The organism is Robertmurraya sp. GLU-23 (genome assembly GCF_052983275.1).
Window position 1 is genome coordinate 576,716 of sequence record NZ_JBRKCV010000001.1, and the last position, 115,343, is coordinate 692,058.

Below are 115,343 nucleotides of genomic sequence, written 5' to 3' on the forward strand. Positions count from 1 at the left end.
GCTATTCTTTTTGTGACCTATTATAATCATGCCTTTTCAAAAGCTGATCGCGAGTTCTTAATACAGCTTGGTCGAGTTAAGGACACCTTTTCAATGGATAAGATGTTCTTTCTTGTAAATGCAATTGACTTGGCGCGTGATGAAGAAGAGGTCCAAGAAGTACTTGGTTACGTAACGGAGCAATTGATTCAATATGGAATTCGTATGCCTCATGTGTATCCAGTTTCAAGCATGTTAGGTTTAAAAGAAAAATTAGAAGCAGCACAAGAAGGCTCTCGTTTGGCGCAATTCGAAGAGAGATTCTATTCGTTTATTAAACACGACTTAAACGAGATTGCCCTAAACTCTGCTCTGTCAGATCTAAATCGAGTGAATACTGTACTTAAAGCTTTTATTCAAAATGCGAAGTTGAACCTAGAAGAAAAGGACACGTACTTGTTAACTCTTCAGGATCAAGAGGTAGCTATTGGAAAGCTGCTTCGTAGAGATGATCAAGAAAAAAATCTTCAAAAAAGATTACATTTAGAAACGGATGAGTTAGCCTTTTATATTAAGCAAAGAGTATTTTATCGATTTAATGATTTCTTTAAGGAGGCGTTTAATCCGTCTCTATTAAAGGATGATGGAAGAAGTATGAAACAGGCGTTACAAAGAGGACTTGAAGAATTCTTAACAAGTATTGGATATGATTTTGCTCAAGAATTACGAGCGACTTCACTTAGAATTGAGTCATTCATCGGAAAGCTAGTGGTAGAAGTTGAACAGCTTCTAGAGGGCTCGATTGTAGATATCAATAAAGATATATCCTTTCATTCGTATGAGAAAGGTGTCTGGAAGAGTATTGAGTTTAATAATGCTTTCGAGAATTTAGAGGCTCCCTTGTTTAAAAAGGCATTGAGCTATTTTAAAAATCCAAAATCGTTTTTTGAGCGTAATGATAAACGACTTATGATGGAGGAACTAGAAGCCATTTTATCTCCGATAGCCAACAGCTATGTGGAGGAAGGGAGTCTACGATTAAAGGAGCATTATCAAGAAATAATGAATTCTGAGATCCGTCAACTAAAAGAACAAATTAGTAGAGAGTGCCATGACTATTATGAAGGGTTACGGGCTGCACTTAGCGATGAAACCTCTATTAGTATGCTCGAGGAAACAGAAATTAAGTTAGAGGAACTATTAAGTAAATAACTACTGTCATAAATCCCTTTGAAAAGGGATTTATTTTTTATTTTCTTATCGTTATAATTAGAAATGTAAAAAAATTCAAATTACTCGGGGGTACATATGATTTCTAGTGGATATACTGTTACAAAAAAGAAAAAGACAGACTATACTCAAATGTTAGTTCCGATAGCCATTATTTTAATTCTTGGATCTATCTTTATTGCCTTGTTTTTTCTTGCTCCGATTCAATTTTTACTTTATAAGCCAAGTGGGGAGTGGTTTTTTGAACCTCCTAAAAGTGCTTATTATGCCTTTATTGGTGGAATCCTTCTTGTAGCTGCGATGTTAATAGGAACAGCTATTGCTATCTATAAAGATAAGATGACCAAGGGAATAAAGGTTTTAATAATTCTAGGGTATATACTGAGTGTGCTGGTTTTTGTACTGAGTATCAATCAATATCATTATGCAAATCAAACAGGCATTGTCCTAAATCGCTTTTTGAGTTTTGAAGATGAGAAATATACATGGGAGGATATTACTTCCGCAGAAGAACAAGCAATCGTTAAAAATGGAATGATGAGTAGCGGGAAACTTACACTTACTTTTATTAACGATAAAAGTTATACTTTTTTATTAAATGAAAATGTAAGAAAAGCAAAAATTGCTATGTACTACGAGTTAGAGAAACAAGGAATTGAAATTAAGAGAACACAATAAAGAAAACAATACCATCTTTGATAATTAATTTTCATGATATAATGGGGATTATGCTCTTAGAGGAGGACTATGAATGACGAACCAATCTACAGATCGTTCCCTTTTACTTGTTGATGGAATGGCACTATTATTCCGTGCTTTTTTTGCAACAAGTGTATCGGGTCAATTTATGATAAATTCTAAAGGAATACCAACAAATGGTGTTCATGGTTTTGTGAAACATTTTTTAACAGCGATATCAACGTTTAAGCCAAGCCACGTAGTCGTCTGTTGGGATATGGGAAGCAAAACATTCCGAAATGAAATGTTCACAGATTATAAAGCAAATCGCTCAGATGCACCGGTTGAATTGATCCCGCAGTTTGATTTAGTCAAGGAAGTAGTTAGTGCATTTGACATTCCTAATATCGGGTTAGAAGGGTATGAGGCAGACGATTGTATCGGAACAATTGCCAAGTCTTCGATGAACGACTTTGAGGTTAGCATATTAACAGGAGATCGTGATATTCTTCAGTTGTTAGATGAGCGAATTAATGTCATATTGCTGCAAAAAGGCTTTGGGAATTATGCTGTTCATACCCCTGACTCCTTCTATACAGAAAAGGGAATTCTCCCGAAGCAAATGATTGATGTAAAAGCGTTGATGGGAGATCCTAGTGATAATTATCCAGGTGTAAAAGGAATTGGTGAAAAAACAGCCCTTAAGTTAGTTCAACAATTTGAGCATGTTGAAGGGATTGTTTCGAATTTACAATTGCTTACTAAAGCGCAAAAAACGAAAATAGAGCAGGATTTGGACATGCTTTATTTAAGCAGAAAGCTTGCTGAAATCAAATGTGATGTTCCGATTTCCTTCTCACACGAGGAATCAGTATTCCAATTCAACCAGGAGAAGGTTCTAACAAAGTTTAAAGAGGTTGAGTTTAGAGGGCTCGATCGTTTATTACCAGACCAGCAAATATTAGCGTAATTGAAAGCTGCCCATGTTAATAGGGCAGCTTTTTTCTAATTAAATCTTAGTATTGCTTTTCTTAGCTCTATTTTCTAATTTACTTTTCGGATTCGGTGTAAATTCAGCATCCTGTCCATATCCTTGAGGATTCACACCAGGAGCTTTGGTACCACGGTTTGTATGTGAGTTTTTTCCTCCCATTTTCATTCCTCCTATTATAGGGTTGTTACTGTCTTAACGATAATATTATTACCTAATTGCATAATCTCACTCTCCTTTCTTCACAATAAAAAGGAGGTGAGAGAATGTGAATAAAGGTGTCTATATCGCGATTTCAAGCATAGCTTTAGCACAGGGATTGAAAATTCCTATTCATTATTGGAAGAAGAAGGAGTTCAGACCGGATTTGTTTTTTCAAACGGGTGGGATGCCTAGCTCCCATTCCGCTGGTGTCGCTTCCTTAACAACATATATTGCCTTAAAGCGTGGTTTACCAACCATTGATTTTGCTCTGTCTCTTGTTTATGGATTAATTGTTATGTATGATGCGCAGGGAATAAGAAGACAAACAGGTGAGCTTACTTTAAAAGTAAATGACTTGGATGATTTACTTGATAAAGTAAATCATGAAAAGCCCGTACATTTTGAAGAAAAGGCCCCAGATAAATTGAAGGAAATGCTTGGTCATAAGCCAGAAGAAGTAGTTGGTGGAGCGCTTCTTGGGGTGCTAACTGGGACTTTAGGCTATTTAATGGATAGAAAAAGATAGAAAAATGTCGGTTGATGAGATAAAATCAAGAAGATGTGAAGCGATCATAGGGAGTGTAGAGAACCTTGAGTACGGAAGAGTACGTAAGTCATTTATTAGACAAAGGATTCCTTCTAAAGGATGATGCGATTGGCTTTATTTATTTTGGAAAAAATTATACCGGTGCTTCAGATGAACTAGCAAATGTGGCGATTGAAGTCACACTAAAGGCTCAAAAAAGCTTTGATGGAAGTTTTTATGTGTCTTTACTTGAATGGCTTATATCAAATCAAATTAAAACGAAAAAAGAGGCTTATCAATTTATAAAAGAAGCCGAGTTGCTGACAATATAAAAAAAGCGTGTGAAGTTCACACGCTTTTTTTATATTGCTTGCTTATTTTCGGTATATACCGAATGCTTTTTTTTCGCTGGCAGTTCCGCAAAGATCATACCTGCAAAGATACATATACAGCCGAGTAGCGCATTGGATGTTAGTCTTTCATCGGCCCAAACATAAGCAGTAATGGCAGCGAACACTGGCTCCATGGCAAAAATTAAGGCAACTCTTGTTGGAGTCGTATATTTTTGAAAGCTTGTTTGAGCAAAAAAGGCTATCGCTGTTGCGAATACAGAAGTAATAAGTAAAGCGATTAGTACATTTTGTTGTCCTAGAATATCTAGACGAAAGGCTAAAGAATAATCTTCAGTAAATAAAGCTAACAAACCTGACAAAACAGACACTGTGAATATTTGAATAACAGTCAGCAACAAGGTGGGGAATTTTTCACTGTACCTACCCGTGAAGATGATATGCATGGCAAAACCAATGGCACATGCGAGAACAAATGCATCACCTCGATTTAATGATGTAATATCTGTTAATGTTAGAAGATATAATCCAATCGTTGCAATTCCCACTCCGATTAACGCATTTCTTGTTGGCTTTTGTTTCAGTAAAAATAGAGAAAAGAGAGGAACAAGTACAACACTTAGTCCGGTGATGAAACCAGCTTTAGAGGATGACGTATATAGTAATCCGATAGTTTGAAAAGCATATCCCGCAAATAGCCATCCTCCGAGTAAAATGCCAGACGTAAGAATGTATCGATTGAGTAGTAGTAGTTGTTTCCGTTCAAATATCATTAGCCATCCGCCAAGAATTAGTGCAGCGATAAAGAAACGAATGGCATTAAACACGTTTGGTGGTAAGGATGCAATTGCATTTTGAACGAGCACAAAAGTTGAACCCCACACAAGGGCAACCATAAGTAAACTAATGTCTGCAAATAATGACTTTTTCATATGTCCTCGTTCTCCTTGATGGTTTCATTTTTTCGGATTGCTGCTCGGGCGAGTTCATCTGCTGATTTATTTTCTGAGCTGGGAATCCATTTCATAAAAAATAAATCAAAATTTTTAGAAAGAGTTAATGCTTCTTCAAGTAAAGGAGCAAATTGCTTGTTTTTTACAAATTCCTTTTCAACTGCTCGATTTACTAGTTCTGAGTCCGTTCGAAAGGATACTACTTGATATCCATTCTTTTTACATATTTTTAATGCTTCAATAAAAGCATAATATTCAGCTTCGTGGTTGCTCATTACACCTAATGGGATAGAATAGCGTTCAACTTTGCCATTCGCTTTAATAAAAATACCAGCTCCACTAGGCCCTGGATTGCCAGCACTAGCGCCATCAATGTATACTTCAATCATTGATTTCCTCCAATAAACGTGATTTTTACATAGTATAAGCTAGTTTAACATATTTTTTGATTAAGCGAATGAATTGTCAGAAAAAAGCTCTAAAACCAAAATCCCAATCTTTTGTAACTTTTTCTTTAAAAAGGAAAAGATAAAAACATCGAAAAAAGCAGCTATACATGAAGAGAGGATGAAAAGAATGAGATATAAATTAGAGTATAAATATAGGATAAAAAATATTGCCCCAGTAGCTTTAACTTCTAATGATTTTTTGTCAGCTGAGGATGCGATAACCGCTGGTGAAGAGCTTGAGAAAACTGGAAAAGTACTTGATTTAGAATTTCATGATGAGATGGGCTCAACGTGGACCCTTAAGGAAATGAAAAAGTTATCGGAAGAAATTGAGGAGGAACCGCATGATGTAATTGTCTACTTTGACGGTGGACATGACATAAACAGCAATCGGGCAGGTATTGGTGCGGTTATTTATTATAAGCAAGGAAAAAAGAAATTCCGTCTTCGTGCAAATGAAGTAATTGATGAGATGGAGACAAATAATGAAGCGGAATATGCAGCTTTGTACTTTGCTCTTGATCTGTTAGAAGAGCTTGGGGTAACTAAACTTCCTTGTGACATTAAAGGCGATTCACAGGTGGTTCTGAAACAACTAGAGGGAGAATGGCCATGTTACGAGGAAAATTTAAATCGATGGCTTGATCGGATAGAGGCAAAAATAAAAAAACTCGGCTTACTTCCTCGATATGAAGCGATCTCTAGAAAAGATAATAAAGAAAGTGATAAGTTGGCGACTCAAGCTCTAGAAGGTAAGTCTATTCATAGTAAAATGCAGGTTATTTAATAAAAGGTGGGGATTGTGCTGAGTAGGCAACAAATTTTACGAGAAGTAGAGGAATTAATGGGACGATATTGTAAGGAATGTTTCCTACATAAGTATCACAAAGATGAAAAGGGGAGAAGATACGCCCATCGATTTTGTATTACTAGTTGTACGGTTGGGGAGAAAATAAAAGAGGTGGGAAAAAGACTGACCTGAATAAATAAAGGCTGGCAAAAAGCCAGCCTACAAGTAGTATATTGGATTATAGCTTAACTACGTTAGAAGCTTGTGGTCCGCGGTTTCCTTCAACGATTTCAAAAGAAACTTCTTGACCTTCTTCTAATGACTTAAAGCCATCACCTTGGATTGCTGAGAAGTGTACGAATACGTCGTCTCCACCTTCAACTTCGATGAATCCAAAGCCTTTTTCATTGTTAAACCATTTTACTTTACCATTTTGCATATAAACTTTTCCTCCTAAGCCTTTCAAGACACATAAGGTCCCCAAGTATATATTACCATCAAGCCGAACATATTTAACTAAATGTAACAAGTAAGGAAATATATTCTGATTAATGATGCTTCTAATATACACGAAATATATGTGAATAGTCAATAAATTATCGCTAGAATTTCACTCATTTTGAAAGACTTTCCACCTATGAAAATCACCTTTGAAATGGAAAAAATACCTATTCTACTAAAAAGGAATTTGATATGATTTAAGTAGAATCATATCCTTAATAGAAGAAGAGGGATACCAATGGAGAAAGAGCATTTTACGGTGCAAGAGATTGATGATATTCTTGAAAAATTAAAAAATGAGACCAAGGGCCAAATACGATATGGCTACTCAAACAAAGAGGCGATCGAAAATATTACAGAAAAAATCAATCAAGCATCAAAGCAAGTGGAGTTGATTTTTTCCGATATAATGCTAGGTGAAGAATTAAATATAAATACGTTAGAGAAAGAAATCCTTCCTGTCATATCTCAAGCTTCAGAAATCCCTCATATATATTACCTATTTTATGAATTAAACAAAACTGAAGAATATACATTCAAGCATACAATTGGTGTAGGAATTATCTCCTTGATGATTGGTAAATGGTTAAAGCTCTCTGATGATGAACTGAGAGAATTAGCAATCGGAGCGACATTGCATGATATAGGGAAGACAAGGATTGATCCTTATATTTTAAATAAAAAGGGAAAGCTTACAAAGGAAGAATACGAGGAAGTGCAGCTTCATACTAGTTATGGATATGAAATCCTTCGTAAGATTGATCAGTTAAGCGATCGTGTGGCTCTTATTGCGCTTCATCACCATGAACGGGAGGATGGAAGAGGATATCCTAAGGGGCTTGTTGGTAATCAAATTGATTTGTTTTCCAAAATAGTCGCGATAGCTGATATGTTTCACGCGATGCTATCTAGACGTGCTTATCAAGAGCCGTTGCCTTATTATACGGCGCTAAGACAGCTTCAAGATCATGCATTCGGAAAATTAGATGCTAATATTACGCTGTTATTTCTATATAAATTAATGGACAGTATGATCGGTCGAACGGTTATGCTAAGTGACGAAAGTATTGGGAGAATCATAATGGTTGATCGGTATGACCCTCTCCGGACTCTCGTGCAAGTCAATGATCAAATCATTGACCTTAAAATGAATCGTGAGTTAAATATTGAGAAAGTCGTAAACGATGAATAAGGTGTAAGCTCTAGCATATATTTTTATAAGGAAAATTTGAAAAGGGTGAGGACATGTACCGATTTTCCATTGATAAAGAGGATTGGATTTTACGATTCTCTCCCAATATCCAAGTTCCGAAAGACGTTCAGTTAACAATAGTGAATTGGATTATTCAGCTAGGAAATCTTCTCCCATCTTATGCGCATGGCCAGTCCTTTCTTATTAAAAGTGAAGAAGAAGGAATCATTGTTTTTAATGTTGAGAAAGTACCATCACTTATCCTAACCGTATCTAATATAATCCCTAATGAAAAATGTTTTCATCAAAAAGGAAAACTTATTAATCACTGGAAATGGTAAACGGCCACATATGGCCGTTTTTTTCATTTAAGTAGATTACTCTATTTTATTGGTTATTTTGACCAATATTGAATTAATTTTTAGTTAAAATGCCAATGACTTGTAAAATTAATCAAACTATAATAAAAAGAAATGTGATGAAAGCTGACATGGAAAGATACATTTTGAAGGAGGAAAGAGAAATGGATGACAAATGGAATGCGTTTATGAACGACCACCTAAATATTCAACAAACGGAGTCGGGAGCATTAAAAGGGCTTTCCTTCGGTGTAAAGGATGTGTTTGAGATAAAGGATTATCGAAGCAGTGCGGGAAATCCCGATTGGTTTCAGTCTCATCAAGCTTCTAAGCGACATGCACCTGTTATTAATCAACTATTAGAGCAAGGTGCTTGTCTTAAAGGTACGACCCATACGGATGAATTAATGTACAGTTTGAACGGCGAAAACTTTCATTATGGGACACCGATAAATCCAAGATCATCTGATCGTATACCTGGTGGATCTTCAAGTGGGTCAGCTGTCGCGGTTTCTGCTGGGGTAGTGGATTTTGCACTCGGGACTGATACAGGAGGTTCCATTCGTGTGCCTTCATCCTATTGTGGGGTATTTGGGTTCAGACCTACGCATGGATTAGTTGATAGTAAGGGGGTAATCCCGCTTGCTAAAAGCTTTGATACGGTTGGCTGGATGACAAGAGATCCAAATTTATTGCTTACAGTAGGCGAGCTTCTTATAGATAATGGATCGAATGAAAGGGAGGAATTTTCCTCTTTGTTTTTTGAAAATGAAGCATGGTCATATGTTGATAACCAAACTAAAGATAGTTATTTGCAAAATATTGAGGTGTTAAAAGAAAACTATATGACTCAAAATGTGAACATCGCAAAGGACGGACTTTCAAAGTGGGCAGAATTATTTAGGAATATCCAAGGCATTGAGGTTTGGAATGAACATGGGGATTGGATAAACCGCGTGAAGCCTGCATTTGGTCCAGGGATTGCTGAACGCTTCCAATGGGCAAGTACGCTTGATAATGAGTGCTTAAATGAATATGAAGAGGAAAGGGAGCTACTAAAGGATCAACTGTCTGCCTTGTTAAATAGTAATGGTCTTTTAGTAATACCTACTACCCCAGGGGAAGCGCCCATGCGAAATTTAACGGTTAAAGAAATGGAACAATATCGTTCGAAAACAATGCAGCTAACATGTATAGCGGGACTATCGGGGTTTCCTCAAGTGACGATTCCTTTAATAAAAGAGAATGGAATTCCGGTTGGATTATCTTTCATCGCCAATCATCATTCAGATTTGAAATTATTGCGTTGGGTACAACAACTAACAAATAAATTAGCGGTAATAGGTGATACTCCATGAAATTAGCAACTATTAAATATATGAATCAGGAAGAAGCCGCCATTATACATGGTGGAGACGCGATATTGATAACGGAATTGAATAAAATTGAAGGTGCAAATTGGGAAACTTCTATAGTGGATTTGTTACAAGCGAATCAGCTAGAAGAGCTGAAAACTTGGTATCAAAATATAGGTGCCGAGAGGCTGAATATTTTTCCGAAAATTAAAACACAAGACTTTACATATACGGCACTATATAGAAAACCGAAGAAAATACTTGGAGTAGGATTGAACTACATTGAAAAGGCAAGAGAATTGTCTTATACACCAACTGAAACAGAACCAGTAAGTTTTATGAAACCAGATTCCTGTCTTGTTGGGCCAATGGAAACGATACGATTACCTGCTTATTCTCATACTGTGACGGCGGAAGGGGAGCTGGGGATTATTATTGGTAAAGTGTGTCGGAATATAGAGGAAGACGAGGTGCCGGGTGTAGTCGCAGGATTCACGGCAACTTTAGATATGACCGCCAAAGATCTTCATGCACGCAATCCTCGCTTTTTACAAATCTCAAAAATATTTGATACCTTTTTTAGCTTCGGTCCACAACTCATCACTATAGATGAAGCTACTAATTTAGATGATATAGCCGTTCAAACAGTTTTAAATGGAGAGATAATTCACTCGAATGAGGTCACAAATATGCTGTTTAGTCCTTGGTCTATCGTCTCGTTTTTTTCGAAAATAGTCACTTTAACTCCAGGGGATATTATCATGACGGGGACTCCGGGATCTGTTGTTTTGAATGAAAATGATATTGTAGAATGCCGGATAAATGGGTTTGTGCCTTTACAAAATCCCGTTAAAGCGGAAGAGACAACAAAAATTTATTAGTATTCTAGCAATTAAATGAATTTGTTTGGAGGGGTTTTCTGATGTATCGATCTTTACATTCTTCCTATCGACCGACCACTATGGCACCGAATGGTATGATTACCACTCCTCACTATTTAGCCTCACAAGCAGGTATGAAAGTGCTGCAGGAGGGAGGAAACGCTATAGAAGCCGCCATTGCAGCTGCGTCCACCATTGGAGTTGTATATCCGCATATGAATGGTATAGGTGGTGATAATTTTTGGTTAATATACAATTCCCACAACAAGGAACTGAAAGCGTTAAATAGCAGTGGTCGTTCTGGTGAACTTGCTACGATTGATTTTTACAAGAAGCAAGGAGTAGAAAGAATTCCACCCAGGGGTGCTCTAGCTGCCAATACAATTCCGGGTGCTGTTGCAGGCTGGGAAAAGGCTTTTCAGTATTCCGTCGAAAATATGAGGGGAAGTTTTCACTGGAAAGAGTTGCTTCATTCTGCTATTGGCTATGCTAAAGACGGGTATCCAGTAACCCCTAGTCAGGAATATTGGACCCGTGTAAATCTTGATGAAACCGACAATCAGTTAAGACATTTACAGAAGTACTCTGAATTTAAAAAGATATTTACAAAGTCAAGTGGTCTTTCCTATTGCGCAGGAGATGTAATGAAGCAATCAGATTTAGCAACCACATTAGAGGGGATAGCTGAAGAAGGGAGCGAATTGTTTTATAAGGGGGTGTTGGCCAAGAATATCGCGAGAGACCTTAACGCTAATGGGGGAATATTAACTGCGGACGATTTTGCTTCTCATCATTCTGATTGGGTTGATCCTATTTCGGTAGATTATCGAGGACACACTGTTTATAATCTACCACCTAATACACAAGGTTTTGCTTCGTTGTCCATATTGAATATACTAAACCAATTTGACGTACCATCTTTGACAGAGGGGTCATCCGATTATTACCACTTGCTAATTGAAGCTACTAAACTAGCTTTTGAGGATCGCGATCGTTATCTAACAGATCCTGACTTCTCCTATATCCCTCTAGAGGAGATACTTTCCTCAAAACGAGGAGAAGAACTAGCTCGTAAGATTTCATTTAATAAATGTAATCAATTAGAGAAGAAGTTGGATCCAAAGGGAGATACAGTTTGGCTTGGTGTAGTTGACTGCTACGGAAATTCTGTTTCGCTTATACAAAGCATTTATCATGAGTACGGTTCAGGTTTTATCCCTAAGAATACTGGTATTGTCCTACAAAATCGAGGAAGCTTCTTTTCTCTATATGAGAATGATGTCAATTGCCTTCAACCAAAAAAGAGAACCTACCATACTCTCAATCCTGCGATGCTGTTTAAAGGAGGGGCACCATACTTGGTGTACGGGACGATGGGAGGAGAAGGACAACCACAAACGCAGGCTGCATTAGTCACAAGGATAATAGATTATCACTATCCCGTCCAAGCTGCCATTGAAGCCCCAAGATGGTTATACGGTCGTACGTGGGGAGCTGAATCCAACAGTGTAAAAGTAGAAGGAAGAATTTCTAGTGTTATCAGTAGTGAGCTAAAAGAAAAAGGGCATGAGATTGAGAGTGTATCAGAATTTAGTGATATTATGGGTCATGCAGGTGCGATATTAATCAATCCGGATAGCAAGATCATGTATGGTGGTGCAGATCCGCGTGGTGATGGTGCGGCACTTGGTTACTAGCGGACGGATGTACGCACCGACAATAGAAAGTAGGTGTTCTTTTAGATGAGACTGCAATGGGAAATTTTTGTCGCGTTTTTTAGGTCCGGAATGTTAGGGTTTGGTGGTGGTCCCTCTACGATCCCGCTTGTACATAAAGAGGTAGTAGGGACCTTTAAATGGATGGATGATCAGGAGTTTAGTGATATATTGGCGTTAGGAAATACTTTACCTGGACCGATAGCAACAAAGATGGCTGGGTATATTGGATACCGAGTAGGTGGAATCAGGGGTATGCTAAATGCTGTAATTGCTACTGTCCTACCAACCATTCTTTTAATGTTACTTATATTAACTTCGTTTAATAAAGTTAAGGATCATCCTAGGGTTGAAGGGATGACTAATGGAGTCGTCCCAATTGTTGGAGTCATGATGGCTACGCTAACTTGGGATTTTATCAAAAAAACAAAACAAGGCTTTGGTTGGAAGAGGGGAGTCTTTCTATTATTAGGTAGCTTTATCGTGATGGAAATAATAAATGTGCATCCAGGAATTGTTATTGGAGGGTTATTAGTAATAGCAGTTACCATGTCTGATAAGAAAGAAAAAATAGAAATACAAGTAAAAGGAAATAGTGAGAGCCTATGATCTATATACAGATTTTTATTGCATTTTTCATTCCTGGTATTATCGGATATGGAGGTGGACCAGCATCCATTCCCTTAATTGAACATGAAGTGGTTAGTCGTTATGGTTGGATGACGACAAGTGAATTTAGTGAAGTATTAGCGCTTGGGAATGCGTTACCTGGACCGATAGCTACCAAAATGGCAGGTTATATTGGCTATGAGGTAGGGGGAGTGCTTGGTGCGGTCACTGGTGTGCTCGCTACGATTACCCCTTCGTTATTTATTATGATTGTCTTACTAAGGTTACTATTCAAGTACAAAGATTCGCCGAAAGTGAAAAGATTATCAAAGATTGTCCTGCCAGCAGTAGCTGTTTTGATGGCAAGTCTTACTTTTGATTTTTTCCAAACCTCCTACTTTTCAAATGGTTTATGGTCAACTTTTATAATCGCTATTGTGAGTTTTTTGCTCATCGAAAAGTGGAAGCTGCACCCTGCATTTGTAATAGTCGGAGGTTTAGTGGTCGGCGCGATTTTCTTAAGTTAATAGATAGAAACAAGTATCTAGGCCCAGTGAGTATTCACTGGGCTTTACTATTGTCATTTAATCTCCCTTCGCTTTTAACTATGATTTGAAGCTTTGGTTAAAGTGACTAAAAAGAAATGATAAGTTTGTAAGTGTTAACTAATGTCAAATTAGTCTGAAAATTATATAATGGGTTTATGTTACATTACATGTTATGTTTTGTTACATATTGAGTTTTGTAAGAAATGTAAATGTTAAATAGTGTTACATATTCAAATAAGTTGAGTTTTAGTAAGTAAAAGGAGGAGTTGTAATGGGGGCCATACAAAAAGAGGTAGTATCTTTTAAAGGTGTGGATAAAATCTACAACACGGGTACGGTTGCGTTAAGTCAATTGGACTTGTCTATTCAAGAGGGAGAATTTATTAGTTTCCTAGGCCCTTCAGGCTGCGGGAAGTCAACAGCTTTGAGAATGGTTGCAGGTTTAGGTGAAGCGACTAAAGGTAAGGTAGAGGTGTTCGGACAAAACCCGAAGGATTTGATTCGCGATTCAAATGATATTGCTTACGTATTCCAGGATTCGAATTTATTACCGTGGAGAACAGTCCTTGATAATGTGGTGCTCCCTCTAGAATTAAGAGGATCGAATAAAAATACAAGAAAAGAAATAGCTTTGAGAGTTCTAGAGATGGTTGGATTGAAAGACTATTTAAAGTCCTATCCAAGACAGCTTTCGGGTGGGATGAAAATGAGGGTCTCAATCGCGCGTGCTCTAGCTGCAAAACCGAAGTTGCTTTTAATGGATGAACCGTTTGCAGCATTGGACGAAATGACAAGGCAATCCCTGCAAATGGATTTATTAAATATATGGCAAAAAGAACATACGACTATTTTATTTGTTACTCATAATGTATACGAAGCGGTATATCTATCTTCAAAAATTGCAGTTATGTCAGCGCGTCCTGGAAGATTGGCTTCCCTAATAGATGTGAATCTCCCTTATCCAAGAGACAGGGTAAATAGGGCATTTACGGAGTATGTGGATTTAGCTTCTCAAAGCCTTGAGTATAGCTTGAATCGAAAGGAGTTGGTGTAAGAATGACCAGTCAAACAGCAACGACGAATCGTAGTAAATTGGTAGTTGATTCGAGCATAACGGATAAAAAGAAGGCACGGCGAAAGGTGAAGGGAACGATCATTGGGCCAATCATTGCTTTGGTAATCTTCCTGTCTTTATGGCAGTCAATTCCAATCGTCTTTGAAATCAAACCATTTATTCTCCCGAAACCGACAGATGTTTTACAAGCGGCAATTGATGACTGGCACCTTCTGTGGCCGGCTATTCAGATAACAGTTACAGAATCGATCATTGGGTTCGTCTTTAGTGCGATTGTAGGAATCGGAATCTCGATTTTGTTAGCGAGTTCTAGAATATTAGAGGTAAGTCTTTATCCATATGCGGTTATATTACAGACAATCCCGGTTGTGGCGATTGCTCCGATTATTGTTATTTGGTTTGGATCTGGATTTAATTCGATCGTGATTATTTCATTTTTAATTGGATTTTTTCCAGTTGTATCCAACACATTGATGGGTTTGAATTCAGTTGATAAAAATATGGGTGATTTATTTACACTATATAATGCTTCGAAATGGCAAACAATGTGGAAACTTCGGATTCCAGCGGCTATGCCATATATGATGTCTGGATTGAAAATTTCGTGTACGTTGGCGATAGTTGGTGCGATAACAGGGGAGTTTATTGCTGGAATTGGTGGAGGTAGAGGGGGCTTAGGTTATGCCATCACTGTAGCTGCTGTTCAATTAAAAACACCTTATTTATTTGCATGTGCCATTGCTGGTGCGATATTTGGAATTGGTTTTTACCTTCTAGTAAGCTTGGTTTCGAAGTTCATGCTTAAATCATGGCACGAGTCTGCAATGAAGGTTGAAAAATAAAGAAAAAGAGATAAGGGGAGAAGTCAAATGGAAGTGTTAATGAGAGTGAAGTATCTTTTAGTGGGAATGGTCTTAGTTTTAGTATTAGCTGCTTGTGGTAACGCAGAGTCAAGTAGCTCTACAACTGAGGGGAGTGAGTCTACTGAAGAGAAAGTAAAAGATGTTAAGGTGGTACTAAACTGGTTTGCGAAAGCTCAACACGGAGGAGTGTACGCCGCTCGAGAGAATGGCTTGTTTGAAGAAAGTGGATTAAATGTGACGATTGAGCCTGGTGGACCTCAGGTTTCTTCTATTAATATGGTCGCTTCAGGAAAAGCTGAATTTGGTTTAGCTCATGCAGATCAAATAGTGAATGCAAGAAATGAAGGTATTGAACTGGTTGCTGTAGCATCTGCTATGCAAGGGAGTCCGCAAGCGTTTATGTTTCACAAAGGAAAGGGGATTGAAGATTTTGATGAATTAAATGGAAGAAAGGTATTTGTTCAGCCTGGGATTGTTTATTGGGAGTATTTAAAGACGCAATACGACTTGAGTCAAGTGGAGGAATTAGCGCATACAGGTCAACATGGAAATTTTATATCTGATGAAAATTCTGTGACCCAATCATATGTAACTTCTGAACCATATTTTATGAAATTAGATGGTATAGAAGTAGAAACGAAGTTAATTTCCGATGCAGGTTATGACCCTTACAATATTGTGTTATATGTAACAAAGGAATATTTAGAGGAAAATAAAGAAACGGTTAAAGCATTTACGACTGCGTTTGTTGAGGGGTGGAATCTTTACAAAGATTCTTACGAGGATATTAACAAAGTCATTCAAGAAGATAACCCAGATATTGAGTTGGAATCATTGAAGTTTGAAGCAGAGGCTCAAAGCGAATTTGTTTATGGCGGGGATGCGGCAGAACATGGAGTAGGTTATATGACAGAAGAGCGTTGGGCGACTTTGATTAATCAGTTGAACGAATTGAAAATTTTAGAAGAGACGTTTGATGCGAAGGAAATTTTTACAACTGAGTTTTTATCTGAGTAAAAATATAAAGGAGGGGGTTTATGTGACACTTGTTGTAGAAGGTAGATTACAAGATGCGGTGTTAGAAAATGAATGGCACCCTGTCTATGTTTCTAGCGATTTAGCTGATAAGCCGGTTGGAGTTATTGTCATGGGAGAAAGAGTGTCGATCTACCGGTCAAAAAAAGGTGTACACGCCTTTAGGGATCTGTGTATTCATAGAGGAGCGATGCTTTCTGAGGGATATGTTGTAGATGATTGTATTGTTTGTCCCTATCATGGTTGGAAATATGATGACGCAGGTAAATGTGTAAGTATTCCTGCACAAAGTAAGGAAATGAAGATACCGGAAAGAGCTAAAGCGGAAGTGTATCATTGTCAAGAAAAGTATGGAATTATCTGGGTTTGTTTAGGCGAACCTACAATGGAACTACCTTACTTAGAAGAGTTTGAAGACCCTGCGCGTAAGCCGTTAGTGTGTGGTCCTTATGATGTTAAAGCAGCTGGGACGAGGGTGGTTGAAAACTTTACGGATTTTGCTCATTTGATGTATGTTCATGGCGGATTATTGGGACATCCTGATTATGCGGAGCTTCCTGATTTTTCGATTACAAAAGAAAAAGATCGGATTTTCACCTCTGAAGTACCTATATTTCAGCCGGTAGCGCACTCTGGATCAGAGGCTCGCGAGGGAACAACTTACGTGTATGTAAAAGAAGTATTTCGACCAATGTCTGCTCGGTTATCTAAACGAGATGCTGACACGGGACAAACTCTTTGGATTTTGCTTACGGTACTACCGTTAAGTGAAAAGGAATGTAAGGTATATATGGTAGTATCCAGAAACTACGGCTTTGAAGTATCGGATGAAGACTTTATTAAATTCCAGGACACTGTATTTCAACAGGATGCTTGGATCATCGAAACCCAAAAACCAGAATTACTACCATTAGATTTACAAGCAGAACTGAACCACAAAGTTGACGTCCTATCTGTAGCCTACCGGAGATGGCTAAAGGAACTGGGAGTTACAATAGGTACAGTATAATAGAAATAAAGTCCCTGAGTAGTAAAACTACTCGGGGATATTTATTTGAGTGGAAATCTATCTTTTTTAGTAAAAGAAATCACCTGCTATTTTAGTAGGTGATTAGTGGTATTTAACTTCCTCTATAAACTTGGTAACCCCAGGGAGAAACGAGTAGTGGAACATGATAATGTGTTGTTGTGTCAACGATGTTGAAGCGAACAGGTATTTTATCTAAAAATGGCGGGTTGGGTAAATCAAGGTTCATGTTGTGAAAATAACTCCCGATGTGAAAAACTAACTCATAACAACCGGTTTTTAATTCTTTCTTAGATACGAAGGGAGAATCAAGTCTCCCATCATCATTTGTTACAGCGGTTTTTAGAAGGGTCCATTCTGTAGAACTTTCTTTTTGAAAATACAGTTCAATGGTTACGTTGTTGGCTGGTTGGCCGTGAGATAAATCTAAAATATGTGTAGTTAGACCTGTCATTGTTTCTCCTTTTCTGTTTCTGTGTGTTTTGTGGATACAACTAATTCTTTTTCTTTGTCCCATTCTCCTGTAAATTCTACTTCTTTATAGCTAAAGAAATTTGTAAGTATTTCTTCTTGATCGTCTAAAAAAAGTTGGTCGGCTACACCCGAAACGAGCTTGGGGATCCCGATTTTCATTCCGGAAAGTGCAGAGGCGGAAATTCCGCAACTAATTAATGCGGAATAATTAAAAGCGAATATTCCGTGTAATAATTTTTTTCCCTTTTCATCACGGCTTAAGAATGCGAAACCAGGACTTAAATAAGGGTGTGCGTCGAGGATTGGGTTCGCTTCCGCCTCTGTAGGTTGGTAGCGATCTTCCCATCTGGCAATATGCTTTTCAACCAGTTTTAATTCTGGACGAAAAGCTGGGTCGGTTAGTAGACCGGTGCTAATAATTAAAAAATCAAAATGGAAAATCCCGTTGGGAGTTGTGATTTTTGCTCCGTCGTTACTTGGCTCGACATGAATCCATGGAGAGCCAAGATGGAGATTAAAGCCAGGCCAGGATGATGCGCGAGCAAATGTATCGTTCGTTGGTGGTTGGTTATGTTTAAAAAAGTGAGAAATGATTTTATATTTATTTGAATCTGTTAAAGAGTGGAAGCGTTCAATCATGCCTGATGTTTCCATTTGGCGAATCGGGTTAATTCTTGGAAGTTCCTTTCTCCGAACGAATACATGTGCTTCGGCTACGCCTTCTGTAAGAGCGAAGTTAGCATTATCAAAGGCTGAGGCACCGCCACCTAAAATGGCAACTTTCTTCCCTTTTAAACTTTCAAAATCGATAGGCTCTGATGTATGCGCGTAAAGATGCTTAGGTAGATTATCAGAAATCATTGATGGAACATGCCATTCTCCGCCGCCTTGTATGCCTGTGGCGAGGATCACTTTTCGAGTTAATATTTTGTTCGTAGACGCCCCTTTTCCTTCGATATGAAGCTGATGTATTCCTTCTTGGGAAGGTTCGATTAATGTAAGTTTAACTTCGTTGATGACAGGCAGTTGTAGTACTTGACGGTACCATCGTAAATAATTCATCCAATCTCCTCTAGGGATTTTGTCGATATTGTCCCAGCTTTTTGGTCCGAATTGTGCTTCCCACCAAGAGCGGAACGTGAGGGAGGGAATGCCTAGGTCAACAGAGGTTAATTGCTTAGGTGTTCTCAATGTTACCATGCGAGCATATGTTTCCCATGGACCTTCGAAGCCTTCGGGATTTTCGTCTAAAACAAGAATGTTAGCTACCCGCTCTTTTAATAATGCAAAGGCGGAGCCTAAACCGCTTTGGCCGCCGCCCACAATGACGACATCGTAAACATGTCCATCGGGATGACTATGGGGGTGGACCCAATTAGTGCCACCGAAATTGAGATAAGAGAGATCTCTTTTTACTTGAAGATTTAAAGTTTCTAAACTCATAATATATCATCCTTTCCTTTAATGATCTCTTCTAAGCGAAGAAGGGCGATTTTGTATATTTCAGTCAAAGCTGTTTCAAACTCAGTCTCTTTGCCAGAAGAAATTCGTGTTTTCATCGATTCGTATATTTCATGTTTGTTCTTTCCGCGAACGGCTAAAATGAATGGAAAACCAAACTTCTCCATGTACTCTTGATTGGTTTGGAGGAATTGCTCGTACTCATCGTTGGTAAGATTCTGTAATCCAGCACCTTTTTGTTCTTCGGTGGAATGATTTGTCATTGCGATTCGTTCACCTAAATTAGGGTGGGCTTTGATTAGCGTTAATTGCTGCTCAGGGGAAGCGCGTTTGACTACATCTACCATACATCGGTGTAAATGATGTAAAGAAGGAAATGGTTTTTCGCTGAAAGCTTTATGGGCAATCCAGGGAGAGTGTTCGAAAATTCCATTCATTATGTTCATAAATTCATCTAGATTTGTATCGTTTATTTGGCTAATTGTGTACATTAGGTTCTCTTCCTTTCTTTATATGCTTTTTATTTTTGGAGTTACTGTTGCTTTTGTTGTGGTCTTAATAGAGCTTAATGGGCGTGTGGTAAAGATAATATTTAATAGAATGGCGGAGAGGCTTCCTGCAATAATTCCATCGCCGACTACTATTCGGAGTGCTTCTGGTAAAACGGCGAATAGTTCAGGTACAACAGTAGCCCCTAGTCCTAAGGAAATAGAACAGGCTACTATTAACTGATTGCTATGATCGGAAAAGTTTACGTTTGTTAATATCTTTATGCCAGATGATACGACCATTCCGAACATGATAACCGTTGCTCCTCCTAGAACTGAGGTAGGGATAATCGTGGCTAATGCTGCTATTTTAGGAATCAGCCCTAATGCCACTAAAATAAATCCTGCTGCAATTGTAATGGTGTTTTTCTTTATGCCAGATAATTGAACCAATCCTACATTTTGTGCGAATGTGCTATATGGGAAAGCGTTAAAAAGCCCTCCTAAAGTAAAAGCGATACCTTCTGTACGGTATCCGCGAATCAAATCGTTTTCAGATAATTCTTTATTAGTGATTTTACCTAAAGCGAGAAATGCTCCAGTTGATTCAACGAGAATAACAGTACCTACTAAGATCATCGTTAAGATGGGGAGGACTTCGAAGGTTGGAACACCAAAGTACATAGGTGTTGGGATATGAAACCAGGAAGCTTCTTTTAGGGCGCCTATGTTCACCATTCCTAAAAATGCTGCCACAATGGTTCCGGTTATTATGCCTATTAAAACTGAGATAGCTCGTAAAAATCCGGTGAAGAAGCGATTCATTACTAAGATGATGGTTAGTACTAAGAATGAAAGAAGTAGATTTTCTGTAGAACCAAATTCAGGATTGGCAGCTCCTCCTCCCATGTTTTTTATTCCAGTGGGAATTAGAGATAATCCGATTATGATAACAACCGTTCCTGTGACAACAGGAGGGAAAAGTTTGATTAGTTTTCCATATAAAGAAGCAAAAACTAAGATGAATAAACCAGCAGCTATAATTGAACCGTAGATAGCTGAAATACCATAATTCGTACCGATAGTAATCATAGGAGAAACAGCTACAAATGATGTTCCTAAAACAACTGGTAGACCGATTCCGATGTATTTATTGTTCATGGATTGCAATACAGTTGCGATTCCGCAGGTGAGTAGGTCAATCGCGATTAGGAAGGAGAGTTGCTGTTGGGTAAATCCTAAAGCGCCTCCTACGATTAAGGGAACGAGTATAGCTCCAGCGTACATAGCAAGCACGTGCTGTAACCCTAAAGAAAACACTTTTGATAGTCCGGTCATGGTTAATTCTTCCTTTCTGTTATGTATGTAATATAATATAACATGATTTGTTACGAATAGTTACATCATAATCAATATTTCGTTAACTGTCATTGTTTAAAATGACTAAAAATTCAGTTAAACTCTATTCAACTTATATAAAAGATAAAAACTCAAGCTTTTGCTTGAGTTTTGTTATGTAGGAACTTTAATTTTGTAACAAGGCCCTAATCCGTAAAGCTAGCCTTATTTGTAGGGTTGTTTCTGAATCCTTTAGGCTTTTTCCTAAAATTTCTTCGCATTTTTCAATACGGTAAACCACCGTATTTCTATGGATAAATAATCTTTTCGCCGTTTCAGAAATTTGGCAGTGTGTCTCTAAGTAAACAGACAATGTATCTAGTAAAGTTTGTTCTTCTTCTATTTTAATATCTGTAAATTTACTTAAAGCGAAAGAATAAAAGTTTCTTAAATCTTCTTGAGGTACCATGCGTAACAATTCAGAGATATCTTTTGCTTGAAATGTTTGGATATATCCAATCTGCTTTGAAAATTTTCCTTGTGATAGTGCGTCTAGGGCATCTTTGTAGGCGTTCTTAACATCCATAAATGTGTGGCATAAATTGCTGATTCCGAATGAAATGGTATTTTCATAGTATTTAAATATTCTTTCCTGAAGTTGAACCAAAATAGACTCGCAGTACATACTAGGGTGCAACACATTTTCATCTGATTCAAATAGGAGAATACAAGATTCACCCTTTGTGAAAAAATGAATTTTAGGGGTCGTTGCAGACACTTCGCCTTCAATAAAATCATAAATTACATCTGCTTTTTCATGACGCTCGGCATAGGAAGGTTGGAATTTATCACCATCGATTTTACCTATTACACAGATATACTTTTGATCATTTTTTAATGAGAATTCAGATGCTCTGCCAATAATTTCTTCCTGTGATGAAAAAGTTCCGTCAATAAAGTGAATGAAAAAATCGTTACGAATGCTCCGATCTTGTTGTCTAAGGGCGCTTTCTTTCATAAGAGAAAATGAAATCACATTTGTTGCTTGTTCAATTGTTAATGAAGTTAACTGATCTGTTTTTTTTACCTCCCCGTTAATCATCAGGTACCCTTTTTTTCTTTCACTAATATGGATGGGAAATAAAGTATATGTCTCTCTTGTGTCAGAAATAGAAAAAGAAATCGGTGAGATTGGAGACTTAGGAAGTGTAATCTCATCTGGAAATATAGGGAATGTGCTTTCTGGTGTTTGTTGGAAAATGGGCTTAAAATACTGATCAATCAATCGGACCGGTCGTTGGATCATCTGTGATAAATCTTGAAGTAACAGTCCTATTCCTTTGCCTTCCATAATGATTTTTGTGAACTGCTTATGTGTTTCGAGTGCAAATGTTAATTCGGATGCACGTTGATCAAGAATGGCGCGTAATGAATGGTTCACGATTTCACCTAATGATAAATGTAACGGAAGTTCAATAACAGGTAATGAAAGTTCGTTTGCTAGTTCAATTACTTCATCTGGAATTTTATTTAAAAATCGTTTTGTTTTAATTCCTAATCCGGCACAGCCTTGTGTAGCCATGGCTTCAACTAAATTGGTTAGAGTTTGAGGGTGATCTTTAAAATGGTAGGCGGTTGTGACAAGGAATTCATTTTTATTTAAGTAATGAATGATATCAGGAGCATCCATCATGTTAACAGACTTTACTTCACGTTCCATTCCTGATTGTCCGGCAATCATATTCATTCCTTCTAAATCCGGCACAGTTAAGAGTTGGTTTACTTTCAATAGGAACATTCCTTTCGTTTATTATGCAGAAAATTTAGTATTTTTTGTTTAATATTATCATGATTTAGTCAAATTGCATAAAAAACTATCGAATATTTTACAAAAACGCTAATGAAGTTCACTGGGAAAATAGGTAAACTAATAATATAACGTGACGATGTTAAGAAAAATAACATGTATTTATTTATAGGGAGTGAAGGGGATGGCCATTCAGGTTAATAAACAATTAATCGAAGAAGGACAAGTGGGAGCAGTCATTGAATGGCTTGCTTCAATAGGAGAAACAGAAAGTGGGGGTGTAACAAGACTTCTGTATTCACCAGCTTGGCTAGAGGCACAGGTAGCATTAAAAAATATGATGGATCAAACGAAGTTATATACGTATTTTGATAGCGTGGGAAATTTATTTGGTAGATTACCAGGTACAGATGGAAATGAAAAGACGATTCTGACAGGCTCTCATATTGATACGGTAGTAGACGGTGGAAAGTACGATGGTTCATACGGTATTATTGCAAGCTTATTAGCTACGGTAAGGCTGTTTCATAGATATGGATACCCGAAAAAAACGATAGAAGTGGTTTCTTTATGTGAGGAAGAGGGAAGTCGTTTTCCATTAACTTTTTGGGGGTCAAGGAATATTAGTGGTGCTTACAACCTTTCTCGAGTGGAGAATGTTAGGGATGGAGAGGGTATTTTGTTTTTCGAAGCAATGAAGCAAGCAGGCTTTGATCCAACGTCATACGTTTCACCGGTTCGTACAGATATAGATAGATTTGTAGAAATCCATATAGAGCAAGGAATGACTCTTGAACGAAATAAAAACCAAATCGGTATTGTTACTCATATCGTAGGTCAGCGCCGTTATACCATTCGAATTAAGGGTGAAAGTAATCATGCCGGAACAACCCCTATGCAGTTTCGAAAAGATGCCGTAAGCACTGCTTCACATCTAATCTCTTTCTTAACTGAGAAAGCAAAGAATACAGATGCTATGTTAGTTGCTACAGTTGGAAGATTAAACGTAAAGCCGAATGTACCCAATGTAGTAGCTGGTGAGGTAGAATTTAGTTTAGATATTCGGCATCATCAGGAAGAAATTATTGAGCAATATTGTCAAAAAATTTTTACAGAGTTTAAGCGTTTCTCTGGTGTATCAAATATAGAAGTGGACATTGTGCAATGGATGGACGTGAAGCCTGTAAAGATGGATGAAGAAATGTGTGAGTGGGCAAGTGAGATTGCAGATAGAAAACGATACCGCTATCAAAAAATGATAAGCGGGGCTGGGCATGACGCTCAAGTTTTTGGTGGAACTTGCCCGACTACCTTATTGTTTGTACCTAGCCGTGCTGGAATTAGTCATTCACCAAAGGAATTTACGGATTTGGAAGATTTGGAGACAGGAATTGAGTTATTAACAGAAGTTTTATATAAATTAGCTTATTAAAGGAGTGAAACATGGTGGTTTTTTCGGAATTGCATACACCATTGCGTACAATTATGACCCCAGGACCGGTTGAAGTTGATCCTCGTGTGTTACGTGCGATGAGCACACCTATTTTAGGGCAGTTTGATCCTGCTTTTACAGCTATTATGAATGAAGTCATGACAATGCTTCGTCAAGTTTTTCAAACAAAGAACACTTGGGCTTTTCCCATTGATGGTACCTCAAGATCGGGAAATGAGGCGATTCTTTGTAGCATCATCGAACCTGGAGATCGGGTCTTAGTTCCGATATATGGGAGGTTTGGACATTTGTTAGTAGAAATTTGTGAACGGTACGGAGCAGATGTGTACTCTATAGAGTGTCCATGGGGTGAAGTGTTTGATCCTAAAGTGGTCATTGAAGAGATTGAAAAGGTGTCGCCTAAAATTGTAGCTATTGTTCATGGGGAGACATCAACCGGTAGATTACAACCGCTTGAAGAGATTGGAAGGGCATGTCGAGAAAGAGATGTGTTGCTTGTGGTGGATGCTGTTGCATCTATCGGAGGAGTTGAGGTAAAAACCGATGAATGGTTTATTGATGGAATGATTGGTGGCACTCAAAAATGCTTATCTGTTCCATCTGGGATGGCTCCTATTACGTATAACGAACGGATTGAAAGCATATTATACACTCGGAAAAAGGTGGAGCGAGGGATTGCTACAGAGCAGGATTTGAATTTTAAGAGAAGTAATCATTTCATTGCCAGTAATTATTTTGATTTAAGTATGCTACAGGATTATTGGGGTCCTCGAAGACTCAATCATCATACAGAGGCAACCTCAATGATCTACGCTTTGCATGAAGGTTTAAGGCTTGTTTTATTAGAAGGTTTAGAGGAGCGCTTTACTCGGCATCAGTTCCATGAAAGGGCATTAATAGCGGGGATAGAAGCGATGGGATTGAAGCTTTTCGGTGATTCAGAAAATAAGCTGCCTTGTGTTACTTGTGTAGAGATTCCAAAGGGGATAGACGGCGAATCAGTTAGGACCATGTTACTAGAAGCATTTAGTATTGAAATTGCTTCCTCTTTTGGCCCTTTGCATGGGAAGATTTGGAGAATTGGTACGATGGGATACAGCTGTCGAAGAGAAAATGTTCTAGCTGTACTTGGCGCATTAGAAGCCGTTTTAATTCGACATGGAGTGAATGTTCATCGGGGAAATGCGGTTCAGGCGAGCCTAGATGTTTATCTGAATGAGAATCAAAGTTTGCTAAAGTTATAGTAGAGGTGAGGCTGGTATGGCTAAATATGATCTTTTAATACGTAATGGCTTGGTTGTATTTTCAGATGAAGTGACTCAAGTAGATATAGCAGTAAAAGATGGGGTCATTGTAAAACTGGAGGCGGGAATGGACGGAACTGCACTAGAGGAGCGAGATGCAACCGGATTGTATATTTTTCCTGGTGTGATTGATGTACATGTTCATTTTAGTGAACCTGGACGAGAACATTGGGAAGGGTTTGAGACAGGCTCTAAAATGATGGCTGCAGGAGGATGTACCACCTTTTTTGACATGCCTTTAAATGGAATCCCGTCAACTATTAATGAAAGTGCGTTACTTGAAAAGGGGGAAATTGGACAAAAGAAATCCGTTGTTGACTTTGCTTTATGGGGTGGGCTAGTCCCTAATCATGAAAAAGATATAAAAGGACTAGCAGAAAATGGAGCTATAGGATTTAAAGCTTTTCTATCAGAAACGGGAAATGATGAATTTGAACGGGCGGATGATTATACATTATTAAATGGGATGAAGGAAATTTCTTCACTAGGTAAGATTTTAGCGTTACATGCTGAAAGTGCTCCGATTACTAACTGGTTGCAAAAGGAAAAACTGCAAAAAGGTTTAGTAAGCCCTGATGACTATTTGGAATCCCGTCCAACCATCGCAGAAGCAGAGGCAGTTGATAGGGCCTTAGCCTATGCAAAGTTAACTGGATGCGCCTTGCATTTTGTTCATATTAGTAGTGAAGCTGCGATCGTTAAAATTGAAGCGGCTAAACTAGAGGGGATGGATGTAACTGTAGAGACTTGTCCGCATTATTTATTATTTTCTCACCAGGATCTTGTGGAGAAGGGACCTATTGCTAAATGTGCTCCACCTCTAAGGGAGAAAAAAGAACAAGAAAGACTTCTACAATTATTAATAGATGGAAAGTTTGATATGATTTCCTCTGACCATTCTCCTTGTCCTTTTTCAATGAAAGACCCCTCTGTTTACAATCTGTTTCAAGCATGGGGAGGTATAAGCGGTGGACAATTTACGTTATTATCGATGATTGAGTTAGCAATTAACCATAATATTTCTTTAACAAGGGTGGCCGAGTGGACATCAGAAGCACCTGCTAAACGATTTCACCTTCATTCAAAAGGAAGAATCCTAGTAGGAATGGATGCGGACTTTGCGGTGGTAGCAATGAAGAATTATAAAGTAACAGAAAATAATTTTTTCGCCAAGCATAAACAAAGTATATACTTAGATCACACTTTTCCGTGTCAAGTAACAGCAACCTACAATAGAGGAAGGTTGGTCTTTAATAATGGAGAGATTATTGAGTCTGGTAGCTATGGACAATGGCTATTTGAAAGTAACATAAGTTAGTAATATATTTTACAAAAAAGCAAAGGAGAAAATCCTTTGCTTTTTTTGTTCAACAAATCTTAAACCTTACAAATAAATATTGTGGTAAAATAGAATACTGTTCTAGTTCTAGAAAAGTGAAATCGCATAAGTATTAGGGTGATTTCTTCTTAATAAAGTAGGTGAAATAGTGAGTAGAGTGATTATCGCTGAAAAGCCATCTGTTGCAAAAAATATTGCAGATGCATTAAAAATTAAAGGCAGACAAGATGGATATTATGAAGGTAATGGATATATTATTACATGGGCATTTGGACACCTTATGCAACTTTATGATGCAAAAGATTACGATGAGAAAATGGCTAGATGGAATATGGAAAACTTCCCTTTTATTCCTCCAAACTTTCGGTACAAAGTAAAAAGTGACCCAAGAAACAAAGAAAAAGAAGATTTAGGTGCAAGAAAGCAACTAAAGATTATCTACAATTTAATCAAACGAAATGATGTGGAAATGGTCATATCTGCTTGTGACTATGACCGAGAAGGTCAAATTATTGGCGATACGATTATTTATAATCTAAAAACACAAAAGCAAGTGTACAGATTGTTACTAAATGAATGGACACCAGATGAGGTGTTAAAAGGGCTCCAACAAATAAAGCCTAATGTAGAGATGAGGCCTCTTCAAGATGCTGGAATCGGTCGTCAATGGGCTGATTGGGTGATCGGAATTAATTTGACTTCCGTTGCGACATTAAAGTACCAAAAAGGGAAGGGAAAGGCACTTAATATAGGTAGAGTTCTTTTGCCAACCTTAAAAATTATTTATGATCGTGATCGAGCAATAGAAAATTTTAAACCGGAAGAATACTTCAAATTGGCTGCTACTTTCAAAACAAAAGATGGTGAAGCGTATGAAGGTACTTATGTTGAAAACGAGGAAGACAAGTTTTCTAATAAAGAGCACTTAGAAAAAATTCAGCAAGCTTTGAAGGATCAGTCAGCAACAATTGCAGATAAACAAGTGGAACGGAAGAGAGAGTATCCTCCCTATTTATTCAATCTGTCTAATTTACAAGGGTTTATTACTAGTAAATTTAAAGGCTGGACATCAGATAAAGTCTTAAAAGTAGCCCAATCACTGTATGAGAAGAAGTATATTACGTACCCTAGAACCGCTAGTGTCGTATTAGAGGAAAGTCTTGTTGGAAAAACAGCAAAGGTTTTAGAAAATATAACTAAAGGGCTCCCCTTTGAGAATGAAGTTAAGTTTTCGAAGCTAAAGAGAGTGTTCGATAATTCAAAGGTTGAAAGCCATAGTGCGATTATTCCAACCTATTTACTACCTAAATCGCTAACAAAAGATGAAGAAATTGTGTACCATGCTATAAAAAACCGTCTAATTATGCAATTTATGCCGGTTGCTGAACATGAAGAAACCAAGATCATGACAAAAATGAATACCCCTGACATCAATGGTGTATTTGTATCAAAAGGACGTGTACAGCTTGTTGAAGGGTGGAGAAGGGTGGAAAAAATTGAATCGAAAGATAATATTTTACCACTTGTAAAAGTTAATGATCTGGTTGAGATGGTTGATCACAAGCTTACTTCACATGCTACGAAACCACCAAAGCACCATACCGAAAAGACGTTGCTTAAAGTAATGGAGACTTGTGGAAAAGGACAAGGCGATGAAGAAAGTGAAGAAATGATGGCTGCTATCTTAAGTGGTTATAGCATTGGTACTCCAGCTACAAGGGCAGAAACGATAAAGAAATTAAAGGATATCGGATACATTGAGACCCAAAATAAGAGCTTGATTTGTTCTGAACTTGGTAAAAATTTGGTTGAGACTTTTCCTGTGAAAGAATTATTTGACTTAGAATTTACCGGCCGTCTAGAAAAAACATTATCAGATATAGAAAAACAAAAGTTTACGAAAGAAAGCTTCTTGAATTTAATATTTGAGTTCACAACAAATGCTGTAAACACTATTAAAAATGAAAAAGCTATTATTATTAATGAAGTGTCTTATGAAAAGAAATCAATTGACGCATTAGGAAAATGCCCCGCCTGTAATCAAGGAAGTATTATAGAGGGGCAAAAAGGTTTTGGCTGTAACAACTGGAAAAATGGCTGTAAATTTGTTATTTGGAAAAATGATAAATTTTTGGCTGCCTTAAAGAAAAAACCATCAAAAACTATGGTGAAAATGCTCTTGAAGAATGGGGTAGCCACCGTAAAAGGTTTAACGAGTAAAAAAGGAAATAAATTTGATGCAAATATGCGCTATGAGAAAAATCCTGACAATGAGTACTATAGCTGGAAGATGGAATTTTTGAAGTGAGAGTGGTTGTTTGGAGGGGAATTCCCTTGTCTCCATTTTTTAACTATAGTAAACTTTTAATATTGATGATGCACGCGGGAGGGTCAACGGATGCCAACACCGAGTATGGAAGATTATATTGAACAGATATACAATTTAATTGAAGAAAAAGGTTATGCACGAGTTTCGGACATTGCGGAAGGTTTATCTGTTCATCCCTCTTCGGTTACGAAAATGGTTCAAAAGCTAGATCGAGATGAGTACTTAGTGTACGAAAAATATAGAGGGCTTGTACTTACTCCAAAAGGTAAAAAAATTGGTAAAAGGCTCGTTTATCGGCATGAGTTACTGGAGCAGCTTCTTCGAACAATTGGTGTAAAAGAAGAAAATATTTATGATGACGTGGAAGGAATTGAGCATCACTTAAGCTGGGATGCGATAGATCGGATAGGTGACCTCGTCCAATTTTTTGAAGAGGACGAAAGGCGAATAGAAGCGTTAAGAGAAATTCAAAAGAAAAATGAAGAGAACTAAAAAGAGAGCGATACCGCTCTCTTTTTTTATTCCCATACATACGGAGTTTGTTGATACACAAAGTAGTTAAGCCAGTTTGAAAATAATAAATGTGCGTGGGATCGCCAACGATTTGCTGGAATTTGATTTGGGTCATTGTTAGGAAAATAATTTTCCGGAACATGGATATCCAATCCCTTTATTTGATCTCTTGAGTACTCTTCAGATAGGGTTGTCGATTCATATTCTAAATGTCCCGTAATCATTATTTGTTTGCCCTCATCAGCACTAATGATAAATGGACCTGCTTCCTCTGAACTCGATAATAATCTGAGTGAAGGATGGTTCAAAATTTCCTCGATTGCCACATCTGTGTACCTGGAGTGAGGTGCGAGATACTCATCATCAAATCCCCTTAATAATAGATCGACAGGATCATGCACGCGGTGAGTAAATATGCCGGAACATTTTCTTGATAGTTCATACTTTCCAATACCGAAATGGTGATACAATGCCGCTTGTGCCCCCCAACAAATATGTAAGGTTGAAGTGACATTCGTTTTTGACCAGTCCATGATCATTTTTAACTCTTCCCAATAATCAACTTCTTCAAAGGATAATAGTTCTACTGGTGCTCCTGTGATAATAAGTCCATCATACTTGCGGTGCTTAATTTCAGAGAATGACGTGTAAAATTGATCGAGATGCAATTGGCTTGTATTTTTTGCTTGATGAGTAACAGTTTGTAAAAATGAAATATTAACTTGTAGAGGGGTATTCCCTAAAAGTCTAAGTAACTGAGCCTCTGTTTTTTGCTTTTCTGGCATCAAGTTTAGGATGAGAATATTTAAAGGACGAATGTCCTGGTGGTTCGCTCTCTCGTCGTCCATAATAAAGATATTTTCAGATTCCAGTATTTCTCGAGCTGGTAAAAGCTTCGGAATTTTGATAGGCAATGAATTTCAACTCCTTTATTCAATATTCAGGCTATTTATATTATATACTGGATTTTTTTAGTATCAAGAATAATGATCAAAGAACTTAAAAAAAGAGTGGATACAGGAACATTCTCAAATGGTACAATATACATTGAAAAAATACGGGCATGGAGGTAACTTCATTGAACATCAAGGTTAGCGTAAAAAGTGATATTGAAATTGCACAATCTGCAGAAATGAAACCGATCATTCAAATTGCTGAAAAAATTGGATTAACAGCTGATGACCTGGAGGTTTATGGAAAGTATAAAGCAAAACTTTCGTCTGACACATTAAGTAAAATCCAAGGAAATCCAAAAGGTAAAATCATTCTTGTAACAGCAATTAATCCGACTCCCGCAGGAGAAGGAAAGTCTACTGTAACAGTTGGATTGGGAGATGCTTTTTCTCAACTTGGAAAGAAGGTAATGATTGCTATGAGAGAACCATCCTTAGGGCCAACGATGGGAGTTAAGGGTGGGGCCGCTGGTGGTGGATATTCTCAAGTGCTGCCGATGGACGAAATAAATTTACATTTTACAGGCGACCTACACGCCATTACGACAGCAAATAATGCATTAGCTGCATTAATTGACAATCATATCCAACAAGGAAACGAACTACAAATCGATCAACGTAGAATTGTTTGGAAGAGAGCACTCGATTTAAATGACCGTGCTTTAAGAAATGTGATTATTGGTTTAGGCGGACCGATGCAGGGTGTACCTCGTGAGGATGGATTTGATATTACAGTCGCATCAGAAATTATGGCTGTACTATGCTTAGCGAAAGATTTAAAGGATTTAAAACGAAGATTGTCTGAGATGGTAGTAGCATACAATATAGAGAAACAGCCGGTCACTGTCTCGCATCTTGGTGTGGAGGGTGCTCTAGCACTAATATTAAAAGATGCGGTCAAACCAAATCTTGTACAAACGATTGAGCATACTCCAGCGCTCGTTCATGGTGGACCGTTCGCTAACATTGCCCATGGTTGTAACTCTGTCATTGCTACTACAGCCGCATCTAAGCTTGCTGATTTCGTTATTACAGAAGCAGGATTTGGTGCTGACTTGGGAGCGGAAAAGTTTTTACATATAAAAGCAAGAAACGGAGATGTATTACCGGAGGCGGTTGTTGTCGTAGCAACGATTAGAGCTCTGAAGATGCATGGCGGTGTTGGAAAGCAGGATCTTAATAATGAAAATATTGAAGCACTAATTGCCGGCTTTGATAACTTGAAAAAACATGTACAAACGATAAGAAGCTTCGGATTACCTGTCGTTGTAGCCATAAATAAGTTTATATCAGACACCAATCTTGAAGTGGACACCTTATTGGAATTGTGTAAAAAGGAAGGTGTCCAAGTTGCCTTAACTGAAGTATGGGAAAAGGGTGGAAAAGGTGGTATTGCCCTTGCAGAAAAACTGTTAAAAGCGATTGAAAATCATAATGAAGAATATACTCCATTATATAAGGTAAGTGACTCGATTGAAGAGAAAATCCGTTCAATTGTTCAAAAGGTGTATGGAGGGAAGGATGTCGAGTTCTCATCAAAGGCGAAAAAGCAAATGAAGGACTTTGAGCAATATGGATGGGACGGCCTTCCGATTTGTATGGCCAAAACACAATATTCCCTTTCAGATGACCCAAGTAAACTTGGTCGACCAACCGATTTTACCGTTTCGGTAAGAGAATTAAAACCTTCGATCGGTGCTGGTTTCCTTGTTGCTTTAACAGGGGACGTAATGACGATGCCAGGTTTACCGAAGCAACCTGCCGCGCTAAAAATGGATGTTGATGATAAAGGGAATGCAATAGGATTATTTTAATCAAATGATGATGGATAAGGTATTTTTATATGTTTGATCCAACGGCTTTTGATAATATAAAGGTAGTTTTAGAAGGTGCCCTATATGACCTAGATTTAGCGGGGCAAATATGCGTCATTGATAGGAACGATATTGTAAATGTAGCAAAGCTTTCGCGACAGTCAGAGATGACCCTGAAGAAGAATAGTGATAGTAAGAAAAGCTGTACAGTCGTTTTACGTGCAGATATTTCTAATTTAGCTGCAGAGTTACACCCAAAGTTGCAATCAGAAAGGGATGCGGGCTGCCATTTTAAAATGATTTTCTCTATCAAAGACCAACTTTCTTTTGATATAAGAATTTTAGAGGTTCTCCAATCCATTTGGGGGAAGGATAGAGAGTATCATTGTAAAATCATCTCTGATCCACTCCAAGAACAGTCTGGCTATAAAGTAGAGATAGAAGTGAATTTTAAAAGACTCATTTATGAGGAGCAAATGGAAGACCTAACGGTGCTCGCAGATGTTATATTACAATCCTTAGATAAACTTGAACTAGATGTTGAACATTGGAGGAGTTAAGGGATGACGGTGTATCAGTTTGAAGCGAAGAAAATTAATGGTCAAACGATTTCTCTTTCAGAATATAAGGGCGACGTTCTATTAATTGTAAATACAGCTAGTAATTGTGGGTTTACCCCCCAATATAAAGACCTTCAAGAGCTTTATGTACAATATAAAGAAAAAGGATTCACTGTGTTAGGCTTTCCGTGTAATCAATTTATGAGTCAAGAACCCGGTACCGAGTCTGATATCCTGTCATTTTGTGAAATGAATTTCGGAGTAACGTTTCCATTGTTTTCGAAGGTGGATGTAAATGGAAAGAATGCTCACCTGCTTTTTCAATATTTAACGGAAGAGGCACCAGGAGTACTAGGAATGAAAGCTGTTAAATGGAATTTCACTAAGTTTTTAGTAAACCGGTCTGGTGAGGTAGTAGAAAGATATGCACCTAATACGAACCCAATAGAAATATCAAAAGATATTGAAAAGCTGATTTAATATAAAACCCTTGCATATAGCAAGGGTTCTTAATTAGATGTAATTTTCTGAATTATCTTTACATAATTAATAATTATTAATACTATAAAATAATAGGGGGGACTTAAAATGAAGAAAATTGCCTGGGTTACGGACAGTACTGCTTACTTAGATGAAGAACTAACCAATCATCCTGACGTTTTTACGGTACCAATGACGATTGTTTTAGACGAAAGGGAATACAAAGATGGCATAGATTTAACAGCAGAAGAACTCTATTTGAAATTAAAGCATCTTCAAGTTCCGCCAAAAACGTCTCAACCATCTGTAGGTGAGTTTGTATCATTGTTTGAGAAGCTAGAAGAACAGTATGATCACGTGTTCTCTGTCCTTGTATCAGCTAAGTTAAGCGGTACGGTTTCTTCAAGTGTTCAGGCGGCCAACATGGTGAATACACCGGTTACTACAATCGATTCAAAGATACTCTCTTATCCTCTTTCACGAATGATAAAGAAAGGGATGGAATGGATTGAGGCTGGTAATTCCGTTGAGGAGGTTGAGCAAAAGTTAAATGGTCTTGCCAATACAAACGAAACATTTGTTTTAATTGGGAGTTTGGAACAATTACACAGAAGTGGACGGATGAACGGATTATCCTTTTTCCTTGGCAGCATGCTAAATATTAAACCGATCATTTCCATTGAGGATGGCGTATTACAGGCTAAGGAGAAAATTAGAAGTGAAAACAAAGGATTGGAGAAAATCATCTCTTATTTTCAAGCTTCCATTGATGCTTTTGCTATAAAAGAAGCCTATATTTTATACGGACTTCATGATAAGGAAGCGAGAAAATGGCATGATGAATTGTGTAAACGGTTCCCTGATATTGCCTTTGGTATTTATCCTTTAGGTGCAACGATCGGTGTCCATGCAGGAGAAAATACAATCGGAATTAGCTGGTTTAATAGACTGTAAAGGAAGTGCGTTGATTGTGCACTTCCTTTTCTTTTTCGAAAAAAAGAAGTTCATGGTAGAATATGAGTGGAAAGAACGAGGTGGTATAATGAAGCAAGTTATTGCCAAGGCAGAAGAGTTTGTTAAACGAGAAATGTACGCAGATTCAACTGGTCATGATTGGTTTCATATTGATAGAGTACGGAATATTGCTTTGCAAATTCATGAAAAGGAAAAGATGGGAGATCCTTTCATTATTGAGTTAGCGGCTCTACTTCATGATATTTCTGACGAAAAATTACATAGCTCGAAGGAAGTGGGAGAAAAGAAGCTTACTTCTTTTTTGAATAAGATACCATTAGATGACTCGAAGAAAAACCAAATTAAAGAAATCATTGAAACCATCTCATTTAAAGGTGGAAATAATCGAAACATCTCAACCATTGAAGCAGCTATCGTCCAAGATGCTGATCGCTTAGATGCTATAGGTGCGATAGGGATAGCAAGGGCATTTGCATATGGAGGAAAAAAGGGTCAACCTATTTATGATCCGACCATTATTGTCCGATCAAGCATGACAAATGAAGAGTACCGCAAAGGCCATTCTTCCTCTATTAATCATTTTTATGAAAAGTTATTAAAGCTAAAAGAAAATATGAATACAAAATCAGGAAGAGAAATAGCTGAAAGACGGCATGCATATATGGAAGATTTCTTACATGAATTTTACAATGATTGGAATGGAAAACGTCAATGATTAGTATCGATAGCGTGACAAAAACATATGGAGAAAAGGAATTATTCAATGAAATTTCTTTTACAATAAGTGCGAAAGAAAGAGTTGGACTTATTGGGGTTAATGGGACAGGAAAGTCCTCATTATTAAAAATAGTAGCAGGCGTTGATTTTCCAGATTCAGGAGAGGTAACTGCTCCGAAAGATTACCGAATTGCTTATTCTGAGCAAAATCCGGATCTCAATCCAGAATTAACGGTCCTTGATCAGGTTTTTGCTGGTGAAGCACCTGTTTTAAAGCTTCTAAAAGAGTACGAAGAAACTCTTCTTGAGCTTCATAAAGTCCCGGATGATAGTGAAATTCAGGAAAAACTTTTTGACTTACAAAAGAAAATGGATGCTTTAGATGGTTGGGATGCAAGTACGAACGCAAAAACGATTTTAAATAAGCTTGGAATTGAAGAATATGAAAAAAAGATTGGAGAATTATCTGGTGGCCAGAAAAAGCGAGTAGCTCTTGCTCAAGTGTTAATTCAATCTCCAGATTTACTGATTCTAGATGAGCCTACCAATCACTTAGATTTCGAATCGGTGAAATGGCTTGAAGATTATTTAAGCCGTTTTACAGGTGCCTTATTGCTTGTTACACATGATCGATATTTCTTAGACCGTGTAACGAACCGTGTGTTTGAACTAGAAGGTGGCAAACTATACAGCTACAAAGGAAATTATGCGGACTTTCTAGAAGCTAAGGCCATTCGTGAAGAAAATGAAGCAGCCACTCTTGAAAAACAAAAAAATCTATTCAGACGAGAGCTTGAGTGGATTAGACGAGGGGCAAAGGCACGAACAACAAAGCAGAAGGCAAGAATTCAACGTTTTGAAAAGCTGGATGAGAATTTAAGCTCCGTAAAAACTTCGGAAAAGCTAGATTTATCTTTATCAGGCAGCCGATTGGGTAAGCAAGTATTCGAATTAAAAGATGCAACAAAAACGTATGAATCGAAAGTGATCCTTAAGTCTTACGATTTACTAGTGAAACCTCATGACAGAATCGGAATTATTGGAAAAAATGGTACAGGTAAATCAACCTTATTAAATATTCTAGCTGGTAAAATCCCTCTAGATTCAGGTGAACGAATCATCGGCCAAACTGTGAAGGTGGCATTTTATACTCAGGAAAATGAAGACATGGACGTTTCAAAACGGATGATTGAATACATCAAAGAAACGGCACAGGTGATTCATACGTCAGATGGAAAAACCATTTCCGCGACTCAAATGCTAGAAAGATTTCTTTTTCCTTCATACACACACGGTACACAGATCAGAAAGTTATCAGGGGGAGAACGTCGACGCTTGTATTTGTTAAAACTGTTAATGACTGAACCAAATGTTTTGTTATTAGACGAACCAACGAATGATCTAGATACTCAAACACTGACTGTCCTAGAGGACTATTTAGAAGATTTTCCCGGGGTAGTGATTACCGTATCACACGATCGCTATTTCTTAGACAAAGTGGTAGAACAATTGCTAGTGCTTGAAGGTAATGGAATAATTGATTCTTATTATGGAAACTACAGTGAATTCCTTGAAAAGCAAGTAGAAAAGCCAGTCGTTCGTGCAATTGCCGCAGAGAAACCTGTGGAAGAAGAAAAAGCAAAGAAAAAACGAATGAGCTATAAGGAAAAGCTTGAATGGGAATCCATTGATTCTGATATTGAAAATGCGGAAAAAAGAATTGAAGAAATTGCTGTAGAGATGGGAAAAACAGGCAGTGATTTTGAAAAGGCTCAAGCTTTAATGGAAGAGGAAAATGCTCTAAACGAAAAGCTTGAATATTTGATTGAGCGTTGGAGCTATTTATCTGAAATTGCAGAGAATAGTTAAATATAAGAATAAGGGAAGGATGAAGAGGTTTGAAAATACGATCCATTGAACCAACTCCTAGTCCGAATACGATGAAGGTTATTTTAAATGAAGAGCTCCCAATGGGAAAAAGTAATAACTATAAGAAAGAGACAAGTACCGGTGCTCCAAAGGTCATTCAGGATATTTTAACCATTGAAGGTGTAAAAGGTGTGTACCATGTAGCTGATTTTCTAGCGGTGGAACGGAATGCAAAATATGATTGGAAAGAAATTCTACCGAAAGTAAGGCTTGCATTTGGCGAAGAAACGGAAATATTGGAGCAAGAAGAAACAATTAATGAGCACTACGGAGAAATCCAGGTGCTTGTTCAGATGTATAAAGGAATTCCGATGCAAATTAAGCTAACGGATGGAACAGAAGAAAGACGATATGGATTACCAGAACAGTATAAAGAAGCGGTTTCAAAGGCTCAGGATCCAGAGGATAACGTTGTAATGGTTCGACGGTGGAAAGAGTTAGGTGTTCGATACGGAGATTTCGATCAAATCGGCCAGGAAGTTTTAGAAGAGCTAATGGCGGCTTATACAACAGACCGACTAGACGAACTTATTCAAGATGCAACAAGTAAGGGATCCGCTAAGATTGTAAAGCGACAAAAACAAAAGCTTGATGTTCATTCATTAAATGATCCGGATTGGAGAAAAAGATATGAGCTTCTTGAACAAATGGATGATCCGGAAGTTGAAGATCTGCCTGTGTTAGAAAAAGCATTAAACGACGAAAAGGCATCAATTAGGAGATTAGCAACTGTCTATTTAGGCATGATCGAAGATAAAAAAGTATTACCGCTCCTCTATAAAGCGTTAAAGGATAAAACAGTGACTGTTAGGCGTACGGCTGGAGACTGCTTATCAGACATAGGGTTTGAAGAGGCGATGGAAGAAATGATGATGGCATTAAGTGATGAGAGTAAATTAGTGCGCTGGAGAGCGGCAATGTTTTTATATGAATTGGGAGATGACCGTGCGCTTCCTGCGCTTAAGGCAGCTGAAGAAGATCCGGAATTTGAAGTGAGCTTACAAATTAAACTTGCTATCGAAAGAATTGAATTGGGTGAGGATGCAAAAGGATCTGTTTGGAAACAAATGACGGAAGCAAGAAAACAAAACTAAGAAAATTGCATCATTTGAAATAAATATAGTATGCTAACAATGGAAATAGTTAATAGGAGGGATTTTTTTATGTCAATGGCATATGAGGAATATATGAAACAAATGGTAAAGCCAATGCGTGAAGAACTAGTACATGCGGGCTTTGAAGAGTTACAAACAGAAGAAGATGTTGAAAATTTTATGGATCAAAATGAAGATACTGCGTTAATCTTTGTTAACTCTGTATGTGGTTGTGCGGCAGGTTTAGCACGTCCAGCGGCAACTCAAGCAGTGGTTAGAACTGAGAAAAAACCTGCCAAACTTGTTACTGTATTTGCTGGACAAGACAAAGAAGCAACGGCTAAAATGCGTGAGTATTTCGAAGGGTTCCCACCGTCATCTCCTTCAATGGTACTTGTAAAAGGGAAGCAAGTGGTTCACTTTATCCATCGCCATAATATCGAAGACCACACGATGGATGAAATCATGGAGAATCTCCAATCAGCATTTGAACAAAATTGTTAAAGAAAAAGGAATGTCAGCTGACATTCCTTTTTTTTGAAAGGAAAGAAGCTATATGTTTGTCACAACAGCAGGACGAACCAATCCTGATATGATTGAAGAAGCAAAGAAGATAGCGTTGGACCTTGGATGTCCCTATCAGGAAAGAAGGAAAAAATCGGTTCAGACTCTTCATTCCTTGTATAAGGATGACTGTATTGTTTTTGGAAAGGAGAGACTTGAGTTATTTTTATTAAACGGAGAAGAGCCGTTCTTCTTCCATCCAAATTCCTCTATGTTCAGAATTAAAAGACTGCTAAATAACGAACACGATCCTTTTATTGATGCAACCGGTCTGGAGAAAGGAATGAGTCTTCTTGATTGTACATTAGGACTTGCATCCGATAGTATTGTTGCAAGCTTTGTTGTTGGAGCATCAGGAAAAGTGGTAGGGACAGAAGAAAATAAATACCTCGCTTATCTTGTCGGTCGAGGATTAAACAGCTGGCAGTCCGGTTTAGCAGCAATGGATGAGGCTATGCGTGCAATTTCCGTGCACCATTTAAGTGCACTAACATATTTAAAGAAAATTCCTAGCAATGAGTTTGATTGCGTGTATATTGACCCAATGTTTGAAGAAACAATTTTAGAATCGGACGGAATTCGTGCGTTAGCTGAGTTAGCGGCGTATACATCCGTAACGGAAGAATTCATTTCGGAGGCAAAAAGAGTAGCGAGGAGACGACTCGTGCTAAAGGATCATTTTCGTAGCAAGCGCTTCGAGCATTTTGGATTCTCAGTTATAAAAAGACCGTCTGCTAAATTTCATTTCGGGATTATTACAAAATGATGATATTTGTGATTTAATCTCCCACTTCCTACTGTAAAAAGAGTATAATATGAGAAAAGAGTCAATATTTTCTAAATACTCTTAAAGGCTAGTAGAAAGGATTGGAGATCATGCCAAAATGGTTGCAAAAATCCTTCGTCGTGTTGGTAACAATTTTAACATTTGGTTTGGTAACACCATCCCAAACCTTTCTATATAATCAAGCATCAGCGGATAAACCAACACGTGAAGATTCAGTTAAAACGGAAACTACATACACTCAAATTGATGAGATTACCGAAGAAGAATCAGACAGTAGCGACCAGATTATACAAAGCTGGTTATATGAGGCAGAAGAGTTATCGTACCTAAAATTTGGTAGTAGAATCAAACCTGTGATAGAAGATGAATTCAAACAGGTCATCCTACCGAATATTCATAAAGCAATTGAAGAAGTAGCCATACAGTACCCGGAAGAAAAACTAGCATACCTAGAATTAAGCGAAGTCCCAACTGGAGGCAACACTGAAAAAATATTTCACCTCTATAGCAAAGAAAACAACAAAGACATCATCCGCTTCCATGTAAGAAAGGACCATCCACCCCATAGTGGCTATTGGTTTAACTTTCATTACCACACAAGCGATGACAACTTCGAGGCCCATCACGAACTAGGATCAATCTATTGGGACACAAACACACCACCTAAATGGATGAGCTAACTCGAACCCCTTCTGACTATGTCAGAGGGGTTTTGTTTTGAAAAAGCGCCTAAATTTGCACCAACAATCACTTGGAACCAAAACTTAACAACACAAAAATTTTCGTCTTCGTGCATTGACCTAACATCAAAATAATTATACCCTTGTAAAAGACTAGTATTTCGTAAAATTTGTGACAGTAGGTGGAAGAATGAAACAATATTTAGAGCTATGTAAGCATGTGTTGGATAATGGCGTAAAAAAACAGGATCGTACAGGAACGGGTACTATTAGTACATTTGGTTATCAGATGCGTTTTGATTTACAAGAAGGTTTTCCTCTTGTGACAACAAAGAAATTACATTTGAAATCAATCATTCATGAATTACTTTGGTTCCTTCAAGGTGACACGAATATAAAGTATCTACAAGAAAATGGCGTTCGTATTTGGAATGAATGGGCAGATGAAGAAGGGAATTTAGGTCCTGTGTACGGACACCAGTGGAGATCATGGACGACTTCTACAGGCGAAACAGTGGATCAAATTTCTGACTTAATAAATCAAATTAAAACAAACCCTGATTCAAGGCGTTTAATTGTAAATGCATGGAATGTGGGTGATATTAATAATATGGCACTTCCTCCTTGTCACTGTCTATTTCAATTTCATGTGTCAGATGGAAAGCTAAGCTGTCAGTTATACCAACGTTCGGCTGATGTGTTTTTAGGTGTTCCATTTAATATAGCGTCCTATGCGCTTTTAACTTTGATGGTGGCGCAGGTATGTGATCTTGAACCTGGTGAATTTATTCATACGTTTGGAGATGCGCATATTTACTTAAATCATGTAGAACAAGTGGAATTACAGCTTACCAGACAGCCACATCCATTACCTACTTTAAAGATTAATCCAGAGAAAAAAGACTTGTTTGGTTTTACGTATGACGATTTTGAGTTGGTTAACTACGAAGCCCATCCTCATATAAAAGGGGTTGTAAGTGTATGATTTCCCTTCTTTGGGCAATGGACGAAAACCGGGCAATAGGTCGTAACAATCAGCTTCCTTGGCATCTTCCTGAGGATTTAAAGTATTTTAAAAGAGTTACAATGGGAAAGCCAATTGCGATGGGCCGAAAAACCTATGATTCCATTGGAAGGCCACTACCTGGTCGAGAAAATATTGTTATTACACGTAGTAAAGGAATAACTATTGAAGGTTGTACAGTTATTCATGATGTAAAAGATTTATTAAAGCGTGACGATGAGGAGCTTTTTGTAATTGGTGGCGCTGAAATTTTTAAAGAAATTCTTCCTTTCGCAGATCGCCTTTATGTTACGGAAATTCGTGAAGTGTTCGAGGCAGATACGTTTTTCCCGGAATACAATTTATTCGAATGGGAGCTTATTGAATCCACTCCAGGTATGAAAGACGAAAAAAATCCATACAACTATGAATTTCTTGTGTACCAACGTAAGCAGTGAGTCATCACTGCTTATTTTTTATACTTAAAACCTATAAAATCAAGTATAATTAGTATGGTTACAAATGGAGGGATATCAGGATGATCAGACTAATGGCTGTTTTTTGTCCTTCTTCGATATTTGATCAAAAGGATATGAAAGAAGTTTCAGATTATGTCCGAGAGGTAATTATTCATTCTCTAAAGGATGAAAAAATCGCATCATAAGTTGCTAGGCTAAATGAGTCTAGCTTTTTTCCATTTTCTGAGGTTATTCTGACCCAAGAGTAACTAGGTGATTGAAAAATACAAATTTTTTGATAATAAGCTTGAAATGATGGGTGAGAGTGGTATAATGTACTGATTATAACGGGAAAATGGAGGATGGTTATGGAACAGAAAGTGCTGAAAAAAAGATGGGTGCAGGTTGAAGATATTTTAATAGCGCACCACCAACTAAAAGACATCGTTGCCCATACACCGTTACAAAAAAACGAGCGTTTATCAGAAAAATATGATTGTAATGTGTATTTAAAAAGGGAAGATTTGCAGCACGTTCGCTCTTTTAAGTTAAGAGGTGCTTTTTATAAGATGAAAGCGCTTGGTAAGGACAATCTTTCTAGTGGGGTTGTTTGTGCAAGTGCGGGGAATCATGCTCAAGGTGTAGCATATGCTTGTCGTCATCTTGGTGTACAAGGGAAAATTTATATGCCAACGACAACACCGAAGCAAAAAGTTGGGCAAGTAGAGTTATTTGGTAGAGGTTTTATCGAAATTATTCTTGTTGGGGATACGTTCGATGATTCTTATGCTAAAGCGGTTGAGTGTGCGGAAAAAGAAGGAAGGACCTTCATTCATCCTTTTGATGATGAGCTTGTAATCGCAGGGCAAGGAACGGTCGCTGTAGAAATATTGCAGGATTGTGAAGAAACTGTAGATTATGTGTTTGCCAGTATTGGTGGTGGAGGGCTTATGGCGGGTGTGAGCACCTATGTAAAAAGCGTCTCTCCCCAAACAAAGCTAATTGGTGTAGAACCTTATGGTGCTCCGGCAATGAAGACCTCTTTCCACAACGAAGTCGTGACTCCTCTTGATGACATTGATAAGTTCGTGGACGGAGCAGCTGTAAAAAGTGTGGGTAGTAAAACCTTTGACACTTGTTATGAGTTGTTGGATGATATCCTACTGGTTCCAGAAGGAAAGGTTTGTACAAGTATTTTAGAATTATATAATGAGCATGCGATTGTTGCTGAGCCAGCCGGTGCTTTACCAATTGCAGCTCTTGATCTTTATAAGGATGAAATCAAAGGGAAAAATATTGTCGTTATTATAAGTGGTGGAAATAACGATATCGGTCGTATGCAGGAAATTAAAGAGCGTTCATTGTTGTATGAGGGTCTACTGTATTATTTCATCGTTAACTTCCCACAACGTGCGGGTGCACTTCGTGAGTTTTTAGATGAAGTATTATCACCAACGGATGATATTACACAATTCGAATATACTAAGAAAAATAATAAAGAAAATGGCCCAGCACTAGTAGGGATTGAAATACAAAAGAAGGAAGACTATAAAGGTTTAATTGAAAGATTAAACAAAAAAGGTTTTGCTTTTACAGAAGTAAATAAAGATAGTTACTTATTTAATTTACTCATTTAAGGTATAATGATAAGTGAAAAATCACTACTGAATTTGTGAACTTCTTATGACAATGTGGTTAATAATGACCCATCCGTTGTTAAAAGTACTATAATCGTAGTAGAATTAGTTATTCTAATTTTCCAAAGGGGATGTTCTACAGTGTTTTCAAACATCGGAGTTCCTGGATTGATCCTTATCCTTGTACTTGCTTTAATTATTTTCGGACCTAAAAAGCTCCCTGAGATTGGTCGTGCATTTGGTCAAACTCTTCGTGAATTTAAAAAATCTACTCGTGAGCTAACAAGTGATGTAATGGAAGAGCTCGATGAAGATAAAAAGAAGAATGCTACGAAATAAGGTGTAAGAAATTTTTCTTACACTTTTTTTCTCGATTACATTTTGTTTATGGTAGGGGACTTACATGGAGGATAAAGAATTACAGCTTGTTGATCATCTTGACGAATTAAGAAAAAGACTTATTATCTCTATTGTAGCTTTTTTTGGCTTCTTTGTGGTTGGTTTTATTTATGTTGAAGAAATCTATCAATGGTTTGTACGGGACTTAGACGTTAAGTTGATTGCGTTAGGACCGAGCGATATCGTGTGGGTTTATTTTATGTTAGCAGGTTTAATAGCGATTGCAGGAACCATTCCTGTACTTGCGTTGCAGATATGGTTGTTTGTGAGACCAGCATTAAAGCCTATAGAAAGAAAAATTACTTTGAGTTATATCCCAGCTTTGTTCATTTTATTTATTGTCGGCTTGTGCTTTGGATATTTTGTTATTTTTCCGACTGTAATGGGATTTTTGATCGATTTAAGTGGCGATATGCTTGTTGCTAATTTTACTGCGGACAAGTACTTCCGCTTTATTATGAATATGTCGCTTCCATTTGGCTTTTTGTTTGAACTACCTGTTGTCGTTATGTTTTTAACATCTTTAGGAATTGTAAATCCGTATGTACTTCAAAAAATACGGAAATATGCATATTTTGTCCTGGTTGTAATTTCAGTAGTCATCTCGCCTCCGGATTTTATGAGTGATATTTTAGTAACCATTCCACTTCTATTTTTATACGAAATTAGTATCAATCTTTCGAAAATTGTTTATAAAAGAAAGTTGAAAAAAGAGAAAGAGTGGGGCTTGGATGAGGATGAGAGAGTAGATTTAGGATAAAAGTTCAAACTCACTTTTTTATAAAAGTGGGTTTTTTGTTTTCATAATGTCCTCTTTTACATTAGAATGAGGGTTCTTATAGATCGGAAATAGTACTACTTTTCATAATGAAAAAAATTTAAATTTTTTCACAACTTGTGTATATTCAGACACACTTCGACAAATAAATATTGTATAATATATGCAAACGGGTGAAAAAGAGGATTGATATTTTGCTATTCAAAAGCCTAGAGTTCAAAAATGTTGTTGGACAGAAGGTAAAAGTCATGGAAATTCCAGTATTGGAGGAAGATAGCCCTTATTATTTTTTAATCCAAGTCCGTTTGCAATCATTTATTACGTCTCTATACCGGGACAAACAGCCGAAGAAATGCTATTCTTTTAGAGACTATTTGAAAAAAGCGTTGAAGTGGCCAGTGTACCAGGATGTATTCCAAGTGCCAGAGCTAAAGAATAACGCGTAATTGATGTGTTTGTTTTACTTTGACATGATTGTCTTTACATGAAGAGTATCGGTACATGCCGATACTCTTTCTTTTTTCGACATTAACCTAGAATTCTGTATAATAGGTAGTGAGATTTTAGCATTAGGATGTGAAGGATTTGAGTAAAATTAAAATAGTGACTGATTCAACGGTGGACATGTCCGATGAATTAATTAGGAAGTATGATATTGAGGTTGTTCCATTATCTATTCAAATTGAAGGAGAGACGTACCTCGATCGGGTTGATTTAACCCCAAAGGATTTTTTGAATAAGATGAAGGCAGCAGAAGAGTTACCTAAAAGTTCGCAACCACCTGTTGGCGTTTTTGCTGAGCTGTACGATCGATTAGGTTCGGAAGGGTATGATGTTCTTTCTATACATATGACTGGAGGAATGAGTGGTACCGTTCAGTCAGCCGAGACGGCAGCATCCATGTCAAAGGCAAATGTAAAGGTTGTTGACTCTCGTTTTATATCGAAAGCCCTTTCATTCCAAGTCATAGAAGCTTCCCAAATGGCCAAAGAAGGAAGAAGTATGGATGAGATATTAACTAGACTTGATCAAGTTCGATCCAATACAAGATTGTTTGTTGTTGTAGACACTCTTGAAAATCTCGTGAAGGGTGGCAGAATTGGCAAGGGAAAGGCAATGATTGGTTCCCTTCTTAATATCAAACCAATTGCCTCTCTAGAAGGTGGAGTTTATACACCTGTATCGAAAGCTAGAAGCTATAGTCAAGTAGCTAACTACCTTGCAAAGCAATTCGCTGAAGACACAGCTGGTCATCATATCAAAGGTGTTGGACTCGTTCATGCAGAGGCTCCAGAGTTAAATCAAAAGTTGATTTCCGCCTTAAAAACAATAGCTGGTTTTGATTTATTAGATATTGAATATACCACTCCAATCGTTAGTACTCATACTGGACCAGGTGCCATTGGTTTTATGTACTATTTTGAGTAAATTGCCTGAACAACACCTGTTCAGGTTTTTTGCTCGACAAACTTTATACACTGTGTAAAGAAATTATAAAAATATGGAGGAAAGACAAGGATTTTGGGTAGTGATGTCGAATAAAAAGGGAGTGAGACCCATTAAAAAGGGAACGGTGTATGCATGAAAAAATGGATCAGACAACTTTCTTTATATAGGCAAGTTTTATTTTTTTCCTTTTTTATTACGTTTGTTGTGATTTTCATGATTTCGAGTTTCAGTTATGCTCTACAAACAAAAAAGGAAATAGAGCAATTGACAGATCGTGTTGAGGGACTATCAACATTGTGGACAGCCGTTGTGTCTCCTGAGGATGTAGAGGAGACAATCATGTCAAAGGACCCAAATGATCCCGCGGCAAAGAGACTACAACAACAGGTGAATTTAATAAACGAAAGAGGTTCTTCATATTTTCATAGTGGAATTGTAGCTACTTCTATAAATAAAGATAAAGAAATATATGCCACGGTTGTATCGAATAGTTATGAGGGACTGAAGCCTTTTTCTTTTTATAAGTCGGTTGATATTCATAGCAACGCTCTTTTAGAAGCTATTGAAGAAAAGAAAGTAGTAAGTACAAAGGTGTATACAGATAATTTTGGTACTTGGTTATCTGCGTTTGCTCCGATACAGAATGAAGAAGGAGAAGTAGTCGGGGTATTAGTCGTTGATGCAGAGGCATCTTTTATCAAGAATTCGCAGTTAGAAACGATGTTATATTTATTGGTTGTCTTTGTTATAACGATAGTCATCGTTTTCTTTGCCATGAAGTATGTGTTAAATTATGTGATGGAACCGGTTGAAGAGATCTTATATGGTTTACACGAGGTAAGTGTCGGAAACTTCAATATACAATTAAATGGTACTAAAAATCCATATCTTGACCCGTTATATGAACGGTTCTACTTTATGACCCAGCAGTTAGCTAAATTGTTTGATAGATTATCCATTTCAAGTCCATTAAATGGCAAGCAAGACGTGTCAGAAGAACAATTACATACCTTTGAAGTGGCAATTGGGAAAATGGATACAATCATTAAAGAAACAAAATTACTTAAGGAGCTTCAGCGAGCCGAGAAAATGAATGCCATTGGTCAATTAGCTGCTTCCGTAGCTCACGAAATTCGGAATCCAATGACGGTAGTAAAAGGATTTTTACAAATCTTCTTAGCAAAAGATGGATTGAGTGAAGAAGAACATATGTACGTGAAATTAATGCTTGAAGAAATGAATCGTGCCGAAAAAATTATTAATGAATATTTATCTTTAGCGAAGCCAGACCTGGAGTTTTCAGAAAAGGTGAATGCCGGTGATCTTGCAAACAAAGTAATGGATTTAATGAATTCGTATGCACTCATGTCAAAAAGCATTGGGATGCAAACGAAGGTGTCAGGTGATGTTTTCATTAAAGGGAATGTTAGTGAGTTAAAGCAGGTACTTATAAATATATTAAAAAATGGGATTGAAGCCATGAAGGACGGTGGCACACTCAGTTTGTCTGTACGGGAAGAAGGTCACTTTGGTATTTTTGAAATTCTTGATACAGGAATTGGGATGAGTGAGGATGAACTTCAGAGATTAGGAACAGCCTTTTACTCCTTGAAGGAAAAGGGCACTGGTATGGGACTAATGGTTTGTTATCAAATCATTGAAAGAATGAGAGGTTCTATTGAAGTAGAAAGTCAAAAAGGTGTAGGAACAACTTTTCGAATTATTCTTCCGTTATATAGAGAATAGAGGAAGTTTAGTTCTTTTCCCTTTCATGTTATTATCTCGTTTGCTAGAATAAAACTTGAATAGAATGATGAATGCAGGTGGATAAATGAAGGTTAAGATGTTTAAATTGGTAAGTATTCTGATGGTATTTATTCTTGCAGCATGTGGGAATAATGGGATACCAGATGCGAAAAATTGGCCAGTTGCTGATTTTACGTATACAAATCAGGAAGGTAAGCCCTTTAGTTTAGAAGATTTAGAAGGGAAAATGTGGGTGGCGGACTTTATTTTTACTAACTGCGAGGACGTGTGTCTTCCAATGACGTATAATATGGAAAAGCTTCAACAGATGGTCAAAGATGAAGGGATTGAAAATGTTGAGTTTGTTTCCTTTTCTGTAGATCCTAATGTTGATACACCTGAAGTGTTAAAAGAATTTGGCGAGTATTTCAAGGTTGATTTTTCTAACTGGAATTTCCTGACTGGATATGAGCAAACGCATATAGAAGAGTTTGCAATGGATTCATTCAAGACAATAGTTAAAAAACCAACAAATCAAGACCAAGTTATTCACGGGACTGACTTTTATCTAGTTAATCAAGATGGTAAAATTATGAAATATTATACTGGTCTTAATGAAATTCCTTATGAGGAAATAATTAATGATATGAAAGCCCTTCAATAGACCTTTTAAAGGTCTATTTTAGTTTATTTGACAAGCAGTTCACCATAGACTATACAAAAAACTATAAAGGCAGGTGTGTTTCGTGAGGTGGGCCTTTATTCTTGTTATTTCTTTTGTACTTTCCTCTTGCAGTCAAATACAAAATCAAAAGTTAGATCAAATACAGTTTAGAGAAACTACGGTAAAAAACAAAGCATCTATTCCAATTGATTTTATTTCCGAACCTTTTCAAATGGTTTCAGTAGGAGACTCTTTAACTCAGGGTGTAGGGGACAGTACAAACCGTGGAGGCTATGTACCTTACCTTAAGGAGTATCTAGAAAAAGAAAAGGGAATAAGCGAAGCGGAAATCGTTAACTACGGAGTAAGAGGCAATCGAACGTCCCAGCTTATTAGTAAATTAAAGACAGATGAAGTGAAGGATTCTATAACGACAGCAGATATGATCCTTATCACCATTGGTGGAAATGATGTAATGAAAGTAGTAAGAGAAAATTTTTCTACCTTAGATCTGGAGTTATTTAAAACGGAAAAAAAGCAATTTGAAAAAAATCTTCGAACCATTATTGAATTGATTCGTGAAGTAAATCCTTCAGGTACGGTTGTCTTGATTGGATTGTACAATCCTTTTTACGAGTGGTTTCCTGATGTAGAAGAGATGGATATCATAATGCAGGATTGGAATATAACGAGTCGGACGATATTAACCGACTATGAACGGGCTTATTTTGTCGATATAGCTGATATTTTTCGGGAAAGTGAAGAGAATCTTTTATATACAGATTACTTTCATCCTAATGATTTAGGTTACGAAAAAATTGCTGTGAGAATTTACGAAACTCTTACATTAGGAATATTGACGGAACGGTATGAGGTTAGATCGACTGCCAGAAATGAGGCAAACACTAATGAATAGTTGGAAAAAACTTTTTATAGCTTTGATCATTGTTAATATCATCGTTGTAGTTGGAGTGATTTTCTTGATTTTCCTACCTACAAAGGATGAAGAGATTGCTCTAAACGATATCAATCAGGATGATTATGTACAATTTCATGTTCAATCAAACAAAGCCGATTTAAACAGATTGATCAATCATTATATTGAAGAGCAAGGGCTGAATGAGAGAATCAAGTACAACGTCACACTAACTGACCAGGTAGAATTGTACGGGACAATGAAAATATTTACTCAAGACGTGGAATTAAAACTTACCTTTGAACCAGCGTCTTTAGATAATGGTGACTTGATCCTAAGACAGAAGACCATCTCAATCGGGCATTTAGAATTGCCCGTACCTGTCGTATTGAAATTCATTCGAGACAGTTATGATATACCTTCTTGGATTACGATTCGACCAAATGATGAAGAGGTCTACGTAAACCTTCATGATCTAAAACTAAAGAGCGATACAAAGGTAAGAGTAAATACATTTGATTTAAAAAGAGATAATATTGTATTTACTCTTCTTGTTCCAATAAAATAGGTGGGGAAATGGCCACCTATTTTATTCTCTCTCCGTTAAAATGATAGGTTCAATCGATGGTTCACCATCACTTAGTCCTACCGCTACAAGTGTGTACACTTGATTTCTTTGGAAAGAAAGAGCTGGCAACGGAAGAAGGACATTCTTAGTTCCTGTAGATCTTACTTCAAGATCGACGGTCAATGGAGACAGGGCTAAATAATCGCTTAAGCGCCTGAACCCAATATTACGGAATACAACATCACCGTTCTTTACGGCTATATCAACAGGTTGAGTATCAGGTGAGAGATGTACAAATCGAACTTTTGTTTCACCGGACGGGATACTCGGATTATCCTCAAGCTCTACAAGCTTTAACTTTTCAACCATATCAGCAGCAGCAAGTGTATATTGCTTCCCAGCCTCAACCGTTACCTTTTTACTTAGAACGGTTGATACCATGTCTCCTGCAGGATATATGTCAACTTGATACTTTCCAGCAGGTAATGATAAGTAATTGCTAGTTTCTTTAAATGGAAAATCGCGTAAAATTCGATTTCCATTAATATATACATCAACTTTCGGTGCATCAGGTGAAGCATGTAGGATACGAATTCTAGCTGGTGAACTGCTCTGATAGTAGTTTGCAACTGATTGAGCTCTTAAGGAACTCATTGCTTTGTTCATGTATCTAATGTGTCTTTGGTAATAGTGAATATGCATGGATGGATCTAAGTATTTATAATATTGTGCTAATAAATCATACCTAGCAGCTTTATGCATATAGTCATCATGGTTTCTGTATTCAGACAAACCCCTCACTCCTTAAAGGATATTCAGTGTAACATATGCTTTGAAGGTCGAAGAGGTGCCTATGTTTTTTACTGTATGGAAGCTCCTTGTTTGCATTGAAAGTCTTAATGAAATACTCTATATATGTAGGAGTTATTTGAAAAGAGGTGCCTTATGGAGAAACTTGCGACATTTGCTGGTGGATGCTTTTGGTGTATGGTAAAACCGTTTGATGAACAGCCTGGAATTATTTCTGTCATCAGTGGCTATACAGGGGGACATAAGGAAAACCCTACTTACGAAGAGGTATGCCAAGAAACAACGGGGCATTACGAGGCTGTACAAATTACGTATGATCCTGAAGTATTTTCTTATGAAAAGCTGTTAAGTGTATACTGGCAACAGATTGATCCAACCGATCCTGGTGGCCAGTTCTATGATCGGGGCCAATCGTATGAAACGGCAATCTTTTATCATGACGAAGAACAAAGAGTATTAGCTGAACAATCAAAGCTAGAATTAGCGCAAAGTGGTCGTTTTTCAAAGCCTATCGCGACAAAAATTTTACCGGCAAAAGTATTTTATACCGCTGAAGATTATCATCAGCAATTTTATAAGAAGAACCCAGTACGATATGGACGGTATTCAGAGGGGTCTGGGCGTGCTGCCTTTATTAAGAAAGCTTGGGGGGATGACCAGTGACAAAAGAGGGAGATTTAAAAGAAAGATTAACTCCTATGCAATATGAAGTGACCCAAAGAAATGGGACGGAGCCGCCGTTTCGAAATGAATATTGGGATCAGTTTGGCGAAGGTATTTATGTAGATATTGTTTCAGGTAAGCCGCTTTTTAGCTCGAAAGATAAATATGATGCGGGATGTGGGTGGCCAAGCTTTACAAAGCCTATCGATGAGGAAGAAATTATCGAAAAAATGGATCATAGTCATTTTATGTTTCGTACCGAAGTTCGAAGTAAATCTGCAGATTCTCATCTTGGTCATGTGTTTGATGATGGACCAGGTCCGACGAAGTTAAGGTACTGTATTAACTCTGCGGCACTTCAATTTATTCCCGTTGAGGAGCTGGATGAAAAAGGATACGGTAAGTATAAAGTTTTATTTTCATAAAATCAAAAGGTAAAGGCCAAATGAGGCTTTTACCTTTCTTTTTGAGCTTCTAACAATGTTGTTTTTTTCGAGGTCATGCCACCAGAAAGGATAAATTTCATCGCGTCTTCTGGCTTAACATCGATAAATTCAACATCCTCTTTTTTGATTAAAAAGGTGAATCCAGCAACTTGAAAGGTTTGTGGGACATACACAGCGATATAATCACTTAGCGGTTCGTAAAAAACTTGAAGATCCTCTGCTGTAACAAACCCCAGGCTTTTCATATTTGTACCTGGTACGGTTACAAGTGCCACCTTTGAGAAGGATTTTTTCTCACCTAAGAAGGAATGGACAGTATCTTTGATAACCGAATAAACAGTTTTCACGAAAGGAATTTTCTCTAATAATCTGTCAATGATTCGGAAGATGGTACCCGTTACAAACTTCGTAGATAAAAAACCTAGAATGGTAATTAACACTAACGTTGCCAAAATTCCGATCCCTGGAACATACGACTCTTTAAAGTACTGCTTCAGGAACCCACCTAATAGTCCATCTAAAAACATGAAGGTTTTATATGTTACGTAAATTACGAGAATAATTGGTACAATCGTTAAAATACCATTTACAAAGCTCTTTAAAATACTTTTCATTTTTAAATAACTCCTAACCTTTTAATATAAAAACATTACAATGTTTATCCGCTTTTGACAAGGGAAACACTGATCGCCTAAACTTTTTCGGAAAAAATGGGCATATACACATGCGGGACAAGGACCTACTACATATTGTGGATAGTGTAAAAGGAAAGCTTAATTAGGAGGTATAAACTTTATGCATTACGGACATGGATGTGACCCTTGTTACCCTGGTTACGGGTACCCTACAGCAGTTTCGCCAGTTGGATGTGGATATGGTGGCGGTTTTGCATTAATCGTTGTCCTTTTCATTCTACTCATCATCATCGGTGCTAGTTTCTACGGAAAAGGATGCTAATATAAACAGGAGCTCGAGCGATAGTGCTCGAGTTTTTGTTTGAATTCAAAAACTAAAATACGAACATTATATTTGTACTTATAAAAAATGTTCGTATTTTTGTTGACTGAATAATCTATATTTGGTATATTTACACATGGTTAAAGGAAATACGAATATAGATAGTAGCCTCGGAGGGAATACCTTGAAAACAAATTATGATGTTATCGTTGTTGGAGCAGGTCCAGCTGGAATTTTTACATGTTATGAACTTACATTAAAAATGCCAGAAGCATCCATATTATTAATTGATAAAGGTCACGACATATATAAAAGAAACTGTCCTATTTTACAAAAAAAAATCGAGAAATGCCCACCAGCCGCTGGTAGGAAGGAATTTGCAGGGTGTCTACCTGCGTGTTCTATTACCAACGGATTTGGAGGAGCAGGTGCATACTCGGATGGAAAGTTTAATATCACCAGTGAGTTTGGTGGCTGGATGACGGATTATTTACCAGATTCACAGGTTGTTGATTTAATAAATTACGTGGACCGAATCAACCTTGACCACGGAGCGACAGAAAGCATCACTGACCCTTTAACTGATAAAGTTAGAGATATCGAGAGACGTGGATATGCAGCGGGATTAAAGCTGTTACGTGCTCAGGTAAGACACTTAGGAACAGAACAAAATCTACAAATCCTTCAAAGCATTTACGAATACTTAAAAACAAAGATTGATATGGTCTACAAGGCAGAAGTTGAGGACTTAATCACAGAAAAAACGCCAGATGGTCATAAGGTAACCGGAATTAAATTAAAGGCTGGGGAAAGCTTATCTGCTGAAAAAGTGGTGGTTGCACCAGGACGCGACGGTTCGGTATGGTTGGCTAAGCTATTAAAATCGAGACGTTTAAAAATGATTAATAATCAAGTGGATATTGGTGTTCGTGTAGAAACATCAAATATTGTTATGGAAGAAATTAATGAGCATTTGTATGAAGGTAAATTTACGTTTAATACATCTGTTGGTACTCGCGTAAGAACATTCTGTAGCAATCCTTCAGGACATGTTGTTGTTGAGAACCACTCTGGAATCATGTTAGCGAACGGTCATGCTTATAAGGATCCTAAATTAGGTAGCCCAAATACGAACTTTGCCTTATTAGTATCTCACACCTTCTCAGATCCTTTTGATAAGCCAAATGAGTACGCACATGAAATTTCTAGGCTAGCCAATAGTTTATCTAACGGTGGACTAATTGTTCAAAAGTACGGAGATATTTTAAAAGGACGCCGTTCCACTGAAAAGCGTATTAAAGAGGGCTTTTTAGAGCCGACACTTAAAGAAGCAGTACCTGGAGATTTGGGGTTAGTGCTTCCATATAATACACTGAAGAGTTTAGTTGAAATGACAGAAGCATTAAACCATGTATCGCCAGGTCTTGCTTCTGAGCACACACTGTTCTACGGTGTAGAAGCGAAGTTTTACTCTGCACGACCAAAGCTAAATGATCGTTTTGAGACGGAAATTAGCGGGCTTTATGTTGGTGGAGATGGAGCAGGGATCACTCGAGGACTGGCTCAAGCTAGTGCGTGTGGTGTTTGGATTGCTAGGGATATCGTTGCAAAATCAACTAGACGAACAAACACAGAACCAGTTTTGGTATAATAAGAAGGACCTGTCAATTCATGGCAGGTTCTATTTTTCTATTAGAAAAGGGGAAGGATTCAATGGGGATTGTTCCACCACGTTTACAACCAGGTGATGAAGTTCGAGTCATATCGCCTTCTAGAAGCATGGCGATCATTAAGGAAAAACAAGTTGAAATTGCTCGAAATCGATTAGAAGCATTAGGGTTTCATGTGACGTTTGGGAAACATGTACATACTCACGATGAGTTTTTTAGTACGTCAATCAAAGAGCGGATTGAAGATTTGCATGACGCGTTTCTGGACCCTAATGTAAAAGGAGTATTTACAGCTATAGGTGGATATAACGCCAATCAACTGCTCAAGTATATCGATTTTAATATTATTAAAAACAACCCTAAAGTATTTATTGGCTATAGTGATATTACCGCATTAAACCTTTCTATTTATCAAAAGACTGGATTGATCACTTACTCTGGTCCACAATTTTCTACTTTTGGGATGAAACATGGCTTGGAGTACACAATGAATTCCTTTATTGAAGCAATCACCAATGATGCACCATATGAAATTGCACCCTCCGAATTTTGGAGTGATGATCCTTGGTATTTAGACCAAGAAGATCGGACTTTCCATGAACAAAAGGAATATCTTATCCTTCAGGAAGGAAGTGGAAAGGGAACCATTATGGGGGGGAATTTGTGTACAATGAATCTTCTTCAAGGAACTGAGTTTATGCCGTCGCTAAAAGGGAGTGTCCTGTTTATTGAAGATGATGACGAATCACATGCACTTACCTTCGACAGGGACCTGCAATCTCTCCTTCACCTCCCAGATGCCTATGATATTCAAGCGATAGTGATTGGAAGATTCCAAAAGGATTCCCAAGTAACCGAAGAAGCTTTAAGGAAAATCATTTCATCTAAAAGAGAGCTTTCACATATACCGATTATAGCAAACGTGAACTTTGGACATGTTAGTCCAATTGCGACACTTCCAATCGGTGGAAAAGCAACCATTGAAGCGGGGCAAGGTAGCTGCTCAATACAAATAGATCAACTATAGCAGTGAAAAGGAGCCATTTGTTTATATTTGGCTCCTTTTCACTTTTTGTATACACGAATTAGGAACTAAAAACAACTTTGCAAAGAAAGATTTCCTCTTCTTACTCATACAATCTTATAAGGCATCGCTTACGCTTGTATGAACGGGGGAGTCAAATGGAGCATTCATATTTAATTAAACCGTTGCTTGATGCGGTATATCCAACAATAGATTATGGGAAGGGCATTTATTTATATGACAAGGAAGGGAAGAGGTATGTTGATGCTTCATCCGGTGCTGTAACTGCCAATATTGGTCACGGTGTTCCCGAAATTATTGATGCGATGGTTCAACAAGCAATGCGGGTGTCCTTTGTCTACCGATCGCAGTTTACTAGTGAAGCAGCGGAAGCACTAGCTGAAAAAATTGCTGAACAATGTGTTGGGTCTTTGAACTGGAGTTTTTTTGTAAATAGTGGCTCAGAAGCAACAGAGACTGCTATGAAAATAGCCATACAGCATTGGCAGGAAAAAGGGGTTAAAACGAAAAATAAAATCCTTTCTCGATGGGTTAGTTATCATGGAATCACACTCGGTGCGTTATCGATGTCAGGTCATACCTTGAGGAGAGCAAGATTCATCCCTCTACTTGAGGATTTTCCCTCCATACAACCTCCTTATTGTTATCGTTGTCCATATAACTTAGAACCGACCTCGTGTAAGTTTGCCTGTGCAACTGAACTGGAAAATGTGATTAAAAAAATAGGAGCAGAACAGATTGCTGCTTTTATAGCAGAGCCGGTAATTGGGGCTGCGGGTGGGGCCATATCACCTCCAGAGGGTTATTACAAAATAATAAAAGATATATGTGACCATCATCATATTCTTTTTATCGCAGATGAAGTAATGACTGGATTTGGCCGGACGGGAAAAATGCTAGCTTGTGAGCATTGGGGAGTCGAGCCAGATATAGTCGCACTCGGCAAAGGAATGGGAGCAGGTTATGCACCCATAGCTGCAGCTTTAGTGAGTGACAAAGTGATGGAACCAATCTTGGCTGGAACTAAAAGTATAATGAGTGGTCATACCCTAAGTGCGAACCCACAATCATGCGCGGTTTCACTAGCAGTCATGGACTATTTACAAAATAATAGAATTATAGAGCAGGTCGAATTGAAGGGCTTTTATTTATTTCATCATTTACAAGAAATAAAGAAAGAATTTTCATTTATTGGAGATATTCGAGGTAAAGGTTTGTTAATTGGGATTGAATTTGTTCAATCGTTAGGAAATAAAGAGCCTTTTCCAAGAAATGCTCAAGTTACAAATACAATGATTCAGCTTGGGGCTAATAATGGTTTATTGCTTTACCCTTCAGCTGCTGGACTTGACGGAATTCATGGTGATGCTATTATCCTTGCTCCGCCCCTGACGATTTCTAAGGACGAGATCGATGAATTACTAATTCTTCTGCGTGAAACCTTCCTAGACTTTTCCAATGAATTTTTAGAGGGGGGTGGTAAGTTATGAATAATCGCTTCAATAAGATTACCACGGTGGAAAAGGTTTTGGATTTATTTCATGATGGTGGAACCATTATGTTTGGTGGTTTTGGTGGGGTTGGTTCTCCGCCATCTATTATAGAAGGGCTACTGAATAAAGGGGTTAAGGATATAACGCTTATTGGAAACGATACGGGATTTCCGCATATAGGGATTGGGAGGCTTGTAGCAAACGGACGAGTAAAAAAAGTCATTGCTTCTCATATTGGTTCCAATCCTGTTGCTGGCCAACTAATGACTGAGGGAAGTCTTGAAGTAGAATTTTCACCTCAAGGAACGTTAGTAGAGCGAATTAGGGCAGGTGGCGTTGGAATTCCGGCCTTTTTAACAGATATTGGAATGGATAGTGACTTTGTGTCAACGAATAAAGAGATAGTTGTATTAGAGGGGAAAAATTATTTACTAGAAACAGCATTAAGTGCGCCAATATCAATTGTCTATGCGAAGAAGGCAGATGAATACGGCAACCTTATTTATGATAAAAGTGCGAGAAATACCAATCCTTTGGTAGCGATGGCTGGAGATATTACGATCGCAGAGGTGGAGGAAATCGTTGAAGTGGGTGAACTTCATCCGGATGAAATCGTCACACCTGGAGTGTTCGTCAATTATATTGTTCCGACTGAAGGGGTGAACTGGAAATGGGTATGGGAATAGGTATTCGTGATCAAATGGCCAAAAGAGCTGCGGCAGAAATTAAAGAAGGCATGGTGGTTAATTTAGGGATAGGAATTCCCTCGCTTGTTCCGAACCATCTTCCATCAGAAATAAACGTCATGTTTCATGCGGAAAATGGAATTGTTGGGATGGGGCCTTCACCAGAACATGGGGAAGAGGATGAAAACCTCTGTAATGCTGGAGGATACCCGGTTAGTTTAGTTAGTGGTGGTTCTTATTGTGATAGTGTCATTGCCTTTGGAATGATACGTAGGGGAATCGTGGATATCACCATTTTAGGAGCATTGCAGGTAAGTGAAAAAGGAGATTTAGCGAACTGGATTGTTCCGGGTAAAAAAATACCTGGTATGGGAGGTGCAATGGAGCTTGCACAGAAAGCACAAAAGGTGATCGTTTTAATGAACCATATAGATAAAGCGGGAAATAGCAAAATTGTAAAAGAATGCTCTTTTCCATTAACCTCTCGCTCGTGTGTGGATATGATTATAACGGATATGGCCGTCTTTCATGTGACGGATAAAGGTTTAGTTTTAAGTGAGGTTTTTCAACCTTATACATTGGATCAAGTTCGTGAGTCTACTGATTGTTCATTTTTTTGTAAGTAACACATAGATAAAGGGGCGAAGAGGGATGGAAGAGGAGCTTCGCGAAGTTAGAAAGTGGATGAAAAGGAACCGCGTACATGCAACTAGACTTCTGCAAAAGCTTGTACAAGAGGGAAGCGTAAGGGGGAAGGAAGCTGCTGCTCAAGCAATAATTATTGAAAAGTGTAGAGAGCTAGGTCTTCAGCTTGATATATGGGAGATTGGTGATAAAACCCTTATGAACCATCCTGCTTACTGCTCGGATCGAAAGGATTATACGGGGAATCCGAATGTTGTTGGTGTTTTGAAGGGGACTGGAAATGGCAAATCATTAATTCTAAACGGTCATATTGATGTGGTGCCAGAAAATAACTTGGCTGAGTGGAAAAATGATCCGTTTAGTGGCTTAATCGAAGAGGGAAAATTATATGGTCGTGGTTCCACAGACATGAAGGGAGGAACGGTGGCCCTGCTTCTTGCGATGGAAGCGATTATAGCTGCAGAGATTCAGCTGAAAGGTGATATTATCTTTCAAAGTGTGATAGAAGAAGAAAGTGGTGGCGCTGGAACCTTAGCTGCCGTACTAAGGGGATATCGGGCGGATGGAGCGATTATTCCTGAACCTACCAATCTGAAAATCTTTCCAAAGCAGCAAGGCTCTATGTGGTTTCGTGTGACTGTTAAAGGACGCTCAGCACATGGGGGTACTAGGTACGAAGGGGTAAATGCAATTGAAAAAGGAATATTGGTGATCAATCAGTTGAATGAGCTAGAAAAGGTTCGGAATAGTAGAATTGTAGACCCATTGTATAAAAATATACCCATTCCCATTCCGATAAATATCGGTAAGATTCATAGTGGGGATTGGCCATCCTCCGTTCCAGATATTTGTATAATAGAGGGAAGAATTGGTGTAGCACCCGACGAAAAAATGTCTGCCGTTCAGGCTGAACTAGAACATTCATTGCAGGAGCTCGAAAAGAAGGACATATGGTTTAAAGACTATCCAACAACGGTTGAGTGGTTTGGTGGAAGGTGGATCCCCGGTGATTTAGAAATAGAACATCCGTTACTGACTACTCTTGAATCATCCTATAGAGAAGTTATGGGATCTTCCCCTGTTATTGAAGCTTCCCCATGGGGTACAGATGGAGGAGTACTATCAAAAATTGGGGATATTCCAGTGGTAATCTTCGGTCCAGGCGTAACAGAGGTCGCTCATGATGCGAACGAATATATTGTTTTAGAAGATATATTTACGAGTGCGGATATCATTGCTACTACCATCATGAATTGGTGTGAAATAAGTGGAAGTGATTCATAGATTGTATAGAAATAATGAAGAAAGTCTGACCAAGTATTTGGTCGGGCTTTCCCTTTAGGAGGAGATACGATGAATCAGTTGCCAGCTTATCGTACAGTTGAGGAGAGTGGGATTCGATTCAAAGTTTACATGGACGTTTTTAATAAACGTGTACGAGTGGATCATTATGTGGGGGACCCCTACCTCGTCATGCAAGCTACCGAAGAGCTTGCAAAAGAGGCACATAGTGAAAAAATAATTATTAAAGGGAAATTTGAGGACTACAAAATATTTTTAGAAAAGGGATATAAGAATGAAGCGATCATAGATGGGTATTTTTTAGGATCGGATGGTTATTTTTTTTGTAAATACTTTGAGCCAGTCAGATCTTGTACCGCTCATCTTCAAGTCGAAGAAGATATTATTGCTTCTGTTCAGCATCTAAAGAGATCGTCACAAGTGATTATGCCACCAGCAGATTACAAGATTATGAAAGTGGGTGAGAAGGAAGCGGAAATGCTTTCGGATTTGTATCGAGAGGTATTTCAAATTTATCCCACTCCTCTTCATGATCCCGAATATGTGAAGAAGACAATGAAAGAAGGAACCATCTACTATGCCTTTATGTTTCATCACGAAATGATTAGTGCCGCATCTGCTGAAGTAAATTATATGTTTCGTAACGCAGAATTAACGGATTGTGCGACAAAGAAGGATCACCGAAAATTTGGATTAATGAAGATCCTTTTGAAAAAGCTTGAAGAAGACTTATTTGAACAACAAATCTTTTGTTCCTACTCTATAGCAAGGTCGCTATCCTTTGGAATGAATGCCGTTCTCCATCAATTGGGTTATCAATACCGAGGACGGTTAGTGAACAATTGTTACATTTTTGATAAGCTTGAAGACATGAATGTTTGGGTGAAAAATTTATCCGCCTACCAAGCTGCCGAAAATTAATATAAAGTGACAGTTTTTCGGCACATAGGCATATATATGCTTTAGGTGGTGATGATGATGTTTGAAACAAGCAGTATTTCCATTGAAGTAGTGACGGAAATCTTAAAGGGCGTTGATGAGGGCATTCACGTTGTGGATCTAAACGGCAAGACGATTTTTTATAACGAGGTGGCTGCCCAACACGATGGACTAACGGTGGGTGAAGTAATCGGGAAGCCGTTATTGGAAGTGTTTCCATCGTTAACAGAAGAGACGAGCACGTTATTAAGAGTACTAAAGTCTAGAAAAGAGATTGTGAATGTGGCTCAATCATATTCCAATATTCATGGAAAAAAGATTGAAACAATCAATTCAACGATTCCTATTTGTGTACATGGCGATTTTTTTGGCGCGATGGAAGTAGCAAAGGATTATTCGAGCATCAAAAGATTGTCTGAACAATTATTGGATTTACAAAAAGAAAAACAAGTGCTGAATCCAAAGAAAAAAAGCAAAAGCACCGTTAAGTATACCTTTGATGATTTACTTACAGAAAACAATGAGTTTCTTCAACTTAAAAAAGAAGCTTATAAGCTAGCAAAATCGCAATCATCGATATTAGTTTATGGAGAAAGTGGAACGGGGAAAGAATTATTTGTTCAAGGGATACACGATGCCTCTGTTCGAAGAAATGCCCCATTTATTGTTCAAAATTGCGCTGCCATTCCAGAAACATTACTCGAGAGTATTCTTTTTGGTACAGCAAAAGGGAGTTATACGGGAGCAGTTGACCGCCCTGGATTGTTTGAGCTTGCGGATGGAGGGACGCTGTTTTTGGATGAGCTTCATGCCATGCCGATTGATTTGCAGGCAAAGTTATTACGTGTTCTTGAAGACGGAATGATTCGGCGTATTGGCTCCTCGAAAAGTGTACAGGTAGACGTTCGGGTGATCGCTGCAATGAATGTTCATCCGAGAAAAGCACTAGAAGAAAAGCTGATAAGAATGGATATCTTTTACCGGTTAAATGTATTAACGTTTGAGTTATTGCCACTCCGGAAAAGGCCAGAAGACATTAAGTTTTTATTGAATAAATTTCTCGATCATTATAATGGAGTACTTCAGAAAAATATACAAGGTGTGTCTACTGAAGTGATGAACATATTTCGCTCCTACGATTGGCCAGGGAATGTTCGGGAGCTCAAACATACGATCGAGTATATGATGAATGTTTGTGAAGATACAAGTTTGGATATAGAACATCTACCTGCGATGCTGAAAGGAAATGTCTCTGTTTCTAGGAAAGTAATCAAAGGTTATTCTCTAAAGGGACAAATTGAGGAGTATGAAAAAAATATGATTTGTGAAGCTCTTGAGCAAACGCGTGGAAACATTAAGCAAGCTGCAAAACTGCTGCAAATTCCAAGACAAACCCTTCAATACAAAATTCAAAAGTACGAGTTGCAAGGTGCCGAATAATTGGCACCTTTTTGTATGAAAATTAAGATGTTAATGCCCCATGAGAGAGAAAAAAGAGTTGAATGGTAACTGAGTTGGAGTTTCAGTGCCCATAGAAGAGAAAAATAAAGCTTTGCGGTAACTGAATTGGGGATTCAGTGCCCATTGAAGAGAAAAAAATAACTTTGCGGTAACTGAACTGGGGTTTGAGTGCCCGTAGAAGAGAAAAAAATAGCTTAGTGTAAATGAACTGGTGTTTCAGTGCGTGTGAAGTATTTAAAAGCATCCAAACGGTAACTGATGTCCCCTTCAAAACAGCGCCTCCGATTATTAAGTTTTGGCACAAAACTTGCATGGTTTATGTAAAGCATGTTTGGGAGGAATGAAGAATGAAACATTCATTATATAAACCAGATCGTCATTGGTCTTCGATAGAGCTTTGGAAGGATGTTACGGAGGAGCAGTGGAATGATTGGATTTGGCAACTTACAAATACGATCCGAACACTGGATGATTTACGAAAAGTAATTAACTTAACCCCTGAAGAGGAAGAAGGAGTAAAGATCTCAACAAAGACGATTCCACTGAATATTACGCCATATTATGCATCGTTAATGAATCCAGATGATCCAAGATGTCCGATTAGAATGCAATCTGTGCCTATTTCACAAGAGATTGTTAAGACAAGATACGATCTGGAAGATCCTCTTCACGAAGATGAAGATTCTCCTACGCCAGGATTAACACACCGTTATCCAGATCGAGTGTTATTTCTCGTAACAAATCAATGTTCCATGTATTGTCGCTATTGTACGAGACGCCGCTTTTCTGGTCAAATCGGGATGGGAGTTCCGAAAAAGCAATTAGACGGGGCAATCAATTATATTAGAAATACACCACAAATAAGAGATGTTCTTATTTCTGGAGGAGATGGACTTTTAATCAATGATAATGTACTTGAATATATCTTAAAGAATTTAAGAGAAATTGATCATGTAGAAATCATAAGAATAGGTACTAGAGCACCAGTAGTATTTCCTCAGCGAATCACAGAAAATTTGTGTAATATTTTAAAAAAGTACCACCCAGTTTGGTTGAATACTCATTTTAATACTTCAATTGAAATTACAGAGGAATCTAAAAAGGCTTGCGAAATGCTAGCGAACGCAGGAGTACCAGTCGGAAACCAATCGGTAATTCTTGCTGGTATTAACGATTCTGTCCCAATCATGAAAAAACTCATGCATGATTTAGTAAAGATAAGAGTTCGCCCCTATTATATTTACCAATGTGACCTTTCAGAAGGCATCGGCCATTTCCGAGCACCTGTATCAAAAGGGTTAGAAATCATTGAAGGATTACGAGGGCACACATCTGGTTATGCCGTCCCAACCTTTGTCGTCGATAGTCCTGGTGGTGGAGGTAAGATTGCCCTTCAACCAAATTACCTCATTTCACAAAGTGCTGACAAAGTGGTACTACGTAACTTTGAAGGTGTTATCACTTCTTATCCGGAGCCTCAGAACTATGTACCTGGTAGAGCGGAGGATTATTTCAAAAGTGTATATTCCGATTATGAAAAGTACAAATCACAAGTCGGAATTTCAGCAATTATGAACGACAGCAAATTCAACCTTGTCCCGGAAGATTTACAGCGGTTAGACAGAAGAGAAAAATACCAGGAAGACCAGAATCACTCTTCTTTAAAAGATAAACGTCAAAAGCGTGATGAATTGAAAGAGAAGAAGTTTCAGGCACAGCAACAAAAATCCAGTGGACTCTCTGACCAAATAGACAAAACGGTAAAGGAGTAGTGATTAGTGGATATGAGATGCGAGTGGTGTGAAGGAAACGCGAGGATTGGTGAAAGCTCTGTATTTTGGGAGCTACCAGATGGATCAAGAGCAATTGAAATTACGGAAACACCGGCCATTATCTGTACGGAATGTGAAATGGTGTATCAGGAAGAAAAGGTGATTAAGGAAATTGAGGATCAGTTGTTTTTAGTTGATACGGGGAAAATTGGCAATACAATAAGCTTTAAGGAACTAATGGAACTACCAAGATTGCTGAAGAGAAATTATTTTGATTTTTCTTCTTAGTTATTATGTTTGAATGGCACTCAGTAGGGGTGCCATTTTGTCATTATATGTTAGTCATCTAGTTCAATCATAATTCTTCTTATATACTTTGTGGACTGATTTAAAATCGCTGTAGAATTGTGGGGATATTTTTTTGTAGTGCTTTGTTTGGAATAGATGGTACATCCAAATGTATTTTTAAATAGGTTTCGAACACTTTCAAAAAGAAATATAAGCATTATGTCACTTGATTTGGAGATTCTCCAAATCAAGTTCACGACTGCCAATGTAAGTCCTATACATGAATGGTTCATTTAGCCAGTTTTCTTTGGTAAACACTAAGCAAGAAACTGTGTAGAATAATTCTTAGCCGACAAGTACTCACATGCAGATGGTCCTGACTCCTTATGTTGTAATGCTTTAACGTATTGTGGGCCAGCCTCTTTTTAAACCTCTTTTTTAGATTTAAATTTTTTAGGTGTGGTTCCGGTGTACTTTTTAAATACTTTAGTAAAATGGCTTTGATCGTGAAAATTAAGCCAAGTATAGATTTCCGATAGAGGATATTCAGAATGTGTGAGGAGCTTTTTCGCCTCTTCGACTTTCTGTTTAAGAATATATTCGGTAATGGACATGCCTACCTCTTTTTTAAATAAAGCTGATAAATAGTTTTGGTGCATATTCGCTACTTTTGCTAGTTGTCCCAACGAGATGTTTTCATAAAGATGCTTAAAAATATAGGACTGACACTCGATAATGGGAGTAGTGTAGTTATGTTGCTGTGCTTCATTTACACGATCTGTAAAATCACATAAGGCTTTTATCAAATATGTTTGCACCTCTAATGCTTCATTAATGTCTTCTAAACCTTGTATATAGAGATCACTCAGGGTGTATGCTATTTCAGGATGGAGTCCTCCGTCAATTGCGTAACGCGTTGCCACAGCGATGGCTGATATAACCAAGTTTTTTTGACTTCTAAGATGGCTCTTTTTTGAAAGAACTCCCAGTCTCCCTTCAGATTCAGGAAGAGTCAATTTGTTTATGAGGTCTTCTTTACGCCCCTCTTTCACACATTGCATCAACATTTGTTCCCATTGATAAGAGACATGAAAAGAGATTTCTTGTCTTTTCTTTGACATGTGTAAATCAGGATTTTCTCTATTGGTAACGTTGTTTGTCAGTATAGTGTCCTTTTGAATGACTTCAGTAATTGAAAGTCGCTTCGTATACAGGAGATAAGTAACTAGAAGACCTGCATGCAAGAGGGTAAGCTTATTTATTATTGATAAAGATCCATAGTATTCCTTCAAAGTATCCACTGATACTTTGAATTGAAAATCATTTTGCAACCCGTATATCGTTTCATCCGCAATAGGCGCGTAAACGGACGGACCTAAAATCCAAGTACCTTGGATTTTACCCTTGTTACCAACTTTAATCGAAAGAAAGTTCTCTAGAAAGTTTGTTGTTCTCAGAACTGGAACATTAAAGGGGTCATCTGAAAAATCTAATTGTTCAAATAATTCATCATAGGATGGATATATGGGATTACTCTTAAAAATTGCCGGAAACTCCGTAATAACCTCTAAGTCATTATTTATATAAAAAACAGGGATTTTCACTGTTTCATAAATAAGCTTACTAAAGTATTCTATGTCCTCTTTGTTCCTTAACAGGGCTATCTCCATTAAGAAATACCTCCAATCCACAAATCCATAATTCTTAAACTCTAAATTTTCCTTGAAAACGTTTTAAAATGAATTATATTTTTACCGAAAAAATTATTTATTTACTAAAATAGTACAATGAAAACGTTTAAAATTCAAATCAAGTTAGAGAAAAAATACTATTAGGAGGATCTTATGAATCATAAAGAAACTATCCAACAACTCGTACAAGAAACAACTATAGTGGGAATATCGGGGTATACGCTGAATTAAATTTACAGCCTACCAAAATAGTGAGACGAATTGGGATACTTATGTTTTGATTACGGATGGACCACATGGATTCCGAAAACTAAAACAAGATGCAGATAAATCTTGTACTTTTTGAAACCGTTCACGCAAAGTGTTTTTCCATTAAATAAAAGAGTAAAAAAATAATAGTGCTAAATATAGTGAGTTAAAGGAAGTGTTTAATTTGGAAGAAAAAGCAGTAAACATTATGAATGCTGAAACTGAATTACCTGTTCAAAAATTAGGTGTTAAAGAAAAAGTATCTTATGGTTTAGGAAATCTATCAGCCAATCTTATGATAACTACAGCTAATTCATTTATTGTGTTTTTTTATACAGAAATTGCTGGAATTGCAATTGCCACTGTAGGGACACTCCTAATGATAGCACGAATTTTTGACGGTGTAACAGACCTAGGAATGGGTATGGTAGTTGATAAAACAAAGTCAAAATATGGTAAAGCAAAGCCATGGCTACTATGGATGGCAATACCTTATATATTAGCAATGGTACTGTTATTTACTTCGCCAGAAGTTGGTCAAACTGGTAAAGTTGTATATGCGTTTATAACTTATGTATTAGCAATCGGAGTTACTTTTACAATGATCTCTGTACCATATAACACTATGCTTGTCACATTATCACAAGATCAAACTCAAAGGGGACAGTTGAGTATTTCTAGAGCCGCTTTTGGCTTAATTGGAGGATTGCTTGTTGCCGTAGTTACTCTCCCGTTAGTAAGTTTCCTTGGGGGTGGCAAAAATGGTTGGATATTTATGGCCGTTGTATATGGTATTGTTGGTGCTTTACTTTATTTAATCGTATTTAAAAACACAAAAGAACGGGTTGATGTAAGAACTACTGAAAAGAAAGATACAGTGCCGATCAAACATAGTCTGAAAGCACTTGTGAAGAACAAGTATTGGTTATTAACGATATCTATTATTATTTTATCATTTGTTGGTGCTGGTCTGAGTGGTGTGGCCGTTTATTATGCGCAATATATTTTAGGTGATCCAAACTTAATGGGAGTTTTAGCTGTAGCGACAATATTGCCAACCATCCTTATGATGTTTTTTATGGATTATTTATTTAAAAAGATTGGAAAACGAAATCTTGCTGTGATAGGTGGAGTTGTAAGTATTATTGGGGCATTAATTATCTGGCTTGACCCTGAGAGTATTTTAATGGTGTCTGTAGGGTCATTTATACGTGGCTTGGGTGGAGCACCGCTTGGTGTAGCTGCATTCGTAATGTTAGCAGATAGCGTCGAGTATGGTGAGTGGAAGACGGGTATAAGGACGGAAGGGCTTTCGCTCAGCGCAGGAACATTCGGAGAAAAAGTTGGAACAGGTGTTGGAGGTATGATTTTAGGTGTACTTATGGGAATTGGCGGATATGTAGGTGGACAAGCTGAACAATCCGTAGCAGCATTAACATCCATAAAATTCGTGTTTATTCATGTACCAATTATTTTGAGTGTCTTATCTATCTTACTACTCTATTTTTATAAATTAGATAAAAAGTATCCTACAATTATTAAAGAACTTAATGAACGAAAAAATAACTATTAGAACATTAGTAGTACACTAGTAACATATTACGGTTATTGTTAATTAATTTATAACGTCTAAATCCGTTGATATCAATGGGTTAAGACGTTTTTTTATATCCACAATATCTACGAAATATAATCTTAAGACTATTATATTATCATAATCATCACGAATTACAGTGGCTCCGTAGTATCATATTTCCTCGAGTTCAAGCAATTATTTTAAATAAGATATGATTATTTGATTCTTATTGTATAATAAGAAAAAGAATTTTCTAAAAAATCTCGAAAGTAGGGAGAAAATGCTAAGACAAAAGAATGGGAAAATCTATAAATCTTTGATTTTTAAGCTTACAGTTGGTTCGCAATTAGTCATTATTCCACTTGTATTTATCCTTATTTTTAATAACTTTTATTCGATAAAGCTTTTTCGTGAAAAGGTGGCAGAATCAAAAAGCGACACTATTTCTCTATATATGAATCAAATTGATTCTGAACTAAAAAATGTAGATGCTTATCTCCTGAGAATCATTACATATGATATTAATATTATTAATTTGGAAAATTCAAATGAAGGAGACAGAATGGCATCTAAAGTAAATTTAAGTAAAAATATAGTTGAATCTATCTCCTCATTCCAATTAGTTGATGGTATATACATCTATTCAAAGTCAACAAAGGACTATTTATACTCTTATAGTGCGAGAACAAACTACAATGAGAGGATAGCTATGGAGAATTACACGAAAAATTCTATTGATAAGGGGACAAAATTTAACAAAAAAGAATGGTTTCCAGTTTCTGTTGATTCCTCTTACTATGTACAACGAAATATAGAGGTAGGAGATATTCATATTGGAGCCTGGATAAATGTTGAAACCTTTTTAAATTATCTAAATGGTATTGAATTAAAGCAAATGGGGTCTGTATTATTAGCTACATCCGCTGGAACGCCCATGAACAATATAGATTATATAATAAATAACAACATCGATTTATCAGATAAACAAGAAAGCTACTATTTTACAGGTACAAACAATAAATATATGGTTATAGGGAAAGATTCAAGACTTGGTAGTTTTAGGTTAATGTCTGTTAACAATAATAAAAGCCTTCTAGAAGGGCTAAATTTTATTCAAATTTCTATAGTTTTTATAGCATCTCTTTCCATATTTTTAATTCCCTTAACGTTTCTCATTTTGAGAAACTGGATTTTCAGACCAGTTAAAAAACTAAAGTTTGCCATTGATAAAATTGAAAATGGAGAACTGGATTATCAAATTAAAGATGAGGAACATCCCTACGAGTTTATGGTATTAAACAAAGCCTTTAATAATATGGTTGCACAGATTAAACAATTGAAAATTGATATTTACGAGGAACAGATCAACAAACAAAGGGCGGAATTGCAGTTTCTTCAGGTGCAGATTAGACCGCACTTTTATTTAAACGCTTTCAATACGATTTTTAGTATGGCAGAAATGAAAGATTATAAGTTAATTCAAGAGATGGTACGTTATTTGGCGGATTATTTAAGGTATATGTACAAAGGGGACTTCCTGCAGGTTCCCTTCGAAGACGAGTTGAAGCATGTACAGAACTTTCTTCAAATACACAGAATTCGGTCAGGAGTTAATTTGAGTTGTGAAATTGACACAGATCAGCGGTTAATGGATGTACCTATTCCACCACTTATACTTCTAACTTTTATTGAAAATATAGTAAAACATGCTTTAAACATATACGAGCCTATAAATGTATTAATAAAGGCAACTCTAGTTGAAAATGAGAATGGCAGATATGTAAATATTATTATCCAAGACAGTGGAAAGGGATTCTCTGCTGAAGCATTAGACAAAATAAATCATGGTAATATTGAAATAGAACAAGGAAAAAGCATCGGTATTTGGAATGTGAAGCAAAGGGTCAAACTAATCTATGGGGACATTGCTAGTATAAAAGTAAGTAATAGTGACAATTCAGGTGCATGTGTCGAAATCGTATTACCTTTGGAAAAGGAGTAGATAAAGTTATGAATATCATCATAGTTGATGATGAAATACAAACAGTAAGAGCCATTAAACACAGTATTAACTGGGATAGACTCAATATTACAGAGATATTTACAGCTTTTAATATCTCTCAGGCAAAAGAGATAATTTCTGACAAAAAAATTGATTTAGCTGTTTGTGATATAGAGATGCCTCAAGGCAGTGGATTGGAATTACTTCAATGGATGAAAGATAATTCTCCAGATACAGAAAGTATTTTATTGACTTCACATGCTGAGTTTGAGTTTGCCAAAAAGGCAATTAGTCTTGGTTGTTCTGATTACTTAGTAAAGCCAATCCCTTTTGAGAAGTTAGAAGAAGTTATCTATAATGTGATATCCAAAATTAACTCGAGTATGAAATTAAAAGAATATAGTGAATACGGAGAGTTTTGGATTAATAATCAATCGATGATCGAAAAAGGTTTCTGGTCTGATCTTTTAAAAGGAACGATATCTGAAAATCCTTCTGGAATCACACAAGATGCTAAAAAAAGAAATGTAGAATATAAAATAGATGATCAATATCTTTTGATTTTGATTAGTAAAAAACGGCTTGTAACCAATTTAGGTAGTTGGAATGATCACTTACTAGATTATGCCTTAATAAACATAGCGCGTGATGTGATTTCTAAAAATTTACAATCTAATTCAGTCTTTTATTTAGAAGGTCAGTTAGCAGTAATTTTACCAACAGTTAATAACAAAGAACAATATCTAGTAAAAATCAGAAAGTCCTGTGAAGAATATATTAGAATTTGTAATCAATATTTAGGATGTAGTGTTGGTTGTTATATAGGAAAGTTTGTTTTTGGAGAGCAGCTTGCAGAAATGTATAAACAGCTATTGGTTATGGACAAAAACAATGTGGCACTAACAAGTAAAATCTTTGAGTTTAATGAAGGGAAAAGTGACACTGAATCACAGTTTTTAGTTAGGAAGGAATTAATTTACGACTGGTCATTAATGTTGCAGCATGGAGAAAAAGAAAATTTGATAAAAGAAATAATAAGTTATATTTACAATTTAGCAGCAGAAGATAAGCTTAATGTCCAGGTTCTAAATATATTTCAACAAGATATGTTACAACTGGTATATTCTTATCTAGTACAAAAAGAGGTACAGGCACATCAGCTTTTTGAAGACTTTAATTCACAGGATATGTATAGAGAATCAACTGAATCAATTGATAGTATGAGTAATTGGATAACATATTTTATTAAAAAGGCAGTTGATTATTCTGAAGAAGTCACAAAACCCCAGTCAGTGATTGCTAAGGTCAAAGAATATATTAATAATAATCTCCAGAATGATATCTCTAGAGATGATATTGCTAACTTTGTCTTCCTAAATCCCGATTATCTAACAAGAATATTTAAGAAATCAACAGGTTTATCACTGACTGAATACGTAGCGGAACAAAGAATTAAAAGGTCCACTAGTTTGCTCTTATATTCAGATATGCCAATTAGTGAGATCGCCCAAAAGGTAGGATATGATAATTTCGCCTATTTTAGTAATAAATTTAAAAAAGTTACCGATATCACTCCATCGGACTATAGAAAAAAATATAGAAAGTCGGAAATTTGACAATAGAAGTCGGAAAAAATTAAATTGTGGGTTGAAATTCCCTATGAAAAATTATTTTGTAAGCCCTTTCTTTTTTATGGTCGGAAGTGGAAAAACGAAAGTCAGAATATTTAAAGAGTATTTCGGAGGATTAATTTAAACTTAAGCTAATCCGATAACGGATAAAAAAGAGGGGGAGATTTATTTGAAAAAAAGATTCAAAATGATTGCCCTGTTTGTATTATTAGCTGCAACAATTCTATCTGGTTGTAGTGACGCAAGTAAAAGTAGCAGGGAAGAAAAAGAAACAGCTTCATCAAAAGACCAACCAGTTGAGATTACGTATGCATTTCCTTACTTCGGTACAATCCCTAAGGATTTGAAGCAAGTAGAAGATGAAATTAATAAAATTTCAATTGATAAGATCAATGTAAAGGTGAATTTAAAACCTGTTAGTGGAGGAAACTGGAATCAACAAGTTACACTAATGATTTCCGGCAACGAAGATCTTGATTTAATGCCAACAATTGGTCAATTTCCTTCTATGGCTGCCCAGAAACAATTATTAGATATAACTGATTTATTGCAAAAGCATGGTCAGGGGATTAAATCAACACTTGGAGACGACTTTTTAAAAGGTACGACAGTAGATGGAAAAGTATACGGGGTAACCGTTGGTAATGGTAAAGCAGGAGTTCCTAATATTGTCATGAGAAAAGATATCCTTGATAAATATGGATTGAGTATTGACAATGTAAAAACCTTAGACGACATTGCTGAAATATATGAGGTAGTATCAGAAAAGGAACCGGATATGGCTATGCTTATCCCACAAAGCGCTGGTAATGTTAGCCTGGCACCAGGATCCCTATTAATGCAACCGAAATACGATAGTTTAGGAGACGGTTTAGGAGTCATCATTGGTAACGATAATTACAATGTGGTTAATGTTTATGAATCAGATGAGTATAAAGCGCTTCTTGAAACGATGAGGGATTGGAATGAAAAAGGTTATATTATGAAGGGTGCGGCAACATCTACTGAAACTGCAGTTAATTTATTAAAGGTAGGAAAAGGTTTCTCACAGTTTTCACCTAGTGAAGTAGGTGCGGATACTCAATTGACTAGAAATACTGGACACCCGTTTGTTGCAAAGAAATTACAGGATCCTCTAATAACTTCAGGCATAATTAATGGACTTACTTGGGTTATACCGGTAACCAGCAAAAATCCTGAAGCAGCCATGAAGTTTTTGAATTTAACATATACAGATGCTGACCTAATTAACTTGATTGATTGGGGAATCGAAGGTAAACATTATGTTGAAAAATCAGATGGAACAATTGGCTTTCCAGAAGGTGTGGATGCAAATAACACTGGATACGGTTTAGGACAGGATTGGCTCTTTGGAAACCAATTGATTGCTCATGTTTGGGAGGGAAATGACCCAAATAACTATAAAATACTAGCTGAAAATAACAAAACAGCCCCTATCTCTAACGCACTTGGTTTTACTTTTGACAGTTCAAAAGTTAAAACGGAAATAGCCAGTGTAAGCAATGTGGTAAATCAATATCAGCCGGGGCTTGATACTGGAAGTGTCGATCCGGATAAACATCTGCCGGAATTTATTTCTAAATTAAAAGCTGCCGGTATAGATAGAATTATTGCTGAAAAACAAAGGCAGCTTGATGAATGGGTAGCTAAAAACAAAGAATAAAAGGCACTAAGATTTACTATAACACAATAGTATATCCGTAAAGAAATAATAGGACCTACTAATAATAGGTCCTATTAATCTATTGCGACGTGTATTTTATACAGTGCAGTGGCGTTGCATGTGACATTTTAATAATAATTATGAAAGAAGAATGGAGAATAAAATGGAGTTTACATTGCCTTTATCAAGCTGGATATGGATTCCTTCTTGGAATGCTGAGGATAAAGAGTCTACCCAGATCGTCTATTTTAGAAAAGTCTTGGAGTTAGAGGAAGTACCTGAAAACTTTATCGTAAAACTATCTGCAGACTCTAGATATAAATTTTATGTCAATGAAAAACTGATAGAAGTGGGACCTAGCAAAGGTGATAACAAAGTTTGGTTTTACGATGAAAAAAATATTGCTTCCTTTTTGAAAAAGGGAAAGAATGTACTTGCAGCTATAGTATTACGTTATCCAACAAATCACCATAAAGGAAATCATGGGATCTTTAGGACAGAAACTCCTGGGTTTTATTTTAATGGCAGTTTTGTTAATTATACTGGAAATGAAGTAAACATTATGGCCGATACGACTTGGCGCTGTAAGAAAGAAACAAGATTAGAGATTGTTTCTGAGAATCTTTTCTTTGCTCCGCTTCACATCCTTGAAAAGGCAGAAGGAAACCTAGAGGTTTTTGGGTGGAAGTCTCAGGAATACAATGACCGGGACTGGGAAGAATCAAAAGCCTATACAATCTTTGAGATTAGTAGGGCTGATAGTCCCGGAAACCTAATGCCAAGAAGTATTCCTTCAATGAATCAAATTGATAGACAGTTTAGAGGTGTCTTTTGTGTCAGGCAATCAGAGAAAAAGCAGGAAGAATGGAATGATATGTTATTTGGGAAAAGGAGTATCACTATTCCTGCTAATTCTCATGAAATAATAGAAATCAATGCAGGTGAGCTGACAACAGGTTATTTGCAACTGGCAATGTCAGGAGGAGAAGGAACAAAAATAAAGATATTAACATCTGAATCCTATGGCTACCCTAATGAAGATGTTAAAAGCTTTATGACTTTGCCTAAGAAAAAGGACCGTATGGATTGTCAGGGAGGAACTTTATTCGGATTCACTGATGAATATATCGTAGGCGGATTTGGGGATGAAGAAAAATTCGAAGAATATGAGCCCTTCTGGTTCAGAACGTTTCGGTTTATCCAATTAGAGATACAAACGTCAAATCAGGCGCTTACCATTGGGAAATTTGATTATCGTGAGACAGGCTATCCGCTTGAGGTACGAACAAAAGCCCGTACATCGGATGACACTTTACTAAATATTTGGGCTATTAGTGAACGTACACTGAGACGATGCATGCATGAAACATATGAGGATTGTCCGTTCTATGAACAGCTGCAATATGCAATGGATTCTAGATCACAAATCTTATATACCTATATGACATCGGCAGACGACAGACTGGCACGTAAATGCATCGATGATTTTAAACGATCACAGCGTTATGATGGATTATTGAATGCGTCTTATCCAGCAACTGGCCCAAATGTGATACCGGGATTTTCGATTTATTATATTATGATGTTATATGATCATATGATGTTTTTTGGAGACAAAGAATTAATTAAGGAACATCTTACTACTATAGATGGTATTTTGAATTATTTTAATAAGCATATCAATAAGTCGGGTCTTGTTGGGAAAATCGGAGGACTTAACGGAAAAGATAGGTTCTGGTCATTTATTGACTGGACTACACAATGGGATGAAACATCTGGTGTTCCTAGGGCAATTTTGAATGGACCCATTACAATGGAAAGTTTCTTATATGTAATGGGCTTGCAGCATGCAGCAAAACTCGCAGATTATGTTGGTAGGAAAGAATTGGGTAACGAGTATGTGGAGCGCGGAGTAAAAGTTCAACAGGCTATTAATAAATTCTGTAGAGGTGCAAATGGATTATATCAGGATGGTCCTGGTGTAGAGGAGTATAGTCAGCACTGCCAAGTATTTGCGATCTTAACAGATACGATTGATAAAGAGCAGGGAGCCTTGATTTTAAGTAGGGTTCTAGATGATCAATCATATCCAAAGTGCTCAGTAGCAATGTCGTTTTATCTATTCCGAGCTATAGAAAAAGTGGGATTGTATGAGGTGACAAGAGACTTATGGGATCTATGGCGAGCTATGGTAGAGAATAATCTCACGACGTGTGTGGAGGATCATGTGAACCAGCGAAGTGATTGTCATGCCTGGGGAGCACTCATTCTGTATGAATTACCAGCAGTAGTTCTTGGTGTTAGGCCTGTTGAGCCCGGATTTAGTAAAATAGAGATATCACCTACCGTAGGTTACTTTGACTGGGCTGAGGGTGAGGTCATTACACCAAAAGGAATGGTTAAAGTTTCTTGGCAGAAGAATTTCGAAACTGGAGAAATTGATTTGAATTATGAATTACCAGTAGGCCTCGAAATAATGGGAAAGAAAAGTAAACTAATATAAAGTTTCAAAAAGTAAAAATAGGTAGATTTCATCCTAAAAGCAATGCGAGGAATGGAAAGCCATGGAATAAGAGTTGGAAAAGAGAGCTAGTTTATTTCTAGTTCTCTTTTTTTACCCCTATGAATGTTGTCGATGTTGAATCTTCTGGAATCTATTTTTTCCTAAAGTCGGAAAAACAAAAATGGCAGTCGTAATATAGATAGTTGAAAACCTATTACTCTTATAGAATAAAACTATAAAAGTAAGTTATTTATGTAAGCGTAAACAATATGGAGTAAGGGGGAAATAAGATGCCAGAGGTTACAGTGAAGAAATTGAATGTCCAAACGATCACTGAGAAAAAGACTAATACCAGGATGTTAAAAATGAAAAGGTACTTACCGCTATTCATCATGATGACTCCTGGGATCATTTATTTATTAATTAACAATTATCTTCCGATGTTTGGCTTAATCATTGCTTTTAAAGATATCGACTATGCTAAAGGGATTTTAGCTAGTGATTGGATTGGATTTAAGAACTTTGAATATTTGTTTAGCACTAGAGATGCCTATGTTATTACACGGAATACTATTCTGTATAATGGAGGATTTATTATCCTAAATACGGTCCTCGCGATAGGTGTAGCGATTATGTTAAATGAAATTAAAAACAAGCTAGCAAAAGGCTTTTATCAAAGTGTCATTCTTCTGCCATTCTTAATTTCGATGGTTATTGTAAGTTATTTAGGTTTTGCCTTCCTTAGCGAGGATGTTGGGTATTTAAACAAAACGATTCTACCGCTGCTTGGGATTGAAGGGATTTCATGGTATAACGAGGCAAAATATTGGCCGTATATTTTAACCTTCATCAATATGTGGAAGGGTGTTGGATTTTTATGCGTTATTTACTTGGCGGCTATTATTGGGATCGACCAAGAGTACTATGAAGCAGCCACATTGGATGGAGCTAATAAATGGAAGCAAATTATCCATATTACGATACCTTCCATTATGCCAGTCATTGTCATGATGACCTTACTGGCAATAGGCCGTATTTTTTACTCGGATTTCGGTTTGTTCTACCAAGTGCCAATGAATTCAGGAACCTTATATGATACGACGAATGTTATTGATACTTATGTATATCGTGGATTAATGCAACTTGGCGATATCGGTATGTCATCAGCTGCAGGCTTATACCAATCCATCGTGGGATTTGTACTGGTGTTATTATCTAATTATCTGGTCCGTAGAAAAAGTAAAGACAATGCCCTATTTTAATCTGGAGGTGGAACAACATGTATAAATCAGATCGAATCACACAATGGGTTTCTCATATTTTTCTAAGTATCCTCGCAGTAGGAAGCATCATTCCGTTTATCATTCTTGTGTCTTCATCGTTTTCAGGTGAAGCGGGCATTATGAAGGAAGGATATACCTTCATTCCAAAGGAATTTAGCTTTGCGGCTTATGAGTACTTGTTTAATAATTCATCAAGTATTTTAAGAGCTTATGGAATTACTATATTCGTTACAGTATTTGGAACTTTAGTCAGCCTGGCAATTACCTCGTTTTTGGCTTATGCCCTTTCTCGCCGGGATTTACCTTTCAGAAACATTTTTGCGTTCTATGTTTTCTTTACACTTTTATTCAATGGTGGACTGGTTCCAACCTATCTCGTTTATACACAAGTAATTGATGTTAAAAATACTATTTGGGCATTAATCGTTCCTGGGTTGCTCATGAATGGCTTTAACGTATTATTAATGAGAACCTTTTTTATGACCTCCATACCTGAGCCTGTTATTGAATCCGCACGGATGGATGGTGCAGGGGAATTCAGAACCTTCTTTTCCATTATTCTGCCGCTATCAATGCCAATACTTGCTACGATCGGGCTGCTTCAAACCATCGTTTATTGGAATGATTGGCTTAATGGACTGATTTATATAACAGAACCATCATTATTCAGTATCCAGAACATCTTGAATAGGATGATTGCTGACATTCAGTTTTTAGCAAGTAGCAATTTAGGCACAAATGCCAGCCAAGCAGCTTCAGAAATTCCAACTACTGGAGTGCGTATGGCAATTGCTGTTATTGGGGTGCTGCCCATCTTAATCGCCTATCCATTCTTCCAAAAATATCTGGTGAAAGGGATTGCACTCGGATCCGTAAAAGGATGATTGATGGAGGGTCTATTGTTAAGCAATGGGCCCTTTATGTTTCAATAGATTGATTAGTTAACTATAAAAGAGGAATAACAAAGGGGGATACGACAGATGGAAGGTTTTATGCGCAGTTTTTATAGTATTTCGGAATGGATCATCAAGTTTGCTTATGTGAACATTCTTTGGATTGCATTTACGTTCTTGGGCTTTTTCTTTTTTGGCTTTTTCCCTTCTACAACAGCCATGTTTGCTGTTGTTCGTAAATGGGTTTTAAAACAGTATGATATCCCTGTATTTAAAACCTTCTGGTTCACCTATAAAAAAGAATTTGCTAAAAGTAATCTATTAGGACTTATAGTTATGCTAGTTGGTATTTTATTGTATTCAAATATTAGAATAGTAGAGGCAACCACGGTCCAAGTAGTGAAATTACTATATATTCCAAACATAATCGTCATTTTCTTATTTTTCCTTACATTATTATATGTTTTTCCAGTCTTTAGCCATTTTGACGTTCGTTTAGCGGTAGGTGTAAAAAATGCCTTTATTTTAATGACCCTTTATCCGATTGCAACGTTTTGCATGGTAACCTTGAGTGGAACCCTTTGTTACCTGTTTATTAAGTTGCCAGGACTTATTCCTTTTTTCGGTGGAAGTCTCATTTCCTATTTACTAATGTGGATTGGTAACTATGTGTTTGAAAAAATGAATAAAACAAGCGTGAACTTCGGATTCATTATGTGATACTCATAAGAAATTATGGGAATGAGTTTATGGGATATTTAAGATTCATTCATTTATACCAGTGATACGGATCCATTAATTTTCCTCTCTCGAATTAGTTTTTAATAAAAAATATCTTAAAAAAATACTGTTTTTCTTAAAATGATACCATAAATGAATATCATTAAAATTTAAAATAATAGTGAAAGTAATAGAAAACGTTTTCTTACATTGGAGGTTATGGTTATGAAGATAGGACACTTAAGAACCAATCATGTAAAGAATCCATTGGGTTTTGAATTGGATCAATTGAATCTCTCCTGGATAACTGAGACTGGAGAAAGTCAATCTATTTTTCAGAAAGCGGCCCGGGTTGAAATTGCTGTCGATGTAAACTTTACCGAAGTAGTTTTTGATAGTGGAAAGAAACAGGACATCGATAGTTTAGCCTATTCACCACACTTAAGTCTGTCTCCCTGTACTCGTTATTACTGGCGTGTAACGGTGTGGGGCAATGCCGGAGAAGAAGTAACTAGTGAAACGGCTTGGTTTGAAACAGCAAAAATGGATGAACCATTTAAGGGTGTATGGGTTACTCCTGATTTAAATAAGCAAATTCACCCGTTGATTAGGAAAGAATTTTATTTGCCTCAAAGTGTGGTGAAAGCAAGAGCTTATATAACCGGGGTAGGATTGTACGAACTTGAAATTAACGGAAAACGGGTTGGCGACGAATATTTCGCTCCTGGATACAATGCGTACGATTTTTGGCTGCAGTATCAAACTTATGATATTACGGATTTTTTAACAAGTGGTAATAATGCAGTTGGCGTAAAACTTGGCAACGGCTGGTATAAAGGGCGTTTCGGTTTTGACGGTGGATTCCACGAATTGTATGGGGATGAATTTGCAGTAAAAGGCGAAATTATTGTCACACTTGCTGACGGGACAGAGGAAGTCATTCCTACCAATCAGGAGTGGAAATCCGCTCCATCGCCGGTCCTATTTAGCAATATATACGATGGTGAAATTTATGATGCCAATCTGGAACTGGAGAACTGGAGCACAAAGGAATTTGATGATAGCAGCTGGTCAAATGTCAAAATTACCGAAGTCAAAACAGAACGGTTCCAGGCTCGCATCAACGTGCCTGTGAAAATTATGGAGGAAAAAAAGCCAGTTAAATTAATTCATACGCCTGCGGGTGAGACTGTTCTTGACTTTGGCCAAATAATGACAGGCTGGGTACGGTTCAAAACCAATGCTGCAAAGGGAACAAAGCTACTTCTGCAATATGGTGAAATACTACAAAATGATAATTTTTACAGAGATAATTTACGTACAGCAAAGGCTGAATTTGTTTATATCTCAGATGGAAGTGAAAGAGTTGTACAGCCTAACTTTACCTTTTATGGATTCCGTTATGTAAAGCTGAATGGTTTTGAGGATGGTATCGATTTGAATGATTTTACTGGCTGTGTCATTTATAGCGAGCTTGAGCAGACTGGAACCATTGAAACCTCCAATTCATTAGTGAATCAGTTATTTAGTAATGCTCTTTGGGGCCAAAAAGGCAACTTCCTGGATGTGCCGACCGACTGTCCACAGAGGGATGAGAGAATGGGATGGACAGGGGATGCTCAAGTTTTTGCTCAGACAGCTTCCTATAATATGTATTCACCGGCTTTTTATAAGAAATTTATGTTTGACTTAAGGGAAGAACAAAATAGACTTGGCGGGTCTGTTCCGTACACAGTCCCTGTCGTAAAGCCAAAAGAGGGCGGCGGTTTTATTAATGGCCACGGTTCGACTGCTTGGGGAGATGCGGCAACGGTCATTCCTTGGACCTTATATCTGACATACGGAGACAAAGAACTTCTTCGCAGCCAGTTCGATACGATGAGGGATTGGGTTGACTACATCAAAAAGATTGATGATGAGACTGGCAGCAAACGGTTATGGAAGACAGGATTCCATTTTGCTGATTGGTTAGCACTCGACGTTAAGGATCCAAGCAGTTTGACGGGAGGAACCGACCCATTTTATATTGCTTCTGCTTATTATTGTTATTCGGCACAGCTTGTGGCGAAGGCTGCGGGTGTCTTGGGGAGAAATGATGTGGCCGAACAATACACGAAGCTTTCAAATGAAGTAAAAGAGGCAATCCAGAAGGAATACTTCACGCCAAATGGCAGAAGCGCGATTAACACTCAAACTGCTATGATTGTGGCTTTATATATGGACTTAATTCCAGAAGAGCTACGCGAACGGGTGTTGAATGATTTAAAAGCTAAGCTGCGTGAAGATAAAATGCATTTGACAACTGGTTTTGTGGGAACTCCATATTTCTGTAACGTGTTATCGATAAACGGGGCAAATGATTATGCTTATAAATTATTGTTAAATGAAGATTATCCAAGCTGGCTGTACGCGGTGAAATTAGGTGCCACAACTATTTGGGAAAGGTGGAACTCTGTTCTCCCTGACAGCAGTATCAGCGACACAGGTATGAATTCTTTGAACCATTATGCTTATGGTTCGATCGTTCAGTGGATGTATCAGCAGATGTGCGGTATTAATCCTGTGGAGGAAGCACCAGGATTTAGAAAAATTAACCTAACACCAAAGCCATACGGTAAATTGTCTTATGCAAAAGCGAGATTGTTCACTGCTTCCGGACTGATTAAAAGTGGTTGGGAAATAGGGGAGGACGGATCCTTATCCTTTACCTTTACCATTCCATTCAATACAACAGCGGAAGTTGTCCTGCCGGATGCGGCTTTAAACCATATCAAGGTGAACGGAGTTGTTTTAGAAGATGCTGGTCTGTCTGCCCTCCAACAGGCCGATCATGTGGCATGCATGTTGACAGCAGGGGAATATGTATTTGGGTATATGCCTACGAAAAGCTATATTCTTTCATTCAGTACACATAACAGTGTTAAAGAGTTATTAGAAAATAAGGTAACGAAACAAATCCTGACAGAAGAACTCCCGGAACTTATGGGAGATAATAAACTACCTTTCATACTAGAAGCAACGCTTAGGGAATTAAGTGAATTTCCACTGACCGCTCCAATGTTTTCATCAGGTCTATTAGAGCGATTGGATCAAAAGCTAGTTCATGTTAGACAATAATAAATAAGATGAAAGTAAAATCATGCTGGACGTAGTAAGTGACGACAAATGAACTTCACTATCAGGCTTGGAAAAAGATCACTGATATGTCAAATATAATTGTTCAACAGGGATATTCATTCAAAAATAATCAATTTATATACTAAGTGTAAAACTGCACCCCAATTGCTGGCTTTGTCTAACAATTGGGGTAAAAAGAGAATCCGACAAATAATAGAATACAAACTAGTAATTTATAAATTAGATTAGGAGAAAAAGCTATGTATATAGTGATTGATATAGGAGGCACTTTTGCAAAGTACGCTTTAATGGATGCAGGTGGATCCATCGTAAAAAATGGAAGAAAACGAACGTCAGCCACAAACCTGGTAGATTTTGAGCAAGTAATCTATTCTATTATCGAACAACATGATTTAAAGATGGTGAAAGGGATAGCTCTAAGTTGCCCAGGTGCGATTGATGTTGAGATCGGAATGATTTATTACGGAGGGTCATTTCCGTTTTTGCATGAGGTAAATCTCGCTAAGCGTATTGAAGAAAAGTACGGGATAGACGTATCCATTGAAAATGATGGAAAGTGTGCTGCGCTGGCAGAATTTTGGCTTGGAAGTATAAAAGAGTACAAGGATGCAGTGGTGTTAATCCTTGGAAGCGGAGTTGGTGGTGGTATTATCATTGACGGTAAACTCCACCGCGGTGTGAATCTTTCCGCTGGGGAAGTAAGTTATGTTATGAACAGTATGGATCCGGCTACTAAATCTGGAAATTACCTCGGCTTGGTTTGTTCTTCTGTAGAGATGATTCGAAAAATAGCCGCAATCAAGAATATAGAAGATCCAACAGATGGTAAAGTTGCGTTTGAGTATATAATCCAACAGGATGAAGAAGCAAATAAGATATTTAATGAATATTGTTTTTCCTTGGCTAACCAAATCATAAATTTGCAATATATTCTGGATCCCGAAATTTTTGCAATAGGAGGAGGGATTAGTGCACAACCCGTTCTAATTGAGCGGATTCAGTGGGCGATATCAGAAATTAAAAAAGCCAATCCTTTCTATGTTTTAAATCCCAAAGTAGTACCTTGTAAGTTTAGAAATGATTCTAACCTGTATGGAGCACTGTACAACTTTTTTCTCAGTAAAAAAGAATATAATATTGCTAGGTAATTTGTGATGAAGTGTTATGCAAAAGGTGCAAATAAATTTTTATTGTCTTCGCTGATTAGTATACAGTTTGGATAAAAAGAACTAGCGCAACGTGGGGAAAATTAGGCAGACATATTATAAAAACTTAATTATCAAAGTGTAAAAGACTGAAACTACTTTTTTCTTTGAAAGGATTCAGGGTTGAAGGACCTCTTTCTATAGATGTTATAAATTTAATTAAAGGCGAAGAATTGGATGAGGGTTGTTAAATTCCAATTTATCACTGATGTAGAATGGTTAATTCTGGGGTCCCTCATTTTTTTTCGGATGAATTGTGTTTATAAAGATGCATATTCACCACGAATGGACATTCGTGGTGCTACACAATATCTTGAGGAATTCAAATTTAAGTTTATCGATTGTAGTGTAAGAACGGAATAGTAAGAACGAACATTACTTATTTTCGATATATTTTATGTTTTAAACTCTTTGGAGTCCTCCTAATTATATAACAGTTTTAACCATAATCTTTATTAGAAACTGCAAATCAAGTAGGAATAATAACTTTGATTTGCAGTTTTTTTGTGTCTTTTATACTTACAATAAAAAACGCAGTCCCAACCTTCGTCGTCGATAGTCCGGGTGGTGGAGGAAAGATTGCGTTGCAGCCGAATTATCTCATCTCGCAAAGTGCTGACAAAGTGGTGTTACGTAACTTTGAAGGTGTGATCACTTCTTATCCAGAGCCTCAGAACTATGTACCTGGTAGAGCAGAGGATTATTTCAAAAGTGTATATTCTAATTTTGAAAAATACAAATCAGAAGTCGGAATTTCTGCACTTATGAACGACAGCAAATTCAATCTCGTCCCGGAAGATTTACAGCGGTTAGACAGAAGACAAAAATATCAGGAAGACCAGAATCACTCCTCCTTAAAGGAAAAACGTCAAAAGCGTGATGAACTTAAAGAGAAGAAGTTTAAGGCTCAGCAACAAAAATCAACCGGACAGTCTGAGGAAGAAACAGACAAAACGGTTAATGAGTAGGTGATTGAGTTTGGATATTAGATGCGAGTGGTGTGATGGGAAGGCAAGGATCAATGAAAGCTCTGTATATTGGGAGTTACCGGATGGATCTAGGGCTATCGAAATTACAGAAACACCGGCCATTATCTGTATGGAATGTGAAATGGTGTATCAGGAAGAAAAGGTGATTAAGGAAATTGAGGATCAGTTGTTTTTGGTTGATACAAGACAAATCGGAAGTACTATATGTTTTAAGGAACTGATGGAATTACCAAGATTGTTGAAGAGGAATTATTTTGATTTTTCTTCTTAAGTAATTTTATTATAAAGAGATAAATGGTACTCAGAGATGGGTGCCATTTTTTTATCCTTTTAAGCCTTTTATGGAGAATTAAATTAAATGATTAGCACTAAATTATACCATATTACTTATCTTCAAAATACAGGAACTTTAAAGATTAGTATATGTTTGGTATTTAGCCTTCCTTTGCAGGAGGAAAAACAAACAAGATATTATATATAAACTTGAAATGAAAGAGTTTCAGCAAGAGAAAAGTACCGTTTTGGGGAACATGCATTATTTGCCGATAAATATTAATAACCGTTATTAATCTTTTGGAATAAGAAAAGGAGTTTAACAAATGGAAACATTTTTAGCTATGATTAATTCATCGTTACATATTTATTTGTATTTAATTGTAAGGTAAGATTGTATATATATGTAAATGTAGGTATATAAAATTAAGGGAGCGAACGATGATGTATCAAAAATCTAAATTGGTTGGTTATCTCCTAGCATTATTTCTTGGAGGTTTGGGCGCACATCTTTTTTATTACAAGAAATACATCCGGGGACTTTTATACCTGATTTTTTGTTGGACTTATATACCAGTTTTTTTAGGTTGGGTTGATATGATTTTTATTAAGAGATGGCACAATCAATTAAACTCGATAAATAATGGAGAATCAACTAAGAATACACCCTCTCCAATTAAGGTATTGTTAGATCAATATCCCAATGATATACCAATAACAAAGAATCAATCTAACATATTCGGTAAACCTTTTTACAATGAAGAAGAGATTATAATAACGAAATATTCACGCTTAAAGACTCCTCCTTCAATACTTCAAAGTGTAGAAGAAGTAATAAACCCTAAGAAGGCCAATAGAAATACAGATGGAATTAGAGTGGAATTTTCGTACTCACGTTCACACTCAGACTTTATTAAAAAGTCAGCAAATTATAAAAATCGAACACAAGGAAAAACAAGAGAAATTCCTTTGCAGGCATACTGGACTACGTTTGACCACATGAACGAGCAACAATTAAAGTGGTACTTCCATTGGAGAGAGGAAACTCTTAAAGGAAATTATTTAGAAGTAGATCTTAGCTATATCTTTGTATTTGTATATGAGTTGTTAAACTATTCATTTAATACCAATGCAGCCTTCAATGTGAGTATGTTAGTGAGGTTGTATGAAAACTATAAGGAGATGCATCCAAAACTTTCAAATTACTTGCCTCGATGGATTCAAGATATGTTAAATGAGCTAGGCGAGGAAGAATTGGCAAGTGAATGGACAAGTCGTAATTATGTTCCTCCAATCTATAAAGCAATAATCGAGGAGGAAAGACCATTAAATAATATTTCAATTACTCATTGGAAGCCATATATTCGTAACTATCGGGAGACAAAGTTCTTTACAGATAATAAGAATAAAATCTACAAAGTATTTAAAGAGGGCCTTTTGTTATTAGAAGAACATTATAATATTGATAATGAAAAAATAATAAATGTTTGGTTTAAAAGCAAGCGAGTTCGTAGTGTTAATCATTTATTTTCAGGAGCTGTTATTGGAAGGGAAAATGAAGCAAAACATGTTTATCATTTAGAAATACAACCAACTGATACCTTATATAACGAAATTACTACTCTCTTCCGTCTTTCCGAAAATGTAACTCGTACCTTAAGTGGAGAAAAGAGGGAGATCAAGGTGGATGAAGAAGTATTACCATTTGATTTTAAAAATAAATTGGTAGATAGATTCACAAACGGAGCTAAGAAAACCAACGAGCGATTTAAAATGGTCAAGGATAAGGACAATCAAGTTATGGGTACCGCTATTCCAAATCCACCAAATGAAGAAGTGAAAGTTGTTACTCTTGCGAAGCCAGTTATTGAGTTTAACGATGATAACATAAAACGTCTAAGTAAGGAAAACCTGGAACTTCAAATAGTGTTTCAGCATGTTGAGATTAACGAAGATGATCAAACCGATGATAAAGAGACATCAAAAGGGATTGTTAACCCTTTTGAAATAGAGGAAGTGACACGAGCAACAGAGCAATCTACTGCCGAAGTAGAGACTCCGTTTGATTCCTATTTTGATAATTCCGATGGAGATGAAAAGGAATTCATTAATTCTTTATCAGAGGCAGAAAAAGAGTTCTTAAGTTTATTTTCTAATGGTCAATACTCTCAGGTCGAAGCAACAACTTTTGCTAAAAGGAACGGGAAAATGTTAGGTTTATTCTTAAGTGAAATAAACGAGAAAGCAAACGAACATTTAGGGGATAATATCGTAGAATCAGAAGAAGATAGCATTATTCTTTATGAAGAGTTCACGGATATTGCACTAATGCTGAAAGGAGCATAATAATTGAATATTAAGAAGCGTGATTCAACAACTATATTAAACTCCCTATCCGGAGGAGTGGTACCTAGCAGAGGATTACAATACATCATGGTAGGTCGCGCAGATGAAGCAAAACAAATTCTAACAGACTTACAAAATATCAAGAGTGGGTCATCTGTTATCAAATTGTTTATAGGATCTTTTGGGAGTGGGAAGAGTTTTATCCAGGCACTTATTCAACAAATTGCATTTCAAGAAAAATTTGCTGTAACTAAAGCAGATTTTACTCCTGAACGACGATTATATGGCAGTGAGGGGAAAGCAGTAGCTATTTATACAGAATTAATGAAAAACATGGCAATTGCTACTGTACCCGAAGGTGGGGCGTTACCCACTATTCTAGATAAGTGGATTAGTGAAGTCCAATCTAAAGTAATTGTTGAGAAGAATTATGGGTCAGTTGAATTTGATAACCTAGATTTTGTGAAAGATGTAGAAACTGAGATAACAAAAACGGTATCAATAATGGACGACTTAATTGGTGGATATGACTTTTCTCGAATACTAACACAGTATTTTAAGGGATTTGTTGAAGATAACAGTGAGTTACAACGCAAAGCGCTAAAGTGGCTACGTGGAGAGTACAAGACAAAAACTGAAGCCAGAATAGATTTAGGTGTTCGGGATATTATTGATGATAACAATTACTATAACTATATCAAGGTTGTTTCCCAGTTTGTTAAACAAATCGGATACTCAGGATTAGTCGTGAATCTAGATGAGGCAATTAATCTTTATAAGATAACTCATCCCCAAACAAGGGATAAAAACTACGAAACCATTTTAAAAATATATAATGATACACTGCAAGGTAACGTGGAAGGACTGTATTTCACAATAGGGGGGACTCCGGAATTCCTAGAAGATGAAAGGAGAGGACTCTTTAGTTACGGTGCTCTAAAACGACGTTTAGAATCCAATCGTTTTGAATCTGATGAGTTCCGCGACTTATCTCAGCCAGTAATAAAGTTAACGCCACTTAAGCATGACGAAACTTATGTGCTGTTGCAGAAATTGCGTGATATTCATGCGACACATTACGGGTATCAAGCTAGTGTAACTGATAGTGAAATTAAAAGATTTATTGTTCAAGAATATTCAAGACCCGGAGCTAATGAAAATCTAACTGTAGGGGATGTCATTCGTTCTTATATAGGCGGCTTAAACATTCTTCATCAAAATCCACAATACAATCGTAGCAATATCTTTGGAGAAGAAGAAACACCGCAGCCAGAACCACAGAATCAGGTTTACTCTAGGTTTGCTACAACAGAAGGGGAATAAGGAATGACTTTTCATCTGTTATCGAAGAATATTCAAAAGAAGATATGGGATATGAAATGGGACAGATTTACCCCCATCCAAGATAGAGCCATACCAGTTATCGTAAACAGTACAAGAGATGTCATAATATCATCAGGGACTGCTTCGGGTAAAACAGAATCAGCCTTTTTACCTGTTTTATCAATAGTAGAGAAAAAAGCAGAATCAGAGCTAAAGGTACTATACATTTCTCCTTTAAAAGCACTAATTAATAATCAATTTGAACGTATTGAAAAACTATGCGAACACACACATATTCCAATCCACAAATGGCACGGAGATGTAAGTCAAAGTGTTAAGAAGAAATTTCTGAAAGAGCCAGCTGGTATTTTACAAATTACACCAGAGTCTCTCGAAAGTCTTTTTATCAATAGGACTGAACAAATCAGGAAACTATTTAAGGAATTAGACTTCGTAATAATAGATGAAATACATTCTTTCCTAAATGGTGAGAGAGGTGTCCACCTCCGTTCATTGTTATCTAGGATAGAAAACCTTGCCCAAAATCAACCAAGAATTATTGGTTTATCTGCGACTATTGATAACTTCCACTTTGTAAAAGAATGGGTAAATTACAGAACCCCAGAAAAAGTGGAAATTGTGGAAGAGAAGGGCAGCGAAAAGCAGTTGATGTATTACCTAATGCATTTTCCTGAAAAAGAAGGCGAAAACAGTGGAAGTAAACTAGAAGTTTCTCTATTTGAAGATATAAGGGAACTAACTCGACACCAAAAGGCTATTATTTTTTGTAATGACCGTGGTTCTGTGGAAGAATTAACAGTATTCTTGAATCGTTTAGCAGAGCGTGAAAAGGTAGGGGAAACTTATTATGCTCACCATTCCTCTATTGATAAAAAGGAACGGGAATATGTAGAAAAAACAATGATAAGCTCTAAACTTCCCAAGACAGTAGTTGCTACAAGTACGTTGGAGTTAGGATTAGATATTGGAGATGTAGATATAGTAATTCAATTAAACAGCACATTTACTGTTTCCTCATTAAAACAACGACTTGGTAGGTCTGGCCGAAAACGAGATGCTAAGCAAATGTTACAGATGTATACTACAAAGCGAGATAGTTTATTACAATCCCTATCCGTTATGGAGCTAGCTTTAGAAAAGTGGATTGAACCAGCAACAGGTTACCCCCAGCCCTTCGATATCTTATTACACCAAATCATTTCCATGTGCACAGAAACGAACGGAATAACAATTAGTAAATTGTTAGAGAGAGTTGAAAATAATCATATTTTTTATAAGCTCGATACCGTTGACGTACAAATACTTCTTAACCACATGATCAAACTCGATTATTTAGAAATTGTGAAAGGTCCCAATGAGGTTATAGTGGGGTTAGAGGGAGAACGAATTTTAAGAAGTCGTGATTTTTATGCAGTCTTTATCACACCAGAAGAGTATCTCGTATTAGAGGGCGTGAGAAAAATTGGAACATTAGATAAGAGTACTTTTTTAGGATCAGAAGGAGATAATATTATCCTTTCCGGAAAACTCTGGACAATTAAACAAATTGATTCTCAAAAAAACAAGATTTATGTATCAAAGGCCGTAAATGGGAAGCCGCCAAGATATTCAAGTAGTGGATTAAAACTACATAAGAAAATTGGTGAAAAAATAATTCAGATTCTATGCGATGACTACCAATTCAATTATATCAACAAAGAAGCACTTGACTCCCTTAACGATGAAAGAAGGTTTTATCATGATAATAATATTCAATCTATTGATAGAGTGATAAGGGAAGAAGATGACAGTTTCTTATTAGAGTCATTTACTGGTACTGTTATAGCTCAAACTTTAGTGTGGATGCTTCGCTCTTTAGGTTTCGTTGCTAAAATAGAGGATGGGTTAAATAGATTAAGGATTGAAGGACCTTTTTCAATAGATGTATTAAATTTCATCAAAGGCGAAGAATGGGATGAGGTTAGGCTATTTCCATTTATCACAGAAGTAGAATGGTTTAATTCTAAGTTTTCACCTTTTTTACCGGATGAGTTGTTTATGAAGATGCATATTGCACATGAAATGGACATTCGTGGTGCAACAGAATATCTTGAGGAATTCGAATTTAAGTTTGTCGATTGTAGAGCAAGAAGGGCGTAGTGGGAATTTATCATATTTATTCTCGATATTGAGGTTTATGTACTAAATTCTTAGTAGGTATTCCTAATAACATGCAATGTTTTAGACATAATTATTAAAACCTCTAATAACCCCAAAATCAAGAAATAAATTGTTTCATTGATTTGCAGTTTTTGTTAATTTTAAAGGACTTACAATAATAACGGTGAAACAATCTTTCTGTTCGATAGTCCGGGAGGAGGGGGAGAGATAGCTCTTAAACCGATTTATCTCATTTCTCAAAGCGGTGTATAGAGGAGCCAGCTAAGGTTCCTCTCTTTTAATTGTTCACTTGCAAATGTTTCTCAAGGACTTCAAATGTGGCCTTGATACTTTTAAGTAAGCCGATCATTACTGTTTTGATTTCATTTGAAGTTGTATAATTCCCGACTCCAATTGAAACAACTCCCTCTGATTTTGTGACACCAGAATCTATTCGATAAGGTGGATGATTGTGTGCAATGTCGTTTCTCATTCGTACTCCAATTTTAAAGTCATTAGACTGTTTTACCTTATTTAAGTCTTTGTATAGAGGGCGGCTTACTTGATTGAGTTTATAAATTGCATTATTGAAACTAATTTGGTTTCTTGGGTTGTTTTCATTATTTTCTAAGTTAAACAGTTTAAATAACAAATGACCAATTGTTTCATATAAGGTGAATGATTGTAGAAAGAACACGTCCACAAAATATGTGAAATTATAGTGATTACTATGGTGTTGTTCATAAAAGTGAGGGAAAAGTTGAACTGATTGACCTTCTTTGCCAGGGGACATAACCCATTCCTCATCCGGAATGCCTTTGTAATAGTAAAACATTGCATATCCAAAGTTGCGGTTTACAGAGAGTAGTCTATTATTTAAGATCAACTCCCAATGTTTAGTGTCCCAGTTATCTAGGCCCCAAAAATAATCCTCCCCTTTTTGAAACATTCCTTTTGGTAGTTTAAAGTGTTTCAATGGACTCTCTTTAATGCATTCATTGAGATCAACTTCTGTTATCCCTTCAAATGGAGTGATATTTATTGTTCTTCCCATGCTTCTCCCCGTTTCATTCATAAATGTCTTCTCCTATTATGATAGTTGATTAGCCTAAATTATTCCAATGGAAAGAAACACTTCTTTGCCAATGTTGTTACTCCAAATAGATAGGAATTTGTACTTGTTCCGATTTCATAGAATCGAGTAAGAGAACTAGACACAATGAATAAGCACCCGTGTTAAGTAAAAGAAATTGATATGCACAACTTGATAATTTTTGCTGAAACATTGTTGGCATATTAAATAGAGGTCTTTCATTGGTTTCTTTAATATTATTCTTCATACTTACAATAAAAAACGCTGTCCCAACCTTTGTTGTCGACGCTCCAGGTGATGGAGGAAAGATTGCACTGCAACCAAATTACCTCATTTCCCAAAGTGCAGACAAAGTGGTGTTACGCAATTTTGAAGGTGTGATCACTTCTTATCCGGAGCCACAGAACTATGTTCCAGGCAGAGCTGAGGATTATTTCAAGAGTGTTTATACTGATTACGAAAAATACAAATCTAATGTTGGGATATCTGCACTTATGAACGACAGCAAATTCAACCTCGTCCCGGAAGATCTTCAACGGCTAGACAGAAGAGAAAAATATCAGGAAGACCAGAATCACTCTTCGTTAAAGGATAAACGTGAAAAGCGTGATGAACTAAAAGAGAAGAAGTTCAAGGCACAGCAACAAAAATCAACCGGACAGTCTGAGGAAGAAACAGACAAAACGGTTAATGAGTAGGGATTGAGTTTGGATATTAGATGCGAGTGGTGTGATGGGAAGGCAAGGATCAATGAAAGCTCTGTATATTGGGAGTTACCGGATGGATCTAGGGCTATCGAAATTACAGAAACACCGGCCATTATCTGTATGGAATGTGAAATGGTGTATCAGGAAGAAAAGGTGATTAAGGAAATTGAGGATCAGTTGTTTTTGGTTGATACAAGACAAATCGGAAGTACGATAAGTTTTAAGGAACTAATGGAATTACCAAGATTGCTAAAGAGAAATTACTTTGATTTTTCTTCATAGAATAATAGCAATCGTAAAAAGGCACTTAGTGGGTGCCTTTTTGTAATTATACAAGTTAGAACCATCCGAGGGGATGGTTCTTTTGATTATGGAAACGAAAACCCCGGGCTAGGCCAGGGGTTCTAAAAAGCTTTCAGCGTGGTATTAAAAAAACTTCCCCGTGGTGCTAAAATATTTTTGGTTCGCCAACCAAAATACCAGCACGGAGGAAGTCCCATGTCTAAAGACAATAATAGTTTAGCACACACTACCTGGAATTGTAAGTATCACATCGTCTTTGCACCAAAGTATAGAAGACAGATTATCTATGGGAAAATCAAGAAGGATATAGGAGAAATACTACGCACATTATGTGAAAGAAAAGGTGTAGAGATTATTGAAGCTACAGCGTGTAAGGACCATGTACATATGTTAGTAAGCATTCGCCGAAACTAAGTGTGTCCGCGTTCGTCGGTTATTTAAAGGGAAAGAGTAGTTTAATGATATTTGACCGACATGCAAATCTGAAATACAAGTACGGAAATCGTAAATTTTGGTGCACAGGATATTATGTAGATACAGTTGGAAGAAATAAAAAGGTAATAGAAGAATATATACGTAATCAAATACAAGATGATATAGTCGCAGAACAATTAACAATGATGGAGTACATTGATCCATTCACGGGTGAAGAAGGAAGGAAAAAAAACGAGGTTAAAAGGGAAGAAGGCCTTTGAGGTCTGGCCAGTAGAAGTAGTACACTTGGCGAACCCTTCAGTAGCCCTTTAGGGTTTGGTCAGTAACAAAGGCTTTTAGCCGCAGAGAAAACCACCCGTTCTCACGGGTGGTTTTTATTGACGCTGCATAAGATGAATCGTCCCCATGATGCTCTACATGCTTTCCTTAATAAAATCATGGAATGATTATCGTTTGACCCAAATGGATAATATCGGTTGAAAAGTTGTTTACTGATTTGATCGCCGTGACGGTTGTATTGTATGTGCGGGCAATCGAGTATAGGGTATCTCCAGATGCAACTTTATGGATAACGACTTCTTGTGGGATTTTCAAGATTTGTCCTACAGTTAAAAAGTCGCTTGTTAGATTACTTGCTGATTTAATCGCCGTTACTGATATACCATATTTTCTAGCAATGGAATAGAGCGTGTCTCCAGCTACCACCGTATATGGCTGCATAATCGTCGTTGTTGTCGGAGCCACTGATGGTTCCGGTACGTATTCAGGCTCAGACACTGGTTCTAAAATTGGCTCTCCAACCGGTTCCGCTTCTGCACCTGGTTCAGGCACTGTCTCCGCACCCGGTTCTGCCTCTGCAACTGGTTCTAGGATCGTCTCTTGGTCTGCCTCTACAGCATGTTCTGTTTCCGTCACAGGTTCTGTCTCCACAACAGGATCTTGTATTGACTCAGGTACTGCTCCGGTTTCAGTAGGCGAAACGTTATTTGTTGGGAGCTTTAATATTTGTCCTACATATAACATATCAGAAGTTAGAGAATTAAGTTCTCTAATTTCAGCAATGGTTGTCATGTTTTTACTTGCGATCAGCCAGAGACTATCACCAGCAGTAACTCGGTATGTCGTATACTCTGCTTGTGCAGGTTCGGATGGTTTTACAGGTGAGACCACTGGAACGGTATTCGGAAGTTTTGTTATATAACTGTTCCAAATATCTTTATCCTCTTGTCCAAGGCTCCAATTACCGACACCACGTAGATTGTATTTCCTAACAAGTTCAAGCTTGTGTTGAATCGATTCTTCATTTTCAAACCAGACAGTATACGTTCCCAGAGATAGAGTACGTCCAGAAATAACGGTTGTTGGGTCACCTTCTTTGATTGTAAATGTAGCTTTCGGAGTCTTGCTTATTTCATCAAACTCGATTGTGCCATGGTATCTTTCTATCAACATATTCACTTGCCAATTCGAAAGTCCGTATCCGCCATAGTTTGCTCCTTCTTGCCAATAGCGACCAAAATGAGCGGTGCCGAGAACCACTTTGTCAGGGGTGACCCCTTCCGAAACAGCATATTGAATGGACTTTTCTACCCAAGAGTGGCTTGCTACAGACCCCGGTTCACCACCTTCATAGCTTTCATCATAGGCCATGATCATCAGGTAGTCCGCAATGTTAGCTAGCTCTGTGTAATCATATGAACCATGCCATCCTGCTTCCCAACCATTTGGATTCGCCGCGACTGCAACGGAAACCTCTTTATGATTAGGGATTAATTGACGCAGCAACCTTACAAATTCTGTGTAATTTTCACGGTCTTGGGCCGTTACATTTTCAATGTCCACATTGACGCCATCCAGATTATATCGCTCAATGGCATCTGCAATTTGTCTGGCAGCTAATTCTTTATTTTGGAGCATCGCTCGACCTACTTCACGATTCCAGTGGTTACTTAAAAATGGAACCACTCGTACCCCTTGACGATGCATCGTATCAATAAAATTCTGATCGACCTGATAGGTGAGTTTTAACGTCCCATCTGGATTAATATCAAAATAGCTAGGTGAGACAATATTGACTGCATGACCCGTCGAATTCACGACATTGGCATATTCCTTAGTACTGCCAAAGTATAAATACCCGAGATTCACGACTTCACTTGCTGTTAAGGGAAGACGTAATGTCTGGGTAACGACCAGGGCATCGGTTGGTAAATGATTTAATGCCATTAATGCATCAACGGTCGTATTGTATCGTTTAGCGATGGAATAAAGGGTATCACCAGCCGATACCGTATAGGTGTTTAATGTTACTGACGTTACACCACTTAGGTTTCCTGCTGCATCTGTTAGTTTTACGGTTGCAGAGTGTACCGCTTGAATATCTTGTGAAAAAAGATCGACTGCGTAATATCCTTCTTCATCAACGATTGTTCTTTTTGAAACAAGCTTATTATTCGCTGAATCAAACAGAGTGACTTCAATCGTTCCGCCGGGTTCAGCACTCCCAAGTAAGGTGAAAAGGTGCTGTAAATTCTCATAACGGAAACCACTTTTGGCGACAACTGGATTTTCAACTACGGTATCCTTTATCACTGTTGCTGAGTTCACAATCCCTGTGTTACCTGCTTGATCCGTTTGGATAAATTCGAAAGTTAATGGACCGTCCTTAAACACAGATAAATCTACTGTGTCAGAAAAAGAACCATTTATCACCTGAGCAGACTTACGTAATTGTCGTTCATTGTCACTGATTAAAATATCAACGATTGCTCCTTCTTCTATACTTGATCCTTTTAATGTAAATGGTTGTTGGTTGGAGCGATTGATGAAATCAGGTAAGTTTGTCACCACCTCGGCAGGTGCCGTCGTGTCCTTCACAATGGTAACTGGTTTTGGAGTTCCAACATTACCCGCATTATCAATGGCTCGAAAAGTAACAATCAATCTTCCATCCTTAAGTTCTCCTAAATCAAAGCTTTGCTCAAATTTTCCTTCTTGATCACTCTCGACTGTTTTTGTTACCGTATTGGTCCCATCAGTAAACTGAATCTCTAACGTTGTATGGGCCTCAGTTTTACCGCTTAGCATATAGGAAAGGACATTTCCACTATATATACTTGACATACTTTCAAGGGTAAGGTCAGTCGGTCCGATGGTATCCTTTACTAGCATTTTGGCATATCTTTCACTTTCATTACCTGCTTGATCGATTTGCATGATTTCGAATGTGACTTCTCCATCATCGATGGATGATAAATCAACCGGAATATCAAACTCGCCATTTTCATTGACTGTTCCAGTTACATTTAGTACTTGCCCATTTGGATGAAACATACGAATCAATAGTTCGGCATTAGGCTCGCCTTTACCTTGCAAATGATAGGAGGATTGATTGCCCTGATTAATAAAGTTTGTATTATGCAAAATAGGTGCATTTGGATTGGATGCATCCTTTATAATCGTGGTTTCAAACGTTTCACTGGTCAACCCATTAGGGCTTGTTTGAAACGCTGAAACCATAATGCTTGTGTCGATTAACATACTAACATCAACACGAACTTCAAACTCCCCATTTTCATTGGCAGTGGTTGATACCAAGTGATCGGGGTTTATTCCATCCGATAGGCTAACATCAACTACAGCCCCAGGTTGTGCTTTTCCGATTATTTGGTAATTCTCTGCATTTTTACTATTTATTACGTCCAGGTCTGCAAGCTCCGGTGCTGCAATGATGGTCTGTTTTTCGATGGTTGTTTGCTGTGACTCACTTTGATTTCCTACTTCATCGGTTGCACGGAAGGTCACCTGAATGTCACCATCTCGCAGCGTTCGTAAATCAGCAGTGTCCTGGAAGGTACCTGTTGAATCGGCGTTAGCTCTTGTGACAATCTCTTGATTTCCATCATCGGAAAAAACAACTTCAACAACTGCTCCTGGTTCTGCGTGGCCTACAAGTGGATACTGACTAACGTTGTCAGGGGTAATCCCTTGTATGTCTTCTACCGTTGGAGTGATTGCTGATGTATCTTTTTGGGCTGTAGCTACTTTCGGTTCACTTTTGTTTCCATTCTCATCAGTAGCAGTTGCGAGCAAAGATAACGACCCATCCTGTAACCCTTTTACATTTAATACGGCTTCAAAATGACCGGTCGGATCAGCTTTTATAGTGATTTCATCAGCTTGGTTACCTGTATCAGTGATACGTAGTGTTATCGTTGCATTTGCATCCGTTTTTCCACTTATAGCAAAATTTTCTGCATTCGCACTGGTTACTATTGAAGGAATATCTAACTCTGGTTGTATAACAGACGTATCCTTTGAAACATTTACTTTTGTGACGCTGCTTTCGTTACCTGAATTATCGCTGGCCTTCATAACTATAGAAATTGACCCATCCTGTAAAGAAGTAACATCCACATTCGTACTGAATTCACCATTCCCATTCGCCACTACTTTCGTCGTAATAGAAGGATGAATCCCATCAGATATGGAGATTTGTACGACCGCACCGGGTTCAGTGGTCCCTCTGATTGGATAGCTTGCAGCTGATTCACTCGTGATTAATTCAGCAAATGTCGGAATGGGTTCAGCGGGTGGAGTCGTGTCAACCGGTATCTGGATAGATTCTATTGCAGTCGGGATGATTAACATCTGACCAATTGAAAGGATGTCAGATGTAAGATTGTTTGCATTTTTAATTGCACTAACGGTTGTAGCATACTGTCGAGAAATGGCATAAAGGGTTTCTCCTGCAGCAACCATATGGGTGACTGTGCTCACATTTTGTTCTGGAGGAGCTGTTGGTTCTGGTGTTATCGCATCGGGATTCTCAAGATTAGGTGTTGGATTCACCACTACTGGTTCCTCAGGTTCAGCAGAAGGAGCCACTGACGTAATTGGTTGTGGTATTTTTATTTTTTGTCCGACAGAAAGGACGTTTGTAGACAATTGGTTATAGCTTTGGATTACCGAAACGGAAGTATTATGGCGTTTTGCAATCGAGTAAAGCGTATCGCCTGAAACAACAGTATATGTATAATAAGGGAGACGTAGCTCTTGCCCGACATGAATCATATCCGTTGTTAGATTGTTTGCTTGTTTAATGTCCGCTACTGCAACATTTAGTTCCCTTGCAATCTTGTATAACGTATCTCCTGCTTTAACTGTGTACGTATCATATTTTGGTGCTGTTTGCAGTTGAGTCGGTGTTTGCGCACTTGCTATATTCCCTGATGCCCCCAAGTAAAGAGTAGTGACAACAAAGGAACCTACGAGTACCTTCACAATTGTAATCGGTACATTTTGAAATTTTTCTTTAATGATTGACCGTATATGTGTTTGTAATTCTGTTTTTCTCCTAGAAGGTTTCCCTAGCTCAACAGCAAACTCGGTCATCTGTGGTTCTAGATAGATATTTAATATGTAACTTCCACGATCTTCCTTTAACTCATATCTCATAATTTGCATAAAAAACCTCCGTAAACAAAAAAACAATAATCGAGAGCTTCCTTAGGTCTTGTCTTAGTTTCTCTATTTCTAGGAGATTCATTCCTTTTCATTGTTCATAGGAAAAACGCACTCAAAAGATCATGCCTTTCAGCAAACCCCATTGAACTGCCACGAATATTCGTTGGATTTTGAGCTGGCAAGAGGAGATGGTGTGATTTCGTTTATGGACATATGGAAGGAATACGAGAGCTTCCCAGTGATATTGAGGAATGTCTAAGGAATCAACCCAACTACTTTTATCATAGTTTATTGTTCCAATATCTGTGCATTATTAGAAAGTAGTGGGATAAAATATAGATTTACGAAATTATCTTTTTTGATATAGATGACACGCTTTTTGATTTCAAGTAACTCTTAGAGTGTGGGAAAATTCAATTAACATGTGTATAAAATGACATAATCCATCATTATCACATTAGAAACAGTAGTCAGGGTATTCTCTAGATCTGCTGTTTTTTGTATTGATAAAGTACATACAATAAAAAACGCAGTCTCTACCTTTGTCGTCGATAGTCCTGGTGGTGGAGGGAAGATTGCTATCCAACCAAATTACCTCATTTCGCAAAGTGCTGACAAAGTAGTGTTGCGAAATTTTGAAGGTGTTATCACTTCTTATCCGGAGCCCTCAGATAGCGGCTCGACAGAAGACAAAAATATCAGGAAGATCAGAATCACTCTTCTTTAAAGGAAAAACGTCAAAAGCCTGATGAGCATAAAGAGAAGAAATTTAAGGCGCAGCAACAAAAATCAACCGAACTGTCTGAGCAGGGAACAGACAAAACGGGTAATGAGTAGGCGATTGAGTTTGGAGATGAGGTGCGAGTGGTGCGAAGGGAAGGCAAGTACAGCTAAAGGCTCTGTATATTGGGAGCTCCCAGATGGATCAAGGGCAATTGAAATTACTAAAACACCGGCCATTATCTGCAAGGAATGTGAAAAGGTGTATCAGGAAGACAAAGTGATTAAGGATATAGAGGATCAATTGTTTTTAGTTGATACAAAAGTAATTAGTAATTCTAATAAGTTTTAAGGAGCTAATGGAACTACCTAGATTGCTGAAGAGAAATTATTTTGATTTTTCTTCTTAGTGTGTTTTCACATGGATAATGGCACTCAGAAATGGGTGCTATTTTTTATATGTAAGCGTCAAATAATCCCCACCTACCGAGTAGATGGGGTACAAGCTATTATTTAGATACTTGGTTAAAAACCTTGCAATAGATTGGTAGAGTCGTTGACCAAGAAGTATCTTATCAAGGGCACTATCATCGCTGGAAGTCTTAATAAACGGTTAAAATGTGTCTACCACTTTTAAAGCTAATATTCTCCTCGTCTTTCATCTACTCCTTTACAATCCATAATAAAAGGTTACCTATCTCTCTATAAGTGTAACTTTTTGATCAAGATCCCGGAAAAGTAATGATCTAATGTACTATTAAGTAAATGTTCTAGAGAATCCTCTCCTTTGGATATTACCCAATTGACAAGAGATCCTATATATATATTTATGATATCTTTTGATATCACATCAGATGGAATGTCAGTGGTGACCATAGAGTGTTGCTGACCGTATTCAATCACTTCTTCTGTAATCGATTTAAAGAGGTCGAACATTTTCATAAGCAATTCCTTGTATTCCTCATTTATAGTGACTAAATGCATCAAATTTTGAGTGAACATAGGAGTGGTATGTAATACAGTGGCCATATCCACAATGGAGTTCCTAAAGTTGTTGAATACATCTTCTTGTTTATTCATTAGCTCTTTCATGTAAATCTTAAAAGATTCAAGTTGATTTAAGTCAAATTCGTATAAAATTTGCTCCTTAGATTTGAAATAGGCAAAAAAGGTCGGCTTGCTAACACCGGCTTTTTTTACAATTTCGTCAATGGTCGTCTTTTGGTATTCTTGTATTTTAAAAAGCTCCATTGCGGCTGTAGTCAGCATGTTCTTCGTTATTGCTTTGTTTTGTTCTCTTCTCAAGATTCATTCACCCACTTAACAGTTTGAAAAATTTCCTTTACAAAAAAGTATTTCCAATTTATATTTTAAATATTACAACAATTTTAACCCGCAGTAAAGTTTTTTTGGAGGGTAGGTAAAGGAATATGAAAAATCAGAAAGTGTTTTGGATTCTTTTATTATGTTTGTTAAGCAGAACGATACTTTCTTTATTCGCCCAAGGTATGTTTTCCTTGGGTTCAACATTAACAGCCCAACCATTAGATTTCCTTGAAGCGGGAAGATGGTGGACTGTCTACGGTTCATTAATCGACATTGGATCCTTAGCTTTAATGGTTTGGATAGTAACGAAAGAAGGAACTCAGGTTAAATCAATCATTGGATTCTCACTCACAAGCATAAAAAGGGATGTCCTTCATGCAGGGCTACTTTTATTTGTTTTGTTGCCAATCACCGTTTTATGGGGGACTTTTGTATCTCTACTTATCTACGGGCAAGTAACCAGTCCAATCCTAGCTGGCCCTCTACCTTTGTGGGGGGAACTTTATAGCGTAATGGTTTGGCCAATTGGATGGGCGGTAATGGAGCAAATGGTTTACATGGGCTATTGTTTACCGAAGCTAGTAATTATTTTTAAAAATAATGTAGCGGCGGTTATAGTATTAATGTTTTTCTGGGCATTACAGCACACAGTGTTACCGTTAACGCTTGATCTGAACTACTCCCTTTATCGTTTTTTAACAGTGATTCCTATGTTAATAATCCCGATTTATTATTTGAAAACCCGTCGTCTTATTCCTCTTATTCTAGTTCATGCGTTATCAGATTGCATTTCTGCCCTATCATTTTATTTTTTACCGAATGGCTGAGATAGGGGACTCGGGATGTTAAAGGCTATCGTTCAATTAGTATTCTAAGATTGTATAGAAGGGGAAAATCATATGTTATTAATTAAAAATTTAAACCTGCTGCTACGTCTAGGGTTAGAGTTGTTTGTACTCCTTTCAATCGGTTACTGGGGTTTTCATTTAAAGGGTTCTTGGATGATTAAATATGGTCTCGGGGTAGGGTTACCAATTATTGTAATGGTTGTATGGGGGATGATCATTGCTCCCAATTCTGCCTATCAGCTCCCATTACCTTGGAGAATCATTATAGAGGTATTTGTTTTTGGTCTCGGAGCATATGCCCTACATGCATCTGGGCATCAAGGGCTTGGTAAGATATTTTCTATTCTGGTTTGTATTAATATGATCCTTCTGCTGTACTGGAAGCAATGAAGTGCAATATTATCCTTGGTCCTAATGAATTAAAGCAAGCTTTTAATCACTAAACTACAATAATGCTATGTCAACTAAGACTCTTTTTTTGGCAAATGTACTACAACAAGACTAGTGAATTATATTATGTTGGAGGTTATTATGCAGGTTAATCAAGTAGATATGATATATCAAATCACATTCTATAATTCTAGAGGTTTATCTGTTAATTGTTATTTTATAGAAGAAAATAGTTACTTGACTCTTATTGATACAGCGATGGAAGAACATGTGGAGATTATTCTTAGAGTAGCAAAGGATATAGGAAAACCCATAAACAATATTATTTTGACTCATGCACATCATGACCATATAGGTGGACTTGACCTATTGAAACAACTAATACCCCAGAGTAGAGTATATATTTCTAAGCGAGAATTACCACTTATTAATGGAGATTTATCAATATATGACGGTGAACCGAATACCCCAGTTCGTGGAATATTTCCAAATAAAATAACTTCAAAAATCGATATTTTACTTCAAGATAACGACAGAATTGGATCATTAATAGCAGTACTTACCCCAGGTCATACACCAGGATCAATGTCATTTATAGATACTCGTAGTCATGGGCTTATAGCAGGGGATGCATTTCAAACTGAGGGTGGTCTGGCCGTTGCTGGTCAAATAAGACCATCGTTTCCATTCCCAGCAAAAGGAACCTGGAGTAAAGAGATAGCTTTAGAAAGTGCAAGAAAAATACTGAGTTACAACCCTTCTCTACTTGCAGTAGGACATGGAACATTATTAAGTCAGCCACTTGCAGGTATTTCTAAAGCAATATCAGAAGCAGAGCAAAACTTATGATTAGATAATAGAAACATGATATACGAATATTTTCCTTATAAAAAATATGCACGTCTTCACAACTTGTTTACCTTTGGGATACTGGTTATTCAAATAGGGCATAGCAACCTTTGTTGTTGATGCACATAGTGTTGGAGGAAAAATTGCCCTGCAGCCTAATTATCTTATTTCACAAAGCGCCGATAAAGTTATGTTGAGAAATTTTGAAGGGGTCATCACAACCTATCCTGAACCGCAAAATTATGTGGCTGGCCGAGCAGAGGACTATTATAAAAAGATTTACTCTGACTTTGAAGATAAGAAGTCATTGGTTGGAATTGCTGGGTTAATGAATGATGAGAAGCCAAATCTTGTACCAGAAGGGTTAAACCGATTAGAACGCAGAAAAGAATATGAGACGAACCCTGAACCTACTTCATTAAAAGATAAGCGGGAAAACGTGATCAGTTGAAAGAGAAAAAATTTCAAGCCCAAATCTCAAAGGGGAAAGAAAGTGTACAAAGGAGGATTTGTAAATGTCAAATTGTCATTGGTGTGATTCTAACCAAATTACTAGCCAACATCATACTGTATACTTGGAATTGCCTGACGGGACAAATGCCATACCTATAGAAGAGACTCCCTCCATCTATTGCTCAAACTGTGAGATGATTTATCAAGAAGATGAGATAGTGAAAAAAATTGAGGATCAATTTTAAATTGATACAAAAATACTTGCTAAACAGGTAAATTACAAAGGTTTAATGAATCAGCCACGCTTATTAAAAAGGAATTACTTTGACTTTACAAGCTAAGAAAGTAAAACACTTGCCTTTTCCAAAATACCTATAGTAAGGTTACAGAGAAACCATTTGTGAAAGGCGTGTCCTAAATTTTGAGAAAATCGTTTTATCACTTCTTAATGAAATATAGGCATCCAGCACCAAAGGATACCATTAGTCGGTTTGCCAATGATGCCTACGTAGATCATAGCTTTCCGAAGACATCAACTGACTACACTGAATTATCCTCCTATTTGGAGTTAAATGGCCAGTACTTAGAGAGCATGGCTGTATTTGATGATGCATGGGATTTATATGTAAATGACTAGGTCATAAATACATTAGAATAAAAACGCTTGACACGTCTCTTCTATAAAGAGACGTTTTTTTATTGCTTGCATATACTATTGTAATCAGTAAATACGACTAACATTTGAGGTGAACCATTGACATGAGTGACAGAAAAAAACCAAAATATAAAATCGGTGATACTGTCGTGGTCACCATGTATGGTACGGTGGGCAAAGTAACTAATCTAAAGTGGCTTGATGGTATGTATGTATATGAAATAAATAAGAGTGAAGGATTATACATGGAATCAAGCCTCCAAATGCTTTCCGATTATGAAGGTGATCCGATCGAAAGAGAAGAGATTGATATAGAATACAAGTTTTTTATTGGAGATCTTGTCCAAGTAAAAGGTTATGGGGCGGATTTATTTAAGGTAGTTGGTTTTCGAACAGAAATCTGGCGTTATAAAGAGGATGCATGGGAGGACGTGATCTATGAGCTCTCACGTATCAGTGATGGAGAATGGCTAGAAGTGAATGAAGATGAGTTGACGCTGATTGCCGATGCCGATAGCGCAGATACGTTTATACAAAAGCTTGGACTTTTGTATTCACTAGATAAGAAGAAAAAAACTCTTAAACTACCTGAACCGAAAAATGTCTATAGAAAAGCTGAAAGAGAAATATTAAATGAAAAAAAACAATCAAGTGAAATGATCGATGCCTTATTAGACTTGTATAATGACTATCGTATACTATATGAAATGTTTCATGATGAAGATTATGTAAAAGTCATGAAGCTAGTATTAAAAAAACTGCAGCAATTAAAAACGAACGATGGAAAAAGCAATGTGTGATCAGTTTAAATAAAAGAAGATAAAATAAATAAAAAGCGGAACTCCTGTCCAAATAGCTCCTTGAAAAAAGAAAGACGTAATCTTCTCAAAAGAATTTATTAGTACACTTTCTTCACTATTTATATCCTCACAAAATGATTGAAACAGCTTTGAAAAGGTTGTCATAAGAACTCCTCCTAAAACTTTTGTTGGTATTTCATCTTTATGCTTGTCCAACTAAAAACATTCCAAACGTATGAAAAGAAAATTTGATCAAAGGTGTTGTATTTTTAAGGGAATTAGCATGAAAAGGCTTTATGCATCATACATTTTGAACAAAAGGGGGGCGAGTCAATGAAGGAGATTGAGGTATTCATCGACACCGATGAAATAGCAGAGTTTTTCTTTCAAGAGTTGATGAAGAGGGGCTATGTACCCTCAGAAGGCGAAGTGGAAGAACTCGCTGATATTACTTTCGAATACTTAATCGAAAAATGCATTATAGATGAAGAAATCGAAGATGAATAGCTTATGAAAATCATTGTATGACCCCAATAGAAAGGACGAAGCGATTAGCTTCGTCCTTTCACTATGATTCAGAAAAGTTGTCGAGGGCAGAATACAAAAGATAATGACGCAAAGCGACTACCGTTAAATCATAGTCGGTCACCTCTGGAAGTTCATTGAAAAACGATAAAACATCCATGTTTTTTTGTGAAAACCAGTCAACTTTATTCGTATACTGATGCGTCACATCATCCCAAGCACTTTCAAGGGCTGGACTAAATAGCTTTTCATTGGCGTTCTTTCGTTTCGTAAAGAGAAAATCCCAATAGTCGCTTCTGGAACCCGTATGCGGTTGATTGTGAGAAAATCTAACTGTTTCTGATATATATCGTTCTTCGAATAAAATTTGATATAGCTCCTTCCCTAGTTCAACCCGCTTATTCACATGTTCAAATTCTCTTACCGTCTTTCCGCTAAGACGATATCGGTATTTTTTTGAGACTTTGTAAGGAATAAAAATTGTTGTAAATCCAAGATTTTCTTGTAATTTGTAGGGGAGCTCTTGAAGCAGAGAGGTTGAATGATAAATACCTTTGATCACCCGCTCCTCTAACATAAATTGTTCATTAATAATCATAGCTACGGTTATTCCTCTTGAATTCTTTTTTAAATAAAAATCATTCCAAAAGGGTTCCATAAATGTTGATACATGAAATGCAGTTAGAAGGTGGAAAAGTGGCTTTCCTATTCTTTTGCTATGTTCATAAAGAAGCAATTGTGGAAAGGCATCTTGAAAAATGAATGCATTTGATCGTTCGAGGAATAAAAAGTAGCGATTTATTTGAGAATCAGACAGGAAGTCCTTTAAATAAGAGCTCTTTAAGTCGGTCATGTAATATCCCCCATTTCGGGAAACGATATGAGCCAGGAAGGACCAGTGAACCTCTTGATTTCTGGTGAAAAAATCATAATAGGCTTGGGTTCTCGTGATGTTATTTTTGTTATACGCCTGAGTTTCCTTTGTAATTTGCGCAACGATGTTTTTTTCTTTTTGATCCGTATAAAGAATCGGTGACGGGGCAAGCATGTTTAATTGCTCGATAAACATTGATTTTTCCTTTAAACTATAGATCTCTTTACGTTTAATTAGTGGAAGCATCCAGTGGGAAATCTTTTCTTGAAGAAGACCCAGAAAAGGAATAGAAGAAAAATTCATATTTTGCCACCTTTCTATGAAACCTTCCATCAGAAGCAACGTATATATTTATATCAACCATTAGGAGGATTAAGTGATGTTAAAAAAAATCCTAAAGTCAATATTGGGAAGTTCTCACCACCGAAAGTATAGTTCAAGTGATTATTACAAGCGTCGGAATATGCATAAACATAGCCATTACGGTCATGCACATTATAAAAGAAAACATAAAAGTAGCTTTTTTAGCTCGAAAAGCTTTTTTAGCAGTTAATATCATATATGAAAAAAGGTCGTAAAACATGAGGATTTTTAAGCCTGTTGTCTTGGCCTTCTCTTCACTAGTTGATAAGGCATTAGCTGAAGGGGAGAAAATCAATGAGCGTTATATAATAGAAAAATTTTTAGGAATGGGCAGCTATGGCCATAGTTATCTCGTTTATGATTCCTACTTAGAAAAAAAAGTTGTTTTAAAGCTAGTTCGATTTCATAAAAGAATTACAAAAAAGGGGATAAGAATTCATCAGTATGAAATTGAGATACTGAAAAGCTTACAGCATTCCTCCTTTCCTACTATTTTTGATGAAGGGATGTGGGGAAGGATTCCTTTTTTTACAATGGAGTTTATCGATGGGAAAACATTTGAGCAGCTTATCTTTACTGACGGACAAAGATATACCGAAGAAGAGTCTTTGGTATATGGATTGAAGCTTCTAGAACGAATAGAGTACCTTCATCAAAAAGGCATCGTCCATAGAGACTTAAGAATACCAAATCTAATGCTTGAAGGAGATGATTTAAAAGTAATAGATTTTGGATTGGCCAAGTGGTTATCACATGCTGACAATAAAAAGAGGGAACTAAAAAGCGAGATATCTCCTCAGGCTGATTACTTTCAGCTAGGCCATTTTCTCCTGTTTTTGCTTTATTCCAATTTTGAAACAAATGGTAGTGAAAAGGAGCGACCATGGGACGAAGAGTTATCAATATCAATTGAGACCAATCAGTTAATCAAAAGATTGCTCCAAGTCAACGAACCTTTTGGAACGATAAATGAACTAAAAACTTGTTACCTACATGCGGTAAATAAAGGGAGGAATAAACATGTCACTTTTTAATAAAGTATTTGCAAGTATTGGGATTGGATCGGCAACGGTTGATACAAAGCTTGAAAAAGATGTCTTCGTACCAGGAGAGGAAATAAGAGGAATTGTACAGATAAAGGGAGGGAAGCTTGAGCAACTAATTGATGATATTTATCTGAATCTACATACCAACTATTTAAGGGAGTCAGATGATAAAAAGCATATTGTAAAAGGGGATATTGAAAGATTCCGCCTTACTCAAGCAGTTACAATTGGTGCAAACGAGACGAAAGAAATTCCATTTGTAATTAGGGTGCCATTTGATACTCCGATCAGCATTGGACGTACGAAAGTCTGGGTAGAAACGGGATTGGATATAAAAAATGCTGTTGATCCTTCAGACAAAGATTATATTAATGTAGTCCCTAATCAATTAATGAGAAGTGTGTTAGATACTGTTTCTGAACTAGGTTTTCGATTGAGAGAGGCAGATTGTGAAGAGCTTCCATATCGAAAAAGAAGACGATTACCCTTTGCGCAGGAATTTGAATTTGTAGCAACTTCTGGACCATTTCGAGGAAAACTAGATGAGATTGAAGTGGTATTCTTTCCGCAATCAGATGAGCAAATGGATCTTGCGCTACAAATAGACCGGAGAGCAAGAGGATTAGGTGGGTTTTTAGCAGAGGCTCTTGAAATGGATGAAACGAATATCCAATTGAGTATTCATAGTAGTGACCTTCCGATTCTAAAATCAAAGCTTGAATCCATTATTAGTCAATATTCTTAACTTTATTTAAACACTTTTTTTGTCAAAAAGGTAAGTCGACAAAAAAAGTGTTTTTTTGATGAAGGATTCGACAGTGTTAAAGTCTAATCAAAAAGGGAGTGGATAAAAAGGGGGGCTTGAGGTTGTTAAAGGAACGGAGCAGATTATTAAAGAAAACGTATGAAGTAATGATCTTTCAAACACCCAAATTCAGGCAGACGAAAGGGTATAAACAAGTGTACCGTATGAATGTAACGGGCAGTTCACATCTGCATATTTTAGAAGATGTGTTTCGTATATTTAATGTAAAAGACAGTATTCCAAATGATTATCAAGGTCGATATATAGGTACAGGTGATATTATTTATATTGACGAGGGGAGACTGGGGACTAGTTACTATCAACTTCAGCCAGGTGGTTGGAAAAAAATAAGTCGAATTCACGTACTTTAACAAAGCTGTGGAGACACTCCGCAGTTTTTTATTTTTACAGTAATTATGGTATAGTTTTATTTGGTAAATAGTATATCTGTAAACTAAAACGGGAGTGAAAACAAGATGAGTGTACATATCGGCGCGAAAGAAAATGAAATAGCGGAAACAGTTCTTCTTCCAGGAGATCCTTTACGAGCAAAATATATCGCAGAAACCTTTTTAGAAGGTGCTACTTGTTATAATGAAGTTAGAGGAATGTTAGGATATACAGGAACATATAAAGGAAAGCGAGTATCAGTACAAGGAACAGGTATGGGAGTTCCATCAATCTCCATTTACATAAATGAATTAATGAATAGTTATAATGTTCAAAACCTCATTCGAGTAGGTACATGTGGGGCAATTCAGAAGGATGTAAAAGTAAGAGACGTGATTTTAGCAATGAGTGCTTCTACAGATTCCCAAATGAATCGACTAACTTTTGGTGGCGTCGACTATGCTCCTACTGCGAACTTTGATTTATTAAAGCGCGCATACGATGTAGGTGTAGAGAAAGGTTTGAACTTGAAGGTAGGTAACGTCTTTACTGCGGACATGTTCTATAACGATAATAGTGAACTCGAAAAATGGGCGAAATACCAAATACTGGCGATTGAAATGGAAACAGCTGCTCTATATACATTAGCTGCCAAATTTGATCGTAAAGCTTTATCTGTTCTAACGGTAAGTGATCATATCCTTACTGGAGAAGAAACGACAGCAGAAGAAAGACAAACCACTTTCAATGACATGATTGTTGTTGCATTAGATGCAGCCGTTCAATAAAAAACAAAGCAGCTTCTATAATTAGAGGCTGCTTTTTCTATTCTCTTTTTCTCAAAAAGGATGCTGCATTTTTTTATTGATGATAAAATAGAAATATTGTATTAGAAAAAGAAGATAGGTGGAAATAATGCGCAAATATTTATTATCTATTGCAGGGATTACCCTTTTATTGTCCGGGTGCGATTTTAGTAAAATCCCATACGTAAATAATAATCAGAAGGAAGAAACAACACAGACGGATGAACAAGAGAATGAACCTATCGTTGACCAGGAAAATAACGGTCAAAGTGATTCAACTGAAGAAGAGTCTACTCAAGATCAGCAGATTCCGGAAGGACCTACTCTAGAGGCCATTTATTTTAACGACGTAAAAGAAGTTAACGGAAAACAAGTCATTCAAAACCCACTGAATGTACTTGCTCTTGTAAATAAAATGTTTGCTTTGCCAGATAGTTATAATCCTACTGACCTTGTAAAACCGAATGTTTCATTTTCCTTCGGAGATCAAACAATAGAGAAAAGCTTAATGAGGCAAGAGGCGGCAATAGCACTAGAGAAAATGTTTGTCGAAGCAAAAGCGAGTGGAATTGAACTATATGCAGTATCCGGATATCGGTCTTACGAAAGACAACGAGTTATATTTGATGCAGAAGTAAAGAAGAGTGGAGAAGAAAAGGCAGCACAAGTCGTGGCCATACCTGGAAATAGTGAGCACCAAAGTGGACTTGCTATGGATATATCAGCAAAAAGTGCTAACTTAAGTTTAACAGAAAGTTTCGGTGAGACAACAGAAGGAAAATGGTTGGCCGCAAACGCACATAAATACGGGTTTATCCTTCGATATCCAAAGGGAAAAGAATCCATTACAGGATATCAATATGAGCCTTGGCATTTTCGTTATGTTGGTGTGGACGCTGCGCAAACCATCTTTGAAAAAAACATTACTCTTGAAGAATACTTTGATATCGTTGAAAAAATTTAATTAACAACTTTAAAATACTAAAATCTTTGTTAAAACAAATGCAAAGATGTTATTCTAAACAGTAAGAACAAGCCTATGGAATGAAAGTGGTGAAGCATTTGGAAAACGAACAACGACCAGAGGAACAACAAACAGGTTCTGGTAAATCAGCCTATATACAAATAAAGAAATTTCATTTCGTTATGTTGTTGTTTTTAGTGGTATTCCTAGCTGCTGGTATTACTACGTTTGCCCTTGCATTTGGTGATGAAAAAGTAGTAACTGCTGGTACGGAGAGAAAAGAATTTGAGAAGCTATACAATGCTTTTGATACAATCCAAGATAATTACTTTAAAGAGGTCGATGAAAAACAACTTGTAAATGGGGCAATCGATGGAATGCTCCAATCACTGGATGACCCTTATTCTGACTATATGGATGAAGAAGAAGCATCGAGTTTTCATGATAGTATTTCTTCTTCATTTGAAGGGATAGGGGCTGAAATTCAGGAAAAGGATGGCTATATTATTATCGTCTCTCCTTTAAAGGGATCACCTGCTGAAAAGGCTGGTTTAAAGCCGAATGATAAAGTTGTATCTGTGGATGGAAAAAACATTCAAGGGATGGGTTCCACAGAGGCTGTTTTACTTATCCGTGGAGAAAAGGGTACAACCGTTAAGCTAGTCGTACAACGACCTGGTGTGTCAGAACATCTAAACTTCTCAATTGTAAGAGATACAATCCCGATTGAAACAGTCTATGGAGAAATGGTAACTGATACGATTGCGAAAGTTCAAATAACGACTTTCTCTGAGAATACCTCAACTGAGTTAATTACGATCTTAAATGATCTGCAATCTAAAGGAATGAAAGGTCTAATTTTAGATTTAAGGCAAAATCCAGGGGGGCTTTTAAATCAAGCGGTTGCGATTTCGAGCTTGTTTGTCCCTGAAGGAAAAGTTCTGTTTAAGGTTGAGGACCGGGATGGGAATATTGAAGAGGTTAAATCAGAGCAAAAGGAAAACCCAGATATCCCATTAGTTGTAATTGTTGATAAAGGAAGTGCTTCAGCTTCAGAAATACTAGCAGGAGCGGTGAGTGAATCGGCAAACGTTCCATTGGTCGGAGAAAAATCATTTGGTAAAGGGACGGTCCAAAGAGCACAAGATTTTTCTGATGGTTCGAATATGAAGTATACAACAGAAAAATGGTTAACCCCAGAAGGCAATTGGATTCACGAAAAGGGGATTGTTCCTGATTATGAAGTAGCAATGCCAGAATACGCAAATATATCCTATATTGACCCAGAGCAGGAGTTAAAACTTTCGGTTGCTTCCAATCAAGTAAAAGCTGCCCAGCAAATGTTAAAAGCTCTTGGTATTGATCCAGGAAGAGAAGATGGATACTTTGATGAAGCCACTCAAAAAGCTGTTATTGAATTCCAGAAACAGCAAAATATTGAACAAACAGGTACTCTAAAGGGTGAGTCAACCATTTTATTAATGGAGAAATTAAGAGAACTCATTCAAGATAACGACCCACAGGTTCAAAAAGCAGTGGAACTTCTTCAACAAGAGGTAAAGTAATAAGTGAGAGCTTTCCCATTATTCGGGAAGGCTTTTTCTATGTAAAAATGTACAAAACGACAAACACTAATCTCTAAGTTGATAAGAAAAATTTAGTTCCAGACGGGGTGAATGCAATGAGACGAATGATAGCTGTTTTCCTGATTTTTTTATTAACAGGCTGTGGTTATTACTCCTCGAAAGAGAACAATGAGATTAATCAACCCAATATAATAAGCAGAACCGTTGAAGAAACAAGTGAAGAGATGCCATCGGAGCGGTTTCATCCATTTCAATCATATAAAAAGGATGTTAATGTCCTATTACTAGGGGTAGACAGTAGAGGAGAATCATCCTCAAGATCAGACACCATTATGCTTGCCAGATACGAGCCATTAAACAAAAAGGTCAAGCTAGTTTCCTTAATGAGAGATAGTTATGTAACGATACCAGGATATAATAAAAGTAAGTTAAATCACGCTTATTTTTATGGTGGAGACAAGTTACTAAAGGAAACGATTGAAAAAAATTTCAATGTAAAAATTGATCACGTTGCTCTGATTGATTTTCAAGGGTTTATTGAAGTGGTAAAAATACTTGCTCCACAAGGATTAAAAGTAGATGTATCAAAACCTATGATGAAGGATTTACGGATTTCTGGTGAACCGGGAATGCATGTACTTAATGGACAACAGCTATTGGATTATGTAAGATTCAGGCATGATGCAAAGAGTGATTTTGGAAGAGTTGAAAGGCAGCAGGAGATTATCATTTCGTTAAAGGATGAAGCGGTTGAAACACTTGGTTCATTTGATGGAATTGTAAAATTACCAGAAATTTTAACTGAGGTTGCTAACCATGTGGACACCGACATTGTTTTTAAGGATTACTTGACACTTGGAGCGACTTTTATTCTAAACCCTGTATCAAATGTCGAAACATTACGAGTACCGGTTGAAAATAGCTACACAAATAAATATACTAAGCATGCAGGAGAAGTATTAAATTTGGATATACAGAGAAATAAGGACGCTATTTCTAAATTCTTTTCAAAAGAGGCTAGAGAATAGGGAAGTTGTTCATACATCTTCTCTCTTTTTTCTGAAAAATGTAATTATGCCAATGGGGGAAAATAGGTTATGAAACAAACGGAAATTTATATATTATCGGGGTTTTTAGGAAGTGGCAAGACGACTTTATTAAAGAAACTTTTACAAGCAGAGAAGGAGAGAGGCAGAAAGGTTGCCGTACTGATGAATGAACTTGGTAAAGTATCCATCGATTCCGATGAAGTATCTGATGACGTACCATTAAAAGAATTACTAGGTGGATGCATTTGTTGTACGATCCAAGATAAACTTGAAGCACAACTTCAGGAGTTATTAATGACTCATCAACCGGATTGTATATACATAGAAACAACGGGAGCTGCACATCCAGTCGAAACTTTAGATGCTGTGCTATCTCCATTGTTTGCAACCCAACTTCATGTGAAAGGGATTCTTACCGTTGTTGACGGTAGACTTTGGTTAGAGCGCCGATCATTCTCTCCTCAAATTCAGCAGTTGGTTACAGAGCAAATTAGACATGCCGATTTAATTGTCGTAAATAAAACAGATGAACTAAGTGAAGGTGAAAAGGTAATCATTACGACTGGCATACAATCTCTTAATGAAAAGGCAAATGTGATTTTAACTACCTACTCTAGTGTGTCAATGAATCAAATCCAATCTCTGGCATATCAGAAAAAGCCTCATTTGAACAAGAGTCATGTTGAAAATGATTTAAAATTGAGTACATTTGTTTATTCGTTTTCAAAGGCTGTTGATATGGATGGGTTTGAGAGCTTCTTACAAGAATTGCCCGACACGATTTATCGAATCAAGGGTTATGTGAAATTTTCATCTACTTCATTTCCATACTTATTTCAGTTTTCGTATGGAATGCCGATTTACATAAAAGAAGAGATGAATATGCCGTTAAATCTAGTATTTATTGGAGAAAACATTCTATGGGATGAAATTTCTAAAAAGCTTCAGCAGTTGGAGGAACAGTACCTCAAGTAAGGGGAAAAGGAAAGCTTGAACATGTGCCCAAGCTTAATTGTTTTGATTTTGTCCGAATTTAACAAATGTTCTTTCATCTTCAATAAGTCCACAAGCTGCACATTGTACTTTATAAGATGGGCCTTTGTAAGCCATATGAAATGGAGAAAGTTGCTCTTGTGAGTACTCCTCCATCACGTTACCAGTTTGAGGATCTAACTTTACGGATTGTGGTTCTTGCTTAATAAGATTAAAACGACTTCGATTCGTTTTACAATTTGGACAACGATAAGGCTCAGCCAATGTTGATTCTCCTTTCGTCTTTTATGATGTATATTCTTTCCTTTTTTATATCGAATATGTATTCGAATAATAACAAATAGAATGGTTGTGAAGTAAATGGAGAAAGTGATAGAAGCATATCGATCGCTTTGGAATAATCGTCTACTTAATGAGGGAGATGATGAAGAAATTCTTAGAGAGGCGATCTCACGGGAACTTAAGGATGAGTTTTCCCATCCTCGAGTTCGAAAACAGCCCCATGACAAATATTACTTAGCAACAAAAAGGGTGATTGATTCTGACATCGAATCTGAATTGAAACTTTCACTTCTTACCATCCATGTGGAAGAAATGGAGAAAATATTGTCCGTAACAAGGAAGCTTTAGCTTCTTGTTACGGAAGTAAGGTGAGCACTGAAAAGAAATGAAGAGTGGTTCCAGCAATAACAAAAAGGTGCCAAATGGCGTGGTGGAATTTGAACCCTCTCCAAACATAAAAAATGGAACCAAAGGTATAAAGCAATCCTCCGATAACGAGTAAATTCCAACCCGTTGGATCCATGCCAGAAGAGATTGGCTTATAGGCAAAGACTATTAACCACCCCATCACTACATATAAAGCAGTGGAGATGAATAGAAATTTTTTGACATAAAAGGTTTTAAAAACAGTTCCACCAATTGCTAATCCCCAAACGATTCCAAACAAAGTCCAGCCTAGTGCACCATTGACAAGTAAAAATAAAAAAGGAGTGTAGGTTCCAGCGATAAAAAAGTAGATGGATGAATGGTCGAAGATTTCAAATAAATCCTTTATCCTTCCTTGTGGAAAGCTATGAACCAATGTGGAAGAAATATATAAAAGTACCATTGTTGAGCCATATAAGGTAAAGCTAACAATATGCCATACATTTCCGTACAAGGATGAAGAGACAATAAGAAGAACGAGAGCAGTGATACTAAGTAGGGCTCCTATTCCATGGGTAATTGAATTTGCTATTTCTTCACCTTTTGTAAAAACATGAGTTTCAGCCAAAGGTCTTCACTCCATTTCGTTATACATAATCATGTTCTTACTTTACTAGACTTTGACCAACAAATAAAACATTTTAATATATTTTCGTATTTCACACTTATTTCACACACAAGTCGTATAATAAGCGGTATTCGAACTGTAATGAGGAGTATTATGAAAATGAAGGTAAAAAAAGTAATCCTGATTACGATATGGACACTTCTCTTTATCGTTTCAGGGTGTTCTAATGATCAACCAATCATTCCGGAAAATAAGTCGCTAGCAATTACCGTCAACATAAAAGATATGTCACTTTCTTTTGTTGATCTTGAAGAAGAAAAAGTAATTGAAACTTGGAAAATGGATAAGCCCTATACTGGGGGTGTATTATTACCAGATAATGATTCACTTCTTTTATACGGAAAGCAGGTCGAAACGGTTGATATTTACTCTTTACGAACAGGAAAGCGTATTAACAGTTGGGAAACAGGTAGAGGAATCGTCGAAGGAGTTTTGATGTCTGATCGTGAAGAAATTGCCTTGTCTGATCAAGAAAGAAAGTCTGTAAGATTCTTTCGTTTTGATGGGAAGGAAATCAATGAAGTGGTAAAGACCGGTAATCCGCTAGCGTTAATAACTACAAACTCTCAATTATTTGTAGTTAGTTATAATTCTAAAAAGCTAACCATAGTTGATCTCCAAAGCAAAGAAATAACGGGTCAATTTTCAATTCATTCGGCAGCTACTGGCGCGATTATACAGGAAGATAAGAATGAAATATGGATAGGTGGCCATGGGCTAGGCTCAGAGCT

The 115,343-nt window shown here is 37.1% G+C and carries 109 protein-coding genes and 8 pseudogenes (2 of these 117 running past the window's edge); 97 read left to right on the forward strand and 20 right to left on the reverse strand.

Annotated features, from left to right (window positions below; genetic code table 11):
- The 3 genes from ACVBAX_RS02960 to ACVBAX_RS02970 all read left to right on the forward strand — a co-directional run.
- Positions 1 to 1,191: the 3' portion of a dynamin family protein gene (locus ACVBAX_RS02960; RefSeq protein WP_447115817.1), read on the forward strand. 2,478 nt of this gene lie to the left of the window's left edge; 1,191 of the gene's 3,669 nt are visible here — the last part of the coding sequence; the start codon falls outside the window, past its left edge; it ends in the stop codon at positions 1,189 to 1,191.
- Between the two features lie 96 nt (positions 1,192 to 1,287).
- Positions 1,288 to 1,887 (forward strand): hypothetical protein, encoded by a 600-nt coding sequence (locus tag ACVBAX_RS02965; RefSeq protein WP_447115818.1) that lies wholly within the window; start codon positions 1,288 to 1,290, stop codon positions 1,885 to 1,887.
- Positions 1,888 to 1,960: 73 nt separating this feature from the next.
- Positions 1,961 to 2,857 (forward strand): 5'-3' exonuclease, encoded by an 897-nt coding sequence (locus tag ACVBAX_RS02970; RefSeq protein ID WP_447115819.1) that lies wholly within the window; start codon positions 1,961 to 1,963, stop codon positions 2,855 to 2,857.
- A gap of 39 nt (positions 2,858 to 2,896) precedes the next feature.
- On the opposite strand, the gene sspL is transcribed toward ACVBAX_RS02970, so the two are convergent.
- On the reverse strand, positions 2,897 to 3,040 hold the full coding sequence (gene sspL, locus ACVBAX_RS02975) for a small, acid-soluble spore protein L (protein WP_119708888.1): 144 nt from the start codon (positions 3,038 to 3,040) through the stop codon (positions 2,897 to 2,899).
- A 106-nt stretch (positions 3,041 to 3,146) separates the two neighbouring features.
- Here sspL and ACVBAX_RS02980 point away from each other — a divergent pair, with 106 nt between their 5' ends.
- Together ACVBAX_RS02980 and ACVBAX_RS02985 are read left to right on the forward strand one after the other, a co-directional pair.
- Complete coding sequence (locus tag ACVBAX_RS02980; protein ID WP_119708887.1) at positions 3,147 to 3,608, forward strand: divergent PAP2 family protein; 462 nt, start codon at positions 3,147 to 3,149, stop codon at positions 3,606 to 3,608.
- A 65-nt stretch (positions 3,609 to 3,673) separates the two neighbouring features.
- Entirely contained in the window at positions 3,674 to 3,940 is a 267-nt protein-coding gene (locus ACVBAX_RS02985; RefSeq protein WP_447115820.1) for a DUF6123 family protein, read from the forward strand.
- 29 nt (positions 3,941 to 3,969) lie between these two features.
- On the opposite strand, the gene ACVBAX_RS02990 is transcribed toward ACVBAX_RS02985, so the two are convergent.
- Positions 3,970 to 4,890: a DMT family transporter gene (locus tag ACVBAX_RS02990; RefSeq protein ID WP_447115821.1), complete on the reverse strand. Its 921-nt coding sequence runs from the start codon at positions 4,888 to 4,890 to the stop codon at positions 3,970 to 3,972.
- Positions 4,887 to 5,300 (reverse strand): reverse transcriptase-like protein, encoded by a 414-nt coding sequence (locus ACVBAX_RS02995; RefSeq protein WP_430773081.1) that lies wholly within the window; start codon positions 5,298 to 5,300, stop codon positions 4,887 to 4,889. The genes ACVBAX_RS02990 and ACVBAX_RS02995 overlap by 4 nt, the downstream gene beginning before the upstream one ends.
- Before the next feature lie 187 nt (positions 5,301 to 5,487).
- Here ACVBAX_RS02995 and ACVBAX_RS03000 point away from each other — a divergent pair, with 187 nt between their 5' ends.
- Both ACVBAX_RS03000 and ACVBAX_RS03005 read left to right on the forward strand, forming a co-directional pair.
- Positions 5,488 to 6,147 (forward strand): ribonuclease H family protein, encoded by a 660-nt coding sequence (locus ACVBAX_RS03000; RefSeq protein ID WP_447115822.1) that lies wholly within the window; start codon positions 5,488 to 5,490, stop codon positions 6,145 to 6,147.
- Positions 6,148 to 6,162: 15 nt separating this feature from the next.
- Positions 6,163 to 6,342 carry a zinc-finger domain-containing protein gene (locus ACVBAX_RS03005; RefSeq protein ID WP_447115823.1) on the forward strand — a complete coding sequence of 60 codons (180 nt, stop codon included), beginning with the start codon at positions 6,163 to 6,165 and terminating at the stop codon, positions 6,340 to 6,342.
- Between the two features lie 46 nt (positions 6,343 to 6,388).
- Here the strand turns inward: ACVBAX_RS03005 and cspD are convergent, their stop codons facing one another.
- Entirely contained in the window at positions 6,389 to 6,589 is a 201-nt protein-coding gene (gene cspD / locus ACVBAX_RS03010; RefSeq protein WP_268337208.1) for a cold-shock protein CspD, read from the reverse strand.
- A gap of 300 nt (positions 6,590 to 6,889) precedes the next feature.
- Between cspD and ACVBAX_RS03015 the strand changes: the two genes are divergently transcribed.
- The 11 genes from ACVBAX_RS03015 to ACVBAX_RS03065 all read left to right on the forward strand — a co-directional run bounded on the left by ACVBAX_RS03015 (position 6,890) and on the right by ACVBAX_RS03065 (position 17,292).
- Positions 6,890 to 7,843: an HD-GYP domain-containing protein gene (locus ACVBAX_RS03015; RefSeq protein WP_447115824.1), complete on the forward strand. Its 954-nt coding sequence runs from the start codon at positions 6,890 to 6,892 to the stop codon at positions 7,841 to 7,843.
- A gap of 53 nt (positions 7,844 to 7,896) precedes the next feature.
- Complete coding sequence (locus tag ACVBAX_RS03020; protein WP_430773085.1) at positions 7,897 to 8,184, forward strand: hypothetical protein; 288 nt, start codon at positions 7,897 to 7,899, stop codon at positions 8,182 to 8,184.
- 182 nt (positions 8,185 to 8,366) lie between these two features.
- The gene (locus ACVBAX_RS03025; RefSeq protein WP_447115825.1) at positions 8,367 to 9,560 is read left to right on the forward strand and encodes an amidase; all 1,194 of its coding nucleotides are present in this window, start codon (positions 8,367 to 8,369) and stop codon (positions 9,558 to 9,560) included.
- Complete coding sequence (locus ACVBAX_RS03030; RefSeq protein WP_447115826.1) at positions 9,557 to 10,438, forward strand: fumarylacetoacetate hydrolase family protein; 882 nt, start codon at positions 9,557 to 9,559, stop codon at positions 10,436 to 10,438. The genes ACVBAX_RS03025 and ACVBAX_RS03030 overlap by 4 nt, the downstream gene beginning before the upstream one ends.
- A 41-nt stretch (positions 10,439 to 10,479) precedes the next feature.
- The gene (gene ggt / locus ACVBAX_RS03035; protein ID WP_447115827.1) at positions 10,480 to 12,135 is read left to right on the forward strand and encodes a gamma-glutamyltransferase; all 1,656 of its coding nucleotides are present in this window, start codon (positions 10,480 to 10,482) and stop codon (positions 12,133 to 12,135) included.
- Between the two features lie 45 nt (positions 12,136 to 12,180).
- Positions 12,181 to 12,762 (forward strand): chromate transporter, encoded by a 582-nt coding sequence (locus tag ACVBAX_RS03040; protein WP_430773089.1) that lies wholly within the window; start codon positions 12,181 to 12,183, stop codon positions 12,760 to 12,762.
- On the forward strand, positions 12,759 to 13,289 hold the full coding sequence (locus ACVBAX_RS03045) for a chromate transporter (RefSeq protein ID WP_447115828.1): 531 nt from the start codon (positions 12,759 to 12,761) through the stop codon (positions 13,287 to 13,289). Before ACVBAX_RS03040 ends, ACVBAX_RS03045 begins: the two co-directional genes overlap by 4 nt.
- A gap of 292 nt (positions 13,290 to 13,581) precedes the next feature.
- Complete coding sequence (locus ACVBAX_RS03050) at positions 13,582 to 14,364, forward strand: ABC transporter ATP-binding protein (protein WP_447115829.1); 783 nt, start codon at positions 13,582 to 13,584, stop codon at positions 14,362 to 14,364.
- 2 nt (positions 14,365 to 14,366) lie between these two features.
- Positions 14,367 to 15,227, forward strand: coding sequence for an ABC transporter permease (locus ACVBAX_RS03055; protein WP_447115830.1), 861 nt, complete (start codon positions 14,367 to 14,369; stop codon positions 15,225 to 15,227).
- Positions 15,228 to 15,254: 27 nt separating this feature from the next.
- Positions 15,255 to 16,265 (forward strand): ABC transporter substrate-binding protein, encoded by a 1,011-nt coding sequence (locus ACVBAX_RS03060; protein ID WP_447115831.1) that lies wholly within the window; start codon positions 15,255 to 15,257, stop codon positions 16,263 to 16,265.
- 22 nt (positions 16,266 to 16,287) lie between these two features.
- Positions 16,288 to 17,292 (forward strand): aromatic ring-hydroxylating dioxygenase subunit alpha, encoded by a 1,005-nt coding sequence (locus ACVBAX_RS03065; RefSeq protein ID WP_447115832.1) that lies wholly within the window; start codon positions 16,288 to 16,290, stop codon positions 17,290 to 17,292.
- Between the two features lie 112 nt (positions 17,293 to 17,404).
- Here the strand turns inward: ACVBAX_RS03065 and uraH are convergent, their stop codons facing one another.
- From uraH to ACVBAX_RS03090, 5 genes are all read right to left on the reverse strand, one after another.
- Positions 17,405 to 17,764: a hydroxyisourate hydrolase gene (gene uraH / locus ACVBAX_RS03070; protein WP_447115833.1), complete on the reverse strand. Its 360-nt coding sequence runs from the start codon at positions 17,762 to 17,764 to the stop codon at positions 17,405 to 17,407.
- Complete coding sequence (locus ACVBAX_RS03075) at positions 17,761 to 19,227, reverse strand: NAD(P)-binding domain-containing protein (protein ID WP_447115834.1); 1,467 nt, start codon at positions 19,225 to 19,227, stop codon at positions 17,761 to 17,763. The genes uraH and ACVBAX_RS03075 overlap by 4 nt, the downstream gene beginning before the upstream one ends.
- Entirely contained in the window at positions 19,224 to 19,736 is a 513-nt protein-coding gene (gene uraD / locus ACVBAX_RS03080) for a 2-oxo-4-hydroxy-4-carboxy-5-ureidoimidazoline decarboxylase (RefSeq protein WP_447115835.1), read from the reverse strand. The genes ACVBAX_RS03075 and uraD overlap by 4 nt, the downstream gene beginning before the upstream one ends.
- 18 nt (positions 19,737 to 19,754) lie before the next feature.
- The gene (locus tag ACVBAX_RS03085; protein ID WP_447115836.1) at positions 19,755 to 21,071 is read right to left on the reverse strand and encodes a nucleobase:cation symporter-2 family protein; all 1,317 of its coding nucleotides are present in this window, start codon (positions 21,069 to 21,071) and stop codon (positions 19,755 to 19,757) included.
- 187 nt (positions 21,072 to 21,258) lie between these two features.
- Positions 21,259 to 22,860 carry a PucR family transcriptional regulator gene (locus ACVBAX_RS03090; RefSeq protein ID WP_447115837.1) on the reverse strand — a complete coding sequence of 534 codons (1,602 nt, stop codon included), beginning with the start codon at positions 22,858 to 22,860 and terminating at the stop codon, positions 21,259 to 21,261.
- 202 nt (positions 22,861 to 23,062) lie between these two features.
- Between ACVBAX_RS03090 and allC the strand changes: the two genes are divergently transcribed.
- The 5 genes from allC (at position 23,063) to mntR (ending at position 29,795) form a co-directional block, all read left to right on the forward strand.
- On the forward strand, positions 23,063 to 24,310 hold the full coding sequence (allC, locus tag ACVBAX_RS03095; protein ID WP_447115838.1) for an allantoate deiminase: 1,248 nt from the start codon (positions 23,063 to 23,065) through the stop codon (positions 24,308 to 24,310).
- 11 nt (positions 24,311 to 24,321) lie between these two features.
- On the forward strand, positions 24,322 to 25,575 hold the full coding sequence (locus tag ACVBAX_RS03100) for a pyridoxal-phosphate-dependent aminotransferase family protein (RefSeq protein ID WP_447115839.1): 1,254 nt from the start codon (positions 24,322 to 24,324) through the stop codon (positions 25,573 to 25,575).
- Positions 25,576 to 25,591: 16 nt separating this feature from the next.
- Positions 25,592 to 26,953: an allantoinase gene (locus ACVBAX_RS03105; protein ID WP_447115840.1), complete on the forward strand. Its 1,362-nt coding sequence runs from the start codon at positions 25,592 to 25,594 to the stop codon at positions 26,951 to 26,953.
- Positions 26,954 to 27,122: 169 nt separating this feature from the next.
- On the forward strand, positions 27,123 to 29,282 hold the full coding sequence (locus ACVBAX_RS03110; RefSeq protein WP_447115841.1) for a type IA DNA topoisomerase: 2,160 nt from the start codon (positions 27,123 to 27,125) through the stop codon (positions 29,280 to 29,282).
- A 90-nt stretch (positions 29,283 to 29,372) separates the two neighbouring features.
- Positions 29,373 to 29,795 carry a transcriptional regulator MntR gene (gene mntR / locus ACVBAX_RS03115; protein WP_430773105.1) on the forward strand — a complete coding sequence of 141 codons (423 nt, stop codon included), beginning with the start codon at positions 29,373 to 29,375 and terminating at the stop codon, positions 29,793 to 29,795.
- A 26-nt stretch (positions 29,796 to 29,821) separates the two neighbouring features.
- On the opposite strand, the gene metA is transcribed toward mntR, so the two are convergent.
- Positions 29,822 to 30,730, reverse strand: a complete 909-nt coding sequence (gene metA / locus ACVBAX_RS03120; protein WP_447115842.1) for a homoserine O-acetyltransferase MetA — start codon at positions 30,728 to 30,730, stop codon at positions 29,822 to 29,824.
- 164 nt (positions 30,731 to 30,894) lie between these two features.
- Here metA and ACVBAX_RS03125 point away from each other — a divergent pair, with 164 nt between their 5' ends.
- From ACVBAX_RS03125 to ACVBAX_RS03230, 22 genes are all read left to right on the forward strand, one after another.
- A complete protein-coding gene (locus tag ACVBAX_RS03125; protein WP_430773108.1) occupies positions 30,895 to 32,583 on the forward strand; it encodes a formate--tetrahydrofolate ligase in 1,689 nt (562 codons plus the stop codon).
- A gap of 29 nt (positions 32,584 to 32,612) precedes the next feature.
- On the forward strand, positions 32,613 to 33,143 hold the full coding sequence (locus ACVBAX_RS03130) for a hypothetical protein (protein ID WP_447115843.1): 531 nt from the start codon (positions 32,613 to 32,615) through the stop codon (positions 33,141 to 33,143).
- A 3-nt stretch (positions 33,144 to 33,146) separates the two neighbouring features.
- Complete coding sequence (locus tag ACVBAX_RS03135; RefSeq protein ID WP_447115844.1) at positions 33,147 to 33,623, forward strand: glutathione peroxidase; 477 nt, start codon at positions 33,147 to 33,149, stop codon at positions 33,621 to 33,623.
- Positions 33,624 to 33,731: 108 nt separating this feature from the next.
- Complete coding sequence (locus ACVBAX_RS03140) at positions 33,732 to 34,577, forward strand: DegV family protein (RefSeq protein WP_447115845.1); 846 nt, start codon at positions 33,732 to 33,734, stop codon at positions 34,575 to 34,577.
- Between the two features lie 88 nt (positions 34,578 to 34,665).
- Entirely contained in the window at positions 34,666 to 35,313 is a 648-nt protein-coding gene (locus ACVBAX_RS03145; RefSeq protein ID WP_447115846.1) for an HD domain-containing protein, read from the forward strand.
- Positions 35,310 to 37,184: an ABC-F family ATP-binding cassette domain-containing protein gene (locus tag ACVBAX_RS03150; RefSeq protein ID WP_447115847.1), complete on the forward strand. Its 1,875-nt coding sequence runs from the start codon at positions 35,310 to 35,312 to the stop codon at positions 37,182 to 37,184. Before ACVBAX_RS03145 ends, ACVBAX_RS03150 begins: the two co-directional genes overlap by 4 nt.
- 29 nt (positions 37,185 to 37,213) lie before the next feature.
- Positions 37,214 to 38,338 (forward strand): conserved virulence factor C family protein, encoded by a 1,125-nt coding sequence (locus ACVBAX_RS03155; RefSeq protein WP_447115848.1) that lies wholly within the window; start codon positions 37,214 to 37,216, stop codon positions 38,336 to 38,338.
- Positions 38,339 to 38,407: 69 nt separating this feature from the next.
- Entirely contained in the window at positions 38,408 to 38,842 is a 435-nt protein-coding gene (locus tag ACVBAX_RS03160) for a BrxA/BrxB family bacilliredoxin (protein WP_447115849.1), read from the forward strand.
- 52 nt (positions 38,843 to 38,894) lie between these two features.
- Positions 38,895 to 39,668, forward strand: coding sequence for a class I SAM-dependent methyltransferase (locus ACVBAX_RS03165; RefSeq protein WP_430773117.1), 774 nt, complete (start codon positions 38,895 to 38,897; stop codon positions 39,666 to 39,668).
- Positions 39,669 to 39,778: 110 nt separating this feature from the next.
- The gene (locus ACVBAX_RS03170; protein WP_447115850.1) at positions 39,779 to 40,369 is read left to right on the forward strand and encodes a YpjP family protein; all 591 of its coding nucleotides are present in this window, start codon (positions 39,779 to 39,781) and stop codon (positions 40,367 to 40,369) included.
- A 190-nt stretch (positions 40,370 to 40,559) separates the two neighbouring features.
- The gene (locus ACVBAX_RS03175; RefSeq protein ID WP_430773119.1) at positions 40,560 to 41,354 is read left to right on the forward strand and encodes a thymidylate synthase; all 795 of its coding nucleotides are present in this window, start codon (positions 40,560 to 40,562) and stop codon (positions 41,352 to 41,354) included.
- Positions 41,351 to 41,830, forward strand: coding sequence for a dihydrofolate reductase (locus tag ACVBAX_RS03180; protein WP_430773120.1), 480 nt, complete (start codon positions 41,351 to 41,353; stop codon positions 41,828 to 41,830). Before ACVBAX_RS03175 ends, ACVBAX_RS03180 begins: the two co-directional genes overlap by 4 nt.
- Before the next feature lie 80 nt (positions 41,831 to 41,910).
- Positions 41,911 to 42,036: a hypothetical protein gene (locus ACVBAX_RS03185; protein WP_447115851.1), complete on the forward strand. Its 126-nt coding sequence runs from the start codon at positions 41,911 to 41,913 to the stop codon at positions 42,034 to 42,036.
- Between the two features lie 162 nt (positions 42,037 to 42,198).
- Positions 42,199 to 43,467 (forward strand): threonine ammonia-lyase IlvA, encoded by a 1,269-nt coding sequence (gene ilvA / locus ACVBAX_RS03190; protein WP_430773122.1) that lies wholly within the window; start codon positions 42,199 to 42,201, stop codon positions 43,465 to 43,467.
- A gap of 141 nt (positions 43,468 to 43,608) precedes the next feature.
- Complete coding sequence (locus ACVBAX_RS03195; protein WP_119708849.1) at positions 43,609 to 43,806, forward strand: twin-arginine translocase TatA/TatE family subunit; 198 nt, start codon at positions 43,609 to 43,611, stop codon at positions 43,804 to 43,806.
- A 64-nt stretch (positions 43,807 to 43,870) separates the two neighbouring features.
- Positions 43,871 to 44,626, forward strand: coding sequence for a twin-arginine translocase subunit TatC (gene tatC, locus ACVBAX_RS03200; protein ID WP_447115852.1), 756 nt, complete (start codon positions 43,871 to 43,873; stop codon positions 44,624 to 44,626).
- A gap of 212 nt (positions 44,627 to 44,838) precedes the next feature.
- The gene (locus tag ACVBAX_RS03205; RefSeq protein WP_251514983.1) at positions 44,839 to 45,090 is read left to right on the forward strand and encodes a DUF2535 family protein; all 252 of its coding nucleotides are present in this window, start codon (positions 44,839 to 44,841) and stop codon (positions 45,088 to 45,090) included.
- 139 nt (positions 45,091 to 45,229) lie between these two features.
- Positions 45,230 to 46,072, forward strand: a complete 843-nt coding sequence (locus ACVBAX_RS03210; protein ID WP_430773124.1) for a DegV family protein — start codon at positions 45,230 to 45,232, stop codon at positions 46,070 to 46,072.
- Between the two features lie 285 nt (positions 46,073 to 46,357).
- Positions 46,358 to 47,839, forward strand: a complete 1,482-nt coding sequence (locus ACVBAX_RS03215) for an ATP-binding protein (protein WP_447115853.1) — start codon at positions 46,358 to 46,360, stop codon at positions 47,837 to 47,839.
- An 85-nt stretch (positions 47,840 to 47,924) separates the two neighbouring features.
- Positions 47,925 to 48,503 carry an SCO family protein gene (locus ACVBAX_RS03220; RefSeq protein WP_430773126.1) on the forward strand — a complete coding sequence of 193 codons (579 nt, stop codon included), beginning with the start codon at positions 47,925 to 47,927 and terminating at the stop codon, positions 48,501 to 48,503.
- 82 nt (positions 48,504 to 48,585) lie between these two features.
- Positions 48,586 to 49,419, forward strand: coding sequence for an SGNH/GDSL hydrolase family protein (locus ACVBAX_RS03225; RefSeq protein WP_447115854.1), 834 nt, complete (start codon positions 48,586 to 48,588; stop codon positions 49,417 to 49,419).
- Positions 49,412 to 49,987 (forward strand): YpmS family protein, encoded by a 576-nt coding sequence (locus tag ACVBAX_RS03230; RefSeq protein ID WP_430773128.1) that lies wholly within the window; start codon positions 49,412 to 49,414, stop codon positions 49,985 to 49,987. The genes ACVBAX_RS03225 and ACVBAX_RS03230 overlap by 8 nt, the downstream gene beginning before the upstream one ends.
- Before the next feature lie 21 nt (positions 49,988 to 50,008).
- Here ACVBAX_RS03230 and ACVBAX_RS03235 read toward each other — a convergent pair whose 3' ends face one another.
- On the reverse strand, positions 50,009 to 50,779 hold the full coding sequence (locus tag ACVBAX_RS03235; protein ID WP_447115855.1) for a DUF4397 domain-containing protein: 771 nt from the start codon (positions 50,777 to 50,779) through the stop codon (positions 50,009 to 50,011).
- A gap of 153 nt (positions 50,780 to 50,932) precedes the next feature.
- On the opposite strand from ACVBAX_RS03235, the gene msrA reads away from it, so the two are divergent.
- Positions 50,933 to 51,460 carry a peptide-methionine (S)-S-oxide reductase MsrA gene (msrA, locus tag ACVBAX_RS03240; RefSeq protein WP_447115856.1) on the forward strand — a complete coding sequence of 176 codons (528 nt, stop codon included), beginning with the start codon at positions 50,933 to 50,935 and terminating at the stop codon, positions 51,458 to 51,460.
- A 35-nt stretch (positions 51,461 to 51,495) separates the two neighbouring features.
- A complete protein-coding gene (msrB, locus tag ACVBAX_RS03245) occupies positions 51,496 to 51,885 on the forward strand; it encodes a peptide-methionine (R)-S-oxide reductase MsrB (RefSeq protein WP_447116027.1) in 390 nt (129 codons plus the stop codon).
- 29 nt (positions 51,886 to 51,914) lie between these two features.
- Here msrB and ACVBAX_RS03250 read toward each other — a convergent pair whose 3' ends face one another.
- On the reverse strand, positions 51,915 to 52,520 hold the full coding sequence (locus ACVBAX_RS03250) for a DUF502 domain-containing protein (RefSeq protein WP_430773131.1): 606 nt from the start codon (positions 52,518 to 52,520) through the stop codon (positions 51,915 to 51,917).
- Positions 52,521 to 52,770: 250 nt separating this feature from the next.
- Between ACVBAX_RS03250 and ACVBAX_RS03255 the strand changes: the two are divergent.
- The 11 genes and pseudogenes from ACVBAX_RS03255 to ACVBAX_RS03305 form a co-directional block, all read left to right on the forward strand.
- A pseudogene (locus ACVBAX_RS03255) lies at positions 52,771 to 52,863 on the forward strand (YjcZ family sporulation protein); the annotation flags it as partial.
- 184 nt (positions 52,864 to 53,047) lie between these two features.
- Positions 53,048 to 54,514, forward strand: a complete 1,467-nt coding sequence (locus ACVBAX_RS03260) for an NAD(P)/FAD-dependent oxidoreductase (RefSeq protein ID WP_430773133.1) — start codon at positions 53,048 to 53,050, stop codon at positions 54,512 to 54,514.
- A gap of 68 nt (positions 54,515 to 54,582) precedes the next feature.
- Complete coding sequence (locus tag ACVBAX_RS03265; protein ID WP_447116028.1) at positions 54,583 to 55,560, forward strand: S66 family peptidase; 978 nt, start codon at positions 54,583 to 54,585, stop codon at positions 55,558 to 55,560.
- A 155-nt stretch (positions 55,561 to 55,715) separates the two neighbouring features.
- Positions 55,716 to 57,068 carry an aspartate aminotransferase family protein gene (locus ACVBAX_RS03270; protein ID WP_447115857.1) on the forward strand — a complete coding sequence of 451 codons (1,353 nt, stop codon included), beginning with the start codon at positions 55,716 to 55,718 and terminating at the stop codon, positions 57,066 to 57,068.
- Positions 57,065 to 57,757, forward strand: a complete 693-nt coding sequence (locus tag ACVBAX_RS03275; RefSeq protein WP_447115858.1) for a CoA transferase subunit A — start codon at positions 57,065 to 57,067, stop codon at positions 57,755 to 57,757. Before ACVBAX_RS03270 ends, ACVBAX_RS03275 begins: the two co-directional genes overlap by 4 nt.
- A complete protein-coding gene (locus tag ACVBAX_RS03280; protein ID WP_447115859.1) occupies positions 57,742 to 58,383 on the forward strand; it encodes a 3-oxoacid CoA-transferase subunit B in 642 nt (213 codons plus the stop codon). The genes ACVBAX_RS03275 and ACVBAX_RS03280 overlap by 16 nt, the downstream gene beginning before the upstream one ends.
- Positions 58,384 to 58,408: 25 nt before the next feature.
- Complete coding sequence (locus ACVBAX_RS03285) at positions 58,409 to 59,686, forward strand: peptidase (protein ID WP_447115860.1); 1,278 nt, start codon at positions 58,409 to 58,411, stop codon at positions 59,684 to 59,686.
- Between the two features lie 69 nt (positions 59,687 to 59,755).
- Positions 59,756 to 60,625: a putative beta-lysine N-acetyltransferase gene (ablB, locus tag ACVBAX_RS03290; RefSeq protein WP_447115861.1), complete on the forward strand. Its 870-nt coding sequence runs from the start codon at positions 59,756 to 59,758 to the stop codon at positions 60,623 to 60,625.
- Positions 60,626 to 60,682: 57 nt separating this feature from the next.
- Positions 60,683 to 62,083, forward strand: coding sequence for a sigma-54 interaction domain-containing protein (locus tag ACVBAX_RS03295; RefSeq protein WP_447116029.1), 1,401 nt, complete (start codon positions 60,683 to 60,685; stop codon positions 62,081 to 62,083).
- 368 nt (positions 62,084 to 62,451) lie between these two features.
- A complete protein-coding gene (kamA, locus tag ACVBAX_RS03300) occupies positions 62,452 to 63,876 on the forward strand; it encodes a lysine 2,3-aminomutase (protein WP_447115862.1) in 1,425 nt (474 codons plus the stop codon).
- Positions 63,877 to 63,882: 6 nt separating this feature from the next.
- Entirely contained in the window at positions 63,883 to 64,164 is a 282-nt protein-coding gene (locus tag ACVBAX_RS03305; protein ID WP_447115863.1) for a YokU family protein, read from the forward strand.
- A gap of 425 nt (positions 64,165 to 64,589) precedes the next feature.
- On the opposite strand, the gene ACVBAX_RS03310 is transcribed toward ACVBAX_RS03305, so the two are convergent.
- Positions 64,590 to 65,834, reverse strand: a complete 1,245-nt coding sequence (locus tag ACVBAX_RS03310) for a helix-turn-helix domain-containing protein (protein WP_447115864.1) — start codon at positions 65,832 to 65,834, stop codon at positions 64,590 to 64,592.
- Between the two features lie 454 nt (positions 65,835 to 66,288).
- Here ACVBAX_RS03310 and ACVBAX_RS03315 point away from each other — a divergent pair, with 454 nt between their 5' ends.
- From ACVBAX_RS03315 to ACVBAX_RS03390, 16 genes and pseudogenes are all read left to right on the forward strand, one after another.
- The gene (locus tag ACVBAX_RS03315) at positions 66,289 to 67,677 is read left to right on the forward strand and encodes an MFS transporter (protein ID WP_447115865.1); all 1,389 of its coding nucleotides are present in this window, start codon (positions 66,289 to 66,291) and stop codon (positions 67,675 to 67,677) included.
- 283 nt (positions 67,678 to 67,960) lie between these two features.
- On the forward strand, positions 67,961 to 69,682 hold the full coding sequence (locus tag ACVBAX_RS03320) for a sensor histidine kinase (RefSeq protein WP_447115866.1): 1,722 nt from the start codon (positions 67,961 to 67,963) through the stop codon (positions 69,680 to 69,682).
- An 8-nt stretch (positions 69,683 to 69,690) separates the two neighbouring features.
- Entirely contained in the window at positions 69,691 to 71,298 is a 1,608-nt protein-coding gene (locus ACVBAX_RS03325) for a response regulator transcription factor (RefSeq protein WP_447115867.1), read from the forward strand.
- Between the two features lie 184 nt (positions 71,299 to 71,482).
- Positions 71,483 to 72,997, forward strand: coding sequence for an ABC transporter substrate-binding protein (locus ACVBAX_RS03330; RefSeq protein ID WP_447115868.1), 1,515 nt, complete (start codon positions 71,483 to 71,485; stop codon positions 72,995 to 72,997).
- A gap of 163 nt (positions 72,998 to 73,160) precedes the next feature.
- A complete protein-coding gene (locus ACVBAX_RS03335; RefSeq protein WP_447115869.1) occupies positions 73,161 to 75,500 on the forward strand; it encodes an alpha-L-rhamnosidase-related protein in 2,340 nt (779 codons plus the stop codon).
- Positions 75,501 to 75,856: 356 nt separating this feature from the next.
- Positions 75,857 to 76,762, forward strand: coding sequence for an ABC transporter permease (locus tag ACVBAX_RS03340; protein ID WP_447116030.1), 906 nt, complete (start codon positions 75,857 to 75,859; stop codon positions 76,760 to 76,762).
- A gap of 17 nt (positions 76,763 to 76,779) precedes the next feature.
- The gene (locus ACVBAX_RS03345; protein ID WP_447115870.1) at positions 76,780 to 77,667 is read left to right on the forward strand and encodes a carbohydrate ABC transporter permease; all 888 of its coding nucleotides are present in this window, start codon (positions 76,780 to 76,782) and stop codon (positions 77,665 to 77,667) included.
- Positions 77,668 to 77,763: 96 nt separating this feature from the next.
- Positions 77,764 to 78,396, forward strand: a complete 633-nt coding sequence (locus tag ACVBAX_RS03350; RefSeq protein ID WP_447115871.1) for a YesL family protein — start codon at positions 77,764 to 77,766, stop codon at positions 78,394 to 78,396.
- Between the two features lie 225 nt (positions 78,397 to 78,621).
- A complete protein-coding gene (locus tag ACVBAX_RS03355) occupies positions 78,622 to 81,513 on the forward strand; it encodes a family 78 glycoside hydrolase catalytic domain (protein ID WP_447115872.1) in 2,892 nt (963 codons plus the stop codon).
- A 260-nt stretch (positions 81,514 to 81,773) separates the two neighbouring features.
- Complete coding sequence (locus ACVBAX_RS03360; RefSeq protein ID WP_447115873.1) at positions 81,774 to 82,682, forward strand: ROK family protein; 909 nt, start codon at positions 81,774 to 81,776, stop codon at positions 82,680 to 82,682.
- A 590-nt stretch (positions 82,683 to 83,272) separates the two neighbouring features.
- Positions 83,273 to 83,707, forward strand: a pseudogene (locus ACVBAX_RS03365) (lysine 2,3-aminomutase); the annotation flags it as partial.
- Positions 83,708 to 83,717: 10 nt separating this feature from the next.
- Positions 83,718 to 83,999, forward strand: a complete 282-nt coding sequence (locus ACVBAX_RS03370; protein ID WP_447115874.1) for a YokU family protein — start codon at positions 83,718 to 83,720, stop codon at positions 83,997 to 83,999.
- 446 nt (positions 84,000 to 84,445) lie between these two features.
- Complete coding sequence (locus tag ACVBAX_RS03375) at positions 84,446 to 86,347, forward strand: TerB N-terminal domain-containing protein (RefSeq protein WP_447116031.1); 1,902 nt, start codon at positions 84,446 to 84,448, stop codon at positions 86,345 to 86,347.
- Between the two features lie 3 nt (positions 86,348 to 86,350).
- On the forward strand, positions 86,351 to 87,670 hold the full coding sequence (locus tag ACVBAX_RS03380) for an ATP-binding protein (RefSeq protein WP_447115875.1): 1,320 nt from the start codon (positions 86,351 to 86,353) through the stop codon (positions 87,668 to 87,670).
- A 3-nt stretch (positions 87,671 to 87,673) separates the two neighbouring features.
- The gene (locus tag ACVBAX_RS03385) at positions 87,674 to 89,830 is read left to right on the forward strand and encodes a DEAD/DEAH box helicase (protein WP_447115876.1); all 2,157 of its coding nucleotides are present in this window, start codon (positions 87,674 to 87,676) and stop codon (positions 89,828 to 89,830) included.
- Positions 89,831 to 90,028: 198 nt separating this feature from the next.
- Complete coding sequence (locus ACVBAX_RS03390) at positions 90,029 to 90,103, forward strand: hypothetical protein (RefSeq protein WP_447116032.1); 75 nt, start codon at positions 90,029 to 90,031, stop codon at positions 90,101 to 90,103.
- A gap of 25 nt (positions 90,104 to 90,128) precedes the next feature.
- On the opposite strand, the gene ACVBAX_RS03395 is transcribed toward ACVBAX_RS03390, so the two are convergent.
- Entirely contained in the window at positions 90,129 to 90,905 is a 777-nt protein-coding gene (locus ACVBAX_RS03395) for a Cthe_2314 family HEPN domain-containing protein (RefSeq protein WP_447115877.1), read from the reverse strand.
- 281 nt (positions 90,906 to 91,186) lie between these two features.
- Between ACVBAX_RS03395 and ACVBAX_RS03400 the strand changes: the two are divergent.
- From ACVBAX_RS03400 to tnpA, 3 genes and pseudogenes are all read left to right on the forward strand, one after another.
- A pseudogene (locus ACVBAX_RS03400) lies at positions 91,187 to 91,621 on the forward strand (lysine 2,3-aminomutase); the annotation flags it as partial.
- Between the two features lie 9 nt (positions 91,622 to 91,630).
- Positions 91,631 to 91,912 carry a YokU family protein gene (locus tag ACVBAX_RS03405; RefSeq protein WP_447115878.1) on the forward strand — a complete coding sequence of 94 codons (282 nt, stop codon included), beginning with the start codon at positions 91,631 to 91,633 and terminating at the stop codon, positions 91,910 to 91,912.
- A gap of 216 nt (positions 91,913 to 92,128) precedes the next feature.
- Positions 92,129 to 92,628: pseudogene (tnpA, locus tag ACVBAX_RS03410) on the forward strand (IS200/IS605 family transposase).
- Between the two features lie 175 nt (positions 92,629 to 92,803).
- On the opposite strand, the gene ACVBAX_RS03415 reads toward tnpA, so the two are convergent.
- Positions 92,804 to 97,834, reverse strand: a complete 5,031-nt coding sequence (locus tag ACVBAX_RS03415; protein WP_447115879.1) for a LysM peptidoglycan-binding domain-containing protein — start codon at positions 97,832 to 97,834, stop codon at positions 92,804 to 92,806.
- A gap of 514 nt (positions 97,835 to 98,348) precedes the next feature.
- On the opposite strand from ACVBAX_RS03415, the pseudogene ACVBAX_RS03420 reads away from it, so the two are divergent.
- Positions 98,349 to 98,671: pseudogene (locus ACVBAX_RS03420) on the forward strand (lysine 2,3-aminomutase); the annotation flags it as partial.
- A gap of 10 nt (positions 98,672 to 98,681) precedes the next feature.
- Positions 98,682 to 98,964: pseudogene (locus tag ACVBAX_RS03425) on the forward strand (YokU family protein).
- 292 nt (positions 98,965 to 99,256) lie between these two features.
- Here ACVBAX_RS03425 and ACVBAX_RS03430 read toward each other — a convergent pair.
- On the reverse strand, positions 99,257 to 99,859 hold the full coding sequence (locus ACVBAX_RS03430; RefSeq protein WP_447115880.1) for a TetR/AcrR family transcriptional regulator: 603 nt from the start codon (positions 99,857 to 99,859) through the stop codon (positions 99,257 to 99,259).
- A gap of 125 nt (positions 99,860 to 99,984) precedes the next feature.
- Here ACVBAX_RS03430 and ACVBAX_RS03435 point away from each other — a divergent pair, with 125 nt between their 5' ends.
- From ACVBAX_RS03435 to ACVBAX_RS03465, 7 genes and pseudogenes are all read left to right on the forward strand, one after another.
- Positions 99,985 to 100,707: a CPBP family glutamic-type intramembrane protease gene (locus tag ACVBAX_RS03435; RefSeq protein WP_447115881.1), complete on the forward strand. Its 723-nt coding sequence runs from the start codon at positions 99,985 to 99,987 to the stop codon at positions 100,705 to 100,707.
- Positions 100,708 to 100,779: 72 nt separating this feature from the next.
- Positions 100,780 to 101,118 carry a YrdB family protein gene (locus ACVBAX_RS03440; protein ID WP_447115882.1) on the forward strand — a complete coding sequence of 113 codons (339 nt, stop codon included), beginning with the start codon at positions 100,780 to 100,782 and terminating at the stop codon, positions 101,116 to 101,118.
- 141 nt (positions 101,119 to 101,259) lie between these two features.
- Positions 101,260 to 101,967 carry an MBL fold metallo-hydrolase gene (locus ACVBAX_RS03445; RefSeq protein WP_447115883.1) on the forward strand — a complete coding sequence of 236 codons (708 nt, stop codon included), beginning with the start codon at positions 101,260 to 101,262 and terminating at the stop codon, positions 101,965 to 101,967.
- A 100-nt stretch (positions 101,968 to 102,067) separates the two neighbouring features.
- Positions 102,068 to 102,462: pseudogene (locus tag ACVBAX_RS03450) on the forward strand (lysine 2,3-aminomutase); the annotation flags it as partial.
- Positions 102,463 to 102,482: 20 nt separating this feature from the next.
- A pseudogene (locus ACVBAX_RS03455) lies at positions 102,483 to 102,761 on the forward strand (YokU family protein).
- An 80-nt stretch (positions 102,762 to 102,841) separates the two neighbouring features.
- A complete protein-coding gene (locus ACVBAX_RS03460; RefSeq protein ID WP_447115884.1) occupies positions 102,842 to 103,057 on the forward strand; it encodes a YozE family protein in 216 nt (71 codons plus the stop codon).
- Between the two features lie 122 nt (positions 103,058 to 103,179).
- Positions 103,180 to 103,875 (forward strand): hypothetical protein, encoded by a 696-nt coding sequence (locus tag ACVBAX_RS03465; protein WP_430773225.1) that lies wholly within the window; start codon positions 103,180 to 103,182, stop codon positions 103,873 to 103,875.
- Here the strand turns inward: ACVBAX_RS03465 and ACVBAX_RS03470 are convergent, their stop codons facing one another.
- Positions 103,876 to 104,040 (reverse strand): hypothetical protein, encoded by a 165-nt coding sequence (locus ACVBAX_RS03470; RefSeq protein WP_447115885.1) that lies wholly within the window; start codon positions 104,038 to 104,040, stop codon positions 103,876 to 103,878. It abuts the gene before it with no gap.
- Between the two features lie 168 nt (positions 104,041 to 104,208).
- On the opposite strand from ACVBAX_RS03470, the gene ACVBAX_RS03475 reads away from it, so the two are divergent.
- Positions 104,209 to 104,382, forward strand: a complete 174-nt coding sequence (locus ACVBAX_RS03475) for a YozD family protein (protein WP_084361903.1) — start codon at positions 104,209 to 104,211, stop codon at positions 104,380 to 104,382.
- A 61-nt stretch (positions 104,383 to 104,443) separates the two neighbouring features.
- On the opposite strand, the gene ACVBAX_RS03480 is transcribed toward ACVBAX_RS03475, so the two are convergent.
- Positions 104,444 to 105,577 (reverse strand): DUF2515 family protein, encoded by a 1,134-nt coding sequence (locus ACVBAX_RS03480; protein WP_447115886.1) that lies wholly within the window; start codon positions 105,575 to 105,577, stop codon positions 104,444 to 104,446.
- Positions 105,578 to 105,855: 278 nt separating this feature from the next.
- On the opposite strand from ACVBAX_RS03480, the gene ACVBAX_RS03485 reads away from it, so the two are divergent.
- The 8 genes from ACVBAX_RS03485 to ACVBAX_RS03520 all read left to right on the forward strand — a co-directional run bounded on the left by ACVBAX_RS03485 (position 105,856) and on the right by ACVBAX_RS03520 (position 113,258).
- Entirely contained in the window at positions 105,856 to 106,671 is an 816-nt protein-coding gene (locus ACVBAX_RS03485) for a serine/threonine protein kinase (RefSeq protein ID WP_447115887.1), read from the forward strand.
- Positions 106,658 to 107,428 carry a sporulation protein gene (locus ACVBAX_RS03490; protein ID WP_447115888.1) on the forward strand — a complete coding sequence of 257 codons (771 nt, stop codon included), beginning with the start codon at positions 106,658 to 106,660 and terminating at the stop codon, positions 107,426 to 107,428. The genes ACVBAX_RS03485 and ACVBAX_RS03490 overlap by 14 nt, the downstream gene beginning before the upstream one ends.
- A 122-nt stretch (positions 107,429 to 107,550) precedes the next feature.
- Complete coding sequence (locus ACVBAX_RS03495) at positions 107,551 to 107,859, forward strand: YodL domain-containing protein (RefSeq protein WP_447115889.1); 309 nt, start codon at positions 107,551 to 107,553, stop codon at positions 107,857 to 107,859.
- A 105-nt stretch (positions 107,860 to 107,964) separates the two neighbouring features.
- Complete coding sequence (gene deoD, locus ACVBAX_RS03500; RefSeq protein ID WP_447115890.1) at positions 107,965 to 108,666, forward strand: purine-nucleoside phosphorylase; 702 nt, start codon at positions 107,965 to 107,967, stop codon at positions 108,664 to 108,666.
- Between the two features lie 127 nt (positions 108,667 to 108,793).
- Positions 108,794 to 109,648: a M15 family metallopeptidase gene (locus ACVBAX_RS03505; protein WP_447115891.1), complete on the forward strand. Its 855-nt coding sequence runs from the start codon at positions 108,794 to 108,796 to the stop codon at positions 109,646 to 109,648.
- An 80-nt stretch (positions 109,649 to 109,728) separates the two neighbouring features.
- Positions 109,729 to 111,213: a lmo1851 family serine protease gene (locus ACVBAX_RS03510; RefSeq protein WP_447115892.1), complete on the forward strand. Its 1,485-nt coding sequence runs from the start codon at positions 109,729 to 109,731 to the stop codon at positions 111,211 to 111,213.
- Between the two features lie 116 nt (positions 111,214 to 111,329).
- Positions 111,330 to 112,262, forward strand: a complete 933-nt coding sequence (locus tag ACVBAX_RS03515; RefSeq protein ID WP_447115893.1) for an LCP family protein — start codon at positions 111,330 to 111,332, stop codon at positions 112,260 to 112,262.
- Positions 112,263 to 112,331: 69 nt separating this feature from the next.
- Positions 112,332 to 113,258 carry a CobW family GTP-binding protein gene (locus tag ACVBAX_RS03520; protein ID WP_447115894.1) on the forward strand — a complete coding sequence of 309 codons (927 nt, stop codon included), beginning with the start codon at positions 112,332 to 112,334 and terminating at the stop codon, positions 113,256 to 113,258.
- 33 nt (positions 113,259 to 113,291) lie between these two features.
- Here the strand turns inward: ACVBAX_RS03520 and ACVBAX_RS03525 are convergent, their stop codons facing one another.
- Positions 113,292 to 113,540: a DNA alkylation repair protein gene (locus tag ACVBAX_RS03525; protein ID WP_430773238.1), complete on the reverse strand. Its 249-nt coding sequence runs from the start codon at positions 113,538 to 113,540 to the stop codon at positions 113,292 to 113,294.
- 96 nt (positions 113,541 to 113,636) lie between these two features.
- Here ACVBAX_RS03525 and ACVBAX_RS03530 point away from each other — a divergent pair, with 96 nt between their 5' ends.
- Positions 113,637 to 113,906 (forward strand): hypothetical protein, encoded by a 270-nt coding sequence (locus ACVBAX_RS03530; protein ID WP_430773239.1) that lies wholly within the window; start codon positions 113,637 to 113,639, stop codon positions 113,904 to 113,906.
- 7 nt (positions 113,907 to 113,913) lie between these two features.
- Here the strand turns inward: ACVBAX_RS03530 and trhA are convergent, their stop codons facing one another.
- Complete coding sequence (trhA, locus tag ACVBAX_RS03535) at positions 113,914 to 114,552, reverse strand: PAQR family membrane homeostasis protein TrhA (protein ID WP_447115895.1); 639 nt, start codon at positions 114,550 to 114,552, stop codon at positions 113,914 to 113,916.
- Between the two features lie 159 nt (positions 114,553 to 114,711).
- Here trhA and ACVBAX_RS03540 point away from each other — a divergent pair, with 159 nt between their 5' ends.
- A protein-coding gene (locus ACVBAX_RS03540) for a WD40 repeat domain-containing protein (RefSeq protein WP_447115896.1) crosses the window boundary here: on the forward strand, positions 114,712 to 115,343 show its 5' portion. 340 nt of this gene lie beyond the right edge of the window; only the first 632 of its 972 coding nucleotides appear in the window; the start codon lies at positions 114,712 to 114,714; its stop codon lies beyond the right edge, outside the window.

Excerpts from the sequence above, each read along its gene's own strand:
- ACVBAX_RS02965 (WP_447115818.1), top strand. The coding sequence starts at position 1,288 with ATGATTTCTAGTGGATATACTGTTACAAAAAAGAAAAAGACAGACTAT.
- ACVBAX_RS02970 (WP_447115819.1), top strand. The coding sequence starts at position 1,961 with ATGACGAACCAATCTACAGATCGTTCCCTTTTACTTGTTGATGGAATG.
- sspL (WP_119708888.1), bottom strand. The coding sequence starts at position 3,040 with ATGGGAGGAAAAAACTCACATACAAACCGTGGTACCAAAGCTCCTGGT.
- ACVBAX_RS02990 (WP_447115821.1), bottom strand. The coding sequence starts at position 4,890 with ATGAAAAAGTCATTATTTGCAGACATTAGTTTACTTATGGTTGCCCTT.
- ACVBAX_RS02995 (WP_430773081.1), bottom strand. The coding sequence starts at position 5,300 with ATGATTGAAGTATACATTGATGGCGCTAGTGCTGGCAATCCAGGGCCT.
- ACVBAX_RS03000 (WP_447115822.1), top strand. The coding sequence starts at position 5,488 with ATGAGATATAAATTAGAGTATAAATATAGGATAAAAAATATTGCCCCA.
- cspD (WP_268337208.1), bottom strand. The coding sequence starts at position 6,589 with ATGCAAAATGGTAAAGTAAAATGGTTTAACAATGAAAAAGGCTTTGGA.
- ACVBAX_RS03015 (WP_447115824.1), top strand. The coding sequence starts at position 6,890 with ATGGAGAAAGAGCATTTTACGGTGCAAGAGATTGATGATATTCTTGAA.
- ACVBAX_RS03020 (WP_430773085.1), top strand. The coding sequence starts at position 7,897 with ATGTACCGATTTTCCATTGATAAAGAGGATTGGATTTTACGATTCTCT.
- ACVBAX_RS03025 (WP_447115825.1), top strand. The coding sequence starts at position 8,367 with ATGGATGACAAATGGAATGCGTTTATGAACGACCACCTAAATATTCAA.
- ACVBAX_RS03030 (WP_447115826.1), top strand. The coding sequence starts at position 9,557 with ATGAAATTAGCAACTATTAAATATATGAATCAGGAAGAAGCCGCCATT.
- ggt (WP_447115827.1), top strand. The coding sequence starts at position 10,480 with ATGTATCGATCTTTACATTCTTCCTATCGACCGACCACTATGGCACCG.
- ACVBAX_RS03040 (WP_430773089.1), top strand. The coding sequence starts at position 12,181 with ATGAGACTGCAATGGGAAATTTTTGTCGCGTTTTTTAGGTCCGGAATG.
- ACVBAX_RS03045 (WP_447115828.1), top strand. The coding sequence starts at position 12,759 with ATGATCTATATACAGATTTTTATTGCATTTTTCATTCCTGGTATTATC.
- ACVBAX_RS03050 (WP_447115829.1), top strand. The coding sequence starts at position 13,582 with ATGGGGGCCATACAAAAAGAGGTAGTATCTTTTAAAGGTGTGGATAAA.
- ACVBAX_RS03055 (WP_447115830.1), top strand. The coding sequence starts at position 14,367 with ATGACCAGTCAAACAGCAACGACGAATCGTAGTAAATTGGTAGTTGAT.
- ACVBAX_RS03060 (WP_447115831.1), top strand. The coding sequence starts at position 15,255 with ATGGAAGTGTTAATGAGAGTGAAGTATCTTTTAGTGGGAATGGTCTTA.
- uraH (WP_447115833.1), bottom strand. The coding sequence starts at position 17,764 with ATGACAGGTCTAACTACACATATTTTAGATTTATCTCACGGCCAACCA.
- ACVBAX_RS03075 (WP_447115834.1), bottom strand. The coding sequence starts at position 19,227 with ATGAGTTTAGAAACTTTAAATCTTCAAGTAAAAAGAGATCTCTCTTAT.
- uraD (WP_447115835.1), bottom strand. The coding sequence starts at position 19,736 with ATGTACACAATTAGCCAAATAAACGATACAAATCTAGATGAATTTATG.
- ACVBAX_RS03085 (WP_447115836.1), bottom strand. The coding sequence starts at position 21,071 with ATGACCGGACTATCAAAAGTGTTTTCTTTAGGGTTACAGCACGTGCTT.
- allC (WP_447115838.1), top strand. The coding sequence starts at position 23,063 with ATGGCCATTCAGGTTAATAAACAATTAATCGAAGAAGGACAAGTGGGA.
- ACVBAX_RS03100 (WP_447115839.1), top strand. The coding sequence starts at position 24,322 with ATGGTGGTTTTTTCGGAATTGCATACACCATTGCGTACAATTATGACC.
- ACVBAX_RS03105 (WP_447115840.1), top strand. The coding sequence starts at position 25,592 with ATGGCTAAATATGATCTTTTAATACGTAATGGCTTGGTTGTATTTTCA.
- mntR (WP_430773105.1), top strand. The coding sequence starts at position 29,373 with ATGCCAACACCGAGTATGGAAGATTATATTGAACAGATATACAATTTA.
- ACVBAX_RS03130 (WP_447115843.1), top strand. The coding sequence starts at position 32,613 with ATGTTTGATCCAACGGCTTTTGATAATATAAAGGTAGTTTTAGAAGGT.
- ACVBAX_RS03135 (WP_447115844.1), top strand. The coding sequence starts at position 33,147 with ATGACGGTGTATCAGTTTGAAGCGAAGAAAATTAATGGTCAAACGATT.
- ACVBAX_RS03140 (WP_447115845.1), top strand. The coding sequence starts at position 33,732 with ATGAAGAAAATTGCCTGGGTTACGGACAGTACTGCTTACTTAGATGAA.
- ACVBAX_RS03145 (WP_447115846.1), top strand. The coding sequence starts at position 34,666 with ATGAAGCAAGTTATTGCCAAGGCAGAAGAGTTTGTTAAACGAGAAATG.
- ACVBAX_RS03150 (WP_447115847.1), top strand. The coding sequence starts at position 35,310 with ATGATTAGTATCGATAGCGTGACAAAAACATATGGAGAAAAGGAATTA.
- ACVBAX_RS03160 (WP_447115849.1), top strand. The coding sequence starts at position 38,408 with ATGTCAATGGCATATGAGGAATATATGAAACAAATGGTAAAGCCAATG.
- ACVBAX_RS03165 (WP_430773117.1), top strand. The coding sequence starts at position 38,895 with ATGTTTGTCACAACAGCAGGACGAACCAATCCTGATATGATTGAAGAA.
- ACVBAX_RS03170 (WP_447115850.1), top strand. The coding sequence starts at position 39,779 with ATGCCAAAATGGTTGCAAAAATCCTTCGTCGTGTTGGTAACAATTTTA.
- ACVBAX_RS03175 (WP_430773119.1), top strand. The coding sequence starts at position 40,560 with ATGAAACAATATTTAGAGCTATGTAAGCATGTGTTGGATAATGGCGTA.
- ACVBAX_RS03180 (WP_430773120.1), top strand. The coding sequence starts at position 41,351 with ATGATTTCCCTTCTTTGGGCAATGGACGAAAACCGGGCAATAGGTCGT.
- ACVBAX_RS03185 (WP_447115851.1), top strand. The coding sequence starts at position 41,911 with ATGATCAGACTAATGGCTGTTTTTTGTCCTTCTTCGATATTTGATCAA.
- ilvA (WP_430773122.1), top strand. The coding sequence starts at position 42,199 with ATGGAACAGAAAGTGCTGAAAAAAAGATGGGTGCAGGTTGAAGATATT.
- tatC (WP_447115852.1), top strand. The coding sequence starts at position 43,871 with ATGGAGGATAAAGAATTACAGCTTGTTGATCATCTTGACGAATTAAGA.
- ACVBAX_RS03220 (WP_430773126.1), top strand. The coding sequence starts at position 47,925 with ATGAAGGTTAAGATGTTTAAATTGGTAAGTATTCTGATGGTATTTATT.
- ACVBAX_RS03230 (WP_430773128.1), top strand. The coding sequence starts at position 49,412 with ATGAATAGTTGGAAAAAACTTTTTATAGCTTTGATCATTGTTAATATC.
- msrA (WP_447115856.1), top strand. The coding sequence starts at position 50,933 with ATGGAGAAACTTGCGACATTTGCTGGTGGATGCTTTTGGTGTATGGTA.
- msrB (WP_447116027.1), top strand. The coding sequence starts at position 51,496 with ATGCAATATGAAGTGACCCAAAGAAATGGGACGGAGCCGCCGTTTCGA.
- ACVBAX_RS03250 (WP_430773131.1), bottom strand. The coding sequence starts at position 52,520 with ATGAAAAGTATTTTAAAGAGCTTTGTAAATGGTATTTTAACGATTGTA.
- ACVBAX_RS03270 (WP_447115857.1), top strand. The coding sequence starts at position 55,716 with ATGGAGCATTCATATTTAATTAAACCGTTGCTTGATGCGGTATATCCA.
- ACVBAX_RS03275 (WP_447115858.1), top strand. The coding sequence starts at position 57,065 with ATGAATAATCGCTTCAATAAGATTACCACGGTGGAAAAGGTTTTGGAT.
- ACVBAX_RS03280 (WP_447115859.1), top strand. The coding sequence starts at position 57,742 with ATGGGTATGGGAATAGGTATTCGTGATCAAATGGCCAAAAGAGCTGCG.
- ACVBAX_RS03285 (WP_447115860.1), top strand. The coding sequence starts at position 58,409 with ATGGAAGAGGAGCTTCGCGAAGTTAGAAAGTGGATGAAAAGGAACCGC.
- ablB (WP_447115861.1), top strand. The coding sequence starts at position 59,756 with ATGAATCAGTTGCCAGCTTATCGTACAGTTGAGGAGAGTGGGATTCGA.
- ACVBAX_RS03295 (WP_447116029.1), top strand. The coding sequence starts at position 60,683 with ATGTTTGAAACAAGCAGTATTTCCATTGAAGTAGTGACGGAAATCTTA.
- kamA (WP_447115862.1), top strand. The coding sequence starts at position 62,452 with ATGAAACATTCATTATATAAACCAGATCGTCATTGGTCTTCGATAGAG.
- ACVBAX_RS03310 (WP_447115864.1), bottom strand. The coding sequence starts at position 65,834 with ATGGAGATAGCCCTGTTAAGGAACAAAGAGGACATAGAATACTTTAGT.
- ACVBAX_RS03320 (WP_447115866.1), top strand. The coding sequence starts at position 67,961 with ATGCTAAGACAAAAGAATGGGAAAATCTATAAATCTTTGATTTTTAAG.
- ACVBAX_RS03325 (WP_447115867.1), top strand. The coding sequence starts at position 69,691 with ATGAATATCATCATAGTTGATGATGAAATACAAACAGTAAGAGCCATT.
- ACVBAX_RS03335 (WP_447115869.1), top strand. The coding sequence starts at position 73,161 with ATGGAGTTTACATTGCCTTTATCAAGCTGGATATGGATTCCTTCTTGG.
- ACVBAX_RS03340 (WP_447116030.1), top strand. The coding sequence starts at position 75,857 with ATGTTAAAAATGAAAAGGTACTTACCGCTATTCATCATGATGACTCCT.
- ACVBAX_RS03345 (WP_447115870.1), top strand. The coding sequence starts at position 76,780 with ATGTATAAATCAGATCGAATCACACAATGGGTTTCTCATATTTTTCTA.
- ACVBAX_RS03350 (WP_447115871.1), top strand. The coding sequence starts at position 77,764 with ATGGAAGGTTTTATGCGCAGTTTTTATAGTATTTCGGAATGGATCATC.
- ACVBAX_RS03355 (WP_447115872.1), top strand. The coding sequence starts at position 78,622 with ATGAAGATAGGACACTTAAGAACCAATCATGTAAAGAATCCATTGGGT.
- ACVBAX_RS03360 (WP_447115873.1), top strand. The coding sequence starts at position 81,774 with ATGTATATAGTGATTGATATAGGAGGCACTTTTGCAAAGTACGCTTTA.
- ACVBAX_RS03375 (WP_447116031.1), top strand. The coding sequence starts at position 84,446 with ATGTATCAAAAATCTAAATTGGTTGGTTATCTCCTAGCATTATTTCTT.
- ACVBAX_RS03385 (WP_447115876.1), top strand. The coding sequence starts at position 87,674 with ATGACTTTTCATCTGTTATCGAAGAATATTCAAAAGAAGATATGGGAT.
- ACVBAX_RS03395 (WP_447115877.1), bottom strand. The coding sequence starts at position 90,905 with ATGAATGAAACGGGGAGAAGCATGGGAAGAACAATAAATATCACTCCA.
- ACVBAX_RS03415 (WP_447115879.1), bottom strand. The coding sequence starts at position 97,834 with ATGCAAATTATGAGATATGAGTTAAAGGAAGATCGTGGAAGTTACATA.
- ACVBAX_RS03435 (WP_447115881.1), top strand. The coding sequence starts at position 99,985 with ATGAAAAATCAGAAAGTGTTTTGGATTCTTTTATTATGTTTGTTAAGC.
- ACVBAX_RS03440 (WP_447115882.1), top strand. The coding sequence starts at position 100,780 with ATGTTATTAATTAAAAATTTAAACCTGCTGCTACGTCTAGGGTTAGAG.
- ACVBAX_RS03445 (WP_447115883.1), top strand. The coding sequence starts at position 101,260 with ATGCAGGTTAATCAAGTAGATATGATATATCAAATCACATTCTATAAT.
- ACVBAX_RS03465 (WP_430773225.1), top strand. The coding sequence starts at position 103,180 with ATGAGTGACAGAAAAAAACCAAAATATAAAATCGGTGATACTGTCGTG.
- ACVBAX_RS03470 (WP_447115885.1), bottom strand. The coding sequence starts at position 104,040 with ATGACAACCTTTTCAAAGCTGTTTCAATCATTTTGTGAGGATATAAAT.
- ACVBAX_RS03475 (WP_084361903.1), top strand. The coding sequence starts at position 104,209 with ATGAAGGAGATTGAGGTATTCATCGACACCGATGAAATAGCAGAGTTT.
- ACVBAX_RS03480 (WP_447115886.1), bottom strand. The coding sequence starts at position 105,577 with ATGAATTTTTCTTCTATTCCTTTTCTGGGTCTTCTTCAAGAAAAGATT.
- ACVBAX_RS03485 (WP_447115887.1), top strand. The coding sequence starts at position 105,856 with ATGAGGATTTTTAAGCCTGTTGTCTTGGCCTTCTCTTCACTAGTTGAT.
- ACVBAX_RS03490 (WP_447115888.1), top strand. The coding sequence starts at position 106,658 with ATGTCACTTTTTAATAAAGTATTTGCAAGTATTGGGATTGGATCGGCA.
- deoD (WP_447115890.1), top strand. The coding sequence starts at position 107,965 with ATGAGTGTACATATCGGCGCGAAAGAAAATGAAATAGCGGAAACAGTT.
- ACVBAX_RS03505 (WP_447115891.1), top strand. The coding sequence starts at position 108,794 with ATGCGCAAATATTTATTATCTATTGCAGGGATTACCCTTTTATTGTCC.
- ACVBAX_RS03510 (WP_447115892.1), top strand. The coding sequence starts at position 109,729 with ATGAAAGTGGTGAAGCATTTGGAAAACGAACAACGACCAGAGGAACAA.
- ACVBAX_RS03515 (WP_447115893.1), top strand. The coding sequence starts at position 111,330 with ATGAGACGAATGATAGCTGTTTTCCTGATTTTTTTATTAACAGGCTGT.
- ACVBAX_RS03520 (WP_447115894.1), top strand. The coding sequence starts at position 112,332 with ATGAAACAAACGGAAATTTATATATTATCGGGGTTTTTAGGAAGTGGC.
- ACVBAX_RS03530 (WP_430773239.1), top strand. The coding sequence starts at position 113,637 with ATGGAGAAAGTGATAGAAGCATATCGATCGCTTTGGAATAATCGTCTA.